This window comes from Ensifer sp. (genome assembly GCF_035999135.1).
Classification (GTDB): Bacteria; Pseudomonadota; Alphaproteobacteria; order Rhizobiales; family Rhizobiaceae; genus Ensifer.
In genome coordinates this window covers 1-109,603 of record NZ_DASYGZ010000020.1, presented here as the reverse complement: position 1 = coordinate 109,603, position 109,603 = coordinate 1, and the positions used below count along the sequence as shown (strand labels likewise).

The following is a 109,603-nucleotide window of genomic DNA, read 5'->3' as shown; positions in this document are numbered from 1 at the left end:
ATCGCGCGTGATCATGAAAGACCTCCTTTCATTCACGTCCGGTATCCGCGCCCACAGACTGAAAAGAGGTGTGGCAACCAAGTTCAGTGAGACAGGTGGGCCTTGCCCTTCCCGCGGATCGGATGCGCCCTGCGAACGAGACCAGCGCTAGCATGGCACCCGTATACTTGTCCAGCGCTCTCAGCTTTCGGGTTCGTAGCGTACGAAGGCAAAGCGGTCGCCCGAGGGCGACCAGTTGGGAACGTTGATCGTTCCCTGCCCGCCAAAGAGCTCGAACAGCACGCGCGCATTGCCGCCGTCCATGTCCATCAGCCGCAGGCGCACGTCGAGGTCCCTTGGATGATCGAACACGTCTCCGTCATAGGAAAGCACCAGCAGCTGCTTGCCGTCCGGCGACGGATGCGGGAACCAGTCGCCGTATGGGCTGTCGGTGATCCGGGTAACGTCGCTGCCGTCGGGGCGGATCCGCCAGATCTGCATGCGACCGGTGCGGCTCGAATTGAAGTAAATCCATTGGCCGTCCGCGGACCAGTCAGGGCCGTCGTTGCGGCCCTCGCCATGGGTCAGCCGCCTCTCTTCGCCGCCATCGACGGAGATGGTGTAGATGTCGAACGCCTGGTCGCGGATGCCGCAATAGGTGAGTGTGCGCCCGTCCGGCGACCAGCCGTGCCAATAGGACGGCAGGTTGCGGGTGATAAGCCGCGGCGCGCCGCCTCTAGCCGGCAAAAGATAGATCGCCGACTTGCCGAACTCGGTCTTGTCGCTGATGGCGATCATCCGGCCATCCGGCGAAATGCCATGGTCGTTGTTACAGGCCGTTGCAAAGCCGGTATCGATTTCGATCGGCTGCGAACCGTCGAAGCCGAGGCGATACAGGCGACCGTCATCGTTGATAACAAGGTGCGATCCGTCCGGCGACCAGTTCGGCGCCTCGACCAGCCGGTCCGTCTGCCATACGACCTCAATTTCGCCGCTGCGGATATCGTAAGTCTCGACGGAGCTGCGCATCATTACCCCCGGTCGCGAAAGCGGTTGGTGATCGGGTAGCGCCGGTCGCGTCCAAAGTTCTTCTTGGTGATCTTGACGCCAGGCGCCGACTGCCGGCGCTTGTACTCGGCGATGTAGAGCAGGTGTTCGATCCGGTGCACGGTCGCCTCGTCATGGCCGCGGGCAACGATCTCGTCCGTCCCCATCTCCTTTTCGACCAGGCATTCCAGTATATCGTCGAGCACCGGATAGGGCGGCAGCGAATCCTGGTCGGTCTGGTTGGGCCGAAGTTCCGCCGAAGGCGCCTTGTCGATGATGTTGACCGGGATGACCACACCGGAAGGGCCGAGCGCGCCCGGCGGCACGGTCGTGTTGCGCCAGCGCGAGATCGCATAGACCTCCATCTTGTAGAGATCCTTGATCGGGTTGAAGCCACCGTTCATGTCGCCATAGAGCGTGGCATAGCCGACCGACATTTCCGACTTGTTGCCGGTTGTCACCACCATCGAACCGAACTTGTTGGAGATCGCCATCAGGATGGTGCCGCGTGTGCGGCTCTGCAGGTTCTCCTCCGTGATACCGGATTCGGTGCCTTCGAACATATCGGACAGCGCGCCGAGGAAACCCTCGACCGGCTCGGAGATCGGCACGATGTCGTAGCGGCAGCCGAGTGCGGCGGCGCACTCCTTGGCGTCCTTCAGCGACTCCTGCGAGGTATAGCGATAGGGCAGCATCACGGTGCGCACCCGTTCCTCGCCGAGCGCATCGACGGCAAGCGCGGCGCAGATCGCCGAATCGATGCCGCCGGAAAGGCCGAGCACGACATTCTTGAAGCCGTTCTTGTTGACGTAGTCGCGGAAGCCGAGCATGCAGGCGCGGTAGTCGGCCTCCTCGCGCTCCGGCAGGCGTGACTTTAGCCCACTCTCGCAGTGCCAGCCGTTCTCGCCCTTCTTCCATTCGACGATGGTGAGCGCCTCCTCGAACTGGCTCATCTGGAAGGCCAGCGACTTGTCGGTGTTGAAGGCGAAGCTTGCGCCGTCGAAGACCAGTTCGTCCTGGCCACCGAGTTGGTTCGCATAGATCATCGGCAGGCCGGTCTCGATCACCTGCTTCAGCACCACCTGGTGGCGCACGTCGACCTTGCCGCGATAATAGGGCGAACCGTTCGGCGACAGCAGGATTTCAGCGCCGCTTTCGGCAAGCGTCTCGCAGACGCCGAGATCGCCCCAGATGTCCTCGCAGATCGGAATGCCGATGCGCACGCCGCGGAAATTCACCGGCCCCGGCATCTCGCCCTGGTCGAACACGCGCTTCTCGTCGAACTCGCCGTAGTTCGGCAGGTCCACCTTGTCGCGGATCGCGATCACCTTGCCGTCGTCGAGCACCGCCACCGAATTGTGCCGCCCGGTCTTGGCGAGCCGCGGAAACCCGATGATGACGCCCGGCCCGCCGTCGGCCGTCTCGGCCGCGAGCTTCTCGACCGCCTGGAGGCAGGCCTTGAGAAAGGCCGGCTTCAGCACGAGATCCTCCGGCGGGTACCCGGAAATGAACAGCTCCGTCAAGAGCAGGAGATCGGCACCCTGGCGGGCCGCGTCGGCGCGCGCCTCGCGCGCCTTGGCGAGGTTTCCGGCGATATCGCCAACCGTCGGATTGAGCTGCGCGACGGCGATGCGAAGGAGCGAGGAAGCGTTTTTATGAGCGGTCATGAGCGGGCCTGCCGGTCTGTTCTGAACGATTGCATCTGACTTTCGCAATGTTCTTTAGCGCAATCGGCGACAAAATACCCACAGGCAATCGCGACAGGGCGAAAAAATCCGAAAAAATCTGATTTTCCCGGTTCTTATCGCCGACGCTTAGAGCGCCCTCACGCGGCGAAAAGCGGCCCCCTTTACCGGTTAAGAAACCATTCATCCCCTGTTCAAAATGACGGGCGTATGACAGTTACACGACGCATTTATGAAATTGGAGAATATGTTGGCTAGTATCGATTCCGCTGTCGCGAGAGGCTCGCGCGTCTATGTCGATAGACCCGGCTTCACCACACGGCACGCCAAGACGCTCGCTTCCACGCGCAGCGCAGTGTTTTCCCTTTTCGTTGCCGCTTCCCTCGTCTTTCTTGTCGAGCTGATCGTTCGCCAGTCGCTGAGCGATGCGCTCGCCTATATCGTCGATCCGACCCGCCCGGCCTTCACCACCATCGGCGTCTTCTTCCTGATCCTTTTGGCCGTCGACGGCATTTTCGGCCGCGAACACAAGTCGGCCGTGGTGCTTGCGCCGCTCGCGATCCTTCCCGCCGTCATCTGCCAGCAGAAACAGGTCTTCCTCTCCGACCCGCTCTACCCGACCGATTTCCTGTTCGGCCGCCAGATCATGGAACTGATGCCGGTTCTGGTGAAGGACCGTCCCTGGACCGCAGTCGGCATCGCCGTCGGCCTCGTGGCCGCCGTGGTCGCGATCGGCCTACTTCTGCGCTTTGCCTGGCGCACCTTCCCGAAGCTGACGAGGCGCGAGCGCATCGCCCGCCTCGCCTTTGCGTTGCCGCTGCTCGTCGCCTTCTGGAACATCATGGACTACAACCAGTTCTCCTGGATCCGTGACCGCCTGAAGGTCATCCCGATCATGTGGGACCAGACCGAGAACTACAAGCACAACGGCTTTGCGCTGGCGTTTGCGATCAACCTGCCGATGGCCAATGTCAGCGCGCCGGCCGGCTACATGGCCGATGCCATCGACCGCATCCCGGTCAAGCCGCTTCCCGCCGGCACCTCGCATCGCGGCAAGCCGGATGTCATCGTGCTGATGAGCGAATCCTTCTGGGATCCGACGCGCCTGCCGAACGTCAAGCTGTCGCCCGATCCGATGCCGACGATCCGCGAAATGCAGTCGGGCAACGTCTTTTCGCCGGAGTTCGGCGGCATGACCGCCAACGTCGAGTTCGAGGCGCTGACCGGCTTCTCCAACGCGTTCCTGCCCTATGGCAGCATTCCGTACCAGCAGTACATCCGCAATCCGATCCCGTCGCTCGCCACCTTCTTCCGCGGCGAAGGCTACGTCTCGCGCGCCATCCATCCGTTCCAGAGCTGGTTCTGGAACCGCACAGCGGTCTACAAGGCCTTCGGTTTCGACATGTTCAAGTCGGAAGAGAACATGCCCGCGATGCAGAAGCGTGGCATCTTCGCCTCGGACGAATCCCTGACCAAGGAAATCATCCACCAGGCTGACGCGATGGACGATCCGTTCTTCTTCTTCGCCGTCACGCTCCAGGGCCACGGTCCCTACGAGGCGAACCGCTACGCCAAAAACACCATCAAGGTCGAAGGTGACTTGCCGGAAGCCGACCGCCAGGTGCTCGCCACCTATGCACAGGGTATCAAGGAAGCCGACGACAGCCTGAAGATGCTGATGGACTGGGCGAAGAACCGGGACCGCGAGACGATCATCGTGCTCTTCGGCGATCACCTGCCGCCGCTCAACACCGTCTACACCAGCACCGGCTTCATGAAGGGCGTCACCGCCGAGCGTAAAGGTTCCAAGGACCAGATGAAGGCGCAGCACGAAACGCCGCTCGTCGTCTGGTCGAACAAGACGGGCCCGAGGAAGAACGTCGGTACCATCAGCCCGGCCTTTCTCTCCTACCAGATCCTGAAGCAGTCCGGTTACGAGCATCCCTACTACACCGGCTTCCTCGGCAAGGTGCACGACCAGTACCGCGTCGTCGACCGCTACATGCTGATCCGCAAGAACGGCAAGGAAGTCGCCGAATGGTCGCGCCAGCCGAAGGTGCCAGCCCTTCTGCGCGACTATCGCTTCCTGCAGCACGACATGATGTTCGGAGACCGCTTCTCGACCGAACGGTTCTTCAAGTCGCACGCCGATCTCTTCGCCAGCGTCGAGACCCACTGATCGAAGCGACCGGAGCGGTCAGCAACCGCTCCGGTCTTCCTGGCATTTTCGCGTACGGCATGATTTCCTTGCGGTGCTGAAGCGCTAGATTGTCTCCGGCCAACACCGGAGACCGCCATGCCGCACTTCAATGACATATCGAAACAGCTTTTCGGCAAGCCGCTCAGCGAGCTCGGAGAGATCGAGCGCCGCATTCTCACCCATGCGCGGGATCGGCGCACGGTCGCGACGGATTCAAATGTCGCCTTCTCGGCAGGCATGTCCTTTGGCGACCGGCTGGCCGACAGCATCGCCCGGGTCGGCGGCTCCTGGAGCTTCATCGTCGGCTTCTGCGGCTTTCTCGTCTTCTGGGTCTTCTTGAACACCGTCTTGCTCGCCGCCGGCGCCTTCGATCCCTACCCCTATATCTTCCTCAACCTGATGCTCTCCATGCTTGCCGCCCTGCAGGCGCCGGTCATCATGATGTCGCAGAATCGCCAGGCCGAGCGCGACCGCTTCGCCGCCTCGAAGGACTACGAGGTCAATCTCAAGTCTGAGGTCGAGTTGATCGCGCTTCATCACAAGGTCGACGATGTGCTGCTGCGCGAGATATCCGAGCTGCGCGCCGACCTTGCAATGCTGAACCAGCAGCTCGCCCGCTACCGTTCCGAACCGGGTCAGGAGTGACCGAAATCGGGATCAAGGCTGAACGATCCTGGCGCCGGCTGGCCCAGTATGGGCCGCCGTGCCTGCGGTTTCGTACGCCTTCGGCACAGGCGCGGCACGGCGCGCCAGGCAGGGCAAAATCTAGCTCACTTTCGTAAACACTAATTCAACCGTGCATACACATTTTGCAACACTGGGGAAAGATGCAGCAATTCAACAACTTATCGGAGTATGAAAAAATTAATATTTGAGGCTCACCTTACGGGTGCAGGGACATTCGAAGAATACAGCAACGTGGGTACGCGGAGATGCTGCAATGTCCAACTTCAAGCGCCTGTTAGGCGGCCGCGACGGCGCCGCTGCCATCGAATTCGCAATCATAGCGCCGCTGTTCTTTCTATGCGTCCTCACGCTGATCGCCTATGGCATCTACCTGAGCGCCGCCCATTCCATCCAGCAGATAGCGGCCGATGCCGCCCGTACGGCGATTGCCGGCCTTTCCCAGACCGAGCGTGAGCGTCTTGCGACCGACTACATCCGGCGCACGACGATGGACCAGGCCTTCATCAAGTCCTCGCGCATGACCGTCACGGTCAGGGACGACGCCAACAACGCCAACCAGTTCACCGTCCGGATCAAGTACGACGCTGGCGATCTGCCGATCTTCAACCTGTTCACATTCGCGATGCCGAGCGAACAGATCGAGCGCTTCGCGACCATACGCATCGGAGGGGTCTGAGATGCAATGGAAACCAACGCGCCTGCCCGCACTTCTACGATCACGTGAGGGGAACATCGGCATCTCGGCCGCTCTGGTCATGCCGTTGATCATCACGTCAATGGCGCTCGGCGTCGACTACGGCTACCTGACCGTACAGAAGCGGGAGATGCAGTCGACCGTCGACCTAGCCGCCATCGCCGCCGCCGCCAACATTTCCCTGGCTGAAAAAGCCGTCCTCACGCACTTCGCCAACAACGGGCTCAACTACGGTGTTTCAACGCCGAACGGCCTGATGACGGTCGATGGCAAGGTCCTGCCGCTTGGCGAGGCGAGCACGGCAAAGGTCGGCGCCGTTGCAACCGTGACGCGCGGACGATATGTGCCCGATCCGTCCGTCGATGCCGGACAACGCTTCGTCAAGGACGCGACCCCGACCGACGCCGTGCAGGTCATGCTGGAAAAGAAGGGTGAGATCTTCCTCGCCTCGATCTTCAGCGCGCCGCCGCAGCTCAATGTCTACGGCACGGCCGCCAGCTCCAAGATCGCAGCCTTCTCCGTGGGCTCGCGCCTCGCCAGCCTCAACGACGGCTTGCTCAACTCTATTCTCGGGCAGATGCTCGGCACGACGATCTCGCTCAAGGTCATGGACTACAGGGCGCTGATCGATGCCGATATCGACATCCAGCCGTTCCTGAAGATCATTGCTACACGGCTGAACCTGACCGCCGCCTCCTATGAAGACGTGCTGAACGCGAACCTGACGATGCCGCAGCTGCTCGCCTCGATGCGCCTCGTCCAGGGCCTTTCGGGCACCGTGACGGCGGCCTTGAAGAGCATCGAGCTTGCGACCGCAAACTGCAAGAAGACGTTCACGCTGGCACAGATCCTCAATCTCGATCCGAAGAAGAGCCTTCGGATCGACGCCGGATCCGACTGGGCCATGCGGGTCAGCGCGCTGCAGCTCGTCTCGGCGGCGGCAGCGATCGCCAACGGCGAGAACCAGATTGCTCTCAACGCCGTCGCGGGTCTGCCGGGCATTGCGTCCGCCAAGGTGAAGCTCGCCATCGGTGAACCGCCGGTCTCGACACCCAGCCATCGCCTCGGCACCCCGGGCGCCGCCGTTCGCACGGCACAGACCCGGCTTGCCGTCGAAGTCAATGTCGACGGCCTTGCCGCCCTTGCCGGCATTCGCATTCGCCTGCCGATCTATGTCGAGCTTGCCTATGCGGAAGCCAAGCTCGCCGATATCCGCTGCTACGGCGGCACGCCGGAGAACGCCTCGGTGACCGTCGATGCCGTGCCAGGCGTCGCCGAAATCGCCATCGGTGACGTCGACCCTGCGGTCCTGTCCAACTTCTCGTCCGATGCGCGCGTTCAAAGAGCACGGCTGGTCGATGCGCTGGTGGTCAAGATCGATGCCCTCGCCCATATCGAGGCGCAGAACCTTAATGTGTCACGCCTGAGCTTCAGCCCCTCGGAGGTCGCCGCCCGCTCGATCAAGACCGTCTCGACGAAGGATATCCTGACGTCGACCACCCAGACGCTGCTCAACAATCTCGATCTCAACATCCAGATCCTGTTCCTCACGCTCGGAAGCCCGACAATTGTGCAGCAGGCGCTCGCCCAGACGCTCGGATCGGTCACCAAGCCGGTCGACGATCTGCTCTACAATCTGCTGCTTCTGGTCGGGGTTCGGGTCGGCGAGGCCGATATTCGGGTGACGGGCGTCAAATGCCAGCCTCCCGTCCTCGTTCAGTGACGGAAAGACATCCGACGGTCGCGGCGCCCAAAGCGAAGAAACTGCCGGGCGCCTCGAACAAAATCGAAAGTTCACACGTTATGAACAAGGTAACTCTGCTATAAGGGTCAGAGTTGAGTGGCGGCTGGCAACCGGGCACCTTGATCGACTGCAGGTTTCCTGACGTTTTGGAACCATGCAGGGGGCAGAGGGATACGGCGATCATCGGGCGTCAGACAGGACGCGTGGCGCTGTGGCATCCAGTGCGCCGCGCGACCATCGGGGGTGTGCGCAGCAGATGAGGGTCGTTGCAGAGAAAGAGGGCGTCGCGCGAGATCAATTGCTCGCCTTCACCAAGGACGATTTCCTTGATCACCGGAGCTTCCGCGCAAACCTCCAGGCCAGCGCCCGCGACCTCATGGCCGCCTTTGACACCTTTCCACGCATCGCGCGCCTGGTCGCCTCTCACCAGAAATGGACGCTTAGCCAGGCGATCTACGCGCTCCATCTCGAACGTGACCCTGCCAACCCCGAGACCGGGATCACCACGGCACGGCTCCTGAAGTTCGTGCACGAGACCGGCGGCGCGAGCCGGAACACGGCTGCGGCCTTCATTGGCGAACTCCTGACCTACAAATTGCTGCGCGACGCCGACGGCGGCCGCGCACGAAAGAAGATCCGCCCGCTTGAGCCGACCGAAGTCAGCGAAGGTGCGATGAAGCGCTGGTTCATCAGTCAGATGGGCACGCTCGACCGATTTGACGGCAAGGGCCGCGTGCAGCGTGTCGAGGCGGACCCTTCCCTCTTCGAAAGCGCGCAGCCGATCGCCACGCGCCTCCTGCTATCGGACCGGCGTTGGGCCCAGCCGCCGGAAGGTGTCGCGGCATTCGTTTGGACCGAATGCGGCGGCCTGCTCCTCGACGACCTGATGGCTCGCCCCGATGGCCTCGATCCGGTGGATGGCAAGGTGTGGGTCGAAGCCAACCTGACGGACCTCGCCACCCACTACATGATCTCCAACACCCATATCCGCCGGATCTTCACCCGCGCTCAGGACGCCGGCCTGCTCGGCCGGCGCACCGAAGGCCCGCGCGGCCAGTTCTGGCTGAGCGAGCGCCTGATCGAGGAATATTGCGACTGGCAGGCGGTCAAGCTTGCCGGGCTTGCGAACGGCTTCGAGCAGGCGGAGCGGCAACTGGCCGGCGACAGCTGAGAAACGTCCCTCAGACCCGCGAGGCAGCGAACTTCGGCAAATCGTCGTTGATCTCGTAGAAGTCGCCCTGATCGGCACAGAAGATATGGTAGCCCGACTTCAGGTCGGTCGGCTTTTCGAAGGCGCCCGCCATGATCGAGGTGTGGTCCTGCCCGTCCGCCTTCCAGAATAGCGCCGAGCCGCAGGTCCGACAAAAGCCACGACCGGCGCTGTCGCTCGCCCGGTACCAGGTGATGTTCTCCTGCCCCTCGACCTCCAGTCCGTCGTTGCGGACATTGGTTGCGGCATAGTAGAGGCCTGTCTGCTTTCGGCACTGGCTGCAATGGCAATAGATCAGCTCGCGCAGCTCGCCATGTGCCTTGAAGCGCACCGCTCCGCAGAGGCAGCCTCCGTTGTGAATGTCCTGCATCATCGCCCCCCAAGGATCGGATCTTCGTGGCACACGCTGCCACGCATGCCCGTGGCGCGCCTGCCGGCCTGCGCCTGTCATTGCTCCAGACACGAAAAAGCCGGGCCAGCTTCCTCAGCCAACCCGGCAGTGTCAAATTCAAAGCAATCGTCCGAGGCTCAGAAAAGCTGAACCACGCCAGATCGTTAGCCGTTGACCACCATCTTCTTTTCGTCGCGGCCACCCTTCATGCGTTCCGCGAGCAGGAAGGCGAGCTCCAGAGCCTGATCCGCATTTAGGCGCGGATCGCAATGGGTGTGGTAGCGATCGGCGAGATCGTCGCCCGAAAGCGCACGCGCGCCGCCGGTGCATTCCGTCACGTCGTTGCCGGTCATCTCGATATGGATGCCGCCCGGATGCGAGCCTTCGGCGCGGTGGATCTGGAAGAAGCTCTCGACCTCAGACAGGATCCGCTCGAACGGACGGGTCTTGTAGTTGTTGAGCGTGATCGTGTTGCCGTGCATCGGGTCGCAGGACCAGACCACCTTCTTGCCTTCGCGCTCGACCGCACGGATGAGGCGCGGCAGGTGCTCGGCCACCTTGTCGTGACCGAAGCGGCAAATCAGCGTCAGGCGGCCGGCTTCGTTGGCCGGGTTGAGCAGATCGATCAGCTCCAGCAGGCCGTCGGCCGTCAGCGACGGGCCGCACTTGAGGCCGAGCGGGTTCTTGATGCCACGGCAATATTCGATATGCGCGTGGTCCGGCTGGCGTGTGCGGTCGCCGATCCAGATCATGTGACCGGAAGTGGCGTACCAGTCGCCGGAGGTGGAATCGACACGGGTCAGCGCCTGCTCGTAACCGAGCAGCAGGGCCTCGTGGCTGGTGAAGAAATCGGTCTCGCGCAGGCTCGGATGGTTTTCCGAGGTGATGCCGATCGCCTTCATGAAATCCATGGTCTCGGAGATGCGGTCAGCCAGCTTGCGGTAGCGTTCCGCCTGCGGGCTGTCCTTGACGAAGCCGAGCATCCACTGGTGCACGTTGTCGAGGTTGGCATAGCCGCCCATGGCAAAGGCGCGCAGCAGGTTCAGCGTCGCAGCCGACTGGCGGTAGGCCATGATCTGGCGTTCCGGGTTCGGAATGCGCGCTTCCTCGGTGAATTCGATGCCGTTGATGATGTCGCCGCGGTAGGACGGCAGCGACACGTCGCCCTGCTTCTCGATGCCCGAGGAGCGCGGCTTGGCGAACTGTCCGGCGATGCGGCCGACCTTCACCACCGGCTGCTGTGCGCCGAAGGTCAGGACAACGGCCATCTGCAGGAAGGCGCGGAAGAAGTCGCGGATCGTGTCGGCACCATGCTCGGCAAAGCTCTCGGCGCAATCGCCGCCCTGCAGCAGGAAGCCGCGGCCTTCGGCGACATTGGCAAGGGCGCTCTTCAGGCGGCGTGCTTCACCCGCAAACACCAGCGGCGGATACTTCGCGAGGCGCGCTTCGGTCGCCTCGAGCGCTGCCAGGTCCGGATAGTCCGGCACCTGCTGGATGGGTTTCTGCCGCCAGCTGTTTGGAGTCCAAGTCTGTGCCATTTCGATCACCTGTTGTCTGCCGCGGAACGCTCCGCGCGGGTCTCGCCCTGACGGCCGAAAAGGCCGCCCGGTATTCGGAAATTTCACTCATCTCCGCGTGGCCTGGCCCGGACGCCGAAGCCCGGGCCACGGTCGCGTTCCAACCGGAAACGCCGCGGAATGCGGGCTTATAGACGTTAAGGAAACGCTTGGAAAGCCATCCGGCCAGATTTCATTGCTTTGCGGGGCGCCGATGGCGAAAGGATATGTCCGCGTGGCGCACGATCCCGAAAGACACCGGCGCCAAGCTGAAAGATTAGTACGCAATATCAACGGGATCGCCGCGCCGATTGCCCGCCGCCCTGCCCTTGGAAACGCCTTCCAAGCAAGGACACCTCTTCATCGGGCCTGTGTTGCGGGATCAGCGCAACAGCGGACAGCGCCGGCCTTTGAACCGGCACCTGGCGCCGGTGCCGCGGGGAGACGCGCCCTGCCCCCGATCCCGCCAAGGAACGAGAACACGGGCAGCACCCAGTGCAGCCCCTTCCATTCCGGACCGTCAAGCGGATCGTCGAGGCCCTTTCGTGATGGACGGCGTTCGTGTTGCAGCACCGTCCAAATGACTGCCCAATGTTCAAACATGGCCTCGCCTCCTTTGCCTTGAGACAAGGGCAGACCTAATGTCCGCGCCACGGACGTTGTAGACGCACCGCTGAAAGACGTCTTTCATCTGCGAAGGGACGCCAAGCGGGTCAACCTGCGTTACGAAGGGACAACCACCGTCATGGAGAGCAAATGAGCGCGGCAGCCTGGGACGATCTCAAACTGTTCTATCATGTCGCGACCGAGGGCGGTCTGACTGGCGCGGCCGCGCGCACCGGATTGAGCGCTCCGACCATCGGCCGGCGGATGCTTGCGCTCGAACGCGCCATCGGCAGGGTGCTGTTCATCCGCAGCCAGCAGGGCTATCGCCTCGCCCACGATGGCCAGATCCTGCTTGAACATGTCCGTGCCATGCGGAGTGCCGCCGACAGCATCTCGGATTGGCACCGCGACGCATTCGCATTGCCGATCGTGTCGGTTGCGAGCGACGCCTGGGTATCGGGCTTCGTCGCCGATCATGCGATGGAGATCCGTGGCCGGGGCGACGGCTTCCGGTTCTGCTGCAAACACATGTCCCGCGGCTTCGACCTCACCTTCCGCGAGGCGGATGTGGCGATCCTCCACGAACAACCGCGATCCGGCAACATCGCCGTCCGTCGCTCGGTCAACATCGCCTACGCGGTCTATCGCGCCGCCAATCTACCGGAGCGTGACGACTTTGCCTGGATATCGGTCGGCACGGAGTCTGCCTGCTCACCGGCCGAAAAATGGGTCTTTCAAAACCGCGAGCAGCAGATCCATACGTGGACGGACAGTCCAGCTCTCGTGCCGCGGCTGATCCGCAACGGCGCAGGGCGTGGCGTCCTTCCGGCTTTCGTCGGTGACAGCGAACCGCTGCTCAGCCGCGAGGGCGGATTGATCGAAGGCCTGACGCATCCATTGTGGATCGCCGCCAACGATGACGATCGACACCGTCCGGAGGTCCGCACGGTCATCGATCGTCTCGCCGAGCTGTTGAAGCGCGAGGAAGCGATGTTTGCTGGCGCGTCAGTCTGAGACGATCAGACCCGCTCACCCTTCCGGATGCGATAGGAAGGCGCGTACATCGTCACCAGTTCCTCGGCCGCCGTCGGATGCACGGCCATCGTCCGGTCGAAATCGTCCTTGGTGCACCCGGCCTTCAGCGAAATGCCGAGCAACTGGGCCATCTCGCCGGCGTCGTGACCGAGAATGTGCGCACCGAGCACCTTTCGGTCGGCGGCGTTGACGATCAGCTTCATGATCATCTTTTCCTTGCGGCCCGAGAGCGTCGCCTTCATCGGCCGGAATTCGGCACGATAGACTTCGAGGTCGTCGAAGCGGCGCGCCGCCTCTTCCTCGCTCAAACCGACCGTGCCGATCTCCGGCTGCGAAAACACGGCGGTTGCGATCATGTCGTGATCGGGCGACGTCGGATTGTTCTTGTATTCGGTCTCGATGAAACACATTGCCTCGTGGATCGCGACCGGCGTCAGCTGTACGCGGTCGGTGACGTCGCCGAGAGCGTAGATGCCGGCTGCGCTCGTGCGCGAGAAGGCATCGACGACGATGGCGCCGCGCTCGTCGGTCTTGACACCGGCAGCCTCGAGGCCAAGTCCGCTGGTGTTCGGCACGCGGCCGAGTGCGAGCAGGATCTGGTCGGCAACGATCTGGCCGTGCTTCTTCGTCTCAGCCACGCGCCGTCCTTCGGCGTCAAGGGAGACCGACTGGATGATATCCTCGCAGAGGATGCGGATGCCCTTCTCTTCCATCGCCGCATGCAGGCCGCGGCGCATGTCCTGGTCGAAGCGCGACAGGATCTCCTTGCCGCGGTAGATCAGCGTCGTCTCGACGCCGAGCCCGTGGAAGACGTTGGCGAATTCGACGGCGATGTAGCCACCGCCGGCAATCAGGATCGACTTCGGCAGCTCGGCGAGATCAAACGCCTCATTCGAGGAAATGCAGTGCTCATGGCCCGGCAGCGCGTCGTGCGGCGTCGGATGGCCGCCGACCGCAATCACGATCCGCTCGGCCGTCACCGTCTTGCCGCTGTCGGCCAGGCGCACCGTGTTCGGGCCGACGAGCTCGGCGCGAGTGTGCAGGATCTCGGCCCCGGCATTGTCGAGCCCCTTCTGATAGAGCCCCTCGAGACGGGTGATCTCCTGCTCCTTGGCGGCAACCAGCTTCTTCCAGTCGAAACGGCTCTCGCCGACCGACCAGCCGAAACCGGCGGCATCCTCGAAATGCTCGGAGAACTGCGAGGCGTAGACGTAGAGCTTCTTCGGCACGCAGCCGCGGATGACGCAGGTGCCGCCGTAGCGGAACTCTTCCGCGATCGCCACCTTCTTGCCGAGGCTGGCTGCAAGACGCCCGCTTCTGACGCCGCCGGACCCGCCACCAATCACGAAAAGATCATAGTCGAAGGCGGGCATGGGCAGTCTCCTGAAAGCAATCTGGCCGTATGGGCGAATGGGAAAACGCGCCGCGCGATCTGGCGGTCAGCGCGCCGTCGGAACGGATCGAAGTCCCCGCGCCGAAGGGCACATATAGTGGTGCCTCACCGAAAAAGAAAAGCCCGGATCGCTCCGGGCTCCTTGAAACGTGATCGTGGTCGGCGGTTATTGCGCCGGTGCCTGGATGGCGCCTTCGGCTGCTGCCGGAGCGGTGCCGACCTTTTCGTCGAGCGACTTCGTCGCTTCCTGGGTCAGGTCGCGCGAAACGCCCGAAGCCCAGATGTCGGCTGCCTTCAACAACTCGCGCGAGGCGATCGGGCCGTCGTTCAGGAGCTTCTTGCCGGCGGCAGAATTGTAGAAATCGGTGATCGCGTTCAGCTCTTCGAGCGAGAAGGTCTTGGCATAGATGGTCGCCGCTTCGTGCTCGAGATCGGAGCGGCGTGCGGCAAGGCTCAGCGCCTTCTCGTCGACGGTCGCGGTGATCAGTTCCTGATGGTTCGGCGAGGCCTGGATCAGCGAGTTCTTCAACCGCTCGGCAAGGTTCGGCAGGATGTTGTCGAAGCTGTTCGTGACGCCAAGAGCGGCAATCGTCGCGCGCGCCGCCTTGATCTGGTCTTCGGAGACGTCCTGGGCCTTCACTGCCGGGACAGACGCGGACAAAAGAACCGCCGTGGCAGCGAAAGTGCGGACAAGACCTGCGAATTTGTTCATGGTTTACCCTTGCTCCTGTGTTTGTCGCATGCTGCCCGGGCGATTGCCGCCGCCAGGCCCGCATGTGTGAAAACCTGTAGTCTTTACCGCTCCCTGCTCCTCATGGAGCATCGAAGCCGGATCACGACGCAGTCAGAATGCGCGCCTTCTCCGGCCCGGCAATGATTGCCAGTGAAGCGATGTCGATGAAAAGCCCGTGCTCGACGACGCCGGGAATGGCATTCAGCTCTCCCGCGAGCGCATCTGCATCAGGAATACGGCCAAAAGATGCATCGAGAATGAGGTGTCCGCCATCGGTCATGAAGGCACCGTCATGGGACTGGCGGACGGTGATTTCGCCCGAAAGTCCAAGGCGTGAAGCCACCTTCTCAATGGCGATGCGCGTCGCCACCTGACCGAAGCTGTTGACCTCTATCGGCAGCTTGAAAGCGCCGAGAACGTCGACGACCTTCGATTCGTCGGCAATGACGATCATCTGCCTGGAAGCCGCGGCAACGATCTTTTCGCGCAGCAGTGCGCCACCGCCGCCCTTGATCAGCCGCAGGCGGCCGTCGACCTCGTCGGCGCCATCGATCGTCAGATCGAGTTCGGGCAGTTCATCGAGCGATTTCAGCGGGACGCCAAGTTCGAGGCAGAGGCGCGCGGTGCGCTCCGAGGTCGGAACGCCCTCGATGCGAAAGCCGGCCGCGACCTTCTCGGCCAGCAACCGCACGAATTCCTCGGCCGTCGAGCCCGTACCGATGCCGAGACGCATGCCGTCCTCGACATATTCCAGAGCCGCAGCCGCGGCCTTGATCTTCATTTCGCGGGCGTCCATGCGCCGGTCGCTCCCTTGTCGTTCTCATGGTCATCGTGACCTGAAGGTCGTCCTTGCCGCAAATGGCCGCGGGACGCCCGTATTCCGCTGAGACACTTACACGCCCGACGAGGCAAACAAAAGTCAAAATGAAATCGCCGCTGGGGATTCCGCTCACATCCCGGCCGATGCTTGCCATTGCATTCTTGCGTTACTTCGCCTACCCGAACGGGCAACGTTTGCAGTCTCATGAGGTCTTTCGGTGTCATCTCCCATTGTCGTCTTCGATCTTGACGGAACGCTTGTCGATACCGCCCCCGACCTGGTCGCCAGCCTCAACCATGCGGTCACGCAAGCCGGCGTCGAACCCGTCACCTATGGGGATCTGACGCATCTCGTCGGTCACGGCGCCCGCGCCATGATCGAGCGCACCTTCGCGCTGCGCAAGAAGCCGCTCGACGAGGCGCTCCTGGAGCGGCAGCTGAAGGAGTTCGTCGATTTCTATCACGGCTCGATGCCGGGCGATTCGCTGCCCTACCCCGGCACCATCGATGCCCTCGACCGCCTCGCCGACGCCGGCTTCAAGCTGGCCGTCTGCACCAACAAGCCGGAAGGGCTCGCGACCCGGCTGCTTGAGCGCCTCGGCCTGATCGATCGCTTCGCCGCCATCTCCGGCGGCGACACGTTCGAAATCCGAAAGCCCAATGCCGATCACCTGCTGCGCACGATCGCCAATGCCGGCGCTGCTGCCGAGCGCTCGGTGATGGTCGGCGACAGCCTCAACGACATTCTGGTTGCCCGCAACGCCCTTGTGCCGTCGATCGCCGTTCCCTTCGGCTACTCCGACGTTCCGATCGAAAGCCTCGAGCCGACGGTCATCATCCAGCACTTCGACGAACTGACGCCGGCGCTCGTGAACGACTTGTTCGACAGGAAATGACAGACAAAAAAAAAGGCCGCTCGAAGCGGCCTTTTTTTGGTTTGCATGCGAGACTAGCCTTCCGCCCCACGGGCGTTGCGCGTCGCCTCGAAGGCGCGGTTCATGTACATGTCGCGCTCATAGACATCGTTGAAGTATTCGACCGCGCCGTCCTTGTTCGGCCAGGCGGTGAAATAGGCAACGTAAACCGGAACCTTGACCGGAACCTGCAGCGCCTTGTTGCGCCCGCCGGCGATCTCCTTGCCGACATCGTCGATGCTCGTGCCGAGCACCGCCGCGGCCATGCGGCGCGGATCGGCCAGGCGCACGCAACCGTGTGAGAGTGCCCGGTTGTCGCGGTTGAAGAAGCTCTTCGACGGCGTGTCGTGCATGTAGATCGCGTGGCTGTTCGGGAACAGGATCTTCAGTTCACCCAGCGCATTGTCGCTGCTCGGCGGCTGGCGAACGGCAACCGAAGCGGTCGAGCCGTACCAGTTGACCGACGAGGACGGGACCGGGCGACCGCCGACTTCGACCTGATAGCCCATGCGGTCGAGGTAGTTCGGATCGCTCCTGAGCTTCGGCAGCATCTCGTTGACGATGATCGACTGCGGCACGCCCCAGTAGGGGTTGACCTCGACGGTCTGGATCTCGTCCTCAAAGAAATAGGTCTGGTTCGTCTTCGAGCCAACGACGACACGCATCGAGAACTGCTCGGCGCCCTTGTCGGTGTAGGTGGCCGTGAAGGCCGGCTGGTTGATGAAGACATAGCGGTCGCCAAGACCGTCCGGAAGCCAGCGCGCCTGCTCCATGGCGATCTCGAGCTTGTTGATCTTGCTCGCCACCGTGTCGCCGCCGGTCAGGAGGCGCAGTGATGCCTGGCCAACGACGCCGTCCGCCTTCAGGCCGTTTTCCTTCTGAAAGGCTTCGACCACCGTCACCAGTTCCGGCGTATAGTCCGGCGTGCCCTGGTAGGCTGCAAGCACCGCAGCATGCTCGGACTTGAGCGTTTCGGAGCCCTTGAGGCGGATCCCGGCCACGATATTGGCAAGCTCGGGATTGCTCTGGCCCGGTTTCAAGAGGGTGCCCGGCGCGATCTCGACGCGTGGCTCGACGCCCTGCTGCGACCGCAGCTTTTCCAATTCGACCGAGAGCGCTGCAAACTGCGCACTCTTCGGGTTCTGATCATTCAGAAGGGTTGCGACATCAGTGCTTGCCGACATCTTGTCGAGAAGCGACGTGAGGTCGACGGACTTGCGCTTGAAGTCGTGGTAGCCGGAAATCTTGTTCGGATCGATGCGCCCGCGGACCGTGTCCTGGACATAGCTGAGCGTTGCGGCCGACAGCGCGATCTCGAACTGCAGCAATTCCTTTTCGCGCGTGATCATGTCGCCGCGATCAAACGCGTCGGCCGGAACCGTAACGGCATAATCCTTCGGGTCGAGGCCGACCGTGCCGGCATCGGCGAGAACCGCGAGTGCGGCCTTCGCCCTGGCGTTGACGCCTTCGGCGCCGATCCAGATGTAGTCCATGCGGGCGCCATAATGGGCCTCGACCGCCTTGGCGACGTCACCGGACGCGCGCACATTGATCTCGGGCAGGAACTGCCGCGCGTCGGCGAGAGCCATACGCAGCATCGGCGGCAGCGCATCGTTGCGCACAGAGCCGGTGACGACGGGATCAAGCAGCTTGTCGGTCGAGATGCGGCGCAGCGGCTCCGCCTTGTAGGTATAATACTTGGGGCCCGTCACCTTCGGCAGCGGCTTGGCCGCGTTCTGCTGCGGGTCCATCATCGTTCCCGCGCCAACGCCCGGAAGCTGCTCGCTCGGCTGAGCCCGCTGGGTCTCGGGCTTTTGCCGGCCGGCCCGGATGAAATCGCCGAACGTGAAGGCCGAAGCCGGCCTCGCATCCATGGTCGCGATCGCACAGCCGCTCATGAGCGCCACGATCGCTGCCGTTTTAAGTACTCTCATATGAAACTACGTCCCCGTATCGCGTTGTCGCCGAATGCGGCTGAAGCCAGATTCTCGCCACGCCCTCGTGCAGAGAAAGTTATAGAAAAGGATGGTGAATGAAAAGGAAACGCGCCGACGCCAGCCGCCCTCACCTGTCTCTCCGGAACCTCGAAAACACCCTGTTTCAATGACGTTCGGACGGCGATAAAAATTTGATCCGAATGGATTTTATTTTTCCGGCACTGCCGCAACCTGTCCGCGGGTAACGCCGGCGCTTGAAAAGAAGACCGTGGCTGTGACCGAAACATCACAACCGTCAGAGCCCCCGATGACGCTCGAATCACCGACGCCCGCAACGCGCGCCGCAAGACCGCGGGGTTTCAAACGATTGTAGCATGGCAAGCCCGGGCACGCCCCTTTACAAGCTCAGGCAGCCGGGGCAGAGAGAGGCCCGACACGCTGGGAAGGTGCGCCATCCGGCCCCTCGCCCAGACTTCATGAACCGCATGATCAAGGCAGGTATCACGATGACATCGACGCGCACGGAAACAGATACGTTCGGCCCCATCGAAGTGGCAAACGACCGCTATTGGGGCGCCCAGGCCCAGCGCTCGCTCGGCAACTTCAAGATCGGCTGGGAAAAACAGCCGGCTTCGATCGTCCGGGCGCTCGGCATCGTCAAGCAGGCCGCAGCCCGCACCAACCAGGCACTCGGCCGCCTCGACGGCACCGTTGCCGACGCCATCGTCAAGGCGTCGCAGGAAGTGATCGACGGCAAGCTCAACGACCACTTCCCGCTCGTCGTCTGGCAGACCGGCTCCGGCACCCAGTCGAACATGAACGCCAACGAGGTCATCTCGAACCGCGCGATTGAACTCATGGGTGGCGTCATGGGCTCCAAGAAGCCGGTGCACCCGAACGACCACGTCAACATGAGCCAGTCGTCCAACGACACCTACCCGACGGCCATGCACATCGCCTGCGCCGAACGGGTGATCCACGACCTCCTGCCGGCGCTGAAGCACCTGCACGCGGCGCTCGAAGCCAAGGTCAAGGCGTTCGACCACATCATCAAGATCGGCCGCACCCACACGCAGGATGCAACGCCGCTCACGCTCGGCCAGGAATTCTCCGGCTACGCCGCACAGGTCGCCTCGTCGATCAAGCGCATCGAGATGACCCTGCCGGGCCTTTGCGAACTCGCCCAGGGCGGCACGGCCGTCGGGACCGGCCTCAACGCGCCGGTCGGTTTTGCCGAGAAGGTCGCTGACGAAATCGCCAAGATCACCGGCATCGCGTTTACGACTGCGCCGAACAAGTTCGAAGCGCTCGCCGCCCATGATTCCATGGTGTTCAGCCATGGCGCCATCAACGCGACGGCCGCGGCCCTCTTCAAGATCGCCAACGACATCCGCTTCCTCGGTTCCGGCCCGCGCTCGGGCCTCGGCGAACTGTCGCTGCCGGAAAACGAGCCGGGCTCCTCGATCATGCCGGGCAAGGTCAACCCGACCCAGTGCGAAGCGCTGACCCAGGTCTGCGTCCAGGTCTTCGGCAACCATGCCGCACTGACCTTTGCCGGCAGCCAGGGTCATTTCGAACTCAACGTCTTCAACCCGCTGATGGCCTACAACTTCCTGCAGTCGGTGCAATTGCTCGCCGATGCGGCCGTCTCCTTCACCGACAACTGCGTCGTCGGCATCGAGGCCCGCGAAGACAACATCAAGGCAGCGCTCGACCGCTCGCTGATGCTGGTGACGGCGCTCGCCCCGAAGATCGGCTACGACAACGCCGCCAAGATCGCCAAGACCGCCCACAAGAACGGCACGACGCTGCGCGAAGAAGCCGTCGGCGGTGGCTACGTGACGAACGAAGAGTTTGATGCGGTCGTCCGGCCCGAAACGATGATCAGCCCGGCCTGATCCATTTTGAGACACCACGGCGCCCGATCGGCGCCGTGGTTTCAAGCTGCACGCATACAACCAAGCGGTGAAAAGCGCCGCACCCAAACGTTGTACAACGCGCGGCAGTGGCAAATGTTAAGGCTTCGCAAATCATTTGCCCCTAAAAATAACAAGCAGTAAGCAGCGATTAATATTAGGGGGTTTGCAGATGCAAACGGCAAGCTCGGGCAAGTCTCAGACGCCCGATATCGCAGCGCAGGTAACCCATGCGATGCGCATGATGGGCGTGGCCCCCATCCCCCGCAATTACGAGCTCTACTACGAGGCCTATCTCGGATCCAATCCGCAGCTGTCGAAGGAACTGGCAGCGCTCGGCAGCCGCGCGACCCAGGAAGAACTGGACGCCATCGGCGCGCAGTATTTCAGCCACATCCATCGTTCGCACGGGATCGAACGCGCCCACACGACGCTTGCGGCCAAGCTCGCCGAACTCGTCACACTGCTGAGAGACGAGCAATACGCCCTTGAGACCTACAACAAGGTTCTCGACGAGGCCTATGTCAACATCGTCAGCAAGAGCACGTCCAGCGCCGACATCCTGCGCCATGCGATCGGCATCCTGACCGAGGCGACGGCCGAAACCATGAGCCAGGGCAAGGAGCGCGTCGAGACGGTCGTCCAGAAGTCGTTCGAGATGGAAGTCATCCGGCAGGAACTCGACGAGTACAAGCGCATCGCCAACACCGATTCGCTGACGCGGCTCGCCAACCGCCGCGCCTTCGACGACAACCTCGCGGCCGTCTACAACAACGAGCACCTGAAGAACTTCACCGGCCTGCTGGTTGCAGACATCGACCATTTCAAGAAGGTCAACGACACCTTCGGCCACCCGGTCGGCGACAAGATTCTCGCGACCGTCGGCGGCGTGCTGCGCGCCAATCTGCGCCGGGAGGCCTTCGTCGCGCGCACCGGCGGCGAGGAATTCGCCATCATCCTCGGCGACAGCACCCAGGAAGAATGCCTGCAGATCGCCGATCGCATCCGCACCGTGCTCGCGGCAACGCCCTTCCGCAACTCCAAGACCGGCGTCAACTACGGGCCGATCACGCTGTCGGTCGGCGTCTGCATGGCGACGGCCGCCGAAGATCCGGTCGATCTCTACAACAAGGCCGACATCGCGCTCTATTCCGCCAAGAATGCCGGTCGCAACAAGACAACGCTGTTTGAGGACGGCATGCGCAAGGAATCCGGCCGCAACTGGCTGATCTACCGACGCTGACATGTCTGCGACCAGCCGACTGTCATCAGGCGCCCTTCCGGGCGCCTTTGTCGTTTATGGCCCGGAAAGCCCACGATTGACGGCGCCTCGGCTGGTTACGGGGCACAGGCGTTCGCCCCGGCAAGCCGTCCGATGGCGATGAGTTCCGGCCGATACTCGAAGTGCATGGTATCGAAGTGATACCAGCGGCCACCCCAGATGAAGCCGTGGCGCTCGAAACTCTCGACGATCTCAAGCGGATAGCGATTGCGGTAGCGTGTGCCGCCCTTCCCTTTGGCCGTCCAGCGCCAATAGTCGGCCGAGCGCGTATTGACGTCGATGGCCGCGCCGAAGCTGTGAACGGAGAGCGTCGCCGTACCGGCAATCGGCCGCCAGTTGAAGGTGCCGGCGCTCGGCGAGAGGTAGCGCTTGAGTTTCGGGCTTTGCGCAAGCTCGGCAGCAACCGCCTGCAGCGCCTGCGCAGCGCCATGGCGTTGCGTCACCTGCAGCCGCTGTCCGAACCAATCGACGGCGACAAGATCCCGCCTGACCGCCGCGGCATTGCCACCATAAAGCCGCTTGAGCAGCGCCTCGCTGCGGATACGCCCCGGATCGAAATCGTCGGCCGGCGGCTTCGCGCACCCCCCCAGGGGGTAGATCTGCGACAGGCTGTCCTCGATATCGGCCGTGGCCAGTTTTTCGGCGTGGCTCTTTGCCTTGCCGTCATCGATCACAAGCGGAGGCCCGCCGTCCGTCATGCGCAAGCCGTTGCCGTCGACCCGCTCGATGGTATCAGGATAGGCTGCTGCCAGCGCGGCCAGCTTTTGCTCCAGTGTCGGCTCTGCCGCCGGCGCCGGGCCGGCAAGCGCTGCAAGCAGCCCGAGGATCGCGCCGACACCAGTTTGACCTTGCCCCACGCCCTTGCCTCCATCGCCTCCCTATGGAACGCATGCAAGGAGACCGAAGCGCAGCCTACCACATGGTCTTGGCGGCGCGCTCGGGCCATTCGCGATCATAGGTCTCGCGATCGAAATCCGCCTTTGCGGCCTTCAGCAACGTTCCCGGTGTCGGCAGCACCGCCGGGTCGAGGAAGCGCTCGGGGTTCCACAGCTGCGCGCGCATCACCGCGCGCGCACACTGGAAATAGACCTCGCCGATGGTGACGACGATGACGCTGCGCGGATGTTTGCCGTCGACCTCGAAGCTCCCGGTCAGTTCCGGATCTATGCTGAGCACGGCCGTACCGTTGATGCGCATGGTGGTGTTCGACCCGGGGATCAGGAACATCAGCGCCACACGCGGATCGCGCACGATGTTGGCGAGCGAATCGACACGGTTGTTGCCGCGCCAGTCGGGCAGGAGCACCGTCCTGTCATCCGCGATCCTGACGACACTGTCGTCATCGCCGCGCGGCGAACAGTCGAGGCCTTCCGGTCCGACGGTTGCAAGGGCGCAGAACGGCGAGGCTTCGATCATCAGACGGTACTCGGCCGTCAACGCCTGGGTGACCTTGGCCACCGACGCTTCGCTGACGCCGCCGTAAAGAGTGTTCAGTTCCTCGACCGAGGTGATGACCGACATGCCGTCCTCCAATGCTATCAGGATCTCCGCGCGGCCCCGCCGAACCGAGCGGCGGAGCCGGATCGACCCTTCGGCCGATAGCATGACAGACTGATGACGACGTCAACGAAAAATAGTCAGGCCGCGGCTTTTTGATCCTGCGCGTGTATGAACGCATTGATCCGGGCGATCACCGGGTCGGCCGACACGATGCGGCGATGGCCGAAGCCGTTGGCCCAGTACATTTCGACGTTTGGACCGGCGGCCGCATAGCGGCGCGCGTGCTCGGCCGAAACCTCCTTGTCGTCCTCGGCATGAATGATCAGCGTCGACACGGCGCGGGCGCCCACGACACGCGCAGCGTCGAAGTCCTCCAGGCGGCGGCCGGACAGGCGTTCGACGACGCCCTCGAAGGCGGCCTGCGCCTTCGGTGCGAGACGAAGAACCTTTCCGAACCCCTTGAAAAGCCAGGTCATCTCGCTCGGCGCACCGATCAGGACCATCTTCCTTGCCGCATGGCTGTGCACGTCACAGACGATGCCGCCGGCCGCGCAAGCCAGGCTCGCTCCGCCGAAGGAATGGCCGACGCAGACATCGAAACTGCGGAAATGCCGCCAGGCGGCGTCGATCGCCCTGACAGCCGCCGGCATCGTCAGTGTCCGCCCCGGCGAACCGCCATGCCCCGGCCAGTCGAGCGTGACCACTTCGGCGCCGCCCTTGACGAGACCCTCGATCATCGCTGCCAGATAGTCGCTGCGCGATCCCCAGCCGTGGACGAGAAGGATCCGCTTGGTGTTTGCCGCCTCACGCGCCGGGACGAACTGGCGTGCCAGCACCCAGCCGCCGGCGTAGGAAAGCGTCACCGGATGCCCTTTGGCGATGACGGGTGCTGCGGCTGCCAGCGCCGCTTTCTCCTTGTCATTTTTCGGCGTTCGGCTCGGCGTGACGCTGAAGAGCGCGAACGCCAGCCTGCCGGCTGCCTCGGGCGAAAACACAGCGACGCCTTTTAGCGCCTGACGGATGACCTTGATCGCAAAGGGTGCCATAGTGGGAATCTCTAAATATGTTCAATGCTGAACATAATTGTACAACGATGAACAAAAATCAAGTGACGACAGAACATCATTTTCCCTGGGACCACCCCCGCTTCCGCAGCTGGATCGCAGTTGCCCGTGCCTGCCAGTTGATGCAGCAGACGGTGACCCGCGAGATCGCCCATCTCGACATCAAGCCGCCGCACCTCGACATCCTGATCAATCTCTACCGTTTCGAGGGCATCTCGCAGCAGGAACTGGCGCGCAAGCTGCTGGTCGGCCGCTCCAACATGAGCATGCTGCTGCCGCATCTGGAAAAGCGCGGCCTGATCCTGCGCCGCGGCGACGAGAAGGACAAACGGGTTCTGAGGCTATCGCTGACGCCTGAGGGCCGCACGCTGGCCGAAGCAGCGATGGAGATCCACACGGCGCTGATCGAAAGGCTGCTCGACGACGAATCGATCGACGACTGCCTGGTTGTCACCCGGTCCATGGAGCGGCTGATCGGCATGCTGTTGAAGGAAGAGGACGAACTGGCCTGACGACAGATGCTGCCGCGGTCAGCACGGCTTTTCCGCCTTGTCGCGCGTCATGCCCTTGTCGGCCAGTTCCTGCTCGTAAGCCGCAAACAGCGCATCGCCCTTCTCGCCGAGTTCCCGCAGGTAGTTCCAGGTGAAGATGCCGGTGTCATGAAAGTCGTCAAAGCCGATGCGCACCGCATAATTGCCGGTCGGCTGAACGGAAATGATCTGGACATTGCGCTTGCCCGGCACGGTCACGCGCTGTCCGGGACCATGTCCCTGCACTTCGGCCGATGGAGACAGCACGCGCAGCATCTCGGCGGAAAGATCGAAGGAGGCATCGTCGTTAAAGGTTACGACCAGACGGTGGCGATCCTTCGACACCCTGAGTTCGGTCGGCCAGATTTCGCTCATATCGACTGCTCCCGTTCGCTCCCGGCAAAACCGGTGCCGTTCCTTCACCGCCATCGGCATTTCCGACGGCGATACCATCCAGTAACGTAGAAATGGGCTTTCGAGAATTACCCGTCTCTTCCGATCAACACTTTGCGACAGTATGCGCCTTGACGCGACCATCCTCAGCGACGACATTGAAAGGGCTGGGAGAAAGACGTTTGAACACAGCGACGATAAACAGATTTGGCGCCCTGCCGCTTGAGCAGAAAGCCGCTCCGATGATCGACCCCTTCGGACGGGCGATTACCTATCTGCGCGTGTCCGTCACAGACCGCTGCGATTTCCGCTGCACCTATTGCATGGCCGAGCACATGACCTTCCTGCCGAAGAAGGATCTGCTGACGCTCGAAGAACTGCACCGTCTCTGTTCCGCCTTCATCGAGAAGGGTGTGCGCAAGCTGCGGCTGACCGGCGGTGAGCCGCTGGTGCGCAAGAACATCATGTTTCTGGTGCGCGAACTCGGCAAGGAGATCGCGGCCGGTCGTCTCGACGAGCTGACGCTGACGACCAACGGTTCGCAGCTTGCCAAGCACGCAGCCGAACTCGCCGAGTGCGGCGTCCGTCGCATCAACGTCTCGCTCGACACGCTCGACCCCGAAAAATTCCACCAGATCACCCGCTGGGGCGACCTTTCCAGGGTGATGGAAGGCATCGATGCCGCCCAGGCGGCGGGCCTCAAGATCAAGATCAACGCGGTTGCGCTGAAGGGCTTCAACGACCGGGAAATCCCGGACCTGATGCGCTGGGCGCACGGTCGCGGCATGGACCTGACCCTGATCGAGACGATGCCGATGGGCGAGATCGAGGAAGACCGCACCGACCACTACATGCCGCTTTCCGACATGCGTCGGCAGCTCGAAGAGCAGTTCACGTTCACCGACATCGACTACAGGACCGGCGGCCCTGCCCGCTATCTCCAGGTGGCCGAGACCGGCGGCAGGCTTGGCCTCATCACGCCGATGACCCATAATTTCTGCGAGAGCTGCAACCGGGTGCGCCTGACCTGCACCGGCACGCTCTACATGTGCCTCGGCCAGAACGACGCGGGAGACCTTCGCACCGCACTGCGCGCCTCCGACGACGACGCCTATCTCAGCCAGGTCATCGACGAAGCGATCGGCCGCAAGCCGAAGGGCCACGACTTCATCATCGATCGGGAGCACAATCGCCCGGCCGTCGCCCGCCACATGAGCGTTACCGGCGGCTGAAAGCCCGAGCGTTCCCAAAAAACAACCGGCAGACGGCCCCTCAACCGCCTGCCGGCACCTTCTCCGCACAGTCGGGAGAAGGGATGTGGGGCGCACCTTGGTGTCCCCACGTACGCGTATGAGATGTCCCACCCTTTCGGCTGCCAGGATTTGGAAGCCGCGCTATCAGGCGCATCCCCTCGCACCGCTAGCGAGGAGAGGACCAGTCGTCGGGCTAAACCCGAGGACAGCGGCGACGAAAGCGACAGGCGTCCGAAGCCGGCCACCCACCGCAAAACCTTCCTCAGGCCGCATAACTCGGGCGACGATGCCCGTGCGAACCGATCCCCTCCGTCCCCGTCCGGAAGCGCTCGATCTTCTCGTTGAGTGCCTCCACCTGCCGACGCAGGCCGTGGATCTCGGCGGTGTTCTCCTCGACCATCGCGGCATTCTGCTGGGTGATCAGCTCCACCTCGTGCACGGCGGAGTTCACTTCGTTGAGGCCGGTGTACTGGTCGGCGGCCGAGGCCTCGATGTTGCTGACAAGGTCGTGGATCGTGCCGATGTGGCTGTTGATGACGGTGAGCGCATCGCCGGTCTCCTGCACCAGCGCGACGCCGCTTCTGACCTGCGCCGAGCTTTCGGAAATCAGGCCCTTGATCTCGCGCGCAGCACCCGCGCAACGCTGAGCAAGCTCACGCACTTCCTGTGCCACCACGGCAAAGCCGCGGCCAGCATCCCCCGCCCGCGCCGCCTCGACGCCGGCGTTGAGCGCAAGCAGGTTGGTCTGGAAGGCGATCTCGTCGATGACGCCGATGATCGTGCTGATCTTTTCCGAGGACCGGTTGATCTCGGCCATGGCATCGATCGCCTTGGCGACCACCTGGCCGGAATGCTTGGCATAGGAGTTGGTCTCACCCACCGAAACCGTCGTCTTGCGTGCGCTCTCGGCGGTCGTGCGCACGATGTCGGTCAGCTGCCGCAGCGCCCGGGAGCTTTCCTCGAGTGCCGCCGCCTGCTGCTCGGTGCGGCGTGCGAGATCATCGGCTGATGCCGCGAGATTGCCGGTGCCACCGGTGATTTCACCGGTCACCACCCGCACGTCCGCGAGCGTCGCCCGCAAGGCCTCGACCGCATTGTTGTAGGTGCGCGCCATGATCACGTAGTCGGCCGGCAGATCCTCCGACATGCCTTCTTCCAGATCGCCGTCGGCAAGGGCTGCAAGCACATCGGAAAGCGCGTTCAGCGCCTGCATCTGCTCGGCCTCGATGCGGGCGCGTTCCGCCGCGCGGCGCGCCTCTTCTTCCGCAGACAGAACGCGCGCGGCCTCCGCCTCGCGACCGAGCCGGACGTTCTCGACCGCATTGTCACGGAAGACGGCGACGGAGCGCACCATGTCGCCGATCTCGTCGCCGCGGTTGCGGCCCTCGATCGCAACCTCGAGATCGCCATTGGCAAGCCGCGTCATCGTCTCGGTCACGCGCTTCAACGGCCCGCGCAGCGTCTCGACCAGCATCAGTCCGCCGATGATCGCAAGCAGCGTGCCGGCGACCATGGCGACGATCGACACGTCGGCCGAGCGCTGGCTGTCGACCTTGCCGGCTTCCTGGGCGCTGCTGACGAAGCTTTCGAGCGTCGTGCTGGCCGAAGCGACGAGAGACGCAGCCTCGCCCTTTGCCGCCTGCCACCGGGCGCCGACGTCGATCAGCGCCGCCGTGCCCTTGTCGATGTTTTCGAGCGAAGGGCCGAGCTTGGCCGGCAGGTCGCGAAGAGCCGCGTTCTTGCCGCCCAGTTCGGCGAGCTTGGCCGCCGTCCCGCGAACCGCAGTGATATCCGCCATCACGAGTTCACGGCTCGGCGCGTCGAGCTTGCGGTGCAGCTCGCTGATGTGCAGCCGGGTGCTGTCGAGCCCCTTGAAGGTATCGCCCATCAACGCGATCAACGTCTTCAGTTGCGAGATCTCGGCGTCCATGCCGACGAAGCGCTTGGCGGCCGTGTCGGAGTTCTTGGCCGCTTCCTTGGCAAAGTCGGCCTCGTATTTGGAGAACTTGCTGAGAATCGGCACGAGCGCATTCTTCTTTGCCTCGCTGTCCTCGGCACCGGCGAGGATCGCCTGTACCTTCAGCGCCTGCTCCTTCAATTCGGCGATCGGCGTCTGCACCTTGTCGGACGCGATCTTCTCAGCCTCTTCGATCTGCTTCAACAGATGCGGCAGCAGCTTGCCAGCCTGATCGACCTTGGCGTCGGGGTTCACGGCCATCGTCACCGGCAGGCGGAATTTCTTGATCCGCTCGGCAAGCCCCTGATAGGCGGCGGCATCAAAGAGCAGCGCCTTGGCAAAGGCTTCCTTCTCGCCCGATTCCTTGCGGATGATGTCGATCTGCTTGTAGGCGCCGTTGCCCTGTGCGGTCATGTCGGCAAGGGCCGCCTCAAGCGACGCCGTCACCTGGTCGCGCTCGAGCTTGGTCGCCCAGAGCTTGTCCGTCTGGCTGCGCATGGCTTGACCAAGCGCCAGCACCGAGGCGATTTCCGCCTTGTCCTCACTGCGCGTCAGCAGCCCGTCGAGCGTCTTGACGCCGCTTTCCTGTTCGTCGACCTGGCTTGAGAGGGCCGTGCGCGTCTCCTCGCTCGGCTGATCGGCAAATCCCTGGAGCGCGCTTCGCAGCGCCTGGAAGTCCGAGAGATTGTTGATGGTTTCCCGCGTCACGGTCATATGGCCGTTGAGCGTGCGGGCCGTGAAGAAGCCGATAAGGCCGATGCCGGCAATCAGCGCCACCAGCGGAACCACGAAAAGTAGTACCTTGGTGACGATCCGCAGCCGTTGCAGCAGACGATCGATGAAAGACATTGCGCACCCCTGATTATTCTTATGGGAAGCAGGCCCGCGCGGCGGTTTGTTCTTGGCGAAACACCGTTGGCCGTTTTGCCGAAGTCTCTCCCAAGCTTCGGAAAAACAAGCTGGAATGGCCACCCTGCAAGGTTTATCGCGGCGCCACCCCGCCGATCGCGTCATGCGAATGGATGCGGAATTGTGGCGACGATAGGCAGCGAAACTTAAGATTCCGCGAATAAACTCATGTGCGAATGCACCGGATTTACCGGCAAGCAACAGTCTTTCCGGCAACGGTCGGCGCTTGAAAGCGCCCCTTCTACTTGTCGGACAAGAAAAGTCGCGGCGTCTTGCGATCCCGTTTGCACAAGACCGTGGCCAATGCTTAAACATTAGGCGATCCTTTCACGGATTCGCCTTCCCATTCGTCGGCAGAGCAGCCCGCCTGTCCGGCGCCGCAGGACAGCCAGCATGCAAGCCTCCACCAATTTCCGCGGCATTCTTTTCATGTGCCTCGCGATGGTCACGTTCTCCTGCAACGACGCCCTCGTCAAATCGGTGACCGGCGCGATGAATGTCGGCCAGATCATCTTCGTCCGCGGGCTGCTGACGACGCTGATGGTGGTCGTCGCCGCCTGGCATTTCCGCGCCTTTCGCCCCCTTGGCACGCTGATGCGACCGGTCATCCTTCTGCGCATCGCGATGGAGGCGCTGGCCTCCGTCACCTACATCACGGCACTTGGCCAGATCCCGCTTGCCAATGCCTCGGCGATCATGCAGGCGCTGCCTCTGGCCGTCACGCTCGGCGCCGCCCTCTTTCTCGGCGAACCGGTCGGCTGGCGACGCTGGACGGCGATCATCGCAGGCTTCATCGGCGTGCTGATCGTGCTCAGGCCGGGGCCTGACGGCTTCACGCCGGCAGCCCTCACGGTCGTCGGCTGCGTCTTCGTCACCGCCACCCGCGATCTCTGCACCCGGCGCATCGGTCACGACGTGCCCTCGCTCTACATCACCGTTTCCACCTCGCTGGTGACGACTGTTGTCGGCGCAGTTCTCATCCAGCCGATGGGCGGCTGGCAGCCGATGTCGGCAACCACCGTCAGCCATATCGCTGCGGCAAGCGTTCTGCTGATGCTTGGCTACCAGACGATCGTGCTGGCGATGAGGGCCGGCGACATTTCGGTGATCGCCCCCTTCCGCTACACCAGCCTGATCTGGTCGATCGCGATCGGCATTTTCTTCTTTGCGGAAGTGCCTGACCACTGGATGCTGGCCGGCGTCGCGATCATCATAGGATCGGGCCTCTACACCTTCTATCGCGAGACCTTGCGCGGCCGCAAAGCCGTCGCCCAGCGCTCGCTGACCGGCCCGCTGGAATAGGAGCCGCCGATGCAGGAAAGCCGTCCCTCGCCACTGATCTGCGCAACGCTACCCGCCGTCGTCCTCGCGGGCGGCCTTTCGCGCCGCATGGGGAGCCCGAAATTCGGGATCCCGCTTGGCGGCCGGCCGATGCTGTCGCGCATCGTCGCCCGGCTGCAGCCGCAGGTCGGAAGCATCGCCGTCAACCTCAACGTCGACCCGGCCGGCGCCATCGAAAACAACGTGCCCGTCATCGCAGATACGGTCGCGGGCTTTCTCGGGCCGCTCGCCGGCGTGCTCACGGCCATGCGCCACGTCGCAGCAACCGATCCGCACGCAAGCCATGTCGTCGTCGTCCCGACCGATACGCCGTTCTTTCCGGATGATCTGGTCACATGCATGGCAGCCGCAATGACCGAGCACCAGCAGATTGCCGTCGCGGCATCCAACGACCAGATGCATCCGCTGTTCGGGCTTTGGCCGGTTGCCCTTGCCGACGAGCTCGAGGGGTTTCTGACCAGCGACCCGAAACGCCGCGTCCGCGCCTTCATCGAAAGCCACCCTTCGGTAACGGTCGATTTTCCGCTCATCCAGACGCTAAAGGGGGCGTTCGATCCGTTCTTTAATGTCAACACGCCCGAGGATCTGATCGACGCGGAGCAGTGGTTGCGTTTCTTTGGAGACGAAAGGGAATGACGGGCATGAAGATCTTCGGCATCGCCGGCTGGAAGAATTCGGGCAAGACCGGACTGATGGTGCGGCTCGTCAGCGAGCTGACGCGGCGCGGCTATGTGGTGTCGACCGTCAAGCACGCCCACCACGACTTCGACATCGACAAGGTCGGCGCCGACAGCTACCGCCATCGCGAGGCCGGCGCCCATGAAGTGACGATCGTCTCAGGCACCCGTTTTGCGATCATGCACGAATTGCGCGGCGCACCGGAGCCAAGCTTTGAGGAGATCCTCGCCCGGCTCGCGCCCTGCGATCTCGTGCTCATCGAGGGCTACAAGCGCGAGCCGATCCCGAAGATCGAGGCACGCCGACAGGAATCGGCAAACCGCGAGCCACTGGCGCCCACCGATCCGCACATCTGCGCGATTGCCGCCGACCACGCGGTCATGGACGCCGACCTGCCGGTCTTCGACCTCGACGACACCATGGCGATTGCCGATTTCGTGGAGAAGGTCACGGGGCTGGAGCGAAAGGGCGACGCCGTCTGACGATCGCGCATCCCGTGCCGATCGGTCGCGGCAGCCTTGTCGGCTTCAAGGCTGCGCGGCGTCGCGATACGCTTTCGGCAGTCCGGCGAGCAGCTCCTGCGCCTTCTTGACGCCCTGAGCCGCGGCTTTCGCATACCATTTCGCGGCCGATGAAAGATCCTGCTCCACGCCGTCACCGCGTGCATAGACGATACCGAGAAAGAACTGCGCGTCGGCATTTCCCTGCTCCGCCGCCCGGCGAAACCACTGGACGGCAGCCGGAGCGTCGATTTCCACGCCGATGCCATTGAGATAGGCCATTCCAAGATTGTACTGCGCCAGAGCGTAGCCCTGATCGGCCGAGAGCTTGTAGAGCCGTGCTGCTTCCTTGAGGTTCTTCTCGACACCCTGCCCGTTTGCGTACATGACCCCCAGATTGAATTGCCCCTTGGCGTCGCCGCGATCCGCGAGCGCCAGGAACCAGCGGTGCGCCTGCGCGTAGTCTTCAGCAACGCCGGCGCCCGTCAGATACATGACGCCGACATTCATCTGGGCCTGCGGGTTCCCTTGTTTTGCCGCTTTCAGGAAGAGTTCGAAGGCCTGAGCCTCGTCCTTATCAACGCCCCGACCGACCATATAGAGGATCGCCAGATCGACCTGCGCCGACACCATGCCCTGATCGGCCGCCATGCGACACCACTTCACCGCCTCCCGATCGTCGCGCCCGACGCCGAAGACCCGGGCGTAAACACCGCAAAGCAGGTTTTGCGCGTCCTTGTTGCCGGTGCCTGCCGCCGGTCGAAGCCACCGAAGGCCCTCCTTGGCGTCGACCCGTCCGGCCTCGGCGTTGAAATGGAGACGGCCGGCATTGGCCTGCCCGTCCACATTTCCCTGTTCGGCGGCACGCAAATACCAGCGCAGCGCCTCGGCCAGGTTGCGTTCGACGCCAGCCCCCTTCTCGTAAAGGAAGCCGAGATTGTACTGAGCGCGAGGCTCGCCCGCGATTGCGGCGCGCGATGTCCACCTGTAGGCCTCCGCATCGTTCTTCAGCGTGCCGCTTCCTTGAAAATACGCGATGGACAGATTGTGCATGGCCATGACCAGCCCCTGGTCCGCAGCCTTGCGATACCAATTGAAGGCTGCCACCGGATCGCGCGTCGTGCCGAGCCCCTCCTGCAGCAGGTAACCGAGGTTGTACTGCGCCAACGCATAGCCTTGCTCCGCCGCCAGCCGATAATAGGCAATGGCCTGCATCTCGTCCTTGGTGACACCCAAGCCCTGTTCGTAGTGAACACCGAGATTGTATTGGGCGGCCGGCGTCTTCTGGTCGGCTGAAAGCCGGAACCAGCGCAGCGCCTCGGCATAGTTCTGCTTCACGCCATCGCCACCGTTGAAATAGAGGATGCCGAGATAGAACTGCGCTTTCGCGCTGCCTTTCTCCGCCGCCCTCCCGTACCAGCCGATGGCCCTCATGACGTCGCGGGTCACGCCCTCGCCGGTCTGGTAGCGCATTCCGATATCGACCTCAGCCTCGACATCGCCTTCTTCAGCGCGCTGAAGCACCTGCTCGAACGGCTGCATCGGCGCGCCCGCGCCGCCCGCCCACGCAGGCGACGCGAATACCAGCGAGAAAAGCGCGACAAAGAACAATAGGACGACGCGCTTCATCCACTCCTCCAGAGCCAGACGCAATGTGCGACAAGCCTAAGGGCGAGCGACTGGCAACAGGAAATGGAATTCGACCAGCCGCGACTTTGCGTCGAGCAGCGGCCTTAACAGTCATGAGAGCCATTATGCCGTATGCCGATATCGGCATAACAGCCACTTGTCCCGAGCGACGCGCAATCAACCACGTGGAATGCCTCATAGAACGTCGCCGCGCCCGCGAAGGATGTCGGGCGACAGCAGACATTTTTCCGACATCAACGGCTTCGTGACGGACATTTTCCGACCGCAGCCGGACAGATCCGTCAGTTCGTCGCGCCGACCGCCATTTCGTCCGGAATGTCGTTGAGGCGCACGAAGCTGTAACCCTTCGCCTTGAGGTCAAGGATACCGCGGGCGACGCCGGCGCCGGCCGAATGGGTCGGCTGGTTGATGTGGGCGATGATGACGTCGCCGTCCTTGGCCGCGCGAATGCGTTTCTCGGCAAGGGCAGCACCCAGCAGCGAGCCGCCGTCGCCGTTCACCGAATAGCCGGCAACGCGGTAGCCCATGGCACGGATCTGGCCCATCGACGAATGGGTATATTTCGCGGTCGCGCCGCGAAACCATTTCGGCGCCGGAAGCCCGTGCGTCTCGATCGCCTTGGCCCCGCCATCGACTTCGGCTGCCACCGCGGCTACCGAGCCGGCTGCGGCAAGGCCGTAGACCGAGATCTTCACATCGATCGGCGGCACATGCATCGCGCCGTGATCCTCGATCTCGAAGAGATCGGGATGCGCCTTCATCACCTCGACGACGAGGCCGTTGCGCTTCAACCAGCGTGCCGTGACGAAGATCGTTGCCGGGATGCGGTTTTCAATCAGCGTACCGAGGATGCGCATGTCGGTGGCGCCGCTGCAGGCATCGAGCGTCAGCGCCACGCGCGGCGGAGCCGATTTGCCGGCGGGATTGGCCGGCAATCGCAGGTCCGGCTCCACAAGTCCGGGGGCAGCGACGGCCGATTGAGCGAGCGTGGTGGCGGCAACAAGCGCGAGGGCAAAGGCTTTCATGGCAATCCGGGGGAAGAAATGATGTGAGGTGATCTGAGTCGATCTCCAGAAACGACAGAAACCCGCCTTTTGCGAGGCGGGTTTCCTGGATTTAGGCGGGCAGCCCTGCCCGAGGCTGGATCGGCGCCAGCCGGCGCCGATCGGCCTTGTCAGCGCTGGGCGACGGGGCGAACGAGCGGCGTGACACGGCGGATGGTCACGCGGCGGTTCTGCTGCTCGGCCACCTGCGTGCGCACCTTGAGGAAGCGCTCGCCATAGCCCTGCGTCACCAGGTTTTCCGGCGGAATGCCGTAGACCTCGGTCAGGAGCTGGGCGACCGATTCGGCGCGCTTGTCGGAGAGCACGAGGTTCGAGCGGTCCGAGCCGACGGCATCGGTGTGACCTTCGATGAAGAAGGTTTCACCGGGATCCTTGGCAAGCACCTTCTCCATGGCGGCGGCAACCTTGCGCATGGTCTTTGCCTGCGACATCGACACCTCGGCGCTGCCCGTCGGGAAGGTGATGGTGTCGAGGTCGATACGGCGAACCTTGTCGCGCAGACGCGCCGAGTGGCGCACTTCGTCCATGGTGTAGACGCGCTCGACACGCTCCACCGGCGGTTCGGCCAGGAACTCGTAATAATCGCGATCCGGATCGTCGGACACGTCGGCAATGTAGTCACGCACCGGAATGCGCAGGCGCATCGGCGGCAGTTCGTAGCCGATGTCGATGATCGCCGGACGCGGACCCTCGTCACGCTCGGGCGCATAGATCATCAGATACTCGTTGCCGTCGCGGTCCACGCGCGAGCGCTGCAGGATGTCGCCGTAACGATTGTAGACGGTGACGATCCGGTAGCCGCCCGGACGCAGGATGGTTTCGCGGGTACGACCGCGCGGAAGCTGGTCGTAATAGGTCTCTTCCGCATCATGGCGCAGGCGCGGACGGTCGTCGCCGCGCACGAAGATCTGGTCGCCGACGCCGAGGATGACGCGGTTGTCGACCTGCTCGACGATCTTCACCTCGGTGATGTTGTTGGTGATGTTGTTGACGGTCGTATTGTTGTTGATCACCGTGTTGTTGATGATGGTGTTGTTGACGATGTTGGTCGTCTCCGGGACCACGAACACCGGCGCTTCGTCGACGCGTGTGCCCTTTTCCTTGAGGTTCGCCTCGATCTTTTCAGGCAGGTCAGCCTGGATCTCGGCGGCGATCGCAGCCTGGGCGGCCGCATCGTCTGCCGGCGGCGGTGCATCTTCTTCCTTGGCGCGCAGCTCTTCGCGCAGCTTCTGGCGCTGTTCGCGCGCCTGGTTGCCGCCGGTATTGTCGGCGTCCTTGTCGCTGTCGAGCACGGCTGCACCGTTTTCGACCGGCAGAACGACGGTCTCGTCGGTTGCCGCCGGATCGGCGGCGATCTTCACCTTTTCCTCTTCCGAGCGGGTGTCGACCACTTCGGGAACCGGCTGCTGCACCTGCGGCTGTTGCTCGGCAGTGGCCGGCTGGCCCTCGGCGCCCGGAACCGGCTGACCTTCACCGGTCTGCGGCTGTTCGGCGCCCGGCACGGGTTGGCCTTCACCGGTCTGCGGCTGTTCAGTACCGGGAACAGGCTGTCCCTCGCCCGTTTGAACCTGTGGCTCAACAGCAGGAGCGGTTTCCTCGCCAGCCTTCTGTTCTTCCGTCACGACGGGCTGCTCGGCCGCCTTCTCGCCTTCGGCCGGCTGCTCGGCAGGCTTCTGTCCTTCTGCAGCCTTGCGCGCGGCGTCTTCCTCAGCAGCCTTCTGCTGTTCGGCTGCCTGGCGGGCAGCCTCGTCGTCGGCTGCCTTCTGCTCATCGGCAGCCTTCTGCTGCTCGTCGGCCGCTTTCTGCTCGTCAGCAGCCTTCTGCTGTTCTTCGGCGGCCTTTTGCTCTTCTGCGGCCTTCTGCTCTTCAGCAGCCTTTTGATCTTCTGCAGCCTTGCGGGCCGCTTCATCCTCGGCGGCCTTCTGCTGCTCGGCAGCCTGACGTGCCGCCTCTTCGTCGGCGGCCTTCTGCTGTTCGGCCGCCTGGCGGGCAGCTTCCTCTTCCTGGGCCTTCTGTTGCTCGGCCGCCTGGCGGGCGGCTTCCTCTTCCTGGGCCTTCTGCTGCTCGGCCGCCTGGCGCGCAGCCTCTTCTTCGGCCGCACGCTGCTGCTCGGCCTGCTGGCGAGCCGCTTCTTCTTCCTGGGCCCTCTGCTGTTCGGCGGCGCGCTGCTGCTCTTCCGCCTGGCGGGCGGCTTCCTCTTCGGCCTGGCGCTGCTTCTGCAAGAGCAGCTCTTCGTCCGACTGGCCACCGCCCTCCTGTGCAACCTCGAATGGCTTCATCAGGTTGTCGGCCATGGCGGGCGGTACCGCCACGGACACCGACAGCACCGGCAGCGCGACGGTCGCGAAAAGTTTGGATCGAATCGACATTTAGTCTTCCTTCCTCCTGCTCAGAGGTCCTGGCCCGCATCCATTTCCTATCCATTGCATATGGCGGAATCGAACGCGAACGTGAATTCTTACGGGGCCTTGACCCAAGGTTCCGGCTTTTTTGTGTTGCCCGCGGGACGCGCGGTCACATGCAACGCCCGAACCGCGAACCGGTTCCACCAATAGGGCTAGCGAAGGCAAGATTAACCGCCGCTGAACGCGCCGTTCATCTCCATCGCATCGCCGCCGGCGCAATCTCCGGTCGAAATCCAATTCCCGGTGAGCGCTTTCGCTTTCCTGTTGATTTTTACAGGAAAAGAGTACGAATATCGCCGCAACCGGTGGCAGACGCCCCGGGTGAAATTGGCATCCGCGAAGAACAAAAAACCGGATGTCGACCAACAGAGAGGACTATCATGCGTATTTCCAAGCGGCTGGCAGCCGCCGCATCGGCTGCCGTTTTCGTGCTCATGGCAGGCTCGGCCATGGCCGACGGCGAAAAGGTCGTTATCGGCACCGAAGGCGCCTACCCGCCCTTCAACAACCTCGAAGCAGACGGCACGCTCACCGGCTTCGACATCGACATCGCCAAGGCACTGTGCGCGGAAATGAAGGCCGACTGCACCTTCGTCACGCAGGACTGGGACGGCATCATTCCGGCGCTGATCGCTAAGAAGTTCGACGCCATCATCGCTTCGATGTCGATCACCGCCGAGCGCAAGGAAAAGGTCGACTTCACCAACAAGTACTACAACACGCCGCCGGCAATCGTCGTTCCGAAGGATTCGCCGATCACCGAAGCGACCGCCGCAGCCCTTGAAGGCAAGGCACTCGGTGCTCAAGGCTCGACCACTCACTCCAACTATGCCGAAGCCCATATGAAGGGCGCCGACATCAAGCTCTACCCGACCGCGGACGAGTACAAGCTCGACATCGCCAACGGCCGCATCGACGCTGTCATCGACGACGTCGTCGTGCTCTCCGAATGGCTGAAGACGACGGACGGCGCCTGCTGCAAGCTGCTTGGCACGCTGCCGATCGACCCGGTCATCAACGGCGACGGCGCCGGCATTGCCGTTCGCAAGGGCGACGACGCGCTGCGCGAAAAGTTCAACAAGGCGATCGAGGCGATCCGCGCCAACGGCAAGTACAAGGAAATCAACGAAAAGTACTTCCCGTTTGACGTTTATGGGAGCTGATTGACGGGTCCCCGCCTGATTTCCTAGTGAATCATGCCGGAAGAACGTCGGTTGATGCGAAAAATGCAACGGCGGATGGCTTGCCCTTCCGCCGTTTTTGTTTGACAAGAACCTAAAACAAAAGCGCGATCGATACGCATAAGAACAGCGCAAAAGGGGAAATCCTAGACATGAGCGGGTTGTTTGCCGGCTTCTACTCCATCCTCGCTTCCATCGGGTCGATCGTCGATCCCTTCTGCGGTCCGGTCGGCGTCTTTCGCTGGCTCGCACCCGGCACGCTGCTTGCCTGCGGCGACACCGGTTGGGGCGACGAGATCGCCTTCGGCTTCGTGACCACGGCAAGCCTCGCCATCGCGACCTTGCCGGTCGGTCTGCTCATCGGCTTCTTCATCGCGCTGGGCAAGCAATCCGAAGAACGCACCGTCCGGCTCGCGTCGAACATCTACACCACGATCTTCCGCGGCCTGCCCGAGCTCCTGACGCTTTTCATCGTCTATTACGGCCTGCAGATCCTGGTTCAGCAGTTCCTGGCGACGATCGGCTATGATGAGCCGATTGAAATCAACGCCTTCTTCGCCGGCATGATCGCACTCGGCGTCGTCTTCTCCGCCTATTGTTCGGAGGTTCTGCTTTCCGCCTTCAGGGCCATTCCGCACGGACAATACGAGGCCGGCGATGCGCTCGGCCTCCATCGCGGCAAGACCATGCGCCTCATTATCCTGCCGCAGCTGGTGCGCATCGCGCTGCCCGGCCTCGGCAATCTCTGGATGGCGCTCCTGAAGGATACAGCCCTGGTCTCGGTCGTCGGCCTTCCCGACATCCTGCGTCAGACCGGCATTGCGGCACGCGTCACCAAACAGGCGTTCGAATTCTTCGGAATGGCCTGCATTCTCTTCCTCACCCTTGCCATGGTTTCGTCGATCGTCTTTTCGAACCTGGAACGCTGGACCAAACGTTCGGAGATGGGCCGATGAGCGCTATTGTTTCGATGATTCCGCCGCAGGCGCCACCACCGGCTCCGCCAAAACCCTATTCGCTCGCCCGCTTCGTCGGCAGCGTCACGCTCGGCATCTGGCTGGCGCTCGGCGTTGGCATCTTCCTGACCGTCGTCAACGGCTGGGACCCGGACAAGTTCGCCAAATACGGCCCGAGCTTCCTGTCCGGCCTTGGCGTGACGCTGATGCTTGTCGGCTGCTCGGTCGTCATGGGCGCCATACTCTCGCTGCCGATCGCACTTGCACGCATGTCGAAGAACAAGGTCTGGTCGTGGCTTGCCTATGGCTACGTCTACTTCTTCCGCGGCACGCCGCTGATCGCCCAGCTCTTCCTCATCTATTACGGCCTCGGCAGCTTCCGGCCGCAGCTGGAATCGATCGGTCTCTGGTGGTTCTTCCGCGAAGCCTGGAACTGCGCGCTCTTCGCCTTCACGCTCAACACCGCCGCCTACCAGGCGGAAATCCTGCGTGGAGCCATCGAAAGCGTGCCGCGCGGCCAGCGTGAAGGGGCCGCCGCCCTCGGCCTGCCCGACCGCGTCGCCTTCTGGAAGATCATCCTGCCACAGGCGATGATCGTGGCGCTGCGCCCCTACGGCAACGAAATCATCCTGATGATCAAGGGCTCGGCGATCGTCGCCATCGTCACCGTCTTCGACCTGATGGGCGAAACACGCCGCGCCTTCTCGCGCACCTTCGACTACCAGATGTATATCTGGGCAGCCATTCTCTACCTGATCATGGTTGAGATCCTGCGCAACATCTGGAACATGCTCGAGACAAGGCTGACACGTCACCTGAAGCGCTAGCCGTTCGCAGTCCACGCCCTTGGAAAAGCTTGGCAGCACTCCCCGAGAGAGGCTGCCAAGCTTTTGTTATTTAAGGCGAAAGTATCAATTCGATCCAAATATTAGGGCTTGATTAATAAAACAGGCGTTTCATCATAGGGACCAACCTTTGCGAGAAGTGAGGTCCTGATGACAAACGAAATGGAACTGCAACTGAAAGGCTACGGCCTGACCACAGCCCAGATCCTCTACCATATGCCTGACCATCCCACCTTCCTGCAGACCTATATCTGGCAGCACTACGACCTGGCGCCGGACTTTCCCGAAATGCGTGGCTTCCTGAAGTTCTGGGAAGAAAAACTGGATGGCCCGCTGCACTCCGTGCGCTACGTCCACCGCAAGCTGATCTCCGCCACCGAATGGCGGGCGCTGAAGGGCGAGTTCATTCTGCACTGAGCGATCAAGAGGCCGAGACGGCCGGAGCACGGGCAGGTACGGATCGATTGACGGCGAGGCAATCCGTGATCATCCTGGCCGCGTGCGGCTTCGGACGGCCGAACGCGAGCCGCAAGCCCCCTCAGACATGCACCTCCCCATGGGCAAGTTCCCCTTCGCGCGGCTCCTTGTGCAGCGAGCCATAAAGAACGAGGGCATAAAACAGCACGACACCGAGGACCACAGGCCAACCGGGTATGGGGCCAAGCGCCGCGTTCTGCGCCACATCAGCCCAGGAGCGCACGTGACCGAAAGGTTCGCCATTCGCCGACATCTTCGGCGATGAGATCTTCAGCGCCCAGGCAAGCAACAGGATCAGGTACATCCAGCAGTAATTGCGCTGCAGTCGCCGGCAGACAGCCTCGCGGTAGCTCATCAGGAAGGCCGGCTTGCGCAGGCTCTTGGCGATCGATGCCGCCCAATTGAGGTTCGGCGTCCCGTCGGGCGCCAGGATCTGGGCGAAGTATCCGCGCTCCAGTTGCCGCACGCGAGCCCGGTAGACATCGAAGAAGCGATAGCGCCTGGCCTCGATCAATAGCAGCAGCGTGATCAAAAGCATGGCGAAAAGCAGTACCCCATGGTGCGACGACGGCGTCGAAAGCGACACGGACAAAAGCGCTGCCACCACCGTGATCGCCCAGTTCGAGGTCCGGTCGATGCGGTCGCGCCAACCGGCCATGCGCCCCATCTCGCCGCGATAATAATGCACCACCGCGTTGATCTGCTCCTGCGATGTCTGCGGCAAGGGTGGGCCCTTCGGCTCCTTCATCTCGGCGCTCAGGATCAGCGGGCCAAGCTCGGCGGACATCGGCATTCCTCCCGTCTTTTCTTATGGTTATGATGATGACTCCTTTCGTCGCCACGATAAATCCCGCCGACGCCGCATCGCGCCGTTTTTCGCTCAAAAGGTCGCTGAATTCCTGTTAAGCAGCCGGTCACCGCGTGATCTACCGCCGCAACCGCATGCGAACACCGATTGCCAAAGCCAGGCAGCGGACGTATGAAGCGCGCATGACCCAGAAGAGCCCGAAGATCGACGAGGAAGCGCTGGCGGAAGCCTATAACCGCGCCCTCACCCTGGAAAAGTCCGGCAAGTTCGATGCCGCAGCCGAGGCCTATGCCGAAGTGCTGGCGCTCGACCCGGAAGACCACGGCGGCGCTGCCGTTCGCCTGGCGTCGATGGGGCGCGGCGAAACACCGGTTAAGGCGCCCGACGCCTACGTGGCGACCCTGTTCGACCAGCATGCCGAAGTGTTCGACAACGTGCTCGTCGACCAGCTCGGCTATTGCGTGCCGCTGCTCGTGCGCCAGCGTCTGCAGGCGCTCGAACTCGGCCCCTTCGACCGCGTGCTCGATCTTGGCTGCGGCACGGGGCTGACCGGTGGCGCGCTGCGCGACATGGCCGAAGACATCACCGGCATCGACCTCTCGGAAAACATGGTCGAGATCGCCCACGAGAAGGATCTCTACGAAACGCTCTATGTCGCCGAAGCGGTCGACTTTCTCGACGACAACGACGACGCGCCGTTCAATCTGATCGTCGCGACCGACGTGCTCCCCTATATGGGCGCGCTCGAGGCGTTGTTCTTCGGCGCTGTCGACAATCTGGTTCCCGGCGGCCTTTTGATCTTCTCCAGCGAAACGCTGCCGACGGAGACCTTCGCCGGACGCGATTTCATGGTCGGCCCGCACCAGCGCTTCGCCCATGCCGAAAGCTACCTGCGCGACCGCCTGGCCGCCACCGGCTTCGAGGTGGTCGAAGTCGGCGACATCACCGTGCGCCTCGAAGAAGGCGAACCGATCGCCGGCCACCTGGTGATCGCCCGCTTCAAGCCCTGATCGGGCCGACGACTGCATGCCTCCTTTGATCGTACTCGATTGACGGACAGGGACATGCAGCGATCCAAAGTGCGACAGCGACCTTTGCGCGTCTGACAAGATGCGCGGCGCTGCAGACATCGTTCCGAAGTATCATTCCAAGGGAGCATCGCACGATGCTCCCTTCTCTCTTTTCCGTGTGCGCGCCATCAGTTACACCAGAGCGAAAGCAATGGGAGCATACTGAAATGGCAAAGGTCGCATTCATCGGTCTCGGGGTAATGGGATATCCCATGGCCGGCCACCTCAAGGTCCGCGGCGGACACGAACTGACGGTCTATAACCGCACCTTCGCCAAGGCCGAGAAATGGGCGGCCGAGTTCGGCGGTCGCGCGGCGCGCACGCCGGCGGAAGCCGCCGATGGCGCCGAATTCGTCTTTTCCTGCGTTGGCAACGATGACGACCTGCGCTCGGTAACGACGGCCAAGGACGGCGCCTTCGAGACGCTTGTCGCCGACGCCGTCTTCATCGACAACACCACTGCGTCGGCCGAAGTCGCCCGCGAGCTCTACGAGGCCGCCAGGGCTCGCAACGCCCACTTCGTCGACGCGCCGGTCTCCGGCGGCCAGGCAGGCGCTGAAAACGGCGTCCTGACCGTCATGTGCGGCGGCGACGAAACGGCCTTCGACCGGGCGAAGCCCATCATCGAGGCCTTTGCGCGCATGGTCGGCCTGATGGGATCGACGGGAGCCGGCCAGATCACCAAGATGATCAACCAGATCTGCATCGCCGGCCTCGTCCAGGGGCTCGCGGAAGGCATTCATTTCGGCAAGAAGGCCGGCCTCGACATCGAGAAGGTGGTCGACGTCATCTCCAAGGGAGCAGCCGGCTCCTGGCAGATGGAAAACCGCCACAAGACCATGAATGCCGGCAAATACGATTTCGGCTTTGCCGTCGACTGGATGCGCAAGGATCTCGACATCGTGCTCACCGAAGCCCGCCGCAACGGCGCCAAGCTGCCGGTAACGGCACTGGTCGATCAGTTCTACGGCGACGTGCAGGAGATGGGCGGCAACCGCTGGGACACGTCCTCGCTGCTCGCCCGCCTCGAAAAATGAGCCTCGGACAGGCATCGTCCGCCGAAGAAATCATCAATCACCTGCGATCCAGGGGATCGCAGGACAATCTTGCCGGCATGGCGCGTTTCGGCATTTCCACCGAAACCGCCCTGGGGCTTTCTAATGTCGAACTGCATAAGGTTGCGCGGCTGGTGAAGGTCGATCACCGCCGTGCGCTTGAACTTTGGCAATCAGGCATTCGCGAGGCGCGCATCCTTGCCGCCTATACCGCCGATCCGAAAGCGCTGACACCGGACGAGGCCCGTCGCTGGGCCGCAGACTGCAATTCCTGGGAGCTCGTCGATACGGTCGCGGACATTTTTGTCGCCGCCCGTTTCGAGCACGACCTGATCCCGGAATTTGCCGCCGACGAACGCGAATTCGTCCGGCGGACCGCCTTCGCGATGATCGCGACGGCGGCGGTGCATCTGAAAAAGGAGCCCGACGCCACGCTTCTTTCCTGGCTGCCTCTGATCGAGGCGCATTCGGGCGACGCACGCAATTTCGTCAAGAAGGCGGTCAACTGGGCGCTCCGGCAGATCGGCAAGCGCAATGTCGCCTGTCACGGGCCGGCGCTTCAGCTTGCGAAGCGGCTAGCACAAAGTTCCGAGCCCGCCGCCCGCTGGACCGGCAAGGACGCGGTTCGCGAACTCGAGAGCGAAAAGGTACTGGCACGACTTGGACGTGCCTGAGGAAGGTGCCTGGGAAAGCCGGGGCCGACGCTGTCGACCCCGCGCGTCTCGCCGTCAGTCTTCGCTGGACTTCGCCTGATCGATCATCATGTAATCGAGCGGCAGCTCGGTCGTGTACTTGATCTGCTCCATCGCAAACGCTGAAGACACGTCGCGGATTTCGATCTTGGCGATCATGCGCTTGTAGAAGGCATCATAGGCAGCGATGTCGGGCACGACGACGCGCAGCAGGTAGTCGACGTCGCCGCTCATGCGGTAGAACTCGACGACCTCAGGAAATTCGGCGACGACCTCGGAGAACCGGCGCAGCCATTCGACCGAATGCGAGTTCGTGCGGATCGAGACGAACACCGTCACCTTGGTGTTGATCTTCACCGGGTCGAGAAGCGCGACGCGACCGCGGATGACCCCGTCTTCTTCCATCTTCTGGATGCGCCGCCAGCACGGTGTGGTCGACAGCCCGACCTTCTTGGCAAGGTCGGCAACGGCCAGCGTGGAATCTTCCTGCAACAGGCGCAGGATCTTGCGGTCTAGGCGGTCCATGAAAGTCCCTCTCGAATTATTTTTCCCTCTATAGCGCGATTTTGGTGAAGATAAAGAAAATTGTTTCAGTCGATCAGCTGCGAGACGCGCTCGCGCAGGAACGGCAGGACCTCAGCCTCGAACCAAGGATTGCGTTTCAGCCAACCGGTGTTGCGCCAGCTCGGGTGCGGCATCGGCAGGATCGCCGGAGACGCGTTGCGAAAGGCAAACCGCCGCCAGTCCCTGACCGTCTCGGTCATCGATTTCGGACAGTCCGGGCCGATATGCCAGCGCTGCGAGTAGTGCCCGACGGCGAGCACCAGCTCGACCTGCGGCATCAGATCCATCACTTTCTGCCGCCAGAGCGGCGCGCATTCGCGGCGCGGCGGCAGGTCGCTGCCATGGGCGTCATAACCGGGAAAACAGAAGCCCATCGGTACGATCGCGATCCTGGCGGGATCGTAGAAGGTCTCGCGGTCGACGGCGAGCCACTCGCGGAGCCGGTCGCCGGACGCATCGTTGAAGGGCAGCCCGCTTTCGTGCACGCGCAATCCCGGTGCCTGGCCGGCGATCAGGAGCCGCGCCGTCGACGAGATCACCGCCACCGGCCGCGGCTCGTGCGGCAGAGCGTCTCCCTCGCGTGCCGGCTGGTCGCGACAGATGCGACAGGCGGCAATCGCTGCGCGCAGATTGAGAATATCCGGGCTTTCAGGCATCGCCGATACCCGCAAACACGGATGCAAGGCGCTCAAGCAACCAGCGGCGCATCGCCGCCAGCCAGCCATCGACGAGATGGGGCGTTTCGTCGGGATGCCCGTTCGTGCGACGCCACTCCTGCGGCATCACGAAGGTGCCGGCCCAAAGCCCGCGTCGCTCGCGCTCCGCCTTGGCCTCCTCCGCCTCGTATCGACCGTAGCTGACTGCATAGCCGCCAAGCACCATTTCGCCCCCGATATCGCGGCCACCGGCCTCGCATGCCCCGAGGTCGCGGCCGTAGCGGTCGCGCCCGTGAAAGCGGCAGCGCACGTCACCGGACGAAATCAGCGCGCGCAACTGCGCGCGCGCCTCTCGGCCGCACTCCCAGGCGACACCGGCCCGTTGGCACGTCTGGGCAAGCTCCGGCGCGTCGATCCCCTCGATACGGACGCGTTTTCCGGCAATCCTGAGGCTGTCGCCGTCTCCCGCCGTCGCAAGCCCGCGTGCCTCGCCGGTCGCCGCCCGCTCGGTCACCGGAAGCCTGTCGGCGAAATAGGCGCCGATCGCCAGAAGCAGCAGAACGATCCATCCGACGAGCATGCCTCCGCGACCGGCCGGACGCCCTGGGGCGCTCCCTGCCCGCCGACCACGCAATGGATAACCTGCACGACCAAATTTCAACTTTGCCTCTACCTCGATCTTGCGTGCACGCACGCCTGCCTGTTTGTCGCCAACGCCCAGCCATCCATATTTCCAGACGGTTAGATAGGAAACCTCATACGCCGCGCAATCCTCCGGATGGAAATCACAGCCGCGCCACAATGGTTGTCGAAACCTTCACGCTCCGCAGCAACTTCTTAAGGATTGCTCACTAGACTGCGGCACAATTGCAACCCGTCGCATATGAGCATGAGTATCGCCGCCAGCACATCGACCGATAAGATCATCGTCGACAAATCGCGCAGCCATCGAAACAAGGCTGTTTCGCGCACCGTTCGCGCAACGCGTGAGCGCCTGCAAACGGGCTCGTCCGTGCCTTCGGGCTTCGAACGGGAAATGCTCAATCTCTACATAGATTCCGCCTTGCGCAGCGCCATGGCCCTGCCGCTGCTCATCGCCGTCGTCGCCGCAGTCGGCATCTATCTCTCGGGGAATCCCGGCTTCGTGCTCTGGGCGCTCATGGCCCTTTCGGCACACGCCGTAACGCTGTTTTTCGCGCGCAAGGCCCGCAAGGAAGACATCCGCGCCGAAAAGGTCGCCATCTGGCGTCGCCGCTTCCTTCTCGGCCAGGTCCTGATGGGGCTTTGCTGGGCAACTTTCATCGCCCAGGACTGTTCAAGCTGCGGCAATGTCCGCTTCGGCTTTTTTGAAGCAACCGTGTTGCTCGTCGCGCTTGCCGCGACCGCGATGGGAACGTTCCTGTTGCGCAACGCCCTGCTCTACACCTTCGCGCCGGTCGTGGCGGCGCTTGTCTTTGCGTCGCTCACCACTGGCGAACAGATCTACATCGGCCTGACCGGCATTATCTCGCTGTCCCTGCTGTTCCTCGTGCTGATGACCGGCCGCATGAACCGCGCAAGCGTGCACATTCTTTCGGTTCAGTCGGAAAAGGACGATCTGATCGCCGAGCTCGAAGTGGCGAAATCCATGTCGGACGAGGCCCGCCGGCGCGCCGAAGAGGCCAACCTTGCCAAGTCCCGCTTCCTCGCGTCCATGTCGCATGAACTGCGCACGCCGCTGAACGCCATTCTCGGCTTTTCCGAAGTGATGTCGACGGAAGTGCTCGGGCCGCTCAGCAACCCGACCTACAAGGAATACACCAACGACATCCATCGTTCGGGCGAGCATCTCTTGAACCTCATCAACGAGATCCTCGACCTGTCGCGCATCGAAGCCGGCCGTTACGACCTCAACGAGGATTCGGTCAACCTCGTGGAGATCGCCGAGGATTGCATCGGCATGGTGCAGTTGAAGGCGCGCGCCAAGAACATCACCATCCACCAGCAGTTCGAATCCGGCATGCCCTCGGTCTGGGTCGACGAAAAATCGATGCGGCAGGTTATCCTCAATCTGCTCTCCAATGCAGTGAAGTTCACCGGCACCGGCGGCGAGGTCACGTTCAAGGTCGGCTGGACCGCCGGCGGCGGACAGTATCTCTCCATCAAGGACAACGGTCCGGGCATCCCCGAGGAAGAAATCCCGATCGTGCTCTCGGCCTTCGGCCAGGGCTCGATCGCCATCAAGAGCGCCGAACAGGGAACGGGCCTCGGCCTGCCGATCGTCCAGGCGATCCTTGCCAAGCATAATGGCGAGTTCATCCTGCGCTCCAAGCTGCGCGAAGGCACCGAGGCGATCGCCATCCTGCCCGCCCGCCGCGTGCTCGAGAGCCTTCCGGCGATCGAGGACGTGGCCGCACCGGTCCGCCGCCGCAAGAGCTTCGCCTGATCGATGCTGATTGAAACCGAGCGGCTGAGGCTTCGCCCCTGGACGGAGCGCGACATCGGTCCCTTTGCCGTCGCCAACAGCGACCCTGAAGTCCGGCGCTACTATTACCCCGCCCTCCTGACGCTCAACGAGACGGCAGAGATGATCGCGGATTGCGACCGGCATCTCGTCGACAACGGTTTTGGCTTTGTCGCGGTTGAGCGCAGGCACGATGGCGCGCTCGTCGGCGGCCTCGGCCTTTCGCGCACCGGCGACGACATTCCGGGTGGACCTCATATCGAGATCGGCTGGATCCTTGCCCGCCCCTTCTGGCGGCAGGGATATGCGCTCGAAGCGGCAAGCGCCTGCCTCGCCTACGGCTGGACGACGCTCAAGCTTTCCGAAGTCATCGGCTACACGTCGGCGATCAACGCGCCGTCGCGCCGGCTGATGGAAAGATTGGGAATGAGGTCGGAACCGGCCGAGGATTTCGAAGATACGACCGTGCCGGAAGGCAACGCGCTACGCCCGCACGTGCTCTATCGGATCAGGCGGCCGGCCTGAACCGTTCAGTTGATGAAGCCGTCGACGATGACGACATAGCCGGCATAGACCGCATTGGCGACGATCAGGCAGAGACAGGCGAAGGAGCCGAGGTCCTTGGCGTTCTTGCCCATCTCGGAAATCTCCGGAGAGACACGATCAACGATTTCCTCGATGGCCGTGTTGATCGCTTCGAAGGCCATCATCAGCAGGAAGAGGATGGCCATCGCCACATACTGGAAGAAGGTCGCGCCGACGATGATGAACGCCACCATTGCAATGGCAAAGGCGATCAGCTCATGACGGAAGGCCGCCTCGCCGATCAGACGCTTCGCACCGCCGAGCGAATAGCTGGCGGCGGCAAAGAGATGCCGAATTCCGGTCTGCTTCTCGACAGGGCCTGCCTGGCCGATACGGTGCGTGGTGTTCTTGGCGTCCATTTCTTCTCGACTGGGCTATGACTGCGCAAGCTTCGACATCTTTATTGAGGCGAATGCAAGGCGCTTGCGGTTGCAGGTGCCCCCGATGAATACTTAGGGCGTGCAGATGCGCTTGGATAGGCGAGAAGGCCGCGGGCATCAAGGCCCGCCAATAGCCATGATGGCTTCCGCGACAGGCTTTGGACAGCAATTGGCCGGGTCTTTCTCAAAACCCGGCCGCATCTTGATCACTGCTTGTTGCTGACGCCAGCCTGGGCAAACGTCGCCATGCCGCCGTGGCAGGCGGCCGCCGCCTTGACAATGCCGGCGGCAAGCGCTGCCCCGGTGCCTTCGCCAAGCCGCATGCCGAGTGCCAGCAACGGTGTCTTGCCGAGCTTCTCGATCGCGCGCAGATGGCCGGGCTCTCCCGAGACATGGCCGATCAGGCAATGGTCGAGTGCTGCCGGATTGGCGGCCCTGAGGATCGAGGCCGCTGCCGTCGCGACATAGCCGTCGATGATGACCGGCACTTTCTGTACGCGCGCCGCCAGAATGGCGCCGGCCATGGCGGCAATCTCGCGCCCGCCAAGCCGGCGCATGAGCTCCAGCGGATCGGACAGATGGTCGCGATGCAGCGCCACGGCCTTCTCGACCGCGGCAATCTTGCGCTTCAGGACCTCGCCTTCCGAACCGGTGCCCGGGCCGACCCACTCCTCAGCGGTACCGCCATAAAGCCCGAGATTGATCGCCGCTGCGATCGTCGTGTTGCCGATGCCCATCTCGCCGATGCACAGGAGATCCGTGCCGCCGGCAACCGCCTCCATGCCGAAGGCCATCGTCGCCGCGCAGTCACGCTCCGACAGCGCCGCCTCTTCGGTGATGTCGCCGGTCGGGTATTCGAGCGCGAGGTCGAAGACCTTGAGGCCGAGGTCGTGGCTGACGCAGATCTGGTTGATCGCCGCACCGCCAGCCGCGAAGTTCTCCACCATCTGGGCCGTGACCGACGACGGGAACGGGGTGACGCCCTGACGGGTCACGCCGTGATTGCCGGCAAAGATCGCCACAAGCGGCCGGTTGACGGCGGGCGCCCTGCCCGTCCAGGCGGCAAGCCAGAAGGCGATTTCCTCGAGGCGGCCAAGCGCACCCGGCGGCTTCGTCAGTTGCGCGTCGCGCTCCCGCGCGGCAACCAGAGCGGCTGCATCCGGGCCTGGCAGGTTGCGCAACAATTCGCGGAAATCATCAAACGGCAGGCCGCTGGCACTCATGGAAGGAATCCTTGCGTCATCGTGAAGCTCTAACTAAGCCCCTCATAGAGGCCGGCGGTATCCGGGGCAACGGCAATTGCGCCAATCCGCGTCGCCCATCGACCGCTCGGCGGCCCTTCGAATGCGACGGGCCATCGGCCGGAGACGAGGAAAACGTGGGCGGACGCCACTGGCCGTCGCAGTTCGGCTTGCGAGACTCGCCAAGGTCGGCAAATTGGGCGTGCAGCCGGAATGCGGCCCAAATCTTTGGAGGAGCCATGAGCTTCGTTGGCGATTTCCTTGATGACGTGGCCCGCTCGGTTGGCTTTCTCAGTCGCTTGCCCGTGCCCGCCCGCCACTTCGTCGGTTACGACGGGCGCCTGAGCCGCGCGGTGCGCGCCTTCCCTCTCGCAGGCCTGGTGATCGCCCTGCCGTCCGCTGCCGTCGCCGCAGCGCTGATCGCCCTTGAGGTGAGCTCGCTCTTTGCCGCCTTCCTTGTCGTCGCCATCCAGGTGCTCGTCACCGGCGCGCTGCATGAGGACGGGCTCGGCGACACCGCTGACGGTTTCGGTGGCGGACGCGACCGGGACGCCGTACTCGCGATCATGAAGGACAGCCGCATCGGCACCTACGGCGCCCTGGCGCTGATCCTGTCCGTCGGGCTTCGCGTCTCGGCGCTGGCCTCCGTTCTTCCGCTCTTCACACCGCTCGGCGCGGCTCTCACGCTCCTCGGCACTGCCGCCCTCAGCCGCGCCGCCATGGTCTGGCATTGGGCGCGTCTGCCAGCGGCACGCAACGGCGGCGTCGCGGCGGCGGCCGGTGCGCCGCAACAGGGTGCGACGCGGTTTGCCCTTGCTTTCGGTGTCCTTGTCGCGATGCTGCTCTTCTATGTCGCCAAGGTGCCGGCGCTCGGGCTGATCGCCGCGCTCATCGCCTTCATCCTGACCGTCAGAGGCTTTGGCGGGCTCGCGGAGCGCAGGATCGGCGGCCAGACCGGCGACACGATCGGGGCAACGCAACAGCTGGTGGAAATCGCCGTCCTCGGCGCTCTTGCGCTGACGGTTTGAAAGATCGATATAATCTGGAGGAAACAGAGCAACGCCATGAAATCTCCCTGCATTCTCGTCTGTTCGATCGATGACAAGACCGGTTACTGTTTCGGCTGCGGACGCACGCGCGACGAGGTCGGCAAGTGGTCGATCTACAGCGACGCCGAGCGTGACTTGATCATGGCTGCACTGCCTGCCCGCCTCGACACCATCGAACGCAAGCCACGGCGCGAGACCCGCCGCAGCCGGATGGCCCGGGAACGCGACGAAGCATGAAACGCCTTGCCATTCTGCTCTCCATTCTGGCGATCGGCCTCATCCTGCTGATCATCAACCACGATGCCGGCCGGACCATGGGGATCGCCAACGACGACTTCGGCCAACTGGTGACGCTCGGCGCCATCGCAACCCTGATCGGCGCCGGCATTCTCCAGAGCCGCCGGCGTTTTGGCGAAGGATTGCGCCAGGTCGCCATCTGGCTGTTCATCGTGCTTGCCCTGGTCTCGGCCTATGTCTACCGCTTCGAGCTGGAAGGTATTGGCAACCGTGTGCTCGCCGGCCTCATTCCCGGCCGCGCCACCATCATCACCGACAGCGAAGGACAGCAGGAAGTGGTGCTGCAAAAAATGCTGAACGGGCATTTTGAAACCTCCGCCACCGTCGACGGCAAGGAAATCAGCATGTTGGTCGACACCGGCGCCAGCAGCATCGCGCTGACCTACGAGGACGCAGAAAAGATCGGCCTCGACCCGGCCAACCTCAACTACATCGTCACCGTGATGACCGCCAACGGCCGCGCCCAGGCGGCTCCTGTGATGCTGTCGGAGATATCGATCGGCCCGATCACCCGCCGCAACATCGGGGCGACGGTCGCAGCCAAGGGCCGGCTCGACCAGAGCCTGCTCGGCATGAGCTTCCTGTCGACGCTCGAAATGCTGCAGATGCGCACCGACGAACTGCGCCTGCGCGACTGAGCGGCATTTGCGTCGAGGGAATGTTCGTGCATGTTGGCGCAAACCGGCATGCCGGTGTCCGCAGCCGTTCGTTCCGGGAGAACCGCCTCATGGATTTCATGCGCTTGCTGAAGTCGATCGACGAGCTTCTCTACGAACTCGTGTCATGGCTGCTGTTTTACCCGCTGACGATGTGGCGCACGTTGCGCCAGCCACAGGCAATGATGCGTTACGCGGATGTGGAACTTTCGGATGACGCGTCCGAGCAATATACAGAAACCCTGAGCCCGCCACTCTTCCTGCTGATCACGCTGCTGCTCGCCCACGGCGTCGAACTCGGACTGGTCAACCAGACGACGCCCTGGTCCCCGCCGCCGCTGCTGGCAAGCGATTCCAATCTCCTGATGTTTCGCGCCGTTGCCTTCGGCATCCTGCCGCTGCTCATGGCTGTGAAGTTGCTCAGGCACAAAGGCGCACGGCTGACCCGTGACACCCTCAGGGCGCCCTTTTACAGCCAGTGCTATGTTACGGCACCCTTTGCGCTTGTACTCAGTGTGGGCATGCTGCTCACGCGGACACAAAGTCAAAGCGCGCTGATGACGGGGGTCGCCTTCGTCCTTGCGGCATTCGTCTGGTACGTGATCGTCGAGACGCGCTGGTTCAAGGCGGACCTCGGCCTGTCGAGCGCGCGCGCCGGCCTGCGGGTCGTGTGGACTTTGCTGCAGGCGCTGTTTGCAATCCTGCTGGTGGGCGCAGCGATTGTCTTCGGCACGGGCGCCTTGCCTGCCTGATGCCGGCCGGCGCTGACGGAAGGCGGCACGCCTGCCGTCAGTTTCTCAAGCGGTACCCGGTGCGGAAGATCCAGGTCAGCACCGACATGCAGATCGTCAGGAAGGCGAGGATGATCACCGCGCTGATGACCGGATTGACGTCCGACACCTCGAAAAAGCTCCAGCGGAAGCCGCTGATCAGGTAAAGCACCGGATTGAAATGGCTGACCGCCTGCCAGAAGGGGGGAAGCATCTTGATCGAGTAGAAGCTGCCGCCGAGGAAGACGAGCGGCGGGATCACCAGCATCGGGATCAGGTTCAGCTGCTCGAAATCCTTGGCCCAGATGCCGATGATGAAGCCGAACAGGCTGAAGGATATCGCCGTCAGCACGAAGAAGAACACCATGACGAAAGGGTGGGCGATCGTCAGGTCGACGAACAGCGATGCCGTCAGAAGAATGATCGTGCCGATCATCAGCCCCTTGGTCGCGGCCGCACCGACATAACCGAGCACGATCTCGAGCATCGAGACCGGCGAGGACAGCACCTCGTAGATCGTGCCGGTGAACTTCGGAAAATAGATGCCGAAGGAGCCGTTGCCGATGCACTGGGTGAGCAGCGTCAGCATCATCAGGCCCGGCGTGATGAAGGCGCCGTAGGAAACGCCGTCGATCTCCTGGATGCGCCCGCCGATGGCCGCGCCGAAGACGATGAAATAGAGCGAGGTGGAGATGACCGGCGACACGACGCTCTGCAGCAGCGTGCGCCGGGTGCGCGCCATCTCGAAGAAATAGATCGACTTGATCGCTTCGATGTTCATCGCCCTGCCCCCACGATTTCGACGAAGATGTCTTCCAGCGAGCTCTGCCGCGTGGAAATGTCCTTGAGCCGGAGACCGGCTTCGGCGAGTGCCGCCAACAAGGTGGTGATGCCGGTTCGCTCGGCGCTGGTGTCATAGTCGTAGATCAGGCAGTGCCCATCGCCCTCAAGCGTCAGGTTGTAGCCCGACAGCTCCTCGGGCACGGTTGCGAGCGGATGGGCAAGATCGACCCTCAGCTGCTTGCGCCCGAGCTTCGACATCAGGGCGACCTTGTCTTCGACCAGCAGGATCTTGCCGCCGTTGATGACGCCGATGCGGTCGGCGATTTCTTCGGCCTCTTCGATGTAGTGCGTCGTCAGAATGATCGTCACGCCGGAGGCGCGCAGCCGCTCGACCACCTCCCACATGCTCTTGCGCAGGTTGACGTCGACGCCGGCGGTCGGTTCGTCGAGGAACAGCACGCGCGGCTCGTGCGACAGCGCCTTGGCGATCAGCACGCGCCGCTTCATGCCGCCCGACAGCTCGCGCAGCATGTTGTCCTTCTTGTCCCAGAGCGAAAGGTCCTTCAGCACCTTTTCGATATGCGCGGGATTCGGCTTCTTGCCGTGCAGCCCGCGGGAAAAGGTGACCGTGTTCCACACGGTCTCAAACGCGTCGGTCGTCAGTTCCTGCGGCACAAGCCCGATCATCGCGCGGGTCTCGCGAAAATCCCTGACCACGTCGTGGTCACCGACCTTCACCGAGCCGCCACTCGGATTGACGATGCCGCAGATAATCGAGATCAGCGTCGTCTTGCCGGCGCCGTTCGGCCCGAGCAGCGCGAGGATCTCGCCCTCTTCGATATCGAGACTGACGCCCTTCAGCGCCTGGAAGCCGGAAGCATAGGTCTTCGACAGGTTGGAAACGGAAACGATGGGCGCCATGTAGGGTGATCCGGAAGCGGGGCGGTTTCGTGAGGTACCGCCCTATATGGGACAATTCGTTCCGATTTGCAGCCTGTTGGAACGAAAAAAGCACGGTGACGCTGCGTCAACGCGTTTAACGCAGGGGAGCAGCCGTTGCTGTGCCGTCAGCCGGTCGGGCCGGTTTTGGCGCGATCAGCCGGTCGTGGACCAGCATCCCGCCAAGCATCGCCGCAACGAACAGGATGGTTGCTGGCAGACCAAGCGACAGCGATGCGAGCGCCGGTCCCGGGCAAAGCCCGACCAGGCCCCAGCCGACGCCGAAAATGGCCGAGCCCGCGACAAGCCGCCGGTCCATCGCGCGGTTTTCGGGCAGGTGAAAGCGGGTGTCGAACAGGGGACGTTCGAACCGCCGCGTGACGAAAACGCCGAGCGCCGACACCGCCACGGCGCCGCCAAGCACGAAAGCAAGGCTCGGGTTCCAGTTGCCGGTGATATCGAGAAAGGCCCGGACGCGGGCGGGATCGAGCATCCCCGACAGCGCGAGCCCGAAACCAAAGACGACGCCGGACAGAAGCGTCACCGCCAGACGCAGCATCGCGACGTTCATGCGAACTGTCCCATAACGAAGACCGTCAGGATCGCCGCGCCCATGAAGGTGGCGACCGCGGCGATCGAGCGGCGCGACAGACGCGCCAGCCCGACGACGCCGTGGCCGCTGGTGCAGCCGGACCCCATGCGCGATCCGAATCCAACCAGCACGCCGCCGGCCACCAGGAGCGGCCACGACGATGTCACGGTCACGGATGGCCAGTTGCCGAAGATGAGGCGAAACACCAGCGGACCCGCCATCAGCCCGATCACGAACAAGACCCCGGACGAAACCTGCACGCCCTGAAGCAGCCGCCCTGCGATGCCGCTGACGCCGGCAACCCGGCCATTGGCCACCATCAGGATCGCTGCAGACAGACCGATCAACAATCCACCCGCAAGCGCATTTTCGTATTCATTCATGCTTTCAAACCATCCCGACAGAAAATCTGGTAGAGCGCGCCCACAAGACGCGCCACCTTGTCGTGGCTGAGCCGATAGAACACCTGCTTTGCCTGCCGACGTGTCGAGACGATGCCGGCATCGCGCAGGACCGTCAATTGCTGCGACAGCGTCGGCTGGCGAATTCCAAGCGTCTCTTCCAGCGCCGCGACCGAATGCTCGCCTTCCAGAAGTGCGCTGACGATCAACAGCCGATTGCGATTGGCGAGTGTCCTCAAAACTTTTGAGACCTCTGCGGCATGCACGGTCATGTCGGCGCGCACTCCGGGAAATTGCATGACAGTTCCCATTCCTTCCTCCTGCCGTTGTCAAGGAAGTGAGCAGAGCCCCCAATGCTTGCAGGGCCAAGTCAATACTATCCAAGATTGTTATACGAAATAATATAATATCGTATTACTTATTACAAAACCAGTTGAAACTGAGGGTAACGCCCTCGCGGCGCCGACGTGCGCTCGCTGCCAGCATCAAGAATATGATAAATATATCATATACTTAAAAAGATGTCTCACGTGAACCGCGAACGCCATATTTGGGGCAACCGACCGGAAGACGTCTCGGAAAACGAAACTTAAAGTTTAGCAGTGTTGATGAGTGCCGAAGACGACCAGATCATCGCGGCGCCTGACTGCGAAGAACCGAAGATCAAGAAAACGAGAGGGACCACGGCAGCGCACGGCAAATGCATGCCTTGCGCAGCGCCGCTCAGCCTGCCTCTTCTGAAGTGGGTCGCCGCTTCCAGACCGCCCTCTCCTGCCGGTTGACCGAGAGCCGGCGAAGTTTCTACGTGTTCGGGCAGGAATTCCACGGCGCTGTCACGAAACCGTGATGCTCATCGATCAGTTTGCCTCCCACGAGCCGCGACATCGCCCATTGATTTGCGCTCGTGATTTGCACGCCGGAGCCTCCCCCTTTTGCTCCGGCCGTTGGGCCGGCCTCCCCGCCGGCCTCTTTTTTTGCCGGCTTCCGGAATTTCGTAGCCGGCAGCCGAAAGCTCAGCAGCGGACGATGGCTCAGTCGCAGTGGCGGTAGCCGGTCTTGCGGGTTCTGAGGTCAAAGTGGAAATGGTCCTTGTGGAACGGATCGCTTCCCGGCCCCAGCACGGTGTTGAAATACTTGCAGCTGTCGGAACGAACGGCTTTCAGCAACCCTTTTTCACGGAAGGCGAAAAAGCCCGGCTTGCGCACGTCGATCTCCTTGCCGTTCTTCAGAACGAACTTGCCGACGTCGATGGCGTTGCCGCGGGCGTGTTCCGACATCGGATTGCCGCGACGCGAATTCATGGTGCGGCAGGAATAACCGCCAAGCGGTTTGATGGTCTTGACGCCCGACCAGTACCGGTAGCGCGACGACGGGGCGAGCTCGTACTTGACCCATTTTGCAAAGGCCTCTGTCACCTGGCAGTTCAGCTTCACTGCCGGTTGCACGCCGATGCCGCCCGAAAGCCCGCTGACTTCGATCGGATAATCGATGCCACAGGATGGTCCGTTGCTGATGCGCGCGATGTCGCGGAACTGCACGCCGAGTTTCTTCAGGCGCTGGCGGCAGGCGATCTCCGCGCCCGGCATTTCGCCAGTGTAGTCGGGCGTCGACATCGGATTGCGCACGCGCGGTAACATCGCCACCTGTTGTGGCTGCTGTGCCCGCTCGGCCGCGCGCTGGGCTTCCATGGCGCGGGCGCGCTGGGCCTCTTCCGCCGCTTTCCTTTCGGCCGACAGTGGCGGGAGGTCGGGATCGTAGCCGATGTTGTCTTCGCCGGCGGGAAGCGACGTTGCCCCACCAAGCTGGCGCACATTGTCCTCACCGATACCGCCAACCACCGGTTGGCTGGCATTCCCCTCGGCGATGTCGTTGTTCTGCTCCTCGGCCAGCCCGACAACCGGTTGGTCGACGCCGAGCATGGCATCCATGTTCACGCCCTCTTCGGGAACGGGCATCGATCCGCCCGGCTGGGCGCCCGACGAAACCGCCTCGTCACTGTCGATCATAGGAAGGGCGCGCCGTGACGGCTGGCGGGGCTGCGCGGCCGCCACCTGTTCCGGATTGGGCTCGAACGTCGCGGATTGGGCGGCGGCAGGATAGGCGGCCACCGCCTCCTGCGGCACGGCATCGACAGGGACCGGTCCGATCGAGCCGACGCGGGCGCCGCCATCGATACGACCGGGCGGTGAAAGCGCGTCGTCCGTCGAACACGTGACGAGCGAAAAGGACAGAATGAGAGCCGTCAGTGGGCGATGGAGACGAGTGACATACGCCATACGGAACTTCGCCTTCCTCCGGGCGTCCAGAAAGGACCGCCATTCACCCCACCACCCCGCAACGCTGGCGCCTGAGGCGCACCGCACGCTGCAAACAGTTTGAATTGCTGCTTTTCGCCTGTGTCGCAAAGCGGGCAGAGCGGCCAGACAGCCTGATTTCGGAGGCATTTTATTCAAACACGGTAAACGAAGCCTTTCGCCCGCCACGCGCAATCAGGGGAGAGGGACGGCGCCGGATGCCTCATCGCGTCCCGCAAGGGTGACAGATCTTGTGTCTGCTCCGGTCAAAGAGAAGCCCGCGTCCTCGTCGAACGCGGGCTCAAGATTTCTGACGGCTGGTCCAGACCTTAGCGGCACTCGCCGCGGTGGATGATCTGGAAGCCGGCGCCGCCCGCCTCGCAGGAATTCGAGAAGGTCTCGATGCGGCCGCCACGCTGGCCGCAAACCGGCGCGTATTCGCGGGTGCAGAACTGACCTTCGGACGGACGGTCATCGTTGCGACGGCACTCGCCGCGGCCGATTACCTGAAAGCCTTCGGAGCGCGCCTGGCACGCGTTGGAGAAGGTCTGCATGCGCCGTTCGCGCTGTCCGCACACCGGATTGTAATCCATCGTGCAGGCCTGCGGTTCGCGATCCGGGGGACGATAGTCAGGACGGCACTCACCGCGGCCAATCACCTGGAAGCCGTCGGCGCGCGCCTGGCAGGAGTTCGGGAAGGTGCGGGTGCGGTTGCCGCGCTCGCCGCAAACAGGCGCATATTCCATCGTGCAGACCGGCGGGCCGATCGGCCTCGGTCCCGGTCCCGGACGCGGTTCGTCGACGACGACGGTGCAGGCCGAGAGAACGCCGAGCGCCAGCATCAGCGCGGCGACCGGACGGGTCAAAAGAAGTTTGAGAAGTGCCATGGATGTCCCCTCTAGTGCATGTTTCCTTTGATCGCGCCGATCAGAGAACCAAAACATGCGAAAATTCAAAGTGCTACAGCGGCCGTCCTACAGGACGTGCGGCGCTGGTGTGCTGCGGTCGGCACGCGGGGACGACGCCCCGCAAGACACCTCGCGCAACTGGCCTATCTATCCCGGGCCACGCCAAGGTCAAGACCAAGCGCCCTGCCGTCCACCGCAACCAGGAATAGGGCGAGGACACTTCGGCTGCGATCATTGCGACAGGATTGCGATTTGCATGCCTTGCACACGAAAAGACCCGCGCAACCTGCCGCGCGGGCCCCGTTCAACACGTGATCACCAGCCTCAGGCGGCGCGGCCGTAGCCCTGATGCGACGCCGAAGACAACAGGCGGAACTTGGTCAGCAACGATTTCAGCTCGCGGCTTTCGGCAGCCAGCGTCTGGCTCGCCGCCGTGGTTTCCTCCACCATAGCCGCGTTCTGCTGGGTCATCTGGTCCATGCTGTTGACAGCGACATTGACCTCCTGCAGCCCGGTCGCCTGTTCGCGCGCGGCGGTCGCGATCGATGCCACCTGCTCGTTGACCCGGTTGACCTGAGCCTCGATCTCCGAGAGCGCCTCGCCGGTCGAGCGCACCAGTTCGACGCCGGCGCCAACCTCGCGCACCGAGGCGCCGATCAGTTCCTTGATCTCCTTGGCCGCGCCCGCCGAACGCTGCGCCAGTTCGCGCACCTCCTGGGCAACCACGGCAAAGCCCCGCCCGGCTTCGCCGGCGCGCGCCGCCTCGACACCGGCATTCAGCGCCAGAAGGTTGGTCTGGAAGGCGATCTCGTCGATAACGCCGATGATCTGGCCGATGCGGCCGGATGAACTCTCGATCCGGCCCATCGCGCCGATCGCGTTGCGGACGATTTCGCCTGATTTGGCAGCGCTCGCCCTGGTCTCGTTGACCATGTCGCGCGCTTCGTTCGCCCGCTCGGAGGCATGACGCACCGTCGAGGTGATCTCGTCGAGCGCCGCTGCGGTCTCTTCCAGCGCCGCTGCCTGCTGTTCCGTCCGCCGTGAAAGATTGTTCGCCGCTTCCGAGATGTCGCCGGCGCTCGCCGTGACGATCTCGGTCGAATGCGAGATCGAGCTGATGACGTCGCGCAGCGCCGCAACGGCGGTGTTGAAGTCCTGTTTCAGCTTGCCGTATTCGGGCGCGATCTGGCCGATCTCGGCGGTGAGATCCCCGCTTGCAAGCCGTTCGAGCGCGGTACCGACAGTGTCCATCGCGTCAGCCTGCACTTGCGCCGTCGCGCGTTGGCGCTGTTCGTTGCCGCGCCGCTCGGAGCTCAGCCGCTCCTGCTGCTCGGCTTCGCGCGACCGCAGTTCCAGCCGCTCGCGCACGGAATCGCGCAGCACCACCAGCACCTTGGCCATCTGGCCGATTTCGTCGCCGCGGTCGGTTTCCGGCACCTCGGACGAAAGATCCTCGTCGGCGATCGCCCGCATCGAGGCCTTGAGCTTCTCGACCGGCCTGACGACGCTGCGCACGATCGCAAGCGCCGCCATCAGGATGGCGAGCGCCGCTGCTGCAAGAATGCCGGCGACCTGAAGGGCGCGCTCACGGAACATGGCCGCCAGATCGTCGGCATAGACGCCGGTTCCGACCACCCAGCCCCAGGGCTTGAAGCCTGCGACATGGGAGTATTTCAGCACCGGCGCGTCGGCCCCCGGCTTCGGCCAGTAGTAGTCGACGAAACCCTGGCCGCTCTTTTCGACGGTTTTCACGAATTCGACGAAGAGATGCTTGCCGTTCGGATCCTTGTTCTCGGTCAGATCCTTGCCGTCGAGCTCCGGCTTGATCGGGTGCATCACCATGGTCGGATGCATGTCGTTGACCCAGAAATAGCCGTTGCCCTGGTAGCGCATCGCCTTGATCGCCTCGAGCGCGCGCTTCTGCGCCTCCTCGCGCGACAGCGTGCCGGCCGCCTCCAGCTTGTGATAGGCGTCGAACACCGAGATCGCATTCTCGTCCATCGCCGCAAGCATCGCCTTGCGTTCGCCGACCAGCTTTTCCTGCGCCTGGAACAGACCGAACGTCAACGCCGCCGCCATGGTCAAAAGTGCGAATGCCACCAGCGCGTAGAGCCGCGCCGAGATCCTGAATTTCTTCATTGCCAATCCCCTGCCCTCCGGCGCCTTGGCGCCGCCCCAAAACCTGGTTGCCTCGGCATCGCCTGCAGGCACTCCAGGAGTTTGCAGGTTAGGGCGAGGTCTTTGCAAAGCTCCTAACAACCGATCCCTAAAATTGATATTTCTCAATTACCCCTGCGAAAGTCTAAGGCGGCGACAGCGCGCGATCTCGCCTGGCATTTGTGCAACGACAGGTCTTCCCTCCGGAACAATGCTCGGGTTACATCTTCCTCAAACAGGGAGACAGGCTGCATGACCGAACAGACCAGACCGACCGGCGAACTGACCTTGCGCACGCTCGCCATGCCTGGCGACGCCAATGCGGCTGGCGACATCTTCGGCGGCTGGGTGATGGCGCAGATGGACCTTTCCTGTGGCATCCGCGCCGCCGAGCGCGCCCGCGGGCGCGTGGTCACCGCCGCGGTCAAGGAGATGGCCTTCGCGCTTCCCGTAAAAATCGGCGACACGCTCTGCATCTATACCGATGTCGTCAAGGTCGGCCGCACGTCGATGACACTCAAGGTCGAGGCCTGGGCGCAGCGCTATCTTTCGCACCTGATGGAAAAGGTGACGGACGCGATCTTCGTCATGGTCGCGCTCGACGAAAACGGCAAACCGAAGCCGGTCCCCCCGGAAGAATAGGATTAAGGCAATGGATCCTGCCCAGACCGACCCGGAGATCTTTTCCCACATCCGCGTCGTCATGGGCATGGTGATCAGCCTGAGTCTCGCCCGGCTGCTGAGTGGCCTTGCCATCTTCGTGCAGCACCCGGGCAAGACGCGCGTCTACTGGATCCACCTCGGCTGGGTCCTGTTCATGTTCGTCTTCCTCGTGCACTTCTGGTGGTGGGAGTTCCACCTGCACGCGCTCGCCATCATCGACGTCAGCGTCTACCTCTTCGTCATCCTCTATTGCTGCGTCTTCTTCTTTCTCTGCGTGTTGCTGTTCCCGACGACGCTCGACGACTACAGCGACTACGAACATTATTTCATGTCGCGGCGCGCCTGGTTCTTCGGCTTCCTGGCGCTGGCTTTCGCGGTCGACCTCGTCGACACCGCCCTGAAGGGCAAGCAGTATTTCGCCTCCTACGGTCTCGAATATCCAGCCCGCAACGCCGCCTATATCCTTCTTTGCATCGTCGCGGCCTGGACTGCGAACCGGCGCTTCCACGCCGTCTTCGTGGTGGCGGCCGTCGCCTACCAGCTCGTCTGGATGTACCGGGCTTTCGATCTGCTCGACTGACGTGAACACGGGCGCGCCGGCACGCCAGGGACAGGCTGGTGTTCCCGGTCCTCATCGACGACGGAGTGCGGATTTCTGCCAAGCCGTCTTGATCCCCGGGCGAGGCAGTGCTTTATCCGTTAGTCATATCTGAATCTCTCATCATGCAGGTCGGGGGACTGTCGCATCATGGAAATCTTTACCGCCGCCGGTCTGGCAGCGCTTCTCCAAGTCATCGTCATCGACCTGGTTCTTGCCGGCGACAATGCCGTCGTCATCGGCCTTGCTGCCGCCGGCCTGCCGACGGACCAACGCAAGAAGGTCATTCTGGTCGGCATCATCGCCGCAACCGTGTTGCGCATCGCGCTCGCCAGCGTCACCGTCCAACTGCTCGAAATCATCGGCCTGCTGCTCGCAGGCGGCATCCTTCTGCTCTGGGTCTGCTGGAAGATGTGGCGTGAAATACGCGAGCAGCAGGCGGCAAACGCGGCAGGCGAAAGCGGCGAAGGCACCGAGGCGCCCCGCAAGACCTTCATGCAGGCGGCCATCCAGATCGTCGTCGCCGACGTCTCTATGTCGCTCGACAACGTGCTCGCCGTCGCGGGTGCCGCCCGCGAACATCCGACAATCCTGGTGATCGGCCTTGCTCTGTCGATCGCCATGATGGGCATCGCCGCCGGCTTCATCGCCCGGCTGCTCAACCGCTACCACTGGATCGCTTATATCGGCCTCGCGATCATCCTCTATGTCGCGCTCGACATGATCTATCGCGGCTGGGTCGAGGTCTGGCCACATGTCGCGCCGGCCGTGGCCGCGGTGGTCTGAGACCCGGCGACGGAGATCCACCCGTTATGCAAAAGGCAGGGCCCGGCCCTGCCTTTTCTGTTTGCGGCATAGGTTGCCGGCGCGATCGCCGGATGTCCCTCACCCCTTGAAGATGAACGACGCTCCGACTGCGATCAGCGCGAAGCCGACCAGATGGTTCCAGCCGATCGATTCCTTCAGCCAGAAGACAGAGAAGGCAGCGAACACCAGGAGCGTGATCACCTCCTGCATCGTCTTCAGTTGCGCAGCAGTATAGACCTGATGGCCAATGCGGTTGGCCGGCACCGCCAGGCAATATTCGAAGAAGGCGATGCCCCAACTGGCGACGATCGCCATGTAGAGCGGCGACGACGTGTACTTCAGGTGACCGTACCAGGCGAAGGTCATGAAGACGTTGGAAACGAGGAGCAGCAGGATCGGCCAGAGATAGGCCGGATTGACGGTGAAGGGCATGGAAAACCTCGGGCGTGCGAATCGTGCCCTGACGATGCGCCGCCGCGCTGCCCGCATGCAAGCATCAGTGTCGCGATCGCGCGGCAAGACGGGCTCACGGTGTTAGATCGCCGCGCATTTCGCCGCCTGAAACGACGATTCGCCGTCGCGGCGATCATCTATTTCGGCACTTAGCAATCCCTGCCCCAATATTTTACGGGTTTTGCCACAATTTTGCACCGGCGCATGGTGAATGAAGCTTTGCTGCCCGACGGGGCAGACAGGGGAATACCACACTTCGAAACGGCAGTTGCCGTGAAGCTGGCTCCGCGCTTGAGCGCGGTTTGCCGACGTGCCCGATGCGGCGTCTTGAGCGCCTGCACGCGCGCGGCCGTTGATATCTCCCCGCCCCAACATTGGAACCGTTGAGCAACCGGGTGCTATGCCGGCGATTGCCAGGCCGCCCCAACCGTTCGCACCAAGCAACTTGTCAAGGAGTCCTGACCATGAAGGTCCTGGCGATTCTTGCGGCTGCCTATGTCGCGCTCCTCATACCTGACTTCGCCAATGCGGGCATGCTTGCCCAGGCGCAGCACTACAAAGGCCTGCACGAGGTCAAGAACAACAAGACCCTCCGTGCAGCGCTCGGCATCAACCCGGCCCGCACCCCCTGGTGCGGTCACTTCATGGGCATGGTGGCTCGCAAGGCCGGCCGCAGCCCGCCACAGAGTTTCGGCATAGCCCGGTCCTGGCTGCGTTTCGGCGCGCCGGTAAAGCTCGCCTATGCGCGCCCCGGCGACGTCGTCGTCGTGCGCACCGGTCGCGGCTATCACGTCGGGATCCTGTCCATGCTGTCGAAATCGACGGCCCAGCTGATCGGCGGCAACCAGTCCGGCGGCGTCCGGGTCTCGCAGTTCGCACGCGGCCAGGTGGTTGGCATCAGGCGGTAGACGCGGCCCAACGAACGAGTGTATTTCAGTGCCGGCTTTCCGCGCCGATGGCGTTCGTCCTCAGGACAAGGACAGGCGCATCGCGCAGCGTCGCTCCGGTGGCAAACCATGCGCTGCTTCGGCGGCAAGGATTTGCGCGAGCCGTCGGTCGAGTTCGCTCGCCTCGAGCGTCCTGAAACCGAGCTTGCGATAGAACAGCTCGTTCCAGGAAAGATCGCGGAACGTCGTCAACGTCACCGCGGCAAGCGATGTCGCACGCGCATGCATGATCGCGGCAAGCATCAAGGTGCGCCCAAGTCCCTGCCCCTGATGGTCCGAGAGCACCGCGAGTTGCCAGATGTGCAGGACATCACCCGCAACCGCAGCGCACAGGAACCCGGTCGGCCGGTCCGCAGCATCGACCACCACGACCGACAGGCCCGTTTTCAGGAAGGCGCGATGCGCCTCCTCCGATTGCACGTCGTCATCGGCAATCCAGGCAAGCTCGGCAACGGTCCTGAACACGGCGCCGGAAGAGCGCTCGATGTCAGGCAGAAGGGCGAAGTCGCTTTCGCGTGCAGGTCGAATCAATGGCATGGTGACGCCATCCTAGCCAAGGGCAACGCCGCGTCGACCCCACCGCGACGGCCGACGAACGCCGCTGCACCACATCCGGGCAATTTAGGCTTCTCCACTTTTCTAATTTAAGTTACGCTTAATTTCCGTCTGACCAGATGCCGCGGGAGGGGCCCGCCCCCTTGGAACGGAAGCTCGCCGTGATCCTAGCTGCCGACGTCGCCGGCTACAGTCGCCTTGTCGCGGCCGACGAGGAAGGCACGCTCGCCACGCTTGGCGCCTACTTCGAGATTGTCTCGGGCCTCGTGGCAGAGCACGCAGGCCGCATATTCGGTGCGGCCGGCGACAGCATGGTCGCCGAGTTCCAGAGTGCGGTACAGGCGGTGCGTGCCGCGGTCGCGATCCAGCGCACCCTGCAGCGGCGAAACGCCGACCTTGCGCCCGAGCGGCGCATGGAGTTGCGGATCGGTCTCAATCTCGGCGACGTGGTGGTCGAGGGCAGCAACCTGCTCGGTGACGGTGTCAATGTCGCCGCACGTCTGCAGCAGGTCGCCCAGCCGGCGGATATCTGCATCTCCGCGGCCCTGCACGACCAGATTGAGGGCAAGCTCGAGTTCCCGACGAAACGGCTCGGCGAACAGAGCCTGAAGAACATCCCGCGCCCGGTGCTGGTCTACAGCGTCGGGTGGCGCGAAGATCCGGTGGGGCCGAACCGGCCGGGGATACCGCTTGCCCTGCCCGACAAGCCGTCAATCGCCGTGCTGCCCTTCGTCAACATGTCCGGAGACCGCGAACAGGACCACTTCGCCGATGGGCTGACGGAGGACATCACCACCGCGCTGTCGCTCTACCGCTGGTTCTTCGTCATCGCCCGCAATTCCTCCTTCGCCTACAAGGGACGCGCCCTCGACGCCAAGCAGATCGGCCGCGAACTCGGTGTGCGCTATCTCGTCGAGGGCAGCGTGCGCCGGTCCGGCTCCCACGTGCGCGTTACCGGACAGCTGATCGAGGCCGAAACCGGCATTCATCTCTGGGCGCAGCGCTACGATCGCGAGCTCGCAGACATATTCGTCATCCAGGACGAACTCACCCAGCACGTGGTCGCGGCGATCGAACCGGAAATCCTCATCGGCGAAAACCGCCGTGCGCTGTTGCGCGGAACGGACAGTCTCGACGCCTATGAATGCCACATGCGCGGCACGCTCCTGCACAACGCTCAGGATTCCGCCGCGCAGTTCGCCGAGGCCATCGAGTGGCAGCGACGGGCGATCGCCCTTGATCCCGATTTCGCCCGCGCACGCATGATGCTCGCCCGCTCGCTCTATGCCCGCTGCTTCTTCGGCTTCAGCGAGGATATCGAGCGTGACTGCCGTGAACTGCAGGTGGAAGCGAGCCGCGCGCTGTCGTTCGAGGAACACGACCCCTATACCCACTACGTCATGTGCCTCGCCAACTTCGCAGCCCAGCGTCCGCACGCAGCCGTCTCCGAAGCGCAGCGCGCCGTTGACCTCAACCCCAACTTTGCTCTTGCCTACATGGCGCTTGGGTGGTCGCGCATCTATATCGGCCGGTTTGCCGAAGCGCTCGAGCCGCTCTACACCGCGTTGAGGCTTAGCCCGCACGATCCCCTCGCCTACCTTTTTCTCAACCGCATTGCGCTCGCACACTACCATCTCGGCAACTACGAGGACGCGTTGCATCACGCCGAGCGGGCGCTTTCGGTCCGCCGCACCTACTTCAACCTGCTGGTGCTGATCGCCTGCCTCGGCCAGCTCGACCGCGTCGAGGAGGCGCGCAGGATCGTCCCGGAGGCGGTTGCCAATGCGCCAGCCGACCTGCCGCGCTACTGGCGCATCCTTACGCCCTATGTCGATCCCGCCCACCACGCACACTTCAACGAAGGGCTCCTCAAGGCGGGCCTCTCCATTGTTCCGTAGGCCGCCATGACACGCGCGCAACTGTTCGGCGTTCTGATCGGCATGACGGTGGTGGCCTTCTTCACCGTACTTCGCGCCAACGATCCGCAAGTTTTGCGGCAGGCGCGCGACGTCACCTTCGACGAGTACCAGCGGATCGCGCCGCGCACCTACGAGCCCATGCCGGTGAAGATCGTCGATATCGACGAAGCGTCGCTGCGCGAGCTCGGCCAATGGCCCTGGCCGCGCGACCGGCTGGCGAAGCTGACCGAGCGCCTGTCGGAGATGGGCGCCGCCGCGATCGCCTTCGACGTGCTCTTCGCCGAGCCGGACCGCCTGTCGCCGCGAACCGTCGTGCGCGACGTCGGCGGCGTCGATCCGTCCTTCATCGCCACCCTGCCGGACAATGACGAGATCTTCGCCGAAGCGATCAAGGACAAGCCGGTCGTGCTCGGATTCGGGCTTACCAACGAGGGCAGCTACCTGCCGCCGGTCAAGGCGGGTTTTGCCTTCACCGGCGAAGACGCGATGGAAGCGCCACCACGGCTGCGCGCAGCAACGCCGATCCGCCCCCAACTCGAAGCCAATGCTGCAGCACTTGGCCATATCAGCCTCAACCCCGGCTCCTCTTCGGCCGTGGTGCGCACCGCACCGCTGTTCCTGAGCGACGGCCGGCAGTTCTATCCGAGCCTGGCGCTGGAGGCGCTCAGGATCGCCCAGGGTGCGTCGACCTATGTGCTGGCCGCAGCGCCAGACGTCGCTAATACGCTGACGGCGGTCAAGATCGGTGACTTCGTCGTGCCGCTGATGGCGACCGGCGAATTGTGGCTCTGTGTGACGCCGGACACGGCCGACCGCTACATCTCCGCCCGCCGCATTTTGGCCGACGGCGAACCGTCGCCCGACATCCGCGCCGGCATCGAGGGCAGCATCGTCTTCATCGGCACCTCGGCGGCAGGTCTTCAGGACGTGCGCACCACGGCGCTCGGCCAGAACGTTCCTGGTGTTTCGATCCATGCGCAGATCGTCGAGCAGATCCTCTCCGGTCGCTATCTGGCGCGCCCCGACTGGGCCGATGGCCTCGAGATCCTCTCGATCGCGCTCGCCGGCACGCTGCTGGTGCTGCTCACGACCTTCGTCAGTCCGATCGTGGCGCTCGTCTGCGGCCTGGCGGTTACCGTGCTGGCCCTCGTCGCATCCTGGCTTGCCTTCTACTACGGCGGTCGCCTGTTCGATCCGCTGGCGCCGATCCTTGCCGCCTCCATCACCCATTTCGCCGCCACTGCCTTCCGCTTCCTGGTCACCGACCGCGAACGGCGCGAGGTCCGCCAGGCCTTCGGCCGCTATCTCTCGCCGTCACTGCTCTATCGCATCGAGCACACGCGCAACGCACTCAGCCTCGGCGGTGACGACCGTGAACTGACGGTCATGTTCGTCGACGTGCGCAGCTTCACCGAGATGAGCGAGCGTATGACGCCAACCGAGGTCGTCGCCTTCCTCAACACCCTGCTCGACGCCTTGAGCCGGCATGTGCTGGCCAACGAGGGCACGCTCGACAAGTTCATCGGCGATTCGATCATGGCCTTCTGGAATGCGCCTGTTGATGTCGCCAACCATCCGAAAAAGGCGGTGCGCGCCGCACTCGGCATGCGCGAGACGCTGACCAGGCTCAATGCCGACAATGCCTTCGGCTTCGGCGCCGACCAGGAGGTGCGCATCGGCATCGGCATCCATACGGGGCTTGCCTGCGTCGGCAACATGGGCGCCGAGACCCGCTTCAACTATTCGGCCGTCGGCGACACCGTCAACATCGCCGCGCGCATCGAAGCGGCCTGCAAGGAGGTCAATGTCGACATCCTGGTGTCGGAGGCGACGGCGCAGGCGCTGCCGGATCACGCGATGCTCGACGCCGGAGCCCTCGGGCTCAAGGGCAAGACGACGCGAACCCGCGTCTTCGCCGTCGCCGGCGACGAAACCCTGTCGTCATCGCCGGCCTTCGCCGACCTGCGGCGGCTGCACGAACGGCTCGTTACCGCGCTTGCCAGCCGCAGCCAGACAAGCCGCGGCATGATCAATGCCGCCAAGCTGAAGGTCGCGGCGCTGGCCCCGGCGCTCTCCGGCTTCTACGGCCGGATCGGCCGCCGCGCGGACCACTTCGCCCAGCCCTCAGACGATGGTGCCAAGCGCCCGGCCGAATGAGCTCAAGACGTTTCCTCGGAAATACGCACCCGTCCCATGAAGAAACGGCCACTGGGCGCTAATCGAGCGCATGTCCGCAAGATCCGCGGGTGCGCAAAAACATGTTCGGCGGGGCGCGCGGGCTTTGACGTCAGCGCTCAGACGCGCCTTGCGCCCAACGCCTCAGGCGCCCTTCAATCATGACTTGGAGCCTGGTCCTGCTGTGTGCCGGGATCGCGGCTCGGCGGATCTCCACCGCCGGAATTCTGCGGTCCCGGGTCGCCCGGATTGTCGTTGCGCGGTCCGGGATCACCGGGATTGTCGTTGCGCGGCCCGGGGTCGCCGGGGTTTTCCGTTTTCGGCCCCGGATCGCCAGGGTTCTCCGTTTTTGGGCCCGGATCTCCGGGGTTCTGTGGCTGCGGCCCGGGGTCGCCCGGATTCTGCGGCTGCGGACCCGGATCGCGCGGTTTTTCCTCGGTTGGCGGCGGCTTTTCCTCACGCGGTTTCTGTTCCACCCGCACCGGCCGCTCCGGCGTCGCACGGGTGGTGCCCTCGAACTGTGCGGCGCGCAATCCGCAACCGCCGCCCACCCAGCCCAGCGCTCCAGTCAGGCGTTGGCCGCCGGAGAGGAACGGCAGCGCCTGGGCATTGCCAAGCGCCTTGAGCGTCGTGCGGCTGACCCGTGTCGGTTGCGTGGCGCGACGGCCGGGCTTGGCGACGATGCAATCGCAGCGTTGCGTCAGTTGCCGGCAGCCACCGGGACCGCAGAAATCGGCGGCGCCGCTGAGCAGCACCACGGCGGTGGTTCCATCAGGACCGACGAAGAAATCGAACGCGGTGCCGCGAACGCCGATGGTGCCGGCCGGCGTGACGATCTCATAGGCGGAATGGCCGGACTTGCCGCTGATCCAGCGGAACGTGCCCTTGGCGGCCATGATCGTCAGCTTCTTCACCGACTTCTTGTCGTCATAGACGAACTTGTCGATGACGACCGAAGACCCCCAACCAACGGCCAGCTTGGTGCCGTCCTCGAAAACGAACTGACCGAGCCCGGACTTCGAGGTCGAAATCCGTTCGTCCTTGTAGACAGGGTCCCGTACCGCAATCGCACCACGCGCGCCGCTGACGGCCGTCCGGATTTCAACCGCCTTGCCCACCGGTTCGGCGGCAAACAGCGATGCCGGACCAAGGACCGCGGCACAAAACACGAGTGCGGCACCACGCAAGCAGAACATGGCGCCCTCCAAAGAAGTATAATTATCATGCAGCCGGCTTTCGTGTCTTGTCGCCCAAACGGCGTAACCCAGCGTCAGGCCGCAACCGTAAGGGTTAGGCACACACACGCCGGCATGTCCGTCGCCGCATGAGCCCGGGTCGGTTCCGATTGTGTTGGACGACGACGACCGGGACGTGCGCCAGCTCGGCCGCCCCGGCATGACACCGTCCGGGCCGCATTGTGCCACACGCTCCGGGCCCCTAGCCGGCGCTCGCCGCCTTTGGCCGCTGCTCGCCTGCCGCACCGATACGGCTGAGGAGCCTGGCGATCTCCAGCAGGGTCACGAAGTCGGAGAGCATCGGCACGATCTTGGCCTCGGTCATCTCGCGATAGATGTTCGGCAGCTCGAAGAAGTCGTGTCTGGACGGCAGCAGGACGATGCAGCTGTCGCCGCTGAGCGCGAGACGAACGACGTCATCGTCGAACGAACTGGAGAGGAACGCGATGGTCTTCGCAACCTCATCGATCACGCCGGCGGCAGCGGCCAGATTGTCCGTCACGAACTCGTGGCTATGATCAAGGTCGCGGCTGCCGCTCGATATCGCGCCCGGCACCTGCCACAGATCCCTGGCGTCATCGGCAGACAGCGCGACAAGGTCCCTGCTGTCGGCAGCACTGAACCCCTTGTCGATCGCGTCCAGCAGCCCGCCGAAGCGCTTCTTGCGCGCCACCAGCCAGCCCGGAAACGGAGTGTCGAGCTTGACCTTGAGCACAAGCCCGCGAAACTGATTGACGACCGAGCTGCGTTTGCTGCTCTTCTGGATGCCCAGTTGCGCCTCGCACAGCGAGAAGGAAACCCCTTCGACAGTGCCGTCGATGAGGTCTTCATAGTCGGCGACGTCGAACGCCACGAGATCCAGTCGCGTGAGCGAACCGGCAACGTCCGGCCACCCGCGTTGACTGAAGCGAAAACCATCGACGAAACCGAAGATAGCCGGCAGCAGGGCATCTTGCGTGCGCTCAAGTCTATGCCAGACCGTCTTGTCGATCTTGGACCAGGCCCAGAGCATGCCTACCACAGGCACCATCGCCAAATAATCGCCGCCGGGCACGGAAAAGTAACTCACCGCATAGGCGCAGAGCAGGACGCCGGCCACCGATCCACCGCCGATCCAGAGCCGCCGCCACCACAACTGGGCGATGACGCTCCTGCGCATCGCATTGTGTTCGGCGATCACGGCCCTGACTTTCACCAGCACCTCCGCATTCGCCAGCACCTTGGACATCTTGTCGTCCCTCGGCCTCGATTGCGTCATGCCCAAACTCCCATCCGTTCCCCCAATTCAGCTCCCCTATCCCGATCCTGACCCGCCAGCAAAAAAAACGCGCCCGGAAAGAACGCATCGAGACCATCGATGGCCAGCAGAGCCAAGAATGCTGCGATCACGAGCTGCGCCACCCGTTCAAGCATCGTGCGGTCTTCTGATCGCTGTCGTCGGGCTCGCTCTGCGCCGCAACCCTGACGCCTTGGCCGGAAAACCGCAACCATCCAGTGCCGTATATGTTGCCTTTTTGTACTCCTTCGCCCCTTTTCTTTCGACCGGACTCTCGCCATATTCCCCGCCATGACCAAAGCTCCGAAGAATGCTCCTCAGAAGCCCTCCACTCCGTCCGGTTTCGAAGAAGCGCCGCAGGCGCCTTTCTCCGGTGCGCCGCTCAGCGGCAATGTCTCCGACTGGGTGAAGCAGCTCGAGGCCGATGCGGAGGCCTCCGCCTTCGAAACCCAGCGCCAGATCGCCTCCAAGGCCGGCAAGCACCGCAAGACGGTGGAGATCGCCGCCTCCAAGGCCGCGCGCAAGGCAGCCGGTGCTGAAGACGACGCGGCGCCGAAGAAGGGCAAGAAGGGCAAGGTCGAGATCGTCGGCAGCAAGTCCGCCCGCGGCACCTCGATGGGCGGTTCGACCGACCCGAAGACGCGCGCCGCCGCCGGCCTCAACCCGGTCGCCGGCCTCGACGTGTCCTTGGAAGATGCCGCCAAGCTGACCTCCATCTCAGGCGTCACCGCCACGGTGGAAGCACTGTCGGCGCTGATCGAGAGCGGCAATCCGCTGTTCAAGGACGGCAAGCTGTGGACGCCGCATCGGCCCGCCCGCCCGCCGAAATCCGAAGGCGGCGTCGAGATCCAGATGATCTCCGATTACCAGCCCGCCGGCGACCAGCCGACGGCGATCGCCGATCTGGTCGAGGGTCTGAATTCGGGCGAGCGCAGCCAGGTGCTGCTCGGCGTCACCGGCTCGGGCAAGACCTTCACCATGGCCAAGGTGATCGAGGCGACGCAGCGTCCCGCCGTCATCCTGGCGCCGAACAAGACGCTGGCCGCCCAGCTCTATTCCGAGTTCAAGAACTTCTTCCCCAACAATGCGGTCGAGTACTTCGTCTCCTACTACGACTATTACCAGCCGGAAGCCTATGTGCCGCGCTCGGACACCTTCATCGAGAAGGAATCGTCGATCAACGAGCAGATCGACCGCATGCGCCACTCGGCCACCCGCTCGCTGCTCGAGCGCGACGACTGCATCATCGTCGCCTCGGTCTCCTGCATCTACGGTATCGGCTCGGTCGAAACCTATACCGCCATGACCTTCCAGATGAGCGTCGGCGACCGGCTCGACCAGCGCCAGCTGCTCGCTGACCTCGTCGCCCAGCAGTACAAGCGCCGCGACATGGATTTCCAGCGCGGCTCGTTCCGGGTGCGCGGCGACACGATCGAGATCTTCCCGGCCCACCTGGAAGACGCGGCGTGGCGCATCTCCATGTTCGGCGACGAGATCGACGCCATCACCGAGTTCGATCCACTGACCGGCCAGAAGACCGGCGACCTGAAGTCGGTCAAGATCTACGCCAATTCGCACTATGTCACGCCGCGCCCGACGCTGAACGGCGCCATCAAGGCGATCAAGGAAGAGCTGGTGCATCGCCTGGCCGAGCTGGAAAAGGGCGGCCGCCTGCTCGAAGCCCAGCGGCTGGAGCAGCGCACCCGCTACGACATCGAGATGCTGGAGGCGACCGGCTCCTGCGCCGGCATCGAGAACTATTCGCGTTACCTCACCGGCCGCAACCCCGGCGAGCCGCCGCCGACGCTGTTCGAATACATCCCCGACAACGCGCTCTTGTTCATCGACGAGAGCCACGTCTCCGTCAGCCAGATCGGCGGCATGTATCGCGGCGACTTCCGCCGCAAGGCGACGCTGGCCGAATACGGCTTCCGCCTGCCCTCCTGCATGGACAACCGCCCGCTGCGCTTCGAGGAATGGGACGCGATGCGCCCCGATACCATCGCCGTTTCGGCGACGCCGGGATCCTGGGAGCTGGAACAGTCCGGCGGCGTCTTTGCCGAACAGGTCATCCGCCCGACCGGCCTGATCGACCCGCCGGTCGAAGTGCGCTCGGCGAAAACCCAGGTCGACGACGTGCTTGGCGAAATCCGCGAGACGGCGGCCGCCGGCTACCGCACGCTCGTCACGGTGCTCACCAAGCGCATGGCCGAGGACCTCACCGAATACCTGCACGAACAGGGTATTCGCGTGCGCTACATGCACTCCGACATCGACACGCTGGAGCGCATCGAGATCATCCGCGACCTGCGTCTCGGCGCCTTCGACGTGCTCGTCGGCATCAACCTTCTGCGCGAAGGCCTCGACATTCCGGAATGCGGCTTCGTCGCCATTCTCGACGCCGACAAGGAAGGTTTTCTGCGCTCCGAGACCTCGCTGGTCCAGACCATCGGCCGCGCGGCCCGCAACGTCGACGGCAAGGTCATCCTCTATGCCGACCAGATCACCGGCTCGATGCAGCGCGCCATGGACGAAACCAGCCGCCGCCGCGAAAAGCAGATGGCCTACAACGAGGCCAACGGCATCACCCCGGAATCGGTGAAGGCAAAGATCTCCGACATCCTCGATAGCGTCTACGAGAAGGACCACGTCCGCGCCGACATCTCCGGCGTCGCCGGCAAGGGTTTCGCAGACGGCGGCCACCTCGTCGGCAACAACCTGCAGGCCCACCTCAACGCGCTCGAAAAACAGATGCGCGACGCCGCCGCCGACCTCGACTTCGAAAAGGCCGCGCGCCTCCGCGACGAAATCAAACGCCTCAAGGCCGCCGAACTGGCAGCGATGGACGACCCGATGGCGCGGGAAGAGGCCAAATCAATGGAAGGTGGCAAGCGATCAGGCAAGGGCGCGCCCAGCCCAATCTCCCCCCCTGTGGGGGAGATGTCCGGCAGGACAGAGGGGGGTACTGCGCCCTCCTCCTCCGACAGCTACTTCCAGAAACCCCACCTCGACGACATGGGCCGCGACATCGCCACCCCCGCCGGCGCCGACAAATCCCTGTTCCGCCGCAACACCCTCGACGAAATGACCGTCGGGCGGACGGAAAAACCGGTGACCGGTCATGTGCCGGAAAAGCCGCTCCTGACACGGGCGAAACCGGGCGTCGGGTCCTATGAGGATCCGGCGGACGAGAAGCGGCAGAAGGGGCGGACGAAGGGCAAGACGGGGCGGCCTGGGCGGTAGAGGTAAGCGGCAAGATGACGGACTTCGAAAACGAGTGCAGCCCGAGCCCGCTTACTACGAAACTCCATGAAATGAATACTTGAAACAGAACACTATAGCAGTGGCGTAGATCAAGTTACTGCACGCAATGTATTCTCCGAAATCGGTCCAAGCGTTAGAGCCCCATGGTCAAGATAGCCGCTGATCCCACCCAACTTCCGGTACTCTACAAAGGAAGAGGCCATCGGCCTCTCCGATAGGCTGATGACCACTCGCTTCCAAGAAAAACCTGGCCTGCGACTCGGAGATCGACTTCTCTAATATCCAGCGAAACAAAAACTGGAGAAGTGCCACGAGAAGAACGACCCGCCGGGTGCAGCCGCGCTATCTACTTAACCTATGCAACTGAAGTCGCGATCTCAATCGCACGGTCCATCTGGCGGTCACAGTCGGAGATCTCGCCGCTCAACGCGATCTTTCCGGTCAAGTTCTTGATCGAAGTTTTTACCTGCCTACAAGAAACAACGAATTGCCGGACCTCACCGTCTGTCATTTTATTTTTTCTAAAAGAAATGAATTCTACATACTTTTTAGCCTGCCTGTATGGATAATGCCTATTATCGTCACGATTCATTTGAAAAATAAGTATGGAATGCGCCATTTCGAATGCTTTAAAATAATCCCATAAGAAGCATCCATAATAGACGAGAATTTACTACGTTGTGCGGAAGCTCGCATGATTTCACCTAGCAGTTCAACAACCTGTCCGCGTATTCCAGATAATTTTCAATAGAACACCTTGTGCTGACTGGCCTAACATCAACGAGCGCCCATACACCCGCACCTTGCCGCCTCCCCCATTCCCCGCTACAACCACACGATGATCAAGACCGCGCTCATCGTTGCCACCTATTATGCGACGTCCCCATAGGGAGCGGCGCGTTTCGATCATGCCTTGAAACAAGCCGCCGTCAGGCGGCTTTGGTTTGTTCAGTGCTCCCTGGCGGCATAGCCATGGAGAGTACCGATGACACAAACAGACGATCCCATCGATGCCTTTGAGCCGCGCTCGGCGATCACCCGCACGCTGGTCGAGCGAGGGTATGTCAACCAGGTGACTGACCTTGCCGGCATCGACGGCGCCTTTGCGGCCGGGGTCGTGCCCGTTTATGCCGGCTTCGACGCGACGGCGGACAGTCTGCATGTCGGGCATCTCATGCCGATCATGGCGCTCAGGCGGATGCAGCAGGCGGGTCACAAGCCGATCGTGCTGATCGGCGGAGGCACCACGCGGATCGGCGATCCAAGTTTTCGCTCGGCGGCGCGGCCGATGCTGTCGGAGGCGGAAATCGCGGCCAATGTCGCCGGCATCCGAAAAGTGTTCGAGCGGCCGCTGACCTTCGGCGATGGGCCGACCGACGCAGTCATGGTCAACAATGCCGACTGGCTGGACCAGATGGCCTGGATCGACATGCTCCGGGACGTCGGCAAACATTTCTCCGTCAACCGCATGCTCTCCTTCGACAGCGTGAAGTCGCGGCTAGAGCAGCAGGAGAACCTCAGTTTTCTCGAATTCAACTACATGATCCTGCAGGCGGTCGATTTTCTCGAACTGTTCCGCCGCACCGGCTGCCGGCTGCAGCTCGGCGGCGGCGACCAGTGGGGCAACATCGTCGGCGGGGTCGATCTGTTGCGCCGGATCGAGGGCGCCGAGGTCTTCGGCATGACCACGCCGCTGCTCACCACCGCCTCGGGCGTCAAGATGGGCAAGACGGCGGCGGGTGCGGTCTGGGTCAATGCCGACCGCCTGTCGCCCTACGACTACTGGCAGTTCTGGCGCAACGCCGAGGATGCCGACGTCGTGCGGTTCCTGAAACTGTTCACCGAACTGCCGCTCGACGAGATCGAACGGCTCGGCCGCGCCGAGGGTGCTGCGCTCAACGCGGTGAAGGAACGGCTCGCCAACGAGGCGACGGCGCTGGTGCACGGGGCGGATGCCGCGCGGCGGGCAGAGGAAACGGCACGGCAGGCTTTTGGCGCAGGCGAAGCGGCCACGGGACTGCCGATGGTGGTGCTCAGCGAGGAAGAGAAAGCCGCGGGCATTGCGCTCACCAACCTGCTCGTGCGCGCCGGCATGGCGGCCTCGAAGAGCGCGGCACGGCGAGCGATTGCCGGTCGTGGCGTTCGGCTCGATGGCGACGTGGTGGAAGACACCGAGACGAAGGTGTCCGTCGCCGCAGGTCCGGTCCGTGTGTCGCTCGGCCGCAAGCGCCATGCGGTGGTGAGGTAGAACGGCTCGGCGGACCCAACTCTGCCGCTCTCGTGTAAGGGCCTGTCGCGGGCTTTCGGCAGCGTCGCGTCCGCGGCGCGGCCGGCGTTGCCGCCCAAGATGTGGAACGCCGCACCCGGACGACGCGTGTCTCTCGCCGCGCGGACGCGCAGCGGCTGGATCTCTGTGACGAGCACAGAGATGAGGGCGGAGATGGTTGCTGCCGCCTGGTACGAAGGAAACACCACCGAGTACATGCAGAGTTCCCTGGCACCTCTCCCCTGGGGACTGCAACGCACGATGTGTCAGCGATCTCCACAAACATCTGTCAGCTATCTCTCCGGCCTGAACATCTGTCACAGCGACGAGGGCTGATTGAGGGCTGCAGCCGCTCGGCACGAACGTAGATACCACCGCGTGCGTACAAGTGTCGCCAGATGGCCGCGTAAAGCTGGTACCGCTTGAAGCTATGCCGGACCCACCGTCAGCCCGACGGCCCTCGCCTCGGGCCGATCGGCGGCATCGGATCGCAGAATCACGGCGGTATCGGAAGACGTCCCTAGACCAGCCCAAACCGCCGTCATTCCTGTGCCTGTCACAGGAATCCAGCAGCGTCGCGTCCGCGGCGCGAAAGGAGCTGCCGCCCGACGCCTGAACGTCGCTTCGTCGCTCGGCATCTCCCGCCGTGCGGACGCACGACGGCCGCATCCCTGTGACAGGCACAGGGAAGAGGGTCGAGAGGGCTGCAACCGCTCGGCACGAAGGAAAAAAACACCACCGCGTGCGTACAGTCTCGCCCGGCAGCTCTCGCCCGGCCATGGGCTGATGAGTGCCAGCACCGCCCCCACTCGCCGTCATTCCTGTGCTCGTCACAGGAATCCAGCAGCGTCGCGTCCGCGGCGCGGGAGGAGACACCGCCGTCGCTCGGCATCTCCCGCCCCCTGTGACGAGCACAAGGAAACAGGGCGGAGCGGGTTGCGTCAGCCCGTGGCCATCTTCCAGCGGGCCGGAGTGCGGCGCTGGCACCCGCCCAACTCCAGCACCGTCACGGCAGTGGTCAGACGGCTGCCGCGACCTTCGTCTCGGGTGCTGACACATCTCCACCGAACCGCTCGCCCCATTGGCAGAGGGCCTCCGCAGCGACGTTCAGCGCGGCACCGCGCTCGGTCAGCGAATAGACCACCTTCGGCGGGATTTCCGCATAGGTCGCGCGGGCAACGAGGCCGTCGGCTTCGAGTTCGCGCAGCTGCTGCGCCAGCATCTTTTCGCTGATCTCGGGGATCGCCTGGCGCAGCCGGCCGAAACGGCGGGCGGCTTTGCCGAGCTCGCAGAGAATATCGACCTTCCACTTGCCTTCGACCGCCCTGAGCGCGGTCGCAAAACCGCAGTTTTCCATTGAACCCGTCACGTCATCCTCCCTTACGTCGCGGTAAGCGCTTACCAGCCGGTGCGTATTGCGACCCGCCGCTGCCACCTTACGTCTCAGCCGCGACGACAATCCGTCGCTCTGGCAATCGCCGCGGGCAGGCTTGAAACCGGCGTCCCGCGCCAAGGATATGGAGACTGGGAATGCAACCTGCAATCACCGTTTTGGGAACGGGACGCATGGGATCGGCACTGGCGCATGCGCTCATCAAGGCCGGGTATCCGACGACCGTGTGGAACCGCACGCCGGCAAAGGCAGCGCCGCTTGCCGCCGCAGGCGCCAAGGTCGCCGCAGACGTGCACGATGCCGTCGCCGCGTCCGAGGTCGTCGTCGTCAATGTCAGCGACTACCACGCGACCGAAGGCCTGTTGCGCAACGGCGCAATCGCCACAGCGCTCAAGGGCAAGCTCGTGATCGAATTGACCTCGGGCACTCCCGATGGCGCCCGCGAGGTGGCCGCCTGGGCAGAGCGACACGGCATCCGCCATCTCGACGGGGCGATCATGGCGACACCGGATTACATCGGCACGGAAGCCGGAACCATCCTCGTGTCCGGTCCGGCGGACGTGTTCGAGGCGGGCCGGGGCGCGCTTGGCGCGCTCGGCGGCAATATCCGGTTTATCGGCGAGGATCCGGGCCTTGCCAATGCGCTCGACAGCGCCCTGCTGGCGCTCATGTGGGGCGCCCTGTTCGGCGGGCTGCAGGCGATCGCCGTTGCGCGTGCCGAGGCGATCGACCTCGGTACGCTCGCCAAACAATGGAGCGCGACGGCGCCTGTTGTCGACGGCCTGGTCTCGGACCTGATCAAGCGCTGCGCCGCCGGGCGCTACGCCGCCGACGACGAAACGCTCTCTTCCGTCTCGCCGCATTACGGCGCCTTCCATCACCTGGTCGAGCTGATGAAGGCCCGCGGCATCGACCGGACGATCACCGACGGCTACGAGACGATCTTCCGCCGTGCGATCGACGCCGGCCACCTGCACGACGATTTCGCCTCGCTGTCCCAGTTCATGGGGCGGCCAGAGTAGGACGAGAGAACGAACGGCGCGGCGGTCGGGGGCCGCGCCACCGCAGGCGGACGGTCCGGTTATCGCGACATGAGATTGCTGTTGCCGGCAAATCCCCCGGCCTCGTCGGCGACACGGGCAGTCCGCCTGGTCGAAGCGGCGGCCGATCGCCATGGAGCAGACTTCACGCCGTCCCGTCGCGCCACGATCCTTGCGGCAAGCGCCGGGAGGCAAGCGCGCGTGGCGTGTTACTTCGCCGCCGCCCCGGCGCTTGCGGCACTTGCCGGATTGAGCACGCCGACCAAAGCCTTGCCATCGGTGAAATAGGGATCACCGCCGCCGTTGCGGCCGTTGCTGGTGGCGCCGACACCGGGTATCTCGTAGGTTTCAGCCACCTGCCCGGCCTTCTCAAGGTCGCCGATCACCAGATCGCGTTCGGCGTCGAGATCGGGGCCGATGTGGTGGGTGATCTGGCCGGTGTCATGGCTGAGGCCCACGCCGCGATCGAAGCTCGCCGAACCGAGCCAGAGCGGGCCGTTGCCCTGCCCGGCCGTCGCGGTCTGCCAGAAGCGCACATGGTTGCGCTGGTCAGCGCTGCGGCCGACTGGCTTCTCGAAGGCGAGATCCTGCTTGCGCCCCTCGTAAAACAGCGGACTGACGGGCGCATCCAGATCCGGACGATCGAGCGCGACGCTGAGGCCGATGTCGACCGACGACCGGAGCGTGACCTTGTCAGCTGCATCCCAGCCGGCAGCGGCAAAGGCGCGGATCAGCTGCTCGCGGGAGCCGACCAGACCGACATTGATCGGGTCGCCGGCAATGCCCTGCTCCGTGGATGTCACCATCGGGTTGAGCGGGACTTTCCGCCTGGAATCGCGGAAGAGCCAGAGGTCGGGGACGAGCAAATAGCTGATGGCGAGGTAGGCGGCGAGCATCGCCGCCAGAAGCAGAAAGGCTGCGCGCATCCTCAGGCGACGGCTCATGCCACTCTCCTGCGCTCCAGGCTTGACCGAAAACGCCCGACCATCGGGACAGGGCAACCATGACACCGATGGCGACGGCTGCACAGCGGCGCAGGCAATACCATACAGACAAGGTCGCGCGCGACCGCTGCCGGCTTCGCGGTGGCGGTCAGGACGGGATGCGAACGCGGCGGACGCGCTATTCGGCCGCGTGCGCCTTCACCTCCAGCGCTTCCAGCTCGTAGGAATAGCCTTCGAGCATCTCATAGGCCTGCTCGATGGTCTTGATCTGCTCGTCGGTGTTCTTGATCGCCTCGGCGATCGAGCGCGAGCGGGCGCGCAGCATCGAGCCGAGCACGTCGGTCTCCGGCCGGCGGCCGAGCCGGTCGAGATGCTTGCGCACCCGGGCGCGGTGGCGCTCAAGCTCGAGGATGTGGAAGCGGCTCTTGACGATGTCGTCGGAGAGCTTGCGGCGCATGGCGGCGACCGGATCGAAGCTGCCGGGCTCGCGCTCGTCGAGAATGAAGTCGTTGACGAGCGTTTCCAGCATCATCAGGCCCTTGAGGTCGCGCGGATCGGCGAGCTGCGGATCGTAGCCTGTATCGTCATAGACCTTGCGGCGCACGGGATCCTTGAGCAACTCATAGGCCACCTGCAGCCGCGCAAACTGGTCGGGATCGCCGCCGGAATCCGGATGCGCCGATTTCGCCGCCTTGCGATAGGCGTTGCGGATCGCCTGATTGTCGGCGTCCCGTTCCAGTCCAAGCATTTCGTAAGGGTCGATCACGCTGTCCCCTCTATGTCTGTCACTTCCGCCACCCGCTCGAGCCGGCCGGCGCACTCAAAACGCGTCATGCATCGGGCGAAGGCCCGTCCGGATCTGGCGACCATCTTACGCCGGTCCCGCCGATCCTCCATCGTCCGCTTCCGCGTCCGACGGCTCTGGCTAAACCATGCGCCGCGGAGACGGAACCAACCTTCGGTAAAACCTGCGCGTTATCCCGAAGATGTGCAAGCCTGCCCCTCCACGCAGAGTGAGAGGCCGCACGTGCTGTCGGTGCGCACGTTCGAACCGGCGAAGGACGAAATTGTGTCGACAAGCCGGCCATCCCCGGGTTTTCTTGCATCGGGCAAACGCTTGGCGGAGAAAGCGCCGGCCGCCTGCAAATCCCGCCGCGCGCCGGCCTGGCGCGGCGCACAAGGCGCTTGCCTTTTTTTGCAAATCCTGTCACTTCTTGCGCCGTTCGGGCGATTTCTATCCCGGAGACTGGACTTGCAACTGCGCCTGGCCTCGTGCCTGGACTGCCGGCAGCGGCACCGTAGACGTCTTTTCCCCGATATCGTGACCACTCGACGCCTTTCCGCTTGCAAGCGGAAGACGAGATGCCCACATCCCCCAGGGGGCGCGGGCAACGCAAATTGACTGAAGGAAAAGGACTTCTTCCATGGCCACCAAGGGCATCGTAAAATTCTTCAACCAGGACAAGGGCTTCGGCTTCATCACGCCGGATGGCGGCGCGAAGGACGTGTTCGTACACATCTCCGCCGTTCAGGCCGCTGGCCTCGCAACCCTCAAGGATGGCCAGCAGGTCACCTTCGACACCGAGCCGGATCGCATGGGCAAGGGCCCGAAGGCCGTCAACATCCAGGCTGCCTAAGCCGGATCGTCCAGTCGGACACTTATTTGGAAACGGCGCTCCGCAAGGGGCGCCGTTTTCGTTTGGGAGCCGTGGGGCGGGTTCGCGACCGCTCCACACCCTCCGTCATGCCCGGGCCTGGCCCGAGCATCCAACCCCGGGATTTCATCCAGGACGACGGACGCGCCCTTTGTAACCTTGTGAATGGATCCTCGGGTCAAGCCCGAGGATGACCGCGGGCCTCGGGTCAGGCCGAGGATGACCGGGGCCTCGGGCCAGGCCCGGGATGGGGCGTGGAGACGTTTCAGTCACGCTCCGTCAGCTGGCATTCCGCATCGCCGCAATGCCTTGGCGCAGCATCTACTCCGCCGCCTGCTTGGCCACGGTTGCCTCGAACACGGCATCGAAGGCCGCATGGATCACCTCTGGCCCTGCGCCCTGGCGGGTCGCGTCGGAGGACAGGATCTGGCGATAGCGCCGCGCGCCGGCCCAGCCCTGAAACAGGCCGACCATATGGCGCGTCACATGGTTGAGGCGACCGCCACTGGCGATATGAGCGCTCGCATAATCCGCCATGGCGTCGCGAACCCCGGACCAGAAATCGAGATCGAGGCGATGCCCACGCTCGGAAAACGCCGCTGCATCCAATGCCACCGGACCAGCGCCCGTCAGCGGATGCGGGAAGTGCCCATCGGCCGACGTCAGCATCGCGCTGTCGTGATAGGCCGCGCGGCCGAGCATGACACCATCGACATGCGGCAACTGCTGAAGGGCCTGGCTCAACGTCTGAAGACCACCGTTGATGCCGATGAAAAGATTGGGGTTTTCCTGCTTCAGCCGATGGACGAGACCGTAGTCGAGCGGCGGGATCTCGCGGTTCTCCCTGGGGCTCAGCCCCTGTAGCCAGGCCTTGCGCGCATGCACCCAGACGGCATCCGTGCCGGCGTCCACCACTTGCGACACCAGCGTGCGCAGCGCCACTTCCGGATCCTGGTCGTCGACGCCGATGCGGCACTTGACCGTCACCGGGATCTTCACCGCCGCCTTCATCGCCGAAACGCAGGCCGCCACCGTCTGCGGCTCCTGCATCAGGCAGGCGCCGAAAGTGCCCGACTGCACCCGGTCCGACGGGCAGCCGACATTCATGTTGATCTCGTCATAGCCGAAGTCCTCGGCGATCTTCGCAGCCGCCGCCATCTTGTCCGGGTCGCTGCCGCCCAGCTGCAGCGCGACCGGGTGCTCCAGGCCGTCGTAGCCGAGCAGCTTCTGCTTGTCGCCGCGCAGGATCGCGTCGGCAACGATCATCTCGGTATAGAGCAGCGTATTGAGCGACAACTGTCGGGCAAAGAAGCGATAGTGCCGGTCGGTCCAGTCGATCATGGGCGCAACGGCAAACACGGGGCCCTTGAAGTACCTGCCCGTTTCCGCCCTGTCAGCCGTTTGCGCCGTCGTCATCATGTTTCGTCAGCTCTTGCTTTCGCCCTCATCGGACCATTTCGCTGATGCGATTGCTACAATCTAGCAAAAGGTCAGGGGCCTGTCGTAAATCGATGGGCAGCGTCGTCGACGTGATTGCGCCGCAAGGGGCGGACATCGGCTGCTGCGCTGCCCCCATAACGCCAAAGGGCAAAACAGTCCAGAGCGAGGCGCCGGCTCTTGAGTGTCGGGTGCTGCCGAAACGACGGGAAAACGGCGCGACCGTTCGCGTCCAGGTCGTTTACAATTCGCAATTTTTGTTTAGTTAGGGCCGACTGCCGCAACGAGGAATTGATGTCAAATCTTGTCAACACGGTCTGGATCGGCAAGCAGCTTGGACCTGTGCATGCCGCCTGTTTGCGATCCTTTCTACGCAATGGCTACGACGTGGTGCTGCATTCGTTTGGAATGCCGGACGATGCGCCCGAAGGCGTGAGATTGTTCGACGCCAGCAAGCTGATGACCTTGCAGGAAATCGACGTTTTCCGAAAAACGAGCATGTTGGCTCTTGCTTCGGATATCTACCGCTATCGCATTCAACGCGAGAACATGGGGCTCTATGTCGACTGCGATGTATATTGCCTGAGACCCCTCGAAGAAACTGACTACGTCTTCGGCTGGGAAAGCTCCAAGCTGATCGGCAGCGCGGTTCTGAAAATTCCGTCTGAAAGCCAGCTGTTGCGAGAGCTTCTGCAAGCGTCCGAGGACCATCACTTCATTCCGCCGTGGGTACCTCCGCGCAAAAGGAACAAGATGGCGCTGCGCAAGAGGTTCGGTTTTCCGGTTCACGTCGCAGATCAGCCCTGGGGTGTCATCGGCCCGCAACTTCTGACGCATTATGCGCGCGAGCTGGGTCTGGCAGAGCAAGCATCGAGCATCGACGCGTTTTACAACCTGCATTTCGAATGCACGGGCCTGCTTTACGAACCGGGACTTTCGGTCGAGGACCTCACGACCCGGCGGTCGTCTTTTCTGCATCTGTGCAACTCGCGCCTGAAGCCGACTGGCGTTCCCGCAGGCAGCCCCATGCATGAGATCCTGACCGCGTGACGTCGGGTGGCGATTGGGAGGGTGACGTCTGTGCGTCGCCCTGCCCGTCATTCGAGCAAGGGACTTCGGCGGCACGCTTCGGGCTGCGCTGCCACGATTGACAGCGACCGGCTTACCCGAAAGGCACCACCGTCCAGCGGTAGCGGATGCTGCGCAGCAGGAACGGCGGCAGCGCTGCCGCCTGAAGGGACAGCCGCTTGACTTCGCGCCAAAGCTTCTGGTGCGGCGCGAGCTTCCGTTTGGCGCGAACGGCCATGCCCGGCGCCTTCCGGATCGTGCTTCCATGCGCCGGATCGGCGCTGTCGAGCAGGATGCCCTGGATGCAGATCGCCGGAACGAGCTGGTGAACGTTGAAGCCGGCGGGCCTTTGCACCTGGTCATCAAACATGAAGTGGTCGACCGGGCACGGCAGGGAACCATCCGAAAGCGCAAGCAGCTGCTCCGCATAGGCGCGCGAGATCACGTATCCGCCCGTGCCGACATGACACCCCCTCAATTCATGGACCGAGCGACCGGAGTCGGCAAGGATCTGTGACCGGCTGAGAAAGACCTTCTGCCGGAAGGTTTCGATCTTCAGGAGGCCCACCGCGGCCGGTATCCAGTCCGACGACGACAGGCCGCTCGCCGCATCCGGCGAGAAGAACACATCATCCTCGATGACGGCGCCATAGGCATCCGGTCCCGCGGCAATCAACTGCCAGCACTTGCGATGGCTCATGAAGCAGGCGATTTCCGCCTTGTTCATGCGCTTCCAGAGCTTTGACACGGGTTGCAGTGCCAGAACGTCGTCGCCAAGGATACGGCCATCGACGGCCGAGACCCGTTCGAAGGACAGGCCGCGCTGCGAAAACTGGCCTGTCACATGAACCAGTCGCTCGGGCGAACGATCAAGATTGATCACCAGGATGCGCATCGGGAACTTTCTGTGTCTTTCCATCGGGGCGTGCACGGGCTCGGGGCAAGAGCCTTCATGCAGGCTGTGGCCGACATCATGGCTACGAATACAAACCGGAGAAACGTCCGAAAAAATATCTTAAATCAACGGTATCAGGGACGGCTATCACGGATCTGCGGTTGTCACAACGACCAGGGCGCGAGCAATCCGCTTTGCACAACGAACGATCTCGTCACCCCGGCCGCCAGTCTGCCGCCGCCCTATTGGTTTCCATTTTGTTAAACAGAATCGCCGAATGTCCCGCATCGACATGATCGTCGTCGGAGCAAAGACATGAGCTACGATTGGAGCGGCGCACGACGCCGGCGCACAATAGCGACCATCATCGGCGCGGCATTTCTGTTGCTGGCGCTCGCAGCCACGGTTGCCGCAGCCGTCGCCAAGGGGGTGCTTTGATCGCACCCGCCCCACATCGCTGGATTGCAGCGCCGGCTTTTGCTTGCGCGCAGCCGCTGTAGAAGCCCCCGCCGGACACGCGCGCCCGCCGGATCGACGGGCTTGACGGCGCAACCGGACAGGACTAGGGCAGCTTTCCTGTATCGTTACCGGTAGCAGGAACAAGGACGAATTCCATGAAACGTGCGATTGCGGCACTCCTTACGCTTCTCTTGGCTGGGTGCCAGTCGATGGAGTTGGAAGCGCCCGAAATCGCAAAGCCCAAGCCGGTCGCCCCCTCCGTTCCCACGCTGTCGGGTGACGCGCTCCAGGCCTTTCTCGTCGGCAAGACGCTGCGCTACACACTCAATGGCGTGAACTCCACTTTCTACGCCGACGGCCGCTACGGATACCGGGATTACGAAGTGCGCGACGGCGGCAGCTACGCAATCACCGGCGACGAGGTCTGCATCACCTTCGAGGACGGCGGGCGACGCTGCGACCAGTATGCGCAGATCGGCGCTGACTATTACCGCATCGAGGAAGGCGGCCGCCGTACCAAGGTGGACCGCGTGGTGCCGGCGGCCTAGCGGCGCCGCAAGCAGCCGCGACCAGGAACACGAAACGTCCGGACGAGGCAGGATCGCCTCGGTGCGCGCGTTGTGCATGTTCGCGCTCGACACCCCGACGCCCGACCCGAGCTGACCCCTCATTCCCAAGGGGTTCAATTCGCATTCGTTCTGCCATAGTGCGCTCAACGACCGGCAGAACACGGCGTGCGGGAGGAACAGGTGGCCCCTTTGCGTGCGACACAGTGCCTGGCCCTGTCAAAGGGCGACATGGACAGGCTGCAACGCGTCTTCGATGCGCTGTGCCTCGAACAGGGATGGGCTCGCGACGGCGAACGGGCGCGCCGGCACGCCCGGATGCTGATCGACGACTATCTCGCAGGCAATACCAACGAAGGCCGCCTGCTAATAGCCGGCCGCGCCTTTGCCGAACGCTTGCAACATGATCGGTTGCTCTAACGGGCACCAGGAGCGAATTGGGAACCCTCCTCCCCGCCAGTGTCGCAGACCCAGAAGGAAGGCCCGCATGGCTGATCGTCGCCAGGTCGCGCGACGAGACATTCATAGATACTTCCAAAGATTGCAACGCGCCGTAACGGCACGGAAAAGCTGCTTACAAATGCCGACTCCTGCGCTACATTAGAGAGATCGACTGCGATTACCCCTGAGAGGAGCCAGGGGCCGGCAGTCGCAATGCGATGTTCATTGAGATGATCTCGAGGAGGAGACGCATGCAAGTCATCTGGAAACAGCCGATCGAGCTCGACTTTGTGAGCGGCGACTGCCGCACCGTCAAAGGCCCCTCAGACGCGCTCGCTTGTCTGGCAGATCATTGGCCCCGGCGTGGCCCGTTCTATGTCGCCGCCCGCAGTGCCTGCCGCGCCGCCATCGACGGGCGCCGCACGGCCGAAGAGGCGCGATCGCTGTTCATCTCGGCTGCCGAAGAGGCCGACCTGAACACCCACTGAGGCGTACCGGACGGCGCATCGACGCCGCCGCTTGGCAACAGGGCAGTCGCGCGTGCCGCCGGTTCGCGCAGGAAATGAGATTTTTTGTTTGAAACGACTTTATTGAACGACGCCGGGCCTGGGCGGTACCATTTGGTGGCTACATGCCCGAAATCTGCATCTTTTCGGCACACAATCGCCTGATCACGCATGAATTTCCCAGAAATGGTCAGATTTCTGTCGCGAAGCCTTCATTTCTCTGGCCTATATTCTGAGGTGCCTCACAAAAACCAATTTCGGAGCGTTTAGTCCCTATCAAGGGAATTTCAAAAAAAACGATATACGGGAGAGAATATATGAGCGAGAGCAATCTCTATCGCATCGTTGAAGTCACCGTGAAGCGTGAAGGTGGCCGCCGCGATATCGGCATCATGACCGTGCGCCAGGCCCTTGAGCTTCCCCAGGTTCCCAGCCTCGAATACAGCCATCCCGAGCTCAACTCGCGCTCGGATGGTCGGTTCCTGACCAGAGCCCAGTTGCAGGCCTACGCGCACTGCGCCTGACATTTGCCATAGGCGGCGCCTGACGTGGCGCCGTAATCTTGCGCGCCTGCACGGGCGCGCCCAAACCGCAAAAACCAGCCTCAAACCTTCGTCTTATTTTTCAACGGATCGATTCCGATTCGGGAATTTATGCAGTAACGTCCGGATTCTTCGCCGCTCGACCGGGACCAGACCCGGTCGAGCGGCGAATAGAACCAAACACGGCGGCCCTTCTGCCCTTCGGCCAGGCGGGCGCCCGAATCCGGACAATCATGGAAACGATCATCCCCCCTCCGCCGCCCGTCCTCTTGCCGATTTCAGGCAGCCTTGTCGGATTTCCGGTTCGCCGCGTCTATTGCGTCGGCCGCAACTACGCCGCCCATGCGATCGAAATGGGCCACGACCCCGACCGCGAGCCGCCGTTCTTCTTCCAGAAGAACCCGGACAACCTGCTCGCCGCGGGCAACAGCTTCCCCTACCCGCCGCTGACCACGGACGTGCACCACGAGGTCGAACTCGTCGTCGCTCTGAAGCGCGGTGGCAGCGAGATCGCCGTCGAGGACGCGCTGGAATGCGTGTACGGTTACGCGGTTGGTATCGACTTCACCCGGCGCGATCTGCAGGCGGAAGCCAAGAAGGCGGGCAAGCCCTGGGCCGCGGCCAAGGCCTTCGAGCATTCCGCCCCGGTCTCGGCGATCGCGCCGGCCGAAGCGATCGGTCACCCGGTCAACGGCAACATCTGGCTGAAAATCAATGGCGAGATCCGGCAGCAAGGTGATCTCGACCAGATGGTCTGGAAGGTGCCGGAGGTGATCGCCGAATTGTCGAAGCTGTTCACGCTGGCACCGGGCGACATCATCATGACCGGCACGCCCTCGGGCGTCGGGCCGGTCGTGCGCGGTGACGAAGTCACCTGCGGTGTCGATGGCGTAGCAGCGCTTGCGATCACCGTCGCCTGAGCGAAACAGCTGAGCACGCGGGCCGCCCGCGTGCTCTTCGGCCCTGAAGGGCCCAATTTGCGAAAGGACAGAATGGATGCCGCTCTACGCCCTTGGATCGCTTCGCCCTCAGACCCCGCCACCGGGCGGCTACTGGGTGGCGCCAGACGCGAATGTCATCGGCCAGGTGGAAATCGGCGCTGAGGTCGGCATCTGGTTCGGGGTGACGCTGCGCGGCGATAACGAGCCGATCCGGCTTGGCGCCCGGACCAACGTCCAGGAAAACGTCGTCATCCACGTCGACCCCGGTTACCCGGTGACGATCGGCGAAGGCTGCACCATCGGCCATGGCGCGATCATCCATGGCTGCACCATTGGCGACAATTCGCTGATCGGCATGGGGGCGACGGTGCTGAACGGCGCCAAGATCGGTCGCAACTGCCTCGTTGGCGCCAATGCGCTGGTGACGGAAGGCAAGGAATTCCCCGACAATTCGCTGATTGTCGGCGCACCCGCCAAGGCGATCCGCACGCTGGACGACGCGGCCGTCGAAGGGCTGAAGCGCTCGGCCGACCATTACGTCAAGAACTGGCGGCGCTACGCGTCGGATCTCACCCGTCTGGACTGACGCGCCCTCAGGGTTCCAGGATGCGGTTCCGTTCCGATTGGCGGCCGCGAAATTACGCGCAGCTCTGGCAATGACCGCGAATCTCGATCGTCGTCTTCTCGGTCTTGAAGTTCTGCGCCCTTGTCAGTGTCGTCAGCCGCTGCTCGATCGCCTCGTCATGGAATTCCGTCACCTGGCCGCAGCCCTCGCAGATGGTGAAGGCGGTAACGCCGTGGTCGTGCTCGTGGTCGTGCGGGCAGCTGCAGGCGACAAAGGCGTTGAGGCTCTCCAGCCGGTGGACCATGCCGTACTCGAGCAGCTTGTCGAGCGCGCGGTAGACCTGCAGCGGCGCGCGAAAGCCGTGGTCACGCAGCTTGTCGAGAATGGTGTAGGCGCTCATCGGGCCTTCGGAATGGCTGAGCGCATCCATCACCAGCGTCTGGTTCTTGGTCAGTTGCGGGTTCGCCATCAGTGGTGCCCTCCAGGCGTGGAATGGTGCGCCGCCTCAACCGGACGGCGACCGATCGGTAGCAGACTCAGAACAAAAAGCCCAACGGCTGCAACGACGATAGATGGTCCGGATGGCGTATCCCAGTGGAGCGAGCCGAAAAGTCCACCGGTAACCGCAAGCGCACCGATGACGGACGCGAGCACCGCCATCACCTCGGGCGACGTCGAGAACCGCCGCGCGGTCGCAGCCGGGATGATCAGCAGCGAGGTGATCAGGAGGATGCCGACGATCTTCATGGCGATAGCGATGACCAGCGCCATCAACAGCATGAAGAAGAGCCGCGTGCGCTCGGGCTTCAGCCCCTCGGCTTCCGCCAGCTCCGGATTGACGGTGGAGGCGAGCAGCGGCCGCCAGAGATAGACGATGGCGAAGATGACGAGAATGCCGCCACCCCAGATGATGTCGATGTCGGATTCGGAGACCGCGAGAATGTCGCCGAAGAGGAAGCCGACGAGATCGATGCGCACCCAGGTCATGAAGGCGACGATAACGAGGCCGATGGACAGCGCCGAATGGGAGAGAATGCCGAGCAGCGCATCGGTTGAAAGCGCCCCGCGGCGCTGCAGGAAGAGCAAGAGCAGCGAGACGACCGAAGCAACGATGAACACGCTCAGCATCAGGTTGAGCTCGAGAAGCAGCGACAGCGCCACGCCGAGCAGCGCCGAGTGCGCCATGGTGTCGCCGAAATAGGCCATGCGCCGCCAGATGACGAAGCAGCCGAGCGGCCCGGCCATGACGGCGATGCCGACGCCCGCGATCAGCGCGCGCACGAAGAAGTCGTCAAGCATCGCGCTTCTCCTTGACATCGTAGCCCTGCAGACGCGTGTGATGGCCGCAGCCGCAGTCCTCGCCGTGATCGTGCACGTTTTCCTCGTCGTCGTGGTGGTGGCCGTCACCCGGGTAGCAATGCTCGGTGATCGAACCGTCCGCATGCAGCACCCGGCCATCGGGCAGATGGGTGTGGTCGTGGTTGTGGCTGTAGACCGCAAGCGTGCTGGCGGCGCGCCGCCCGAAAAGCTTCTGATACTCCGGGCTCTGGCTGACGGCCTGCGGCGTGCCGCGGCAGCAGACATGACCGTTGAGGCAGACGACCGTATCGGTCTCGGCCATGACGATATGCAGGTCGTGCGAGATCAGGAGAATGCCGCAGCCGGTGCGGTTGCGGATCTGCTTGATCAGCTCATAAAGCGCGATCTCGCCGCTGAAATCGACCCCTTGCACCGGCTCGTCGAGCACGAGCAGGTCCGGCTTGCGGGCAATCGCGCGCGCAAGCAACGAGCGCTGGAACTCGCCGCCCGAAAGATGCTGGACTTCGGCTTTGGCCAGGTGCAGCACGCCGGTCGCCGACAGCGCCTCTTCGATCTCCCGACCCTTGAGCGGCCCGGTCAATGTCATCAGTCGCTCCACCGTGAGCGGCAGCGTCCAGTCGACCGAAAGCTTCTGCGGCACATAACCAACCTTCAGGCCCGGCTTGCGCTCGACATGGCCCTCGTCAGGCTTCAAGACGCCGATCGCGGTCTTCGCGGTCGTCGATTTGCCCGAGCCGTTCGGGCCGATCAGCGTGACGATCTCGCCGGGGCTGATCGAGAATTCGACGCCCCGCACCAGCCAGCGTCCGTTGCGGCGCACGCCGGCATTGCTGAGATTGACCAGCGGCAGCGTCTCTGGGGAGCGGAAATTCAGCATGGAAAAAATTCCGGATTGGGTGATTGCCACTGGCTATCGCACACGTTATAGCATAACGCAATTGATGTAATAACATTACATGACGACTTCAAGGCCATCAATGGCCTTCTGGAGCGATAGCTTTGCATGCCCGCCAGCGCCTGGTCCATGGGACCATCGGCGCCATTCAAGCCCGGAGACCCCGATGAAATCGACTTCCGCCCTGCTTTTCGCCTCCACCATGCTTCTCGTCTCGCCGGCTCTTGCAGCCTCTCCCAATGTGGTGGTTTCGATCAAGCCGATCCACTCCCTCGTCGCCTCGATCATGCAGGGCGTGGGCGAGCCGTCGCTGATCGTCGAGGGTGCCGCCTCCCCCCACACCTACAACATGAAGCCCTCCAACGCGTCCGCACTGCAGGCGGCAAAGGTGGTGTTCTGGGTCGGCCCGGGGCTTGAGGCCTTCCTCGACAAGCCACTCGATACGCTGACGACAGGCGCCAAGGTGGTCGAGCTCAGCGAAGCGCCCGGTATCGAGAAGCTGAAATTCCGCGAAGGCGGCGCGTTCGAGGCGCACGACCATGGCCATGAGGGCGAAGAGGGCGATCAGCATGCCGAGGGCGAGGCCGGGCACGATCATGCCGCGGCCCCCGAAATGGGCGCTGCCCACGATCATGGCCACGATCATCACGACCATGGCCACGGCGACACCGACCTGCACATGTGGCTCGATCCCTTGAATGCCAAGGCGATGGCAGCCCAAATCGAAAAGACGCTCGCCGAGGCCGATCCGGACAATGCCGGCGCCTACAAGGCCAATCTCGAAGCACTGAACACGCGGCTGGATGCCCTCGACGCCACGCTCAAGGAGACGGTGGCGCCGGTCAAGGACAAGCCCTTCGTCGTCTTCCATGACGCCTACCAGTATTTCGAGCACCGCTACCAGGTTCGTGTCGCCGGCTCGATCACCGTCAGCCCGGAGGTCCTGCCGGGTGCGGATCGCCTGTCGCAGATCCACGCCAAGATCAAGGAACTGGGCGCCACCTGCGTCTTTGCCGAGCCGCAGTTCGAGCCGAAGCTGATCAATGTGGTGATCGAGGGAACGCCGGCGAAATCCGGCACGCTCGACCCGGAGGCCGGGACGCTCGATGCCGGCCCCGATCTCTATTTCCAGATGATGGAAGGCATCGGCACGTCGCTGAAGGCCTGCCTTTCCTCCGCCAGCTGATCCGTCCTCCCAAGACGGTCCGGGTGGGCGCCTCCTGGCTCGGCTCTGGTGAGCGCCCGCCCCTCTCGCCGTGATTCTCGGGGCCGCCTTATTCGGAACCCTCTCACCGTCATGCTCGGGCTTGACCCGAGCATCCCTCCCCGGGCGATGGCTGATAACCGGCGATGGTTGCGCGCCTGAGGCCTGGATCCTCGGGTCAAGCCCGAGGATGACCGGAGGATAGGCCACGCGACAACGGAAAGCTCGCGACAGCGATCCGGCAGCCCGGCATTCGGCGCCACCGGACAGTCGAACGCCTATTCGCAGCCTCGCACCAGGCGAGCGATCGCGCTCGCTTTTTTTACATGCAATCGACGTAACGGTATAACATTATAGGATAATCCGATGGAAAAGCTCCCCGTCACCGTGCTCTCCGGTTTCCTCGGCGCCGGCAAGACCACCCTGCTCAACCATGTGCTTACAAACCGCGACGGCCTGCGCGTCGCCGTCATCGTCAACGACATGAGCGAGGTCAACATCGACGCGGCCCTGGTGCGCGATGGCGCGGCTGGGCTGTCGCGCACGGAAGAGCAGTTGGTGGAAATGACCAATGGCTGCATCTGTTGCACGCTGCGTGACGACCTCCTGAAGGAGGTGCGCAACCTCGCCGAACAGAACCGTTTCGATTATCTGCTGATCGAATCGAGCGGTATTTCCGAGCCCCTGCCCGTCGCCACCACTTTCGATTTTCGCGACGAGGCCGGCGAAAGCCTCGCCGACGTTGCCCGGCTCGACACGATGGTGACGGTCGTCGATGCCGCAAACCTCGTCGCCGACTATTCCTCGCTCGACTTCCTTGCCGACCGTGGCGAGACCGCGGGCGAAGGCGACACGCGCACGTTGGTCGACTTGCTGGTCGAGCAGATCGAGTTCGCCGATGTCGTCGTCCTCAACAAGGTCGGCACCGCCACGCCCGAGCAGGTGGACGCGGCCCGCAAGATCATCGTCGGGCTCAACCCCGATGCGCAGCTGATCGAAACCGATTTCGGCAAGGTCAGGCTCACGGACGTGCTCGGCACCGGCCGCTTCGATCTCATCAAGGCCGAGCAGCACCCGCTCTGGTACAAGGAGCTGAACGGCTTCAAGGACCACATGCCGGAGACCGAGGAATACGGCATCCGCTCCTTCGTCTATCGCGCCCGTCGCCCCTTCGACCCCATGCGTTTCCAGGCCTTCCTCAACCGGTCGTGGCCGGGCGTGCTTCGCGCCAAGGGCTTCTTCTGGCTGGCAACCCGCCCGCACCATGTCGGCGAACTCAGCCAGGCCGGCCCGCTGGTGCGCACCGGCAAGATGGGATTGTGGTGGTCGGCCGTCCCGCAGGAACAATGGCCGCGCGAGCCTGGGTTTCTGGCGGCGGTCGGTCGCTATATCGACCCGGTCTGGGGCGATCGCAGGCAGGAAATCGTCTTCATCGGTGCAGACCCGATGGATGAGGCCAAGCTCGTCGCCGAGCTCGACGATTGCCTGATCGCCGACGAGCGTTTCCGCCCCGAGCGCTGGCGCGACCTGCCCGATCCCTTCGCCAACTGGTCGCCGCGGGCCGCCTGATGGCAGATGCCGTGCGCGCTCCACGCCGACCGCGTTTCGTCTGCATGGCGCTCAATGCCGCCGGGCGCCCGGTGCCGATGTTCGATCCGTTTCTGGGGGACGGAACCGCGGACGAAGAAGCTCTGGAGCCTGTGGGCGAAATCGAAGGCTTGTTGTTTGGTGAACGGCAGAACCCGCGCGCCGGTCACCGATAAAGCCAAGGGGCGGCGCAAACACGCCGCCCCTTGGCTGGAGGCTAAGGACTTTATCAGCGCGCCGTCGAAAGGCCGACGATGACGCCGGTTGCGAGGCTGATCAGCAGGAAGTCGTTTCCGGAACGGACCCACTGCTGGCCGCGCGGCGGCGGGCGCAGCCTGTAGTAGCGGTAGTCGCGCACTTGGGCCATGTGGCGGCGCTCGGCCGGCGACAGGCGGTGGCCGCGCGCCCAGCGTTCCTTCTTCTTGACGATCACCCGCTTTTCGATGGTGACGGTCTTGTCGACGTGGCGATCCACACGGCGGTCGATGTGACGGTCATAGTCGCGATCGACAGGTCGACGCGAACGGTCATAGTTCTGCGCCACCTCGAAGGATCCTGCCGGCTGGGCAAGGGCTGCGACCGGCGTGATCAGAACCGAGCTGGCGACGAGCGCGATCAGGAGACGTTTCATTCGGGTGTCCTTTCGTTGTCTGCACCCGAAAATTAGACCCCGCTTCCTGAACCGAACATGAAGCTCTACATTACAATTGCGTAATGATATCTGTGCCTTATTCAATAATACTAATGTTAGTCACCCCTGCTCCGTGAGATTGACGTAGCGGAAGCGATCGAAATCGGCGGCCCGGCCCGCGCCTGAGGTGTCGAAGGCGAACAGGCCCGCAAAGGCCCCGGTGAAGGAGCCATGCTCGCCGCGCCCGCCCTCGTCCGAGACGACGCCGGCATCGAGAACCGGGCCGACCGGCGTCCAGGCTCCCGCTCCCGCAGGCCGCCAGGAGAACTGCAGGTCGTTGTCGCGGATCTCCATCGCAAGCTCGACAGGCCCGTCGGGAATGGCAATGCCGCCACCAACGGGGAATTCCAGCCGCCCGTGTGGGAAGTCGCCCGGGCATGAAAGAATGGTCAGCGCCCGTCCCAGCGTCTCGTGCCAGGTGACGCCGAGCGCATGGAACTTGTGGCGATTGTAGTAATGCGTGAGGCCCGCGACCTGCTGGTAGGTTTCAGCCACGAAGTCGACCGTCGTCTCGGCGCGGAAGGAATGATGCTCCTGCCTGCGCGCGACAAGCGCCTGCTCGAACCAGCTGCCGATACTTTCGCGGCCAAAGAGTCTGACATGACCGGGACGGCGCTCGAGCGAAAAGATCCGCTGAGGTTCGGGCGTGCGCAGCCACTGGAACTCGGCCGGAAGCGTTGCTTCATCGAAATCTGTCTCGACGACGGTCGCGGCCCACACCTTCTCCGCCGAAGCCGGCGCTGGCACCAACACCTCCGGCACCGGTCCGCCGTTTGCGAGATAGAGCCAACCATCGTCACGCCAGACACATTTCTGCAGGGCCGTCTCGCGACCGAGCGTGCAGCGCCGCTGCGGCGCGAGCGGCCTTCCCGTCAGATGGGTGTGATAGGCCTGGCCATCCGGCGTCTCGACATATTGTCCGTGGCCTGCCCGCTGCAACGGCGCTTCCGGGTGATCCTTCGACGTGATCAGATAGGTGTCCGGGTGCATCTCGTAGGGCCCCTCGATGGTGCGTGAGCGCGCCATCGTCACCGCATGGTCGTAGCCGGTCCCGCCTTCGGCGGTCGTCAGGTAGTACCAGCCGTTTTTCTTGAACAGATGCGGTCCCTCGACAAGCCCGAGCGGCGAGCCGGCAAAAATGTTCTTCACCGGGCCGACGAGCCTCCGCGTGCGCTCGTCCCACTCCTGCAGCAGGATGCCGTCGAAGGCCGGATGTTTCGGCGAGCCGCCAAAGCTCTCCGTGCGGTGGTTCCATTGCATGTTGAGAAACCACTTGCGGCCGTCATCGTCGTGAAAGAGCGAGGGATCGAAGCCCGAGGAATTGACATAGACAGGATCCGACCAGCTCGCCTCGACCGCCTCGGCCGTGACGATGTAGTTGTGCGCATCCTTGAAGTTCCCGTCGAAGCGCTTGACGTCGGTGTAAACCAGCCAGAACAGCCCGTCGTCGTAGGAAAGGCACGGCGCCCAGACACCGCAACTGTCGGGGGTGCCGCGCATGTCGAGCTGGATCTTCCGCTCCAGCGGCCGACGCACCAGGGTCCAGTTCACCAGATCGCGCGAATGATGGATCTGCACGCCCGGATACCACTCAAACGTGGAGGTCGCGATGTAATAGTCGTCACCGACGCGGCAGATCGAAGGGTCGGGATTGAAGCCCGGCAGAATGGGGTTGCGGATCATGGTGGTCATTGGTCTGGCGTCCTCCCTTGGCGGCGCCATCCGATCTTAAAAATCATACAAATTCAAGCCTGCAACGTTACAGTAAATCACCCCTCAGCTTTGATGAGCAAGCTTTCCACATCGATTCGAGTCACATGCCTGCCGCAGAAAAAGACTGGTGCTCGCGTAAATCCGGCAAGCCCAACCGGATTGCACAAACAATGTGCAGCATGCACGGGCGCCCCATTCAACTTTAGTCGGAGGCGACTGAACTATACGGGAAAATCGCGCCTCAGGCTTGAACGCGCGCTTGAAATCGGCACTCTGGCTGTGCTTGGCACAACAACCATAATAGCCATCGCGGGGAGGAAATCGATGAGAGCTTTGCTCGGCTTCAGCCGACTTATAGACACGATCACGGAATTTATCGGCAAGAGCGTTTCCTGGTTCATCCTGGCGGCCGTGCTCGTCAGCGCCGGCAACGCCGTGATCCGCAAGATCTTCAACATGTCGTCGAACGCCTGGCTCGAGGCGCAGTGGTACCTTTTCGGCGCCGCCTTCATGTTTGCCGCTGCCTATACGCTCAGCCAGAACGAACACATCCGCATCGACGTGGTCTACGGCCAGTTCTCGCGCCGCGTACAGCACTGGATCGACCTGTTCGGCCACGTCTTCTTCCTGATGCCGTTCGTACTTCTGGTGCTCTACTATCTCTTTCCCTATGTGAAGATGTCCTTCGTTTCGGGCGAGGTGTCCTCCAGTGCTGGCGGCCTGATCATCTGGCCGGCCAAGGCCATCCTGCTCTTCGGCTTCCTCTTGCTCGCCTTCCAGGGCGTGTCCGAAATCATCAAGAAGATCGCGATCATGACCGGCAACATGGAAGACCCGACACCCTACGTGCCGACCCATGCGCCGCTTGACGATGCCCTGTCGACGGAGCCGCGCCCATGATCGAATTCATTGCCGAAAATCTGGCGCCGATCATGTTCGCGTCGCTGATCGTGTTCCTGCTGTTGGGATACCCGGTCGCCTTCTCGCTCGCCGCCAACGGCCTGCTGTTCTTCATCATCGGTGTCGAACTCGCACCGCTGTCGGACTCGATCAACCTCTCCTGGCCCCTGCTCAACGCGCTTCCTGACCGCTTCTGGGGGGTGATGTCGAACGACACGTTGCTCGCCATCCCCTTCTTTACCTTCATGGGGATCGTGCTCGAGAAGTCGGGCATGGCAGAAGACCTGCTCGATACCATCGGCCAGCTCTTCGGCCCGATCCGCGGCGGTCTCGCCTATGCGGTCATTTTCGTCGGCGCGCTGCTTGCAGCCACCACCGGCGTCGTTGCCGCCTCGGTCATCGCCATGGGCCTGATCTCGCTGCCGATCATGTTGCGCTACGGCTATGATCGCCGCGTGGCCTCGGGCGTGATCGCCGCCTCGGGCACGCTCGCCCAGATCATCCCGCCGTCGCTCGTGCTCATCGTTCTTGCCGACCAACTCGGCCGCTCCGTCGGCGACATGTATGCCGGCGCGCTGATCCCGGGCCTCGTCCTGACCGGCCTCTACATGGGCTACATCCTGCTGATGTCGTTCCTGAGGCGCGACTCTATGCCGGCACTGCCGCTCGAAGCCCGCACATTGGGCTCCGGCGTCACCTCGCTTGCAGTCGCCCTCGTCGTCGCGGCCGCGTTTGCCTACGGCGCTCACGTCTATCTCTACCCGACGCACGGCGCCAATGCCGACATCCTGGGTGCGACGGCCGGCGTGGCCTTCATCTATGTCGTCGCCTTGATCGACAAGAACTTCAAGATCAATGCGATGTCGAGGCTGGCGCAGCAGGTCATCATCGTGCTGATCCCGCCCTTGGCGCTGATCTTCCTGGTGCTCGGCACCATCTTCCTCGGCATCGCGACGCCGACAGAAGGCGGCGCCATGGGTGCTGTCGGCGCCTTGATCATGGCGGCCGCCAAGGGCCGTCTCAACATGGAGGTCGTGCGCGGGGCGCTGACGGCAACGACGAGGCTTTCGGCCTTCGTGCTGTTCATCCTCATCGGTGCGCGCGTCTTCTCGCTGACCTTCTACGGCGTCAACGGCCATATCTGGGTCGAACACCTGCTGACGGCGATGCCGGGCGGCGAGACCGGATTCCTGATTGCCGTCAACCTGCTCGTCTTCTTCCTGGCGTTCTTCCTCGATTTCTTCGAGCTTGCCTTCATCATCGTGCCGCTTTTGGCGCCCGCTGCCGATAAACTCGGTATCGACCTCATCTGGTTCGGCGTGCTGCTCGGCATCAACATGCAGACGAGCTTCATGCACCCGCCCTTCGGCTTCGCGCTCTTCTACCTGCGCTCGGTCGCGGCCAAGGTGCCGTATCTCGACAAGATCACCGGCAAGAATATCCAGCCGGTCACCACGGCCCAGATCTACTGGGGTGCGGTTCCCTTTGTATGCATCCAGATCCTGATGGTGGGCCTGACGATCATGTTCCCGCAGATGGTCATGCACTACAAGGGAACGGGTACGGCCGTCGATCCGAACACGATCAAGATCGAGGTTCCGGGCTTCGGTGCCGGCGGTGGCGGTCTCGGCCTGCCTGCCGACGGCGGCGGCCTCGGTCTTCCCGGCGGCCTGCAGCTTCCAGGCGGCAGCCCGCTCGACCAGAAGCCGGCAGACCAGGGCGGCGCCCAACCGCAGACAGCACCCTCAAACGACCTCAGCCAGCCGCCGTCGTTTGGCAGCCCGGGTGCCCAGCCACAGACGGCACCGTCAAACGATCTTAGCCAGCCGCCGTCGTTCAAATAGGGCGGCAGGTACCAACAGAGAGGGCGGCCCACGGGCCGCCCTTTGCTATTTGGCAAATATGGCACCTATTGACTGCCCACGAGCCTTTGCGGTGTGCTTGTTACACGGAGGTCACCCCAATCTCCCTCATCCTCGCCCTCGTGGCGGGGATCCAGCGACCCGACGTCCGTCGGGTAAAAAGACCCTTTCGGCTCAAGGACTTGAGCTGACTGGATTCCTGTGACGAGCACAGGAATGAGGGATACGTTGAAGGTGATCAGCTACAGCCCCTTGAATCGCCTGCATTTTGGCCGCCACCAAACCGACCAACGACCCCGCCCCGCCTCACTCCAGCCGCTTGGCCGGATTCTCGCGATACCAGTCGACGATCATTGGCATCGCCTCCTCGAAGGGACCGCCAACATAGACGTTGAGCAGGCCCATGCGCTCCGTGCTCTCATTGCGGAAATCATGCATCGTCCCGCGCGGAATGACGAACAAAGATCCCTTGGGCTTGCTGTACCAAGTGTCGCCGACAAGCACGCTGGCGGTACCCTCGATCACATAGAAGATCTCGTCATTATCGTCATGGCTGTGGGCACCCGGCCCTTCATGCTTGGCATCGAGCCACCATTCCGAGACGGAAAAGCGGCCCGCCGTTTCCGCTCCATCGGCTTTGAAGACGGCCCTGATGGCGCCCATGTCATAGCGGCGGCCCTCGTCGGGGCCGAGCACGATCGATTGGCCTTCGCTTGGCATGACACCTTCTCCCTTTCGGTTGAGGCCGCAACCATACCACGAAAGCGCTCAGGCTCCGCTTCTCTCTTCTCGCAAGCGTACGCCGCGCGAAAGACACGCCTGCCCGCGGTAGCAGCCAAAACGACAAGGCCGCCCGCAACAGACGTTGCGAGCGGCCCTTGATCGGTCTGAAACGGGCTTCAAGCTTAAAGCTTGCCGCCGCGCTGCTGGATCATCATGAAGGTGTCGTAGTTGTATTCGGCGATCTGGGCGTTGAGGTAATACTCGCCGCGGAAAGCCTTGATCGAATCCCAGATCTTCTTGAAGGTCGGGTTCGAGGCTTCCATCTCCGCATAGACTTCGTTGGCCTTGTCGAAGCAGGCCGACAGGATCTCGGCGCTGAACGGGCTGAGCTTGGCACCCGAAGCCACGAGGCGCTTGATCGCCGCCGGGTTCAGGTAGTCGTACTTCTGCAGCATGTTCGCGTCGGTCGCCTGGCAGGCGGTGCGCAGCAGCGACTGGTAGTTCTTCGGAAGCGCGTCGAAGGCTGCCTTGTTGAACATGGCGTGGACCGTCGGACCACCTTCCCACCAGCCGGGATAGTAGTAGTAGGGCGCGACCTTGAAGAAGCCGAGCTTCTCGTCGTCATAGGGGCCGACCCATTCGGCAGCGTCGATGGTGCCCTTTTCCAGCGCCGGATAGATGTCGCCACCGGCGATCTGCTGCGGCACGACGCCGAGCTTCTCGACGACCTTGCCGGCGAAACCGCCGATGCGCATCTTCAGGCCCTGCATGTCGGCGACCGTCTTGATTTCCTTGCGGAACCAGCCACCCATCTGCACGCCGGTGTTGCCGCCGGGGTAACCGACGAGACCCTGCGTCGCCAGGAACTCATTGAACAGGTCGATGCCGCCGCCGTGGTAGTGCCAGGCGTTCATGCCGCGCGCGTTGAGCGCGAAGGGAACGGCCGCACCCAGCGCCCAGGTCGGGTCCTTGCCCCAGTAATAGTATGCGACCGTGTGGCAGGCCTCGACCGTGCCGGCAGCAGCCGCATCGGCCGCCTGCAGACCGGGTACGATTTCGCCGGCTGCGAAAACCTGGATCTGGAACGCGCCGTCGGTTGCTTCCGAGACGTATTTCGACAGCACTTCGCCGCCGCCGTAGATCGTGTCCAGAGACTTCGGGAACGACGATGCCAGGCGCCAGTTCACCTTCGGATTTGCTTGCGCAAGGGCCGGCGTTGCAAGTGCGGCAGCACCCGCTGCCGCCAAGCCGCCAAGGCTTGCGTTTTTCATGAATGAACGGCGATCCATGGTTCCTCCCCTAGTTCTCGCCAAAAGGGCGGGTGCATTCTGCACCACCACCCATCAATCCACCCCGCCCCTTCCCGGACAAATGGTGGCTCTCCTCCTCGTTACCCGCCGAAGACGACGCAAATCGGCATCGCAACCGCCAGGCATTTTCGCACCTTACAGAAACACCGGACCAAGTCCAGAAGCCGCCTTCCGGCACACATTCGACTTTTGTCTAATGCGCCGGAAAGCGATGGCTTTTGCCTAAAATGCAGGCAAATCAATGTTTTCAGGCAAAATCAGAGCTCGGCTGACTTGGCCCAGAGATTGATGTCCGCCTCGCGCGCATAGAGGTCGATCTCGGCCAGTTCGTCCGCGGTGAACGTGTCGTTTTCGAGCGCCTTGACGCAATCGACGATCTGTTCCGAACGGCTGGCGCCGATCAGCGCCGAGGTGATCCGGCCGTTGCGCAGCACCCACGCGAGCGCCATCTGCGCCAGCGTCTGGCCGCGCTTTTCGGCAATGCCGTTGAGCTTGCGGATATTGTCGATGATCTCCGGCCGGATGAAGTCCTTCTTGAGGAAGTGGTTCTGGGCCGCCCGGCTGTCGGAGGGGATGCCGCCGAGATACTTGGTGGTCAGCATCCCTTGAGCCAGCGGCGAGAACACGATCGAGCCGATGCCGAGGTCTTCGAGCGTGTGGATCAGACCGTCGTCCTCGATCCAGCGGTTGAGCATCGAATAGCTCGGCTGGTGGATGAGGCAGGGCGTGCCGAGGTCCTTCAGGATCGCGGCGGCCTCGCGGGTACGCTGCGAATTGTAGGACGAGATCCCGACATAGAGCGCCCGGCCCGAGCGCACGATATGGTCGAGCGCGCCGCAGGTTTCTTCAAGCGGCGTTTCCGGATCGAAGCGGTGCGAATAGAAGATGTCGACATAGTCGAGGCCCATACGCTTCAGGCTCTGGTCGCACGACGCGATCATGTACTTGCGGCTGCCCCACTCGCCGTAGGGTCCGGCCCACATGTCGTAGCCGGCCTTTGACGAGATGATCAACTCGTCTCGCAGGTTTGCGAAATCCGTGCGCATGATCTCGCCGAAGGCCGTCTCGGCCGAGCCCGGAGGCGGGCCGTAATTGTTGGCCAGATCGAAATGGGTGATGCCGAGGTCGAAAGCCGTGCGGCACATGTCGACCTTGCGGTCATGCGGCGTGTCGCCGCCGAAATTGTGCCAGAAACCCAGCGAGATCGCCGGCAGCTTCAAGCCCGAACGGCCGAGGCGGTTGTACTTCATGGTGTCGTAGCGGTTTTCCGCCGGTAGCCAGGTCATCGCAAAAATCCTCCGCGATCCGTGTCCGAATGGCGAACCTTTCCGCCACCCTCAAAATGAAACGGTTTCCGTCGCGGCTGGCCGCAACGGAAACCTCAATTCACAAAGGTCTAAACCTGTCCGCTGTCGCTATGAAGCGGCTGCGACGCGATTTCCCGATATTTCTTCCTGTGGCTCGCGCAACAGCGCCCGCGCCTCCTCGATGCCGAGGGCGGCCGGCTGGGTGCAGGTGGTGGAAAGCTCGATGAATCGCCCTTCCTCGCCGGATTTCAGGATCGAGACCATGACGTCGACGCCATGCAGCGCCCGGTCGAGCGAGCAGCGGGCGTCGCGGCCTTCGAGGATGGCGAGCGCCATGTCGGCAAGGCCGGCGGTGCGATAGTTCGCCATCGGTCCCTGCGGATGGTCCTGGTTGGCGATACCGAAGGGATGATCCCAGGGTTCCAGCGGCTGGATGTTCTTGTCCTGGCCGCTGATCTCCACGGTGCCGCCGAAGAAGTTCGGATCGGGCACATAGAGGGAACCTTCGGTGCCGTAGAGCTCCATGTTGGCGTGGCGGTGCGACCAGACATCCCAGCTGGCCGACAGCGTGATCGTCGCCCCGTTCTGGAACTCGAGCAGCGCATGGATGTTGGTCGGCGTCTTGACCGGGATCACCTCGCCCTTGCGCGGCTCGCTGGTGATGGTGCGGGTCGGGTTGGCCATGGTCGTCAAAGCCGCCACGCGCTTCACCGGCCCGATCAGGTTGATCAGGTTGGCGATGTAATAGGGGCCGAGATCGAGAATCGGGCCGCCGCCGGGCAGGAAGAAGAAATCCGGGTTCGGATGCCACATCTCCATGCCCGGGCTCATGACGTGGCACGTGCCCGACGTCACACGGCCGATCTTCCCCGCGTCAACAGTGCTGCGGGCAAGCTGGTGCGCGCCGCCGAGGAAGGTGTCTGGCGCGCAGCCGACCGAAAGGCCCTTGTCCCTGGCGATCGCCCGGAGCTCCTCGCCCTGTTCGAGCGTGAGCACCAGCGGCTTTTCCGAATAGACGTGCTTGCCGGCTTCGAGGATCGCCTTTGAGACCGGATAATGTGCGTCCGGGATCGTCAGGTTGACGACGATGTCGACATCGGGATTGGCGAGCAGCGCCTCGATGCTCTGGGCCCTAACGCTATATTCGGCCGCTCGCGCCTCGGCTGCCGCCGGGTTGATGTCGGCGCAGGCGACGACCTTGATGCCCTTGAAGAGCGGGGCGAGCTTGAAGTAGGTGGTGGAGATGTTGCCGCATCCGATGATGCCGACGCCAAGTTCCTTGGTCATGGATAAACCTGCTTCTCAATAGGATTGGATGGAGGCGAGCGAACGCTTGGCGAAGCGCTTGAAATCGCTCGGATTATCGTGCTCGGCGATGAAGTAACGCGCCTTCGTGCCGGAAAGCGCTGCAAAGAGACCCTTCCAGTCGACGGTGCCCTCGCCGACGTCGGCCCAGCCGTCCTCGTCCTTCTTCTCGCCCGAAGGCGCGATGTCCTTCACGTGCACGGCAGTGATGCGGTCGCCATATTTTTTGATCCAGGCGATCGGATCGGCGCCGCCGCGGATGATCCAGGCGATATCGGCTTCCCAGGAGAGATCCGGCCCGCCGGCAAAGATCAGGTCCTGCGGAATGCTGCCGTCAGGAAGGGCCGCGAATTCGAAATCGTGGTTGTGCCAGCCGAAGATGAGGCCGGCGTCGCGATAGGGCTTGCCGGCCTTCTGCAGCCGCTCGCCGAAGGCACGCCAGCCGGCGGCATCCGTCGGGCGCTGGTCGGGCATGAGATAGGGGCAATAGATCGCCTTGATGCCGAGCGCCTTGGCGATTTCGAGCACGCGGGCCGGGTCGCTTTCGAGCATGTCCAGGCCGAAGTGGGCGGTCGGCATGGCCAGGCCATTCTCGTCGAGACCTTCCTTGAAGCTCGCGATCTCCGCGTCGCTGAGCGCCGCATAGAGCGCGCCATAACCTTCGACCTGGCTATAGCCGGCCTCACCAAGCGCTTCGAGCACATTGGCGAAAGGCGGGAAGTTGCGGGCGCTATAGAGCTGGAAACTGACGTCCTTCATGAAATCCTCCTCGATTTCGTCCCATCGTGTTGGGATTGTTGGGGTCTTGGGATTGATTGTCGGGGTGTTGGGATCACCTCAGCCAGGTGTCGTAGTCCGACACCAGCAGGTGCGTGGGGCCTGCGTCCTCCTCGATTGCCGAGAAGCGACCGACGGGCTCGCGGAAATAGTTGTCGGTAAGGTCATCGTTGACGGTCGAAACCTCGCCCATCAACACGTCCGCACCTTCGGCCCAGAAGGCGTGCCAGTTGCCGGGCAGCAGCGTGACGCTCTCGCCGGCTTTCAGCTTCAGCAACTCCCCGGCCTTCAGTGTGCGCAGCCGCGCGTCGGTGGCGACGACCACGTCGCTCTCCTCGTCGACATTGCCGTCAGGCTTCGAATTGTACATCTGCAGCACCAGCGAACCGCCGCCGCGGTTGATGATGTCCTCGGTCTTGACCGCATGGCGGTGCAGCGGGTTGACCTGATCCTTGGCGGTGATCATCAGCTTCTCGGCATAGACCATGCCGTGGCCGGTCTTCAGGTTGGCGGCATTGCCGTTGCGCAGCGTGAAAAGCACGAGGCCAAGCTGGTCGAAACGGCCCTTGCCGTAATCGGTGATGTCCCAGCCGAGCCGCGCGTCGAAGATCGACGGGCTGTCGGAGGCGACGCGCACCTTCAACTGCTCCGGCGACCAGTAGGCAAAGGGCGGCAGCGTGAAGCCGAAGCTCTTCATGAAAGCATCGCTCTCGGCGATGATATCGTTGACGTGGCTGCGTTTCATGGCGGTCAACCTTTTCCCTGGCAGGATTCGAGATCGAAGGCGGCAAAGCTAGGGATCTCGCCCGAGCCAAGCGGCACCTTCGGCGTGAAACGAACGACCTTCGTCTCGTCGGCCAGGAGGTCGAAGGCATTGTCGGAATAGCGCCCGGCGACATCGGCCTCGATCATCACGTGCAGCGCCAGAGCGCTTGCCTTGACGGTGACGTCGAAAGCGCCCTCGCCCGCCGGCGTCACATCGAGCGTCAGACCGGAGGGCTGCAGGTCGAGCGCCTTGTACGTGCCGTTGACGTGGTGCCCGGCGCCGGACATGCCGTTCGACGCCTCGAAGGACCAGAACACGAGGTCGCCCTCGGGAATGTCGAATGCGGCGATCGTCACCAGCGTGGCGGCCTGGTCCGGACTGCAGGTGCCGGCAGCCGCCGTCAGCGGCGTGCGCCTTCCGTCGAGCGAAACGAGGAAGGTCTGGAGTTCGACCGTCACCGGCTCCGCCGTGTCGTTGACCATCGAGAAGGCGATCTCCCTGCCGTCGGCCGACGGAATTGCCGCGACCGACACCGGCTGGAAGAAGCGGCGCACCATATAGTGCATCGCCTTCCAGCTGCCGCCATAGTCGAGGCTCGACCAGGAGGCGACCGGCCAGGTGTCGTTGAGCTGCCAATAGAGCGTGCCCATGCAATGGGGCTTCAGCGAGCGCCAATAGTCGACGGCGGTTTTGATCGCCAGTCCCTGCTGGATCTGGCTCAGATAGACGAAAGCCGGGAAATCCTTGGGGAAGCGGAAGTAGCGGAACATCGTGCCGGCGATGCGCTCGTTGCCGCCGACATTCTTCTGGTGGCTCTCGATCACGGGCGACGCAATGTTGAGGTCCTTCTCCGTCGCAAACTGCCGGATGACCGGCATCGAGGTGTAGGACTGGAAACCGAACTCCGAGCAGAAGCGCGGACGCACGGTGCGGTAATTGTCGAAGGACTTGTTCTCGTGCCAGACCGACCAGTAGTGCATGTCGCCGGAACCGTCCGCATGCCAGGCGTCGCCGAAGTCGAGATAGCCTGACGCAGGGCTCGACGGCCACCAGATCGCCTCTGGCAGTGCGGCCTTCAACGCCACCTCGATCGTGCGGTTCAAGCGGTCATAGGAGACGAGGTAGCGGTCGCGGTCCTTGCGCGGCTCGTCAAACCAGGTGAGTGCACCGACGAGCTCGTTGTCGCCGCACCAGACCGCGATCGACGGATGCGACGACAGGCGCTTGGCCTGGTAGTCCACCTCGGCCGCAACGTTCTCCAGAAAATCGGGTGTTGAGGGATAGAGGTTGCAGGCAAACATGAAGTCCTGCCAGACCAGAAGGCCGAGGCGATCGCAGAGGTCGTAGAACCAGTCCGGCTCGTAGAAGCCGCCGCCCCAGACGCGGATCATGTTCATGTTGGCGTCGACCGCCGACGTCAGCAGATCCTCGACACCCTCCGGCGTCACCCGTGAGGCCAGCGCGTCGGCCGGGATCCAGTTGGCGCCCTTGCAGAAGATCTCTCGGCCGTTGACGCGGAAGGCAAAGCGGCTGCCCGCCTCGTCCTTGTCGGTCAGAAGCTCGATGGTGCGGAAACCGATCTGGCGCGTCACCTGCTCCTGCGGCACTTCGACCGTCAGCCACGACAGGTGCTGCTCGCCGCTGCCCGCCGGCCACCAGCACTTCGGCCTGGCGACGGAAAAGACATGGGTGATGCGTGTCTCGCCCTTGCCGACGGCGCAGTCGAGCCGCTCGCGATCCTCGTCGAGCGAGAAATGCACAGGCACGATGCCGGGACCATCGGCAAAGAGCGTGACCGCAACCACCAGGTCGACCGAACCGTCGTCTTGCCAGACCTGTTTGGTCGTCATATGCTCGATGCGGGCGATTTCCAGCCGGCAAAGCGCGATCTCGCCATAGACGCCGAGCGGTGCGATCGCGAGGTTCCAGTCCCAGCCGAAATGGCACTGGGGCTTGCGCAACATGTTGCCATTGGCGATCGGCGAATTGCCGGGATGGTAAGGCACGTAGAACGGCTGCTCCGCCTGCCGCCGCGCGCCCTCGGCAATCGAGGAATGCAACACGATGCGGATCAGGTTTTCACCAGCGACAAGCGCCTTCGAGACGTCAGGGCGATAGCGGCGGAAGCAATTCTCCGCTTCGAGTACCGCCACGTCGTTGACGTAGACGGAGGCAACCGTATCCAGGCTCTCGAGGTCGAGATACCAGGAACCGCCGAGATCTTGCGCCCCGACCGACACCGTACGCTCGATCACCCAGTCCTTGTGCGCCACCCACTGCACGTCGTTCTCATTGCGGCCGACATAGGGATCGTCGATCACGCCGGCCTTCATGAGCGCCGAGTGCACGTCGCCCGGCAGCGCGATCGTCAGCGCATGGCTGTTGTCAACGGAGCTGAGCTGCCAATCCCCCTGCAAGTCGAGACGGATGGCAGTGCGGGTGTAGTCAGCAGAGAGCATTATCGTTTCCATCGGTCGACCGGCGACGCCGGCACAGTCATTGCTGGGGAATGCCGGGCAGGTGCCCGACATCGCCCTATTTCTTTACTTCCGCACATGGCGTCTCCGCAAAACCGCTTCACAGTTTTGCGCAACATCTGCCTAGAGCCGGTTCTCGCTTGTCGCATCGAAGATCGAGGCGACAGCCATGTCGAAGGAGAGCGTTACCGTCGTGCCGGGCGCATACCGGCGCTGTCCGGCGATCCGCACCGACATCGATTGGCCGGCAAGCTTCAGCCACAGCAGGTTGTCGGCCCCCATCGGCTCCTCGATATCGACGGCCGCCCGGTGCGAAGCCGCCGCCCCGCTTGCCGCCTCGTCGACCCGTACATGTTCGGGGCGCAGGCCGAGCACGACCTTCTGTCCGTGCACGAAAGGTGCCCGCGAGGGATAGGCCGACACGTCGAAATCGACGCCGTTGACGTGGACGTAAGCGCGCTGATCGCGCAGCTGCAGTTCGCCGCGGAAGAAGTTCATCGACGGCGAGCCGATGAAGCCGGCGACGAAGAGGTTTTCCGGCGCATTGTAGATGGTCATCGGATCGGCCAGTTGCTGGATCACGCCGCTCTTCATGACGGCGATGCGATCGGCCAGCGTCAGCGCCTCGATCTGGTCGTGGGTGACGTAGATCATCGTGTTCTTCAGCGACTGGTGCAGCCGCTTGATTTCCACACGCAGCTCCGAGCGCAGCTTGGCGTCGAGGTTGGAGAGCGGCTCGTCGAACAGGAACACGTCGACATCGCGCACCAGCGCCCGGCCGATTGCCACACGCTGGCGCTGGCCGCCGGAGAGTTCCGAGGGTTTACGCTTCAGAAGCGGCTGGATCTGCAGGATCTCGGCGGCGCGGCTGACGCGCTTGTCGATCTCCTCCTTCGGAACCTTGGCCACCTGCAGGCCGAAGGAGAGGTTCTTCTCCACCGACATCTGCGGATAGAGCGCGTAGGACTGGAACACCATGCCGATGCCGCGGTCCTTGGGCTCCTCCCAGGTGACGTTCTTGTTCTTGATGAAGATCTGCCCGTCGCTGACGTCGAGCAGTCCTGCGATGCAGTTGAGCAGGGTCGACTTGCCGCAGCCGGACGAGCCGAGCAGCACCAGGAACTCGCCGTCCTTGATGTCAAGATTGAGCGTGTCGAGCACAGTGACGGCACCGAAGCTCAACGACAGGTCTTTTACCGATACGCTGACGTTTTGCATGTTGTTACCCTTTCACTGCGCCGGCGGCGATGCCGCGGACAAAAAGCCGTCCGGAGACGAAGTAGAC

General features: G+C 63.2%; 103 protein-coding genes. 50 read left to right on the top strand and 53 right to left on the bottom strand.

What is annotated here, in order from left to right:
• Positions 1-180: 180 nt before the first annotated feature.
• Complete coding sequence (locus VGO12_RS01905; protein WP_327511060.1) at positions 181-1,008, bottom strand: TolB family protein; 828 nt, start codon at positions 1,006-1,008, stop codon at positions 181-183.
• 2 nt (positions 1,009-1,010) lie between these two features.
• Positions 1,011-2,693: an NAD+ synthase gene (locus tag VGO12_RS01900; RefSeq protein ID WP_327511055.1), complete on the bottom strand. Its 1,683-nt coding sequence runs from the start codon at positions 2,691-2,693 to the stop codon at positions 1,011-1,013.
• 268 nt (positions 2,694-2,961) lie between these two features.
• Here VGO12_RS01900 and VGO12_RS01895 point away from each other — a divergent pair, with 268 nt between their 5' ends.
• The 5 genes from VGO12_RS01895 (at position 2,962) to VGO12_RS01875 (ending at position 9,207) form a co-directional block, all read left to right on the top strand.
• Positions 2,962-4,890 (top strand): LTA synthase family protein, encoded by a 1,929-nt coding sequence (locus VGO12_RS01895; protein WP_327511054.1) that lies wholly within the window; start codon positions 2,962-2,964, stop codon positions 4,888-4,890.
• Positions 4,891-5,007: 117 nt separating this feature from the next.
• Positions 5,008-5,556: a DUF1003 domain-containing protein gene (locus tag VGO12_RS01890; RefSeq protein WP_327511053.1), complete on the top strand. Its 549-nt coding sequence runs from the start codon at positions 5,008-5,010 to the stop codon at positions 5,554-5,556.
• 295 nt (positions 5,557-5,851) lie between these two features.
• Positions 5,852-6,274 carry a TadE/TadG family type IV pilus assembly protein gene (locus tag VGO12_RS01885; protein WP_327511052.1) on the top strand — a complete coding sequence of 141 codons (423 nt, stop codon included), beginning with the start codon at positions 5,852-5,854 and terminating at the stop codon, positions 6,272-6,274.
• 1 nt (position 6,275) lies between these two features.
• Positions 6,276-8,015 carry a pilus assembly protein TadG-related protein gene (locus VGO12_RS01880; RefSeq protein WP_327511051.1) on the top strand — a complete coding sequence of 580 codons (1,740 nt, stop codon included), beginning with the start codon at positions 6,276-6,278 and terminating at the stop codon, positions 8,013-8,015.
• A 277-nt stretch (positions 8,016-8,292) separates the two neighbouring features.
• On the top strand, positions 8,293-9,207 hold the full coding sequence (locus VGO12_RS01875) for a hypothetical protein (protein WP_327511050.1): 915 nt from the start codon (positions 8,293-8,295) through the stop codon (positions 9,205-9,207).
• A gap of 10 nt (positions 9,208-9,217) precedes the next feature.
• On the opposite strand, the gene VGO12_RS01870 is transcribed toward VGO12_RS01875, so the two are convergent.
• Together VGO12_RS01870 and VGO12_RS01865 are read right to left on the bottom strand one after the other, a co-directional pair.
• Positions 9,218-9,616: a GFA family protein gene (locus tag VGO12_RS01870; RefSeq protein WP_327511059.1), complete on the bottom strand. Its 399-nt coding sequence runs from the start codon at positions 9,614-9,616 to the stop codon at positions 9,218-9,220.
• A 185-nt stretch (positions 9,617-9,801) separates the two neighbouring features.
• Positions 9,802-11,175: a class II 3-deoxy-7-phosphoheptulonate synthase gene (locus VGO12_RS01865; protein WP_327511049.1), complete on the bottom strand. Its 1,374-nt coding sequence runs from the start codon at positions 11,173-11,175 to the stop codon at positions 9,802-9,804.
• A gap of 774 nt (positions 11,176-11,949) precedes the next feature.
• On the opposite strand from VGO12_RS01865, the gene VGO12_RS01860 reads away from it, so the two are divergent.
• The gene (locus VGO12_RS01860; protein ID WP_327511048.1) at positions 11,950-12,813 is read left to right on the top strand and encodes a LysR family transcriptional regulator; all 864 of its coding nucleotides are present in this window, start codon (positions 11,950-11,952) and stop codon (positions 12,811-12,813) included.
• 5 nt (positions 12,814-12,818) lie between these two features.
• Here the strand turns inward: VGO12_RS01860 and gor are convergent, their stop codons facing one another.
• The 3 genes from gor to rpiA form a co-directional block, all read right to left on the bottom strand.
• Complete coding sequence (gene gor / locus VGO12_RS01855) at positions 12,819-14,207, bottom strand: glutathione-disulfide reductase (protein WP_327511047.1); 1,389 nt, start codon at positions 14,205-14,207, stop codon at positions 12,819-12,821.
• Positions 14,208-14,393: 186 nt separating this feature from the next.
• Positions 14,394-14,939, bottom strand: a complete 546-nt coding sequence (locus VGO12_RS01850; RefSeq protein WP_327511046.1) for a DUF2059 domain-containing protein — start codon at positions 14,937-14,939, stop codon at positions 14,394-14,396.
• 121 nt (positions 14,940-15,060) lie between these two features.
• Positions 15,061-15,756, bottom strand: coding sequence for a ribose-5-phosphate isomerase RpiA (rpiA, locus tag VGO12_RS01845; protein ID WP_327511045.1), 696 nt, complete (start codon positions 15,754-15,756; stop codon positions 15,061-15,063).
• Between the two features lie 241 nt (positions 15,757-15,997).
• Between rpiA and VGO12_RS01840 the strand changes: the two genes are divergently transcribed.
• A complete protein-coding gene (locus tag VGO12_RS01840) occupies positions 15,998-16,675 on the top strand; it encodes an HAD family hydrolase (RefSeq protein WP_327511044.1) in 678 nt (225 codons plus the stop codon).
• 53 nt (positions 16,676-16,728) lie between these two features.
• Here VGO12_RS01840 and VGO12_RS01835 read toward each other — a convergent pair whose 3' ends face one another.
• The gene (locus VGO12_RS01835) at positions 16,729-18,627 is read right to left on the bottom strand and encodes a murein L,D-transpeptidase (RefSeq protein WP_327511043.1); all 1,899 of its coding nucleotides are present in this window, start codon (positions 18,625-18,627) and stop codon (positions 16,729-16,731) included.
• Between the two features lie 509 nt (positions 18,628-19,136).
• Here VGO12_RS01835 and fumC point away from each other — a divergent pair.
• Positions 19,137-20,528, top strand: a complete 1,392-nt coding sequence (gene fumC, locus VGO12_RS01830; protein ID WP_414650658.1) for a class II fumarate hydratase — start codon at positions 19,137-19,139, stop codon at positions 20,526-20,528.
• Positions 20,529-20,718: 190 nt separating this feature from the next.
• Positions 20,719-21,789, top strand: coding sequence for a GGDEF domain-containing protein (locus tag VGO12_RS01825; protein WP_327511041.1), 1,071 nt, complete (start codon positions 20,719-20,721; stop codon positions 21,787-21,789).
• 95 nt (positions 21,790-21,884) lie between these two features.
• Here the strand turns inward: VGO12_RS01825 and VGO12_RS01820 are convergent, their stop codons facing one another.
• The 3 genes from VGO12_RS01820 to VGO12_RS01810 all read right to left on the bottom strand — a co-directional run bounded on the left by VGO12_RS01820 (position 21,885) and on the right by VGO12_RS01810 (position 24,374).
• Positions 21,885-22,685, bottom strand: a complete 801-nt coding sequence (locus tag VGO12_RS01820) for a M15 family metallopeptidase (protein WP_327511040.1) — start codon at positions 22,683-22,685, stop codon at positions 21,885-21,887.
• A 55-nt stretch (positions 22,686-22,740) separates the two neighbouring features.
• On the bottom strand, positions 22,741-23,349 hold the full coding sequence (locus VGO12_RS01815; RefSeq protein WP_327511039.1) for a pyridoxamine 5'-phosphate oxidase family protein: 609 nt from the start codon (positions 23,347-23,349) through the stop codon (positions 22,741-22,743).
• A 116-nt stretch (positions 23,350-23,465) separates the two neighbouring features.
• Positions 23,466-24,374, bottom strand: a complete 909-nt coding sequence (locus VGO12_RS01810) for an alpha/beta hydrolase (RefSeq protein WP_327511038.1) — start codon at positions 24,372-24,374, stop codon at positions 23,466-23,468.
• Positions 24,375-24,421: 47 nt separating this feature from the next.
• Here VGO12_RS01810 and VGO12_RS01805 point away from each other — a divergent pair, with 47 nt between their 5' ends.
• Positions 24,422-24,904 (top strand): MarR family transcriptional regulator, encoded by a 483-nt coding sequence (locus VGO12_RS01805; RefSeq protein ID WP_327511037.1) that lies wholly within the window; start codon positions 24,422-24,424, stop codon positions 24,902-24,904.
• Positions 24,905-24,922: 18 nt separating this feature from the next.
• Here VGO12_RS01805 and VGO12_RS01800 read toward each other — a convergent pair whose 3' ends face one another.
• Positions 24,923-25,297 carry a DUF971 domain-containing protein gene (locus VGO12_RS01800; protein ID WP_327511036.1) on the bottom strand — a complete coding sequence of 125 codons (375 nt, stop codon included), beginning with the start codon at positions 25,295-25,297 and terminating at the stop codon, positions 24,923-24,925.
• Positions 25,298-25,557: 260 nt separating this feature from the next.
• Between VGO12_RS01800 and moaA the strand changes: the two genes are divergently transcribed.
• Complete coding sequence (moaA, locus tag VGO12_RS01795; protein WP_414650657.1) at positions 25,558-26,547, top strand: GTP 3',8-cyclase MoaA; 990 nt, start codon at positions 25,558-25,560, stop codon at positions 26,545-26,547.
• Between the two features lie 283 nt (positions 26,548-26,830).
• Here moaA and VGO12_RS01790 read toward each other — a convergent pair whose 3' ends face one another.
• The gene (locus VGO12_RS01790) at positions 26,831-29,374 is read right to left on the bottom strand and encodes a methyl-accepting chemotaxis protein (RefSeq protein ID WP_327511034.1); all 2,544 of its coding nucleotides are present in this window, start codon (positions 29,372-29,374) and stop codon (positions 26,831-26,833) included.
• A 453-nt stretch (positions 29,375-29,827) separates the two neighbouring features.
• On the opposite strand from VGO12_RS01790, the gene VGO12_RS01785 reads away from it, so the two are divergent.
• From VGO12_RS01785 to mobB, 3 genes are read left to right on the top strand one after another with little or no spacing between them, the layout of a single operon-like run.
• Positions 29,828-30,736: a DMT family transporter gene (locus tag VGO12_RS01785; protein ID WP_327511033.1), complete on the top strand. Its 909-nt coding sequence runs from the start codon at positions 29,828-29,830 to the stop codon at positions 30,734-30,736.
• A gap of 9 nt (positions 30,737-30,745) precedes the next feature.
• On the top strand, positions 30,746-31,411 hold the full coding sequence (mobA, locus tag VGO12_RS01780; RefSeq protein ID WP_327511032.1) for a molybdenum cofactor guanylyltransferase MobA: 666 nt from the start codon (positions 30,746-30,748) through the stop codon (positions 31,409-31,411).
• Positions 31,408-31,935, top strand: coding sequence for a molybdopterin-guanine dinucleotide biosynthesis protein B (mobB, locus tag VGO12_RS01775; RefSeq protein WP_327511031.1), 528 nt, complete (start codon positions 31,408-31,410; stop codon positions 31,933-31,935). The genes mobA and mobB overlap by 4 nt, the downstream gene beginning before the upstream one ends.
• A 45-nt stretch (positions 31,936-31,980) precedes the next feature.
• Here mobB and VGO12_RS01770 read toward each other — a convergent pair whose 3' ends face one another.
• The 3 genes from VGO12_RS01770 to VGO12_RS01760 all read right to left on the bottom strand — a co-directional run bounded on the left by VGO12_RS01770 (position 31,981) and on the right by VGO12_RS01760 (position 37,036).
• On the bottom strand, positions 31,981-33,582 hold the full coding sequence (locus VGO12_RS01770) for a tetratricopeptide repeat protein (RefSeq protein ID WP_327511030.1): 1,602 nt from the start codon (positions 33,580-33,582) through the stop codon (positions 31,981-31,983).
• Positions 33,583-33,884: 302 nt separating this feature from the next.
• Positions 33,885-34,628, bottom strand: coding sequence for a polysaccharide deacetylase family protein (locus VGO12_RS01765; protein ID WP_327511029.1), 744 nt, complete (start codon positions 34,626-34,628; stop codon positions 33,885-33,887).
• Positions 34,629-34,777: 149 nt separating this feature from the next.
• On the bottom strand, positions 34,778-37,036 hold the full coding sequence (locus VGO12_RS01760; RefSeq protein WP_327511028.1) for an OmpA family protein: 2,259 nt from the start codon (positions 37,034-37,036) through the stop codon (positions 34,778-34,780).
• A 416-nt stretch (positions 37,037-37,452) separates the two neighbouring features.
• Here VGO12_RS01760 and VGO12_RS01755 point away from each other — a divergent pair, with 416 nt between their 5' ends.
• The 4 genes from VGO12_RS01755 (at position 37,453) to VGO12_RS01740 (ending at position 40,471) form a co-directional block, all read left to right on the top strand.
• Positions 37,453-38,235 (top strand): ABC transporter substrate-binding protein, encoded by a 783-nt coding sequence (locus VGO12_RS01755; protein WP_327511027.1) that lies wholly within the window; start codon positions 37,453-37,455, stop codon positions 38,233-38,235.
• A 170-nt stretch (positions 38,236-38,405) separates the two neighbouring features.
• Entirely contained in the window at positions 38,406-39,209 is an 804-nt protein-coding gene (locus VGO12_RS01750; protein WP_327511026.1) for an ABC transporter permease, read from the top strand.
• Positions 39,206-40,036 (top strand): ABC transporter permease, encoded by an 831-nt coding sequence (locus VGO12_RS01745; protein ID WP_327511025.1) that lies wholly within the window; start codon positions 39,206-39,208, stop codon positions 40,034-40,036. Before VGO12_RS01750 ends, VGO12_RS01745 begins: the two co-directional genes overlap by 4 nt.
• Before the next feature lie 168 nt (positions 40,037-40,204).
• The gene (locus tag VGO12_RS01740) at positions 40,205-40,471 is read left to right on the top strand and encodes an usg protein (RefSeq protein WP_327511024.1); all 267 of its coding nucleotides are present in this window, start codon (positions 40,205-40,207) and stop codon (positions 40,469-40,471) included.
• 121 nt (positions 40,472-40,592) lie between these two features.
• Here the strand turns inward: VGO12_RS01740 and VGO12_RS01735 are convergent, their stop codons facing one another.
• Positions 40,593-41,318, bottom strand: coding sequence for a DUF2270 domain-containing protein (locus tag VGO12_RS01735; RefSeq protein ID WP_327511023.1), 726 nt, complete (start codon positions 41,316-41,318; stop codon positions 40,593-40,595).
• 203 nt (positions 41,319-41,521) lie between these two features.
• Here VGO12_RS01735 and VGO12_RS01730 point away from each other — a divergent pair, with 203 nt between their 5' ends.
• The 3 genes from VGO12_RS01730 to VGO12_RS01720 all read left to right on the top strand — a co-directional run bounded on the left by VGO12_RS01730 (position 41,522) and on the right by VGO12_RS01720 (position 44,138).
• The gene (locus VGO12_RS01730; protein WP_327511022.1) at positions 41,522-42,349 is read left to right on the top strand and encodes a class I SAM-dependent methyltransferase; all 828 of its coding nucleotides are present in this window, start codon (positions 41,522-41,524) and stop codon (positions 42,347-42,349) included.
• Positions 42,350-42,504: 155 nt separating this feature from the next.
• Positions 42,505-43,446, top strand: coding sequence for an NAD(P)-dependent oxidoreductase (locus tag VGO12_RS01725; protein ID WP_327511021.1), 942 nt, complete (start codon positions 42,505-42,507; stop codon positions 43,444-43,446).
• Positions 43,443-44,138, top strand: coding sequence for a DNA alkylation repair protein (locus VGO12_RS01720; RefSeq protein WP_327511020.1), 696 nt, complete (start codon positions 43,443-43,445; stop codon positions 44,136-44,138). The genes VGO12_RS01725 and VGO12_RS01720 overlap by 4 nt, the downstream gene beginning before the upstream one ends.
• 54 nt (positions 44,139-44,192) lie before the next feature.
• On the opposite strand, the gene VGO12_RS01715 is transcribed toward VGO12_RS01720, so the two are convergent.
• From VGO12_RS01715 to VGO12_RS01705, 3 genes are all read right to left on the bottom strand, one after another.
• On the bottom strand, positions 44,193-44,681 hold the full coding sequence (locus tag VGO12_RS01715; protein WP_327511019.1) for an Lrp/AsnC family transcriptional regulator: 489 nt from the start codon (positions 44,679-44,681) through the stop codon (positions 44,193-44,195).
• A 65-nt stretch (positions 44,682-44,746) separates the two neighbouring features.
• On the bottom strand, positions 44,747-45,376 hold the full coding sequence (locus tag VGO12_RS01710) for a uracil-DNA glycosylase family protein (RefSeq protein WP_327511018.1): 630 nt from the start codon (positions 45,374-45,376) through the stop codon (positions 44,747-44,749).
• Entirely contained in the window at positions 45,369-45,956 is a 588-nt protein-coding gene (locus tag VGO12_RS01705) for a thermonuclease family protein (RefSeq protein WP_327511017.1), read from the bottom strand. The genes VGO12_RS01710 and VGO12_RS01705 overlap by 8 nt, the downstream gene beginning before the upstream one ends.
• A gap of 309 nt (positions 45,957-46,265) precedes the next feature.
• Here VGO12_RS01705 and VGO12_RS01700 point away from each other — a divergent pair, with 309 nt between their 5' ends.
• Both VGO12_RS01700 and VGO12_RS01695 read left to right on the top strand, forming a co-directional pair.
• Positions 46,266-47,801 carry a HAMP domain-containing sensor histidine kinase gene (locus VGO12_RS01700; RefSeq protein WP_327511016.1) on the top strand — a complete coding sequence of 512 codons (1,536 nt, stop codon included), beginning with the start codon at positions 46,266-46,268 and terminating at the stop codon, positions 47,799-47,801.
• A gap of 3 nt (positions 47,802-47,804) precedes the next feature.
• Positions 47,805-48,344: a GNAT family N-acetyltransferase gene (locus tag VGO12_RS01695; RefSeq protein ID WP_327511015.1), complete on the top strand. Its 540-nt coding sequence runs from the start codon at positions 47,805-47,807 to the stop codon at positions 48,342-48,344.
• Positions 48,345-48,349: 5 nt separating this feature from the next.
• On the opposite strand, the gene VGO12_RS01690 is transcribed toward VGO12_RS01695, so the two are convergent.
• Positions 48,350-48,763 (bottom strand): diacylglycerol kinase, encoded by a 414-nt coding sequence (locus tag VGO12_RS01690; RefSeq protein ID WP_327511014.1) that lies wholly within the window; start codon positions 48,761-48,763, stop codon positions 48,350-48,352.
• Between the two features lie 227 nt (positions 48,764-48,990).
• On the bottom strand, positions 48,991-50,007 hold the full coding sequence (cobT, locus tag VGO12_RS01685; protein WP_327511013.1) for a nicotinate-nucleotide--dimethylbenzimidazole phosphoribosyltransferase: 1,017 nt from the start codon (positions 50,005-50,007) through the stop codon (positions 48,991-48,993).
• A 257-nt stretch (positions 50,008-50,264) separates the two neighbouring features.
• Here cobT and VGO12_RS01680 point away from each other — a divergent pair, with 257 nt between their 5' ends.
• From VGO12_RS01680 to VGO12_RS01665, 4 genes are all read left to right on the top strand, one after another.
• Positions 50,265-51,053: an adenosylcobinamide-GDP ribazoletransferase gene (locus VGO12_RS01680; protein ID WP_327511012.1), complete on the top strand. Its 789-nt coding sequence runs from the start codon at positions 50,265-50,267 to the stop codon at positions 51,051-51,053.
• Positions 51,054-51,089: 36 nt separating this feature from the next.
• Positions 51,090-51,311 (top strand): DUF1289 domain-containing protein, encoded by a 222-nt coding sequence (locus tag VGO12_RS01675; RefSeq protein ID WP_327511011.1) that lies wholly within the window; start codon positions 51,090-51,092, stop codon positions 51,309-51,311.
• The gene (locus VGO12_RS01670; RefSeq protein WP_327511010.1) at positions 51,308-52,009 is read left to right on the top strand and encodes a TIGR02281 family clan AA aspartic protease; all 702 of its coding nucleotides are present in this window, start codon (positions 51,308-51,310) and stop codon (positions 52,007-52,009) included. The genes VGO12_RS01675 and VGO12_RS01670 overlap by 4 nt, the downstream gene beginning before the upstream one ends.
• Positions 52,010-52,098: 89 nt before the next feature.
• A complete protein-coding gene (locus VGO12_RS01665; protein ID WP_327511009.1) occupies positions 52,099-52,779 on the top strand; it encodes a permease in 681 nt (226 codons plus the stop codon).
• A gap of 37 nt (positions 52,780-52,816) precedes the next feature.
• Here VGO12_RS01665 and VGO12_RS01660 read toward each other — a convergent pair whose 3' ends face one another.
• The 8 genes from VGO12_RS01660 to VGO12_RS01625 all read right to left on the bottom strand — a co-directional run bounded on the left by VGO12_RS01660 (position 52,817) and on the right by VGO12_RS01625 (position 60,853).
• Positions 52,817-53,578, bottom strand: a complete 762-nt coding sequence (locus VGO12_RS01660; RefSeq protein WP_327511008.1) for an ABC transporter permease — start codon at positions 53,576-53,578, stop codon at positions 52,817-52,819.
• Positions 53,575-54,501: an ABC transporter ATP-binding protein gene (locus VGO12_RS01655; protein ID WP_327511007.1), complete on the bottom strand. Its 927-nt coding sequence runs from the start codon at positions 54,499-54,501 to the stop codon at positions 53,575-53,577. Before VGO12_RS01655 ends, VGO12_RS01660 begins: the two co-directional genes overlap by 4 nt.
• Before the next feature lie 115 nt (positions 54,502-54,616).
• Complete coding sequence (locus VGO12_RS01650) at positions 54,617-55,090, bottom strand: YeeE/YedE family protein (RefSeq protein ID WP_327511006.1); 474 nt, start codon at positions 55,088-55,090, stop codon at positions 54,617-54,619.
• Positions 55,087-55,494, bottom strand: coding sequence for a YeeE/YedE family protein (locus VGO12_RS01645; protein WP_327511005.1), 408 nt, complete (start codon positions 55,492-55,494; stop codon positions 55,087-55,089). The genes VGO12_RS01650 and VGO12_RS01645 overlap by 4 nt, the downstream gene beginning before the upstream one ends.
• Positions 55,491-55,823: a metalloregulator ArsR/SmtB family transcription factor gene (locus tag VGO12_RS01640; RefSeq protein ID WP_327511004.1), complete on the bottom strand. Its 333-nt coding sequence runs from the start codon at positions 55,821-55,823 to the stop codon at positions 55,491-55,493. The genes VGO12_RS01645 and VGO12_RS01640 overlap by 4 nt, the downstream gene beginning before the upstream one ends.
• A gap of 720 nt (positions 55,824-56,543) precedes the next feature.
• The gene (locus VGO12_RS01635) at positions 56,544-57,788 is read right to left on the bottom strand and encodes an extensin family protein (RefSeq protein ID WP_327511003.1); all 1,245 of its coding nucleotides are present in this window, start codon (positions 57,786-57,788) and stop codon (positions 56,544-56,546) included.
• A 347-nt stretch (positions 57,789-58,135) separates the two neighbouring features.
• The gene (locus VGO12_RS01630) at positions 58,136-58,693 is read right to left on the bottom strand and encodes a Kazal-type serine protease inhibitor domain-containing protein (RefSeq protein ID WP_414650656.1); all 558 of its coding nucleotides are present in this window, start codon (positions 58,691-58,693) and stop codon (positions 58,136-58,138) included.
• A gap of 345 nt (positions 58,694-59,038) precedes the next feature.
• The gene (locus VGO12_RS01625) at positions 59,039-60,853 is read right to left on the bottom strand and encodes a methyl-accepting chemotaxis protein (RefSeq protein ID WP_327511002.1); all 1,815 of its coding nucleotides are present in this window, start codon (positions 60,851-60,853) and stop codon (positions 59,039-59,041) included.
• A 270-nt stretch (positions 60,854-61,123) separates the two neighbouring features.
• On the opposite strand from VGO12_RS01625, the gene VGO12_RS01620 reads away from it, so the two are divergent.
• The 3 genes from VGO12_RS01620 (at position 61,124) to VGO12_RS01610 (ending at position 62,918) form a co-directional block, all read left to right on the top strand.
• Positions 61,124-61,513, top strand: coding sequence for an acyl-CoA thioesterase (locus tag VGO12_RS01620; protein WP_327511001.1), 390 nt, complete (start codon positions 61,124-61,126; stop codon positions 61,511-61,513).
• A gap of 10 nt (positions 61,514-61,523) precedes the next feature.
• On the top strand, positions 61,524-62,114 hold the full coding sequence (locus VGO12_RS01615; protein WP_327511000.1) for a hypothetical protein: 591 nt from the start codon (positions 61,524-61,526) through the stop codon (positions 62,112-62,114).
• Between the two features lie 168 nt (positions 62,115-62,282).
• Positions 62,283-62,918: a TerC family protein gene (locus VGO12_RS01610; protein ID WP_327510999.1), complete on the top strand. Its 636-nt coding sequence runs from the start codon at positions 62,283-62,285 to the stop codon at positions 62,916-62,918.
• Between the two features lie 99 nt (positions 62,919-63,017).
• Here the strand turns inward: VGO12_RS01610 and VGO12_RS01605 are convergent, their stop codons facing one another.
• A complete protein-coding gene (locus VGO12_RS01605) occupies positions 63,018-63,371 on the bottom strand; it encodes a DMT family protein (RefSeq protein ID WP_327510998.1) in 354 nt (117 codons plus the stop codon).
• Between the two features lie 485 nt (positions 63,372-63,856).
• Between VGO12_RS01605 and VGO12_RS01600 the strand changes: the two genes are divergently transcribed.
• Positions 63,857-64,300 carry a TIGR02594 family protein gene (locus VGO12_RS01600; RefSeq protein ID WP_327510997.1) on the top strand — a complete coding sequence of 148 codons (444 nt, stop codon included), beginning with the start codon at positions 63,857-63,859 and terminating at the stop codon, positions 64,298-64,300.
• A 60-nt stretch (positions 64,301-64,360) separates the two neighbouring features.
• Here VGO12_RS01600 and VGO12_RS01595 read toward each other — a convergent pair whose 3' ends face one another.
• Positions 64,361-64,876, bottom strand: a complete 516-nt coding sequence (locus VGO12_RS01595) for a GNAT family N-acetyltransferase (protein WP_327510996.1) — start codon at positions 64,874-64,876, stop codon at positions 64,361-64,363.
• 179 nt (positions 64,877-65,055) lie between these two features.
• On the opposite strand from VGO12_RS01595, the gene VGO12_RS01590 reads away from it, so the two are divergent.
• Together VGO12_RS01590 and VGO12_RS01585 are read left to right on the top strand one after the other, a co-directional pair.
• Positions 65,056-66,792: an adenylate/guanylate cyclase domain-containing protein gene (locus VGO12_RS01590; protein WP_327510995.1), complete on the top strand. Its 1,737-nt coding sequence runs from the start codon at positions 65,056-65,058 to the stop codon at positions 66,790-66,792.
• Between the two features lie 6 nt (positions 66,793-66,798).
• Positions 66,799-68,970, top strand: coding sequence for an adenylate/guanylate cyclase domain-containing protein (locus tag VGO12_RS01585; protein WP_327510994.1), 2,172 nt, complete (start codon positions 66,799-66,801; stop codon positions 68,968-68,970).
• A gap of 173 nt (positions 68,971-69,143) precedes the next feature.
• Here the strand turns inward: VGO12_RS01585 and VGO12_RS01580 are convergent, their stop codons facing one another.
• The 3 genes from VGO12_RS01580 to VGO12_RS01570 all read right to left on the bottom strand — a co-directional run bounded on the left by VGO12_RS01580 (position 69,144) and on the right by VGO12_RS01570 (position 71,636).
• On the bottom strand, positions 69,144-70,184 hold the full coding sequence (locus VGO12_RS01580) for a FecR family protein (protein ID WP_327510993.1): 1,041 nt from the start codon (positions 70,182-70,184) through the stop codon (positions 69,144-69,146).
• A gap of 241 nt (positions 70,185-70,425) precedes the next feature.
• A complete protein-coding gene (locus tag VGO12_RS01575) occupies positions 70,426-71,481 on the bottom strand; it encodes a hypothetical protein (RefSeq protein ID WP_327510992.1) in 1,056 nt (351 codons plus the stop codon).
• Entirely contained in the window at positions 71,478-71,636 is a 159-nt protein-coding gene (locus tag VGO12_RS01570; RefSeq protein WP_327510991.1) for a hypothetical protein, read from the bottom strand. The genes VGO12_RS01575 and VGO12_RS01570 overlap by 4 nt, the downstream gene beginning before the upstream one ends.
• A 154-nt stretch (positions 71,637-71,790) precedes the next feature.
• Here VGO12_RS01570 and uvrB point away from each other — a divergent pair, with 154 nt between their 5' ends.
• Both uvrB and tyrS read left to right on the top strand, forming a co-directional pair.
• A complete protein-coding gene (gene uvrB / locus VGO12_RS01565; protein ID WP_327510990.1) occupies positions 71,791-74,742 on the top strand; it encodes an excinuclease ABC subunit UvrB in 2,952 nt (983 codons plus the stop codon).
• Between the two features lie 1,006 nt (positions 74,743-75,748).
• Positions 75,749-77,011, top strand: coding sequence for a tyrosine--tRNA ligase (tyrS, locus tag VGO12_RS01560; protein ID WP_327510989.1), 1,263 nt, complete (start codon positions 75,749-75,751; stop codon positions 77,009-77,011).
• Between the two features lie 1,036 nt (positions 77,012-78,047).
• On the opposite strand, the gene VGO12_RS01555 is transcribed toward tyrS, so the two are convergent.
• Complete coding sequence (locus VGO12_RS01555) at positions 78,048-78,398, bottom strand: helix-turn-helix domain-containing protein (protein ID WP_327510988.1); 351 nt, start codon at positions 78,396-78,398, stop codon at positions 78,048-78,050.
• A 161-nt stretch (positions 78,399-78,559) separates the two neighbouring features.
• On the opposite strand from VGO12_RS01555, the gene VGO12_RS01550 reads away from it, so the two are divergent.
• Positions 78,560-79,444: an NAD(P)-dependent oxidoreductase gene (locus tag VGO12_RS01550; RefSeq protein ID WP_327510987.1), complete on the top strand. Its 885-nt coding sequence runs from the start codon at positions 78,560-78,562 to the stop codon at positions 79,442-79,444.
• A gap of 227 nt (positions 79,445-79,671) precedes the next feature.
• Here the strand turns inward: VGO12_RS01550 and VGO12_RS01545 are convergent, their stop codons facing one another.
• Both VGO12_RS01545 and VGO12_RS01540 read right to left on the bottom strand, forming a co-directional pair.
• Positions 79,672-80,406, bottom strand: a complete 735-nt coding sequence (locus VGO12_RS01545) for an LssY C-terminal domain-containing protein (RefSeq protein WP_327510986.1) — start codon at positions 80,404-80,406, stop codon at positions 79,672-79,674.
• Between the two features lie 178 nt (positions 80,407-80,584).
• On the bottom strand, positions 80,585-81,154 hold the full coding sequence (locus VGO12_RS01540; protein ID WP_327511057.1) for a DnaJ domain-containing protein: 570 nt from the start codon (positions 81,152-81,154) through the stop codon (positions 80,585-80,587).
• A gap of 676 nt (positions 81,155-81,830) precedes the next feature.
• Here VGO12_RS01540 and VGO12_RS01535 point away from each other — a divergent pair.
• Complete coding sequence (locus VGO12_RS01535) at positions 81,831-82,043, top strand: cold-shock protein (protein WP_034788487.1); 213 nt, start codon at positions 81,831-81,833, stop codon at positions 82,041-82,043.
• Between the two features lie 339 nt (positions 82,044-82,382).
• Here the strand turns inward: VGO12_RS01535 and dusA are convergent, their stop codons facing one another.
• The gene (dusA, locus tag VGO12_RS01530; RefSeq protein ID WP_414650655.1) at positions 82,383-83,480 is read right to left on the bottom strand and encodes a tRNA dihydrouridine(20/20a) synthase DusA; all 1,098 of its coding nucleotides are present in this window, start codon (positions 83,478-83,480) and stop codon (positions 82,383-82,385) included.
• Positions 83,481-83,885: 405 nt separating this feature from the next.
• Here dusA and VGO12_RS01525 point away from each other — a divergent pair, with 405 nt between their 5' ends.
• Positions 83,886-84,548, top strand: coding sequence for a hypothetical protein (locus VGO12_RS01525; protein ID WP_327510985.1), 663 nt, complete (start codon positions 83,886-83,888; stop codon positions 84,546-84,548).
• Positions 84,549-84,660: 112 nt separating this feature from the next.
• Here VGO12_RS01525 and VGO12_RS01520 read toward each other — a convergent pair whose 3' ends face one another.
• Positions 84,661-85,485 carry a glycosyltransferase family 25 protein gene (locus VGO12_RS01520; protein ID WP_327510984.1) on the bottom strand — a complete coding sequence of 275 codons (825 nt, stop codon included), beginning with the start codon at positions 85,483-85,485 and terminating at the stop codon, positions 84,661-84,663.
• A 291-nt stretch (positions 85,486-85,776) separates the two neighbouring features.
• Between VGO12_RS01520 and VGO12_RS01515 the strand changes: the two genes are divergently transcribed.
• From VGO12_RS01515 to VGO12_RS01485, 7 genes are all read left to right on the top strand, one after another.
• The gene (locus VGO12_RS01515; protein WP_327510983.1) at positions 85,777-85,899 is read left to right on the top strand and encodes a hypothetical protein; all 123 of its coding nucleotides are present in this window, start codon (positions 85,777-85,779) and stop codon (positions 85,897-85,899) included.
• Positions 85,900-86,075: 176 nt separating this feature from the next.
• Positions 86,076-86,468: a hypothetical protein gene (locus VGO12_RS01510; RefSeq protein WP_327510982.1), complete on the top strand. Its 393-nt coding sequence runs from the start codon at positions 86,076-86,078 to the stop codon at positions 86,466-86,468.
• Positions 86,469-86,669: 201 nt separating this feature from the next.
• Complete coding sequence (locus tag VGO12_RS01505; protein ID WP_327510981.1) at positions 86,670-86,906, top strand: hypothetical protein; 237 nt, start codon at positions 86,670-86,672, stop codon at positions 86,904-86,906.
• 272 nt (positions 86,907-87,178) lie between these two features.
• Positions 87,179-87,415: a DUF982 domain-containing protein gene (locus VGO12_RS01500; protein ID WP_327510980.1), complete on the top strand. Its 237-nt coding sequence runs from the start codon at positions 87,179-87,181 to the stop codon at positions 87,413-87,415.
• 335 nt (positions 87,416-87,750) lie between these two features.
• Positions 87,751-87,957: a hypothetical protein gene (locus VGO12_RS01495; protein ID WP_327495934.1), complete on the top strand. Its 207-nt coding sequence runs from the start codon at positions 87,751-87,753 to the stop codon at positions 87,955-87,957.
• Between the two features lie 251 nt (positions 87,958-88,208).
• A complete protein-coding gene (locus tag VGO12_RS01490; RefSeq protein ID WP_327510979.1) occupies positions 88,209-88,895 on the top strand; it encodes a fumarylacetoacetate hydrolase family protein in 687 nt (228 codons plus the stop codon).
• A 76-nt stretch (positions 88,896-88,971) separates the two neighbouring features.
• Positions 88,972-89,502 (top strand): gamma carbonic anhydrase family protein, encoded by a 531-nt coding sequence (locus VGO12_RS01485; RefSeq protein ID WP_327510978.1) that lies wholly within the window; start codon positions 88,972-88,974, stop codon positions 89,500-89,502.
• Positions 89,503-89,554: 52 nt separating this feature from the next.
• Here the strand turns inward: VGO12_RS01485 and VGO12_RS01480 are convergent, their stop codons facing one another.
• The 3 genes from VGO12_RS01480 to VGO12_RS01470 are packed head-to-tail and all read right to left on the bottom strand — an operon-like array spanning position 89,555 to position 91,678.
• Entirely contained in the window at positions 89,555-89,950 is a 396-nt protein-coding gene (locus VGO12_RS01480) for a Fur family transcriptional regulator (protein WP_327510977.1), read from the bottom strand.
• Positions 89,950-90,780: a zinc ABC transporter permease subunit ZnuB gene (znuB, locus tag VGO12_RS01475; RefSeq protein ID WP_327510976.1), complete on the bottom strand. Its 831-nt coding sequence runs from the start codon at positions 90,778-90,780 to the stop codon at positions 89,950-89,952. The genes VGO12_RS01480 and znuB overlap by 1 nt, the downstream gene beginning before the upstream one ends.
• A complete protein-coding gene (locus VGO12_RS01470) occupies positions 90,773-91,678 on the bottom strand; it encodes an ATP-binding cassette domain-containing protein (protein ID WP_327510975.1) in 906 nt (301 codons plus the stop codon). The genes znuB and VGO12_RS01470 overlap by 8 nt, the downstream gene beginning before the upstream one ends.
• A 184-nt stretch (positions 91,679-91,862) precedes the next feature.
• Between VGO12_RS01470 and znuA the strand changes: the two genes are divergently transcribed.
• From znuA to VGO12_RS01455, 3 genes are all read left to right on the top strand, one after another.
• Complete coding sequence (gene znuA, locus VGO12_RS01465) at positions 91,863-92,882, top strand: zinc ABC transporter substrate-binding protein ZnuA (protein WP_327510974.1); 1,020 nt, start codon at positions 91,863-91,865, stop codon at positions 92,880-92,882.
• A gap of 384 nt (positions 92,883-93,266) precedes the next feature.
• Complete coding sequence (locus tag VGO12_RS01460) at positions 93,267-94,469, top strand: GTP-binding protein (protein ID WP_327510973.1); 1,203 nt, start codon at positions 93,267-93,269, stop codon at positions 94,467-94,469.
• On the top strand, positions 94,469-94,663 hold the full coding sequence (locus VGO12_RS01455) for a hypothetical protein (protein ID WP_327510972.1): 195 nt from the start codon (positions 94,469-94,471) through the stop codon (positions 94,661-94,663). Before VGO12_RS01460 ends, VGO12_RS01455 begins: the two co-directional genes overlap by 1 nt.
• 53 nt (positions 94,664-94,716) lie before the next feature.
• Here the strand turns inward: VGO12_RS01455 and VGO12_RS01450 are convergent, their stop codons facing one another.
• Both VGO12_RS01450 and VGO12_RS01445 read right to left on the bottom strand, forming a co-directional pair.
• Positions 94,717-95,118: an RcnB family protein gene (locus VGO12_RS01450; protein WP_327510971.1), complete on the bottom strand. Its 402-nt coding sequence runs from the start codon at positions 95,116-95,118 to the stop codon at positions 94,717-94,719.
• A gap of 120 nt (positions 95,119-95,238) precedes the next feature.
• Positions 95,239-96,870 (bottom strand): glycoside hydrolase family 43 protein, encoded by a 1,632-nt coding sequence (locus VGO12_RS01445; protein WP_327510970.1) that lies wholly within the window; start codon positions 96,868-96,870, stop codon positions 95,239-95,241.
• Positions 96,871-97,215: 345 nt separating this feature from the next.
• Between VGO12_RS01445 and VGO12_RS01440 the strand changes: the two genes are divergently transcribed.
• Positions 97,216-97,791, top strand: coding sequence for a TRAP transporter small permease subunit (locus VGO12_RS01440; protein WP_327510969.1), 576 nt, complete (start codon positions 97,216-97,218; stop codon positions 97,789-97,791).
• Complete coding sequence (locus VGO12_RS01435) at positions 97,788-99,635, top strand: TRAP transporter large permease subunit (RefSeq protein WP_327510968.1); 1,848 nt, start codon at positions 97,788-97,790, stop codon at positions 99,633-99,635. Before VGO12_RS01440 ends, VGO12_RS01435 begins: the two co-directional genes overlap by 4 nt.
• A gap of 324 nt (positions 99,636-99,959) precedes the next feature.
• On the opposite strand, the gene VGO12_RS01430 is transcribed toward VGO12_RS01435, so the two are convergent.
• From VGO12_RS01430 to VGO12_RS01395, 8 genes are all read right to left on the bottom strand, one after another.
• Positions 99,960-100,373, bottom strand: a complete 414-nt coding sequence (locus VGO12_RS01430) for a cupin domain-containing protein (protein WP_327510967.1) — start codon at positions 100,371-100,373, stop codon at positions 99,960-99,962.
• A 185-nt stretch (positions 100,374-100,558) separates the two neighbouring features.
• Positions 100,559-101,665, bottom strand: coding sequence for a TRAP transporter substrate-binding protein (locus VGO12_RS01425; RefSeq protein ID WP_327510966.1), 1,107 nt, complete (start codon positions 101,663-101,665; stop codon positions 100,559-100,561).
• 278 nt (positions 101,666-101,943) lie between these two features.
• Positions 101,944-102,972 carry an L-glyceraldehyde 3-phosphate reductase gene (mgrA, locus tag VGO12_RS01420; protein WP_327510965.1) on the bottom strand — a complete coding sequence of 343 codons (1,029 nt, stop codon included), beginning with the start codon at positions 102,970-102,972 and terminating at the stop codon, positions 101,944-101,946.
• 129 nt (positions 102,973-103,101) lie between these two features.
• Positions 103,102-104,280, bottom strand: coding sequence for a Gfo/Idh/MocA family oxidoreductase (locus VGO12_RS01415; RefSeq protein WP_327510964.1), 1,179 nt, complete (start codon positions 104,278-104,280; stop codon positions 103,102-103,104).
• Positions 104,281-104,295: 15 nt separating this feature from the next.
• Positions 104,296-105,057, bottom strand: a complete 762-nt coding sequence (locus VGO12_RS01410) for a sugar phosphate isomerase/epimerase (protein ID WP_327510963.1) — start codon at positions 105,055-105,057, stop codon at positions 104,296-104,298.
• Positions 105,058-105,130: 73 nt separating this feature from the next.
• Positions 105,131-105,820, bottom strand: a complete 690-nt coding sequence (locus tag VGO12_RS01405) for a D-lyxose/D-mannose family sugar isomerase (protein WP_327510962.1) — start codon at positions 105,818-105,820, stop codon at positions 105,131-105,133.
• Positions 105,821-105,825: 5 nt separating this feature from the next.
• Entirely contained in the window at positions 105,826-108,300 is a 2,475-nt protein-coding gene (locus VGO12_RS01400) for a glycoside hydrolase family 2 protein (RefSeq protein WP_327510961.1), read from the bottom strand.
• A gap of 141 nt (positions 108,301-108,441) precedes the next feature.
• Positions 108,442-109,536, bottom strand: a complete 1,095-nt coding sequence (locus VGO12_RS01395) for an ABC transporter ATP-binding protein (RefSeq protein WP_327510960.1) — start codon at positions 109,534-109,536, stop codon at positions 108,442-108,444.
• Positions 109,537-109,603 lie beyond the last annotated feature (67 nt).

Excerpts from the sequence above, each read along its gene's own strand:
- VGO12_RS01415 (WP_327510964.1), bottom strand. The coding sequence starts at position 104,280 with ATGACCAAGGAACTTGGCGTCGGCATCATCGGATGCGGCAACATCTCC.
- VGO12_RS01550 (WP_327510987.1), top strand. The coding sequence starts at position 78,560 with ATGCAACCTGCAATCACCGTTTTGGGAACGGGACGCATGGGATCGGCA.
- VGO12_RS01745 (WP_327511025.1), top strand. The coding sequence starts at position 39,206 with ATGAGCGCTATTGTTTCGATGATTCCGCCGCAGGCGCCACCACCGGCT.
- rpiA (WP_327511045.1), bottom strand. The coding sequence starts at position 15,756 with ATGGACGCCCGCGAAATGAAGATCAAGGCCGCGGCTGCGGCTCTGGAA.
- VGO12_RS01520 (WP_327510984.1), bottom strand. The coding sequence starts at position 85,485 with ATGGAAAGACACAGAAAGTTCCCGATGCGCATCCTGGTGATCAATCTT.
- znuA (WP_327510974.1), top strand. The coding sequence starts at position 91,863 with ATGAAATCGACTTCCGCCCTGCTTTTCGCCTCCACCATGCTTCTCGTC.
- VGO12_RS01585 (WP_327510994.1), top strand. The coding sequence starts at position 66,799 with ATGACACGCGCGCAACTGTTCGGCGTTCTGATCGGCATGACGGTGGTG.
- VGO12_RS01490 (WP_327510979.1), top strand. The coding sequence starts at position 88,209 with ATGGAAACGATCATCCCCCCTCCGCCGCCCGTCCTCTTGCCGATTTCA.
- VGO12_RS01815 (WP_327511039.1), bottom strand. The coding sequence starts at position 23,349 with ATGTCGGTCATCACCTCGGTCGAGGAACTGAACACTCTTTACGGCGGC.
- VGO12_RS01785 (WP_327511033.1), top strand. The coding sequence starts at position 29,828 with ATGCAAGCCTCCACCAATTTCCGCGGCATTCTTTTCATGTGCCTCGCG.
- VGO12_RS01605 (WP_327510998.1), bottom strand. The coding sequence starts at position 63,371 with ATGCCCTTCACCGTCAATCCGGCCTATCTCTGGCCGATCCTGCTGCTC.
- VGO12_RS01450 (WP_327510971.1), bottom strand. The coding sequence starts at position 95,118 with ATGAAACGTCTCCTGATCGCGCTCGTCGCCAGCTCGGTTCTGATCACG.
- VGO12_RS01740 (WP_327511024.1), top strand. The coding sequence starts at position 40,205 with ATGACAAACGAAATGGAACTGCAACTGAAAGGCTACGGCCTGACCACA.
- VGO12_RS01430 (WP_327510967.1), bottom strand. The coding sequence starts at position 100,373 with ATGCCAAGCGAAGGCCAATCGATCGTGCTCGGCCCCGACGAGGGCCGC.
- VGO12_RS01615 (WP_327511000.1), top strand. The coding sequence starts at position 61,524 with ATGGATCCTGCCCAGACCGACCCGGAGATCTTTTCCCACATCCGCGTC.
- VGO12_RS01905 (WP_327511060.1), bottom strand. The coding sequence starts at position 1,008 with ATGCGCAGCTCCGTCGAGACTTACGATATCCGCAGCGGCGAAATTGAG.
- VGO12_RS01790 (WP_327511034.1), bottom strand. The coding sequence starts at position 29,374 with ATGTCTTTCATCGATCGTCTGCTGCAACGGCTGCGGATCGTCACCAAG.
- VGO12_RS01470 (WP_327510975.1), bottom strand. The coding sequence starts at position 91,678 with ATGCTGAATTTCCGCTCCCCAGAGACGCTGCCGCTGGTCAATCTCAGC.
- VGO12_RS01610 (WP_327510999.1), top strand. The coding sequence starts at position 62,283 with ATGGAAATCTTTACCGCCGCCGGTCTGGCAGCGCTTCTCCAAGTCATC.
- VGO12_RS01695 (WP_327511015.1), top strand. The coding sequence starts at position 47,805 with ATGCTGATTGAAACCGAGCGGCTGAGGCTTCGCCCCTGGACGGAGCGC.
- VGO12_RS01690 (WP_327511014.1), bottom strand. The coding sequence starts at position 48,763 with ATGGACGCCAAGAACACCACGCACCGTATCGGCCAGGCAGGCCCTGTC.
- VGO12_RS01805 (WP_327511037.1), top strand. The coding sequence starts at position 24,422 with ATGAACAAAAATCAAGTGACGACAGAACATCATTTTCCCTGGGACCAC.
- VGO12_RS01870 (WP_327511059.1), bottom strand. The coding sequence starts at position 9,616 with ATGCAGGACATTCACAACGGAGGCTGCCTCTGCGGAGCGGTGCGCTTC.
- VGO12_RS01835 (WP_327511043.1), bottom strand. The coding sequence starts at position 18,627 with ATGAGAGTACTTAAAACGGCAGCGATCGTGGCGCTCATGAGCGGCTGT.
- VGO12_RS01655 (WP_327511007.1), bottom strand. The coding sequence starts at position 54,501 with ATGGCGCCCATCGTTTCCGTTTCCAACCTGTCGAAGACCTATGCTTCC.
- VGO12_RS01810 (WP_327511038.1), bottom strand. The coding sequence starts at position 24,374 with ATGGCACCCTTTGCGATCAAGGTCATCCGTCAGGCGCTAAAAGGCGTC.
- VGO12_RS01410 (WP_327510963.1), bottom strand. The coding sequence starts at position 105,057 with ATGAAGGACGTCAGTTTCCAGCTCTATAGCGCCCGCAACTTCCCGCCT.
- VGO12_RS01665 (WP_327511009.1), top strand. The coding sequence starts at position 52,099 with ATGGATTTCATGCGCTTGCTGAAGTCGATCGACGAGCTTCTCTACGAA.
- VGO12_RS01715 (WP_327511019.1), bottom strand. The coding sequence starts at position 44,681 with ATGGACCGCCTAGACCGCAAGATCCTGCGCCTGTTGCAGGAAGATTCC.
- VGO12_RS01850 (WP_327511046.1), bottom strand. The coding sequence starts at position 14,939 with ATGAACAAATTCGCAGGTCTTGTCCGCACTTTCGCTGCCACGGCGGTT.
- VGO12_RS01725 (WP_327511021.1), top strand. The coding sequence starts at position 42,505 with ATGCTCCCTTCTCTCTTTTCCGTGTGCGCGCCATCAGTTACACCAGAG.
- VGO12_RS01495 (WP_327495934.1), top strand. The coding sequence starts at position 87,751 with ATGAGCGAGAGCAATCTCTATCGCATCGTTGAAGTCACCGTGAAGCGT.
- tyrS (WP_327510989.1), top strand. The coding sequence starts at position 75,749 with ATGACACAAACAGACGATCCCATCGATGCCTTTGAGCCGCGCTCGGCG.
- VGO12_RS01660 (WP_327511008.1), bottom strand. The coding sequence starts at position 53,578 with ATGAACATCGAAGCGATCAAGTCGATCTATTTCTTCGAGATGGCGCGC.
- VGO12_RS01720 (WP_327511020.1), top strand. The coding sequence starts at position 43,443 with ATGAGCCTCGGACAGGCATCGTCCGCCGAAGAAATCATCAATCACCTG.
- VGO12_RS01865 (WP_327511049.1), bottom strand. The coding sequence starts at position 11,175 with ATGGCACAGACTTGGACTCCAAACAGCTGGCGGCAGAAACCCATCCAG.
- VGO12_RS01735 (WP_327511023.1), bottom strand. The coding sequence starts at position 41,318 with ATGTCCGCCGAGCTTGGCCCGCTGATCCTGAGCGCCGAGATGAAGGAG.
- VGO12_RS01485 (WP_327510978.1), top strand. The coding sequence starts at position 88,972 with ATGCCGCTCTACGCCCTTGGATCGCTTCGCCCTCAGACCCCGCCACCG.
- VGO12_RS01405 (WP_327510962.1), bottom strand. The coding sequence starts at position 105,820 with ATGAAACGCAGCCACGTCAACGATATCATCGCCGAGAGCGATGCTTTC.
- VGO12_RS01675 (WP_327511011.1), top strand. The coding sequence starts at position 51,090 with ATGAAATCTCCCTGCATTCTCGTCTGTTCGATCGATGACAAGACCGGT.
- VGO12_RS01680 (WP_327511012.1), top strand. The coding sequence starts at position 50,265 with ATGAGCTTCGTTGGCGATTTCCTTGATGACGTGGCCCGCTCGGTTGGC.
- VGO12_RS01570 (WP_327510991.1), bottom strand. The coding sequence starts at position 71,636 with ATGCTTGAACGGGTGGCGCAGCTCGTGATCGCAGCATTCTTGGCTCTG.
- mobA (WP_327511032.1), top strand. The coding sequence starts at position 30,746 with ATGCAGGAAAGCCGTCCCTCGCCACTGATCTGCGCAACGCTACCCGCC.
- VGO12_RS01625 (WP_327511002.1), bottom strand. The coding sequence starts at position 60,853 with ATGAAGAAATTCAGGATCTCGGCGCGGCTCTACGCGCTGGTGGCATTC.
- VGO12_RS01540 (WP_327511057.1), bottom strand. The coding sequence starts at position 81,154 with ATGCTTGGACTGGAACGGGACGCCGACAATCAGGCGATCCGCAACGCC.
- VGO12_RS01600 (WP_327510997.1), top strand. The coding sequence starts at position 63,857 with ATGAAGGTCCTGGCGATTCTTGCGGCTGCCTATGTCGCGCTCCTCATA.
- dusA (WP_414650655.1), bottom strand. The coding sequence starts at position 83,480 with ATGATGACGACGGCGCAAACGGCTGACAGGGCGGAAACGGGCAGGTAC.
- VGO12_RS01620 (WP_327511001.1), top strand. The coding sequence starts at position 61,124 with ATGACCGAACAGACCAGACCGACCGGCGAACTGACCTTGCGCACGCTC.
- VGO12_RS01455 (WP_327510972.1), top strand. The coding sequence starts at position 94,469 with ATGGCAGATGCCGTGCGCGCTCCACGCCGACCGCGTTTCGTCTGCATG.
- VGO12_RS01515 (WP_327510983.1), top strand. The coding sequence starts at position 85,777 with ATGAGCTACGATTGGAGCGGCGCACGACGCCGGCGCACAATAGCGACC.
- VGO12_RS01705 (WP_327511017.1), bottom strand. The coding sequence starts at position 45,956 with ATGCTCGTCGGATGGATCGTTCTGCTGCTTCTGGCGATCGGCGCCTAT.
- VGO12_RS01900 (WP_327511055.1), bottom strand. The coding sequence starts at position 2,693 with ATGACCGCTCATAAAAACGCTTCCTCGCTCCTTCGCATCGCCGTCGCG.
- VGO12_RS01460 (WP_327510973.1), top strand. The coding sequence starts at position 93,267 with ATGGAAAAGCTCCCCGTCACCGTGCTCTCCGGTTTCCTCGGCGCCGGC.
- VGO12_RS01535 (WP_034788487.1), top strand. The coding sequence starts at position 81,831 with ATGGCCACCAAGGGCATCGTAAAATTCTTCAACCAGGACAAGGGCTTC.
- VGO12_RS01760 (WP_327511028.1), bottom strand. The coding sequence starts at position 37,036 with ATGTCGATTCGATCCAAACTTTTCGCGACCGTCGCGCTGCCGGTGCTG.
- VGO12_RS01635 (WP_327511003.1), bottom strand. The coding sequence starts at position 57,788 with ATGGCGTATGTCACTCGTCTCCATCGCCCACTGACGGCTCTCATTCTG.
- VGO12_RS01885 (WP_327511052.1), top strand. The coding sequence starts at position 5,852 with ATGTCCAACTTCAAGCGCCTGTTAGGCGGCCGCGACGGCGCCGCTGCC.
- VGO12_RS01440 (WP_327510969.1), top strand. The coding sequence starts at position 97,216 with ATGAGAGCTTTGCTCGGCTTCAGCCGACTTATAGACACGATCACGGAA.
- VGO12_RS01435 (WP_327510968.1), top strand. The coding sequence starts at position 97,788 with ATGATCGAATTCATTGCCGAAAATCTGGCGCCGATCATGTTCGCGTCG.
- VGO12_RS01700 (WP_327511016.1), top strand. The coding sequence starts at position 46,266 with ATGAGTATCGCCGCCAGCACATCGACCGATAAGATCATCGTCGACAAA.
- VGO12_RS01750 (WP_327511026.1), top strand. The coding sequence starts at position 38,406 with ATGAGCGGGTTGTTTGCCGGCTTCTACTCCATCCTCGCTTCCATCGGG.
- uvrB (WP_327510990.1), top strand. The coding sequence starts at position 71,791 with ATGACCAAAGCTCCGAAGAATGCTCCTCAGAAGCCCTCCACTCCGTCC.
- mobB (WP_327511031.1), top strand. The coding sequence starts at position 31,408 with ATGACGGGCATGAAGATCTTCGGCATCGCCGGCTGGAAGAATTCGGGC.
- VGO12_RS01875 (WP_327511050.1), top strand. The coding sequence starts at position 8,293 with ATGAGGGTCGTTGCAGAGAAAGAGGGCGTCGCGCGAGATCAATTGCTC.
- VGO12_RS01425 (WP_327510966.1), bottom strand. The coding sequence starts at position 101,665 with ATGGATCGCCGTTCATTCATGAAAAACGCAAGCCTTGGCGGCTTGGCG.
- VGO12_RS01575 (WP_327510992.1), bottom strand. The coding sequence starts at position 71,481 with ATGACGCAATCGAGGCCGAGGGACGACAAGATGTCCAAGGTGCTGGCG.
- VGO12_RS01510 (WP_327510982.1), top strand. The coding sequence starts at position 86,076 with ATGAAACGTGCGATTGCGGCACTCCTTACGCTTCTCTTGGCTGGGTGC.
- gor (WP_327511047.1), bottom strand. The coding sequence starts at position 14,207 with ATGCCCGCCTTCGACTATGATCTTTTCGTGATTGGTGGCGGGTCCGGC.
- VGO12_RS01400 (WP_327510961.1), bottom strand. The coding sequence starts at position 108,300 with ATGCTCTCTGCTGACTACACCCGCACTGCCATCCGTCTCGACTTGCAG.
- VGO12_RS01765 (WP_327511029.1), bottom strand. The coding sequence starts at position 34,628 with ATGAAAGCCTTTGCCCTCGCGCTTGTTGCCGCCACCACGCTCGCTCAA.
- VGO12_RS01825 (WP_327511041.1), top strand. The coding sequence starts at position 20,719 with ATGCAAACGGCAAGCTCGGGCAAGTCTCAGACGCCCGATATCGCAGCG.
- VGO12_RS01640 (WP_327511004.1), bottom strand. The coding sequence starts at position 55,823 with ATGGGAACTGTCATGCAATTTCCCGGAGTGCGCGCCGACATGACCGTG.
- VGO12_RS01500 (WP_327510980.1), top strand. The coding sequence starts at position 87,179 with ATGCAAGTCATCTGGAAACAGCCGATCGAGCTCGACTTTGTGAGCGGC.
- VGO12_RS01630 (WP_414650656.1), bottom strand. The coding sequence starts at position 58,693 with ATGGCACTTCTCAAACTTCTTTTGACCCGTCCGGTCGCCGCGCTGATG.
- fumC (WP_414650658.1), top strand. The coding sequence starts at position 19,137 with ATGACATCGACGCGCACGGAAACAGATACGTTCGGCCCCATCGAAGTG.
- moaA (WP_414650657.1), top strand. The coding sequence starts at position 25,558 with ATGATCGACCCCTTCGGACGGGCGATTACCTATCTGCGCGTGTCCGTC.
- VGO12_RS01770 (WP_327511030.1), bottom strand. The coding sequence starts at position 33,582 with ATGAAGCGCGTCGTCCTATTGTTCTTTGTCGCGCTTTTCTCGCTGGTA.
- cobT (WP_327511013.1), bottom strand. The coding sequence starts at position 50,007 with ATGAGTGCCAGCGGCCTGCCGTTTGATGATTTCCGCGAATTGTTGCGC.
- VGO12_RS01880 (WP_327511051.1), top strand. The coding sequence starts at position 6,276 with ATGCAATGGAAACCAACGCGCCTGCCCGCACTTCTACGATCACGTGAG.
- VGO12_RS01545 (WP_327510986.1), bottom strand. The coding sequence starts at position 80,406 with ATGAGCCGTCGCCTGAGGATGCGCGCAGCCTTTCTGCTTCTGGCGGCG.
- VGO12_RS01710 (WP_327511018.1), bottom strand. The coding sequence starts at position 45,376 with ATGCCTGAAAGCCCGGATATTCTCAATCTGCGCGCAGCGATTGCCGCC.
- VGO12_RS01650 (WP_327511006.1), bottom strand. The coding sequence starts at position 55,090 with ATGAACGTCGCGATGCTGCGTCTGGCGGTGACGCTTCTGTCCGGCGTC.
- VGO12_RS01445 (WP_327510970.1), bottom strand. The coding sequence starts at position 96,870 with ATGACCACCATGATCCGCAACCCCATTCTGCCGGGCTTCAATCCCGAC.
- VGO12_RS01395 (WP_327510960.1), bottom strand. The coding sequence starts at position 109,536 with ATGCAAAACGTCAGCGTATCGGTAAAAGACCTGTCGTTGAGCTTCGGT.
- VGO12_RS01645 (WP_327511005.1), bottom strand. The coding sequence starts at position 55,494 with ATGAATGAATACGAAAATGCGCTTGCGGGTGGATTGTTGATCGGTCTG.
- VGO12_RS01595 (WP_327510996.1), bottom strand. The coding sequence starts at position 64,876 with ATGCCATTGATTCGACCTGCACGCGAAAGCGACTTCGCCCTTCTGCCT.
- VGO12_RS01890 (WP_327511053.1), top strand. The coding sequence starts at position 5,008 with ATGCCGCACTTCAATGACATATCGAAACAGCTTTTCGGCAAGCCGCTC.
- VGO12_RS01800 (WP_327511036.1), bottom strand. The coding sequence starts at position 25,297 with ATGAGCGAAATCTGGCCGACCGAACTCAGGGTGTCGAAGGATCGCCAC.
- mgrA (WP_327510965.1), bottom strand. The coding sequence starts at position 102,972 with ATGACCTGGCTACCGGCGGAAAACCGCTACGACACCATGAAGTACAAC.
- znuB (WP_327510976.1), bottom strand. The coding sequence starts at position 90,780 with ATGCTTGACGACTTCTTCGTGCGCGCGCTGATCGCGGGCGTCGGCATC.
- VGO12_RS01730 (WP_327511022.1), top strand. The coding sequence starts at position 41,522 with ATGACCCAGAAGAGCCCGAAGATCGACGAGGAAGCGCTGGCGGAAGCC.
- VGO12_RS01480 (WP_327510977.1), bottom strand. The coding sequence starts at position 89,950 with ATGGCGAACCCGCAACTGACCAAGAACCAGACGCTGGTGATGGATGCG.
- VGO12_RS01860 (WP_327511048.1), top strand. The coding sequence starts at position 11,950 with ATGAGCGCGGCAGCCTGGGACGATCTCAAACTGTTCTATCATGTCGCG.
- VGO12_RS01755 (WP_327511027.1), top strand. The coding sequence starts at position 37,453 with ATGCGTATTTCCAAGCGGCTGGCAGCCGCCGCATCGGCTGCCGTTTTC.
- VGO12_RS01670 (WP_327511010.1), top strand. The coding sequence starts at position 51,308 with ATGAAACGCCTTGCCATTCTGCTCTCCATTCTGGCGATCGGCCTCATC.
- VGO12_RS01580 (WP_327510993.1), bottom strand. The coding sequence starts at position 70,184 with ATGTTCTGCTTGCGTGGTGCCGCACTCGTGTTTTGTGCCGCGGTCCTT.